At 62.2% G+C, this 98,673-nt stretch carries 78 protein-coding genes (1 of these 78 running past the window's edge); 28 read left to right on the top strand and 50 right to left on the bottom strand.

From position 1 onward, the window contains the following. From EGM97_RS15845 to EGM97_RS15815, 7 genes are all read left to right on the top strand, one after another. A partial coding sequence (locus tag EGM97_RS15845; protein WP_477788820.1) for a condensation domain-containing protein occupies window positions 1-2,809 on the top strand: 2,809 nt, incomplete at its 5' end. Between the two features lie 357 nt (window positions 2,810-3,166). Further along, window positions 3,167-4,429 carry a glycosyltransferase gene (locus EGM97_RS15840; RefSeq protein ID WP_238962039.1) on the top strand — a complete coding sequence of 421 codons (1,263 nt, stop codon included), beginning with the start codon at window positions 3,167-3,169 and terminating at the stop codon, window positions 4,427-4,429. 92 nt (window positions 4,430-4,521) lie between these two features. After that, on the top strand, window positions 4,522-11,796 hold the full coding sequence (locus tag EGM97_RS15835; protein WP_238962040.1) for an amino acid adenylation domain-containing protein: 7,275 nt from the start codon (window positions 4,522-4,524) through the stop codon (window positions 11,794-11,796). Between the two features lie 29 nt (window positions 11,797-11,825). Further along, entirely contained in the window at window positions 11,826-13,013 is a 1,188-nt protein-coding gene (locus EGM97_RS15830) for an FAD-dependent monooxygenase (protein WP_238962041.1), read from the top strand. A gap of 504 nt (window positions 13,014-13,517) precedes the next feature. Beyond that, window positions 13,518-14,345, top strand: a complete 828-nt coding sequence (locus EGM97_RS15825; protein WP_053158812.1) for a helix-turn-helix transcriptional regulator — start codon at window positions 13,518-13,520, stop codon at window positions 14,343-14,345. A gap of 85 nt (window positions 14,346-14,430) precedes the next feature. After that, complete coding sequence (gene adeC, locus EGM97_RS15820) at window positions 14,431-15,855, top strand: AdeC/AdeK/OprM family multidrug efflux complex outer membrane factor (protein WP_238962042.1); 1,425 nt, start codon at window positions 14,431-14,433, stop codon at window positions 15,853-15,855. Between the two features lie 6 nt (window positions 15,856-15,861). Beyond that, entirely contained in the window at window positions 15,862-16,068 is a 207-nt protein-coding gene (locus tag EGM97_RS15815; protein ID WP_238962043.1) for a YodC family protein, read from the top strand. 33 nt (window positions 16,069-16,101) lie between these two features. Here EGM97_RS15815 and hemN read toward each other — a convergent pair whose 3' ends face one another. The 3 genes from hemN to EGM97_RS15800 all read right to left on the bottom strand — a co-directional run bounded on the left by hemN (window position 16,102) and on the right by EGM97_RS15800 (window position 19,347). Continuing rightward, a complete protein-coding gene (gene hemN, locus EGM97_RS15810; RefSeq protein WP_238962044.1) occupies window positions 16,102-17,490 on the bottom strand; it encodes an oxygen-independent coproporphyrinogen III oxidase in 1,389 nt (462 codons plus the stop codon). Continuing rightward, the gene (locus EGM97_RS15805; protein ID WP_238962045.1) at window positions 17,487-18,809 is read right to left on the bottom strand and encodes an oxygen-independent coproporphyrinogen III oxidase; all 1,323 of its coding nucleotides are present in this window, start codon (window positions 18,807-18,809) and stop codon (window positions 17,487-17,489) included. The genes hemN and EGM97_RS15805 overlap by 4 nt, the downstream gene beginning before the upstream one ends. A 94-nt stretch (window positions 18,810-18,903) precedes the next feature. Further along, window positions 18,904-19,347 carry a CopD family copper resistance protein gene (locus EGM97_RS15800; protein WP_238962046.1) on the bottom strand — a complete coding sequence of 148 codons (444 nt, stop codon included), beginning with the start codon at window positions 19,345-19,347 and terminating at the stop codon, window positions 18,904-18,906. A 325-nt stretch (window positions 19,348-19,672) separates the two neighbouring features. On the opposite strand from EGM97_RS15800, the gene EGM97_RS15795 reads away from it, so the two are divergent. Then, window positions 19,673-25,288, top strand: coding sequence for a putative Ig domain-containing protein (locus tag EGM97_RS15795; RefSeq protein WP_238962047.1), 5,616 nt, complete (start codon window positions 19,673-19,675; stop codon window positions 25,286-25,288). A gap of 245 nt (window positions 25,289-25,533) precedes the next feature. On the opposite strand, the gene EGM97_RS15790 is transcribed toward EGM97_RS15795, so the two are convergent. The 4 genes from EGM97_RS15790 to gabP all read right to left on the bottom strand — a co-directional run bounded on the left by EGM97_RS15790 (window position 25,534) and on the right by gabP (window position 31,621). Continuing rightward, window positions 25,534-26,883 carry a TolC family outer membrane protein gene (locus EGM97_RS15790; RefSeq protein ID WP_238962048.1) on the bottom strand — a complete coding sequence of 450 codons (1,350 nt, stop codon included), beginning with the start codon at window positions 26,881-26,883 and terminating at the stop codon, window positions 25,534-25,536. Between the two features lie 2 nt (window positions 26,884-26,885). Then, window positions 26,886-28,256 (bottom strand): HlyD family type I secretion periplasmic adaptor subunit, encoded by a 1,371-nt coding sequence (locus EGM97_RS15785; protein WP_238962049.1) that lies wholly within the window; start codon window positions 28,254-28,256, stop codon window positions 26,886-26,888. Next, the gene (locus EGM97_RS15780) at window positions 28,249-29,970 is read right to left on the bottom strand and encodes a type I secretion system permease/ATPase (RefSeq protein WP_238962050.1); all 1,722 of its coding nucleotides are present in this window, start codon (window positions 29,968-29,970) and stop codon (window positions 28,249-28,251) included. The genes EGM97_RS15785 and EGM97_RS15780 overlap by 8 nt, the downstream gene beginning before the upstream one ends. 247 nt (window positions 29,971-30,217) lie before the next feature. Further along, complete coding sequence (gene gabP, locus EGM97_RS15775; protein ID WP_238962051.1) at window positions 30,218-31,621, bottom strand: GABA permease; 1,404 nt, start codon at window positions 31,619-31,621, stop codon at window positions 30,218-30,220. A gap of 406 nt (window positions 31,622-32,027) precedes the next feature. Here gabP and EGM97_RS15770 point away from each other — a divergent pair, with 406 nt between their 5' ends. Next, window positions 32,028-33,131: a sigma-54 interaction domain-containing protein gene (locus EGM97_RS15770; RefSeq protein ID WP_238962052.1), complete on the top strand. Its 1,104-nt coding sequence runs from the start codon at window positions 32,028-32,030 to the stop codon at window positions 33,129-33,131. Window positions 33,132-33,143: 12 nt separating this feature from the next. On the opposite strand, the gene EGM97_RS15765 is transcribed toward EGM97_RS15770, so the two are convergent. From EGM97_RS15765 to msuE, 7 genes are all read right to left on the bottom strand, one after another. Further along, complete coding sequence (locus EGM97_RS15765; RefSeq protein WP_238962053.1) at window positions 33,144-33,908, bottom strand: ABC transporter ATP-binding protein; 765 nt, start codon at window positions 33,906-33,908, stop codon at window positions 33,144-33,146. A gap of 61 nt (window positions 33,909-33,969) precedes the next feature. Continuing rightward, the gene (locus EGM97_RS15760; protein WP_238962054.1) at window positions 33,970-35,295 is read right to left on the bottom strand and encodes an ABC transporter substrate-binding protein; all 1,326 of its coding nucleotides are present in this window, start codon (window positions 35,293-35,295) and stop codon (window positions 33,970-33,972) included. A gap of 72 nt (window positions 35,296-35,367) precedes the next feature. Next, on the bottom strand, window positions 35,368-36,435 hold the full coding sequence (locus EGM97_RS15755) for a branched-chain amino acid ABC transporter permease (protein ID WP_238962055.1): 1,068 nt from the start codon (window positions 36,433-36,435) through the stop codon (window positions 35,368-35,370). A 46-nt stretch (window positions 36,436-36,481) separates the two neighbouring features. Next, the gene (locus EGM97_RS15750) at window positions 36,482-37,363 is read right to left on the bottom strand and encodes a branched-chain amino acid ABC transporter permease (protein ID WP_238962056.1); all 882 of its coding nucleotides are present in this window, start codon (window positions 37,361-37,363) and stop codon (window positions 36,482-36,484) included. 68 nt (window positions 37,364-37,431) lie between these two features. After that, window positions 37,432-38,211: an ABC transporter ATP-binding protein gene (locus EGM97_RS15745; protein WP_238962057.1), complete on the bottom strand. Its 780-nt coding sequence runs from the start codon at window positions 38,209-38,211 to the stop codon at window positions 37,432-37,434. Between the two features lie 12 nt (window positions 38,212-38,223). Then, complete coding sequence (sfnG, locus tag EGM97_RS15740; protein WP_238962058.1) at window positions 38,224-39,327, bottom strand: dimethylsulfone monooxygenase SfnG; 1,104 nt, start codon at window positions 39,325-39,327, stop codon at window positions 38,224-38,226. A gap of 36 nt (window positions 39,328-39,363) precedes the next feature. Beyond that, window positions 39,364-39,927 carry an FMN reductase gene (msuE, locus tag EGM97_RS15735; RefSeq protein ID WP_238962059.1) on the bottom strand — a complete coding sequence of 188 codons (564 nt, stop codon included), beginning with the start codon at window positions 39,925-39,927 and terminating at the stop codon, window positions 39,364-39,366. 376 nt (window positions 39,928-40,303) lie between these two features. Between msuE and EGM97_RS15730 the strand changes: the two genes are divergently transcribed. Further along, on the top strand, window positions 40,304-41,548 hold the full coding sequence (locus EGM97_RS15730) for an acyl-CoA dehydrogenase family protein (protein ID WP_238962060.1): 1,245 nt from the start codon (window positions 40,304-40,306) through the stop codon (window positions 41,546-41,548). A gap of 308 nt (window positions 41,549-41,856) precedes the next feature. Next, a complete protein-coding gene (locus EGM97_RS15725) occupies window positions 41,857-42,165 on the top strand; it encodes a hypothetical protein (RefSeq protein WP_238962061.1) in 309 nt (102 codons plus the stop codon). A 1-nt stretch (window position 42,166) separates the two neighbouring features. Here the strand turns inward: EGM97_RS15725 and EGM97_RS15720 are convergent, their stop codons facing one another. Further along, complete coding sequence (locus tag EGM97_RS15720) at window positions 42,167-43,606, bottom strand: amidase (RefSeq protein ID WP_238962062.1); 1,440 nt, start codon at window positions 43,604-43,606, stop codon at window positions 42,167-42,169. Between the two features lie 101 nt (window positions 43,607-43,707). Between EGM97_RS15720 and EGM97_RS15715 the strand changes: the two genes are divergently transcribed. Then, a complete protein-coding gene (locus EGM97_RS15715) occupies window positions 43,708-44,280 on the top strand; it encodes a TetR/AcrR family transcriptional regulator (RefSeq protein WP_238962063.1) in 573 nt (190 codons plus the stop codon). A 3-nt stretch (window positions 44,281-44,283) separates the two neighbouring features. Further along, window positions 44,284-45,423, top strand: a complete 1,140-nt coding sequence (locus tag EGM97_RS15710) for an epoxide hydrolase family protein (protein ID WP_238962064.1) — start codon at window positions 44,284-44,286, stop codon at window positions 45,421-45,423. Between the two features lie 262 nt (window positions 45,424-45,685). Here the strand turns inward: EGM97_RS15710 and EGM97_RS15705 are convergent, their stop codons facing one another. The 17 genes from EGM97_RS15705 to EGM97_RS15625 form a co-directional block, all read right to left on the bottom strand. After that, a complete protein-coding gene (locus EGM97_RS15705) occupies window positions 45,686-45,910 on the bottom strand; it encodes a formate dehydrogenase subunit delta (protein ID WP_238962065.1) in 225 nt (74 codons plus the stop codon). Beyond that, window positions 45,907-48,783 carry a formate dehydrogenase subunit alpha gene (gene fdhF / locus EGM97_RS15700; protein WP_238962066.1) on the bottom strand — a complete coding sequence of 959 codons (2,877 nt, stop codon included), beginning with the start codon at window positions 48,781-48,783 and terminating at the stop codon, window positions 45,907-45,909. The genes EGM97_RS15705 and fdhF overlap by 4 nt, the downstream gene beginning before the upstream one ends. Next, window positions 48,780-50,339 carry a formate dehydrogenase beta subunit gene (locus tag EGM97_RS15695; protein ID WP_238962067.1) on the bottom strand — a complete coding sequence of 520 codons (1,560 nt, stop codon included), beginning with the start codon at window positions 50,337-50,339 and terminating at the stop codon, window positions 48,780-48,782. Before EGM97_RS15695 ends, fdhF begins: the two co-directional genes overlap by 4 nt. After that, window positions 50,333-50,815 (bottom strand): formate dehydrogenase subunit gamma, encoded by a 483-nt coding sequence (locus EGM97_RS15690; protein ID WP_238962161.1) that lies wholly within the window; start codon window positions 50,813-50,815, stop codon window positions 50,333-50,335. Before EGM97_RS15690 ends, EGM97_RS15695 begins: the two co-directional genes overlap by 7 nt. A 248-nt stretch (window positions 50,816-51,063) precedes the next feature. After that, the gene (locus tag EGM97_RS15685; protein ID WP_238962068.1) at window positions 51,064-51,768 is read right to left on the bottom strand and encodes a DUF2599 domain-containing protein; all 705 of its coding nucleotides are present in this window, start codon (window positions 51,766-51,768) and stop codon (window positions 51,064-51,066) included. Window positions 51,769-51,862: 94 nt separating this feature from the next. Next, complete coding sequence (locus EGM97_RS15680; RefSeq protein ID WP_238962069.1) at window positions 51,863-53,059, bottom strand: halovibrin HvnC; 1,197 nt, start codon at window positions 53,057-53,059, stop codon at window positions 51,863-51,865. Window positions 53,060-53,400: 341 nt separating this feature from the next. Then, window positions 53,401-53,916, bottom strand: coding sequence for a hypothetical protein (locus EGM97_RS15675; protein ID WP_238962070.1), 516 nt, complete (start codon window positions 53,914-53,916; stop codon window positions 53,401-53,403). Between the two features lie 146 nt (window positions 53,917-54,062). Then, complete coding sequence (locus EGM97_RS15670) at window positions 54,063-54,698, bottom strand: hypothetical protein (RefSeq protein ID WP_238962071.1); 636 nt, start codon at window positions 54,696-54,698, stop codon at window positions 54,063-54,065. A 217-nt stretch (window positions 54,699-54,915) separates the two neighbouring features. After that, window positions 54,916-57,669: a cystathionine beta-lyase gene (gene metC, locus EGM97_RS15665; protein ID WP_238962072.1), complete on the bottom strand. Its 2,754-nt coding sequence runs from the start codon at window positions 57,667-57,669 to the stop codon at window positions 54,916-54,918. Window positions 57,670-57,711: 42 nt separating this feature from the next. Continuing rightward, entirely contained in the window at window positions 57,712-58,311 is a 600-nt protein-coding gene (locus EGM97_RS15660; protein ID WP_238962073.1) for a cysteine dioxygenase family protein, read from the bottom strand. A gap of 30 nt (window positions 58,312-58,341) precedes the next feature. Further along, on the bottom strand, window positions 58,342-59,178 hold the full coding sequence (locus EGM97_RS15655; protein WP_238962074.1) for an amino acid ABC transporter ATP-binding protein: 837 nt from the start codon (window positions 59,176-59,178) through the stop codon (window positions 58,342-58,344). Further along, window positions 59,165-59,953: an amino acid ABC transporter permease gene (locus tag EGM97_RS15650; RefSeq protein WP_238962075.1), complete on the bottom strand. Its 789-nt coding sequence runs from the start codon at window positions 59,951-59,953 to the stop codon at window positions 59,165-59,167. Before EGM97_RS15650 ends, EGM97_RS15655 begins: the two co-directional genes overlap by 14 nt. Then, on the bottom strand, window positions 59,943-60,677 hold the full coding sequence (locus EGM97_RS15645) for an amino acid ABC transporter permease (RefSeq protein WP_238962076.1): 735 nt from the start codon (window positions 60,675-60,677) through the stop codon (window positions 59,943-59,945). The genes EGM97_RS15650 and EGM97_RS15645 overlap by 11 nt, the downstream gene beginning before the upstream one ends. Next, window positions 60,674-61,885 (bottom strand): aminotransferase class I/II-fold pyridoxal phosphate-dependent enzyme, encoded by a 1,212-nt coding sequence (locus tag EGM97_RS15640; protein ID WP_238962077.1) that lies wholly within the window; start codon window positions 61,883-61,885, stop codon window positions 60,674-60,676. Before EGM97_RS15640 ends, EGM97_RS15645 begins: the two co-directional genes overlap by 4 nt. Continuing rightward, entirely contained in the window at window positions 61,882-63,306 is a 1,425-nt protein-coding gene (locus EGM97_RS15635) for an FAD-binding oxidoreductase (protein ID WP_238962078.1), read from the bottom strand. Before EGM97_RS15635 ends, EGM97_RS15640 begins: the two co-directional genes overlap by 4 nt. Beyond that, complete coding sequence (locus tag EGM97_RS15630; RefSeq protein ID WP_238962079.1) at window positions 63,303-64,154, bottom strand: transporter substrate-binding domain-containing protein; 852 nt, start codon at window positions 64,152-64,154, stop codon at window positions 63,303-63,305. Before EGM97_RS15630 ends, EGM97_RS15635 begins: the two co-directional genes overlap by 4 nt. A 53-nt stretch (window positions 64,155-64,207) precedes the next feature. Further along, window positions 64,208-65,050 carry a transporter substrate-binding domain-containing protein gene (locus EGM97_RS15625; RefSeq protein WP_238962080.1) on the bottom strand — a complete coding sequence of 281 codons (843 nt, stop codon included), beginning with the start codon at window positions 65,048-65,050 and terminating at the stop codon, window positions 64,208-64,210. A 229-nt stretch (window positions 65,051-65,279) separates the two neighbouring features. On the opposite strand from EGM97_RS15625, the gene EGM97_RS15620 reads away from it, so the two are divergent. Both EGM97_RS15620 and EGM97_RS15615 read left to right on the top strand, forming a co-directional pair. Continuing rightward, window positions 65,280-66,143, top strand: coding sequence for a LysR substrate-binding domain-containing protein (locus EGM97_RS15620; RefSeq protein WP_238962081.1), 864 nt, complete (start codon window positions 65,280-65,282; stop codon window positions 66,141-66,143). Between the two features lie 34 nt (window positions 66,144-66,177). Further along, window positions 66,178-66,879: a cyclase family protein gene (locus EGM97_RS15615; protein ID WP_238962082.1), complete on the top strand. Its 702-nt coding sequence runs from the start codon at window positions 66,178-66,180 to the stop codon at window positions 66,877-66,879. 7 nt (window positions 66,880-66,886) lie between these two features. Here the strand turns inward: EGM97_RS15615 and EGM97_RS15610 are convergent, their stop codons facing one another. Beyond that, window positions 66,887-67,801: a LysR substrate-binding domain-containing protein gene (locus EGM97_RS15610; RefSeq protein WP_238962083.1), complete on the bottom strand. Its 915-nt coding sequence runs from the start codon at window positions 67,799-67,801 to the stop codon at window positions 66,887-66,889. 196 nt (window positions 67,802-67,997) lie between these two features. Here EGM97_RS15610 and EGM97_RS15605 point away from each other — a divergent pair, with 196 nt between their 5' ends. The 4 genes from EGM97_RS15605 to EGM97_RS15590 all read left to right on the top strand — a co-directional run bounded on the left by EGM97_RS15605 (window position 67,998) and on the right by EGM97_RS15590 (window position 72,025). Next, complete coding sequence (locus EGM97_RS15605; protein WP_238962084.1) at window positions 67,998-68,747, top strand: SDR family NAD(P)-dependent oxidoreductase; 750 nt, start codon at window positions 67,998-68,000, stop codon at window positions 68,745-68,747. Between the two features lie 94 nt (window positions 68,748-68,841). After that, window positions 68,842-70,140, top strand: coding sequence for an MFS transporter (locus EGM97_RS15600; RefSeq protein ID WP_238962085.1), 1,299 nt, complete (start codon window positions 68,842-68,844; stop codon window positions 70,138-70,140). A gap of 17 nt (window positions 70,141-70,157) precedes the next feature. Next, window positions 70,158-71,006, top strand: coding sequence for a transketolase (locus EGM97_RS15595; protein WP_238962086.1), 849 nt, complete (start codon window positions 70,158-70,160; stop codon window positions 71,004-71,006). Then, a complete protein-coding gene (locus EGM97_RS15590) occupies window positions 71,003-72,025 on the top strand; it encodes a transketolase family protein (RefSeq protein ID WP_238962087.1) in 1,023 nt (340 codons plus the stop codon). Before EGM97_RS15595 ends, EGM97_RS15590 begins: the two co-directional genes overlap by 4 nt. A 432-nt stretch (window positions 72,026-72,457) precedes the next feature. Here the strand turns inward: EGM97_RS15590 and EGM97_RS15585 are convergent, their stop codons facing one another. The 3 genes from EGM97_RS15585 to EGM97_RS15575 all read right to left on the bottom strand — a co-directional run bounded on the left by EGM97_RS15585 (window position 72,458) and on the right by EGM97_RS15575 (window position 75,915). Next, window positions 72,458-72,850 carry a response regulator gene (locus tag EGM97_RS15585; protein ID WP_238962088.1) on the bottom strand — a complete coding sequence of 131 codons (393 nt, stop codon included), beginning with the start codon at window positions 72,848-72,850 and terminating at the stop codon, window positions 72,458-72,460. 2 nt (window positions 72,851-72,852) lie between these two features. Then, window positions 72,853-75,027, bottom strand: a complete 2,175-nt coding sequence (locus EGM97_RS15580; protein ID WP_238962089.1) for a PAS domain-containing sensor histidine kinase — start codon at window positions 75,025-75,027, stop codon at window positions 72,853-72,855. Window positions 75,028-75,225: 198 nt separating this feature from the next. Then, complete coding sequence (locus EGM97_RS15575; RefSeq protein ID WP_238962090.1) at window positions 75,226-75,915, bottom strand: phosphoribosyltransferase; 690 nt, start codon at window positions 75,913-75,915, stop codon at window positions 75,226-75,228. Between the two features lie 98 nt (window positions 75,916-76,013). On the opposite strand from EGM97_RS15575, the gene fnr reads away from it, so the two are divergent. After that, window positions 76,014-76,766, top strand: a complete 753-nt coding sequence (gene fnr, locus EGM97_RS15570) for a fumarate/nitrate reduction transcriptional regulator Fnr (RefSeq protein ID WP_238962091.1) — start codon at window positions 76,014-76,016, stop codon at window positions 76,764-76,766. Between the two features lie 109 nt (window positions 76,767-76,875). On the opposite strand, the gene EGM97_RS15565 is transcribed toward fnr, so the two are convergent. Together EGM97_RS15565 and EGM97_RS15560 are read right to left on the bottom strand one after the other, a co-directional pair. Then, complete coding sequence (locus EGM97_RS15565; RefSeq protein ID WP_238962092.1) at window positions 76,876-78,231, bottom strand: MBL fold metallo-hydrolase RNA specificity domain-containing protein; 1,356 nt, start codon at window positions 78,229-78,231, stop codon at window positions 76,876-76,878. A 57-nt stretch (window positions 78,232-78,288) separates the two neighbouring features. After that, a complete protein-coding gene (locus EGM97_RS15560) occupies window positions 78,289-79,179 on the bottom strand; it encodes a universal stress protein (protein ID WP_238962093.1) in 891 nt (296 codons plus the stop codon). A 265-nt stretch (window positions 79,180-79,444) separates the two neighbouring features. Here EGM97_RS15560 and EGM97_RS15555 point away from each other — a divergent pair, with 265 nt between their 5' ends. Continuing rightward, window positions 79,445-80,008 carry a GNAT family N-acetyltransferase gene (locus EGM97_RS15555; RefSeq protein WP_238962094.1) on the top strand — a complete coding sequence of 188 codons (564 nt, stop codon included), beginning with the start codon at window positions 79,445-79,447 and terminating at the stop codon, window positions 80,006-80,008. Window positions 80,009-80,058: 50 nt separating this feature from the next. Here EGM97_RS15555 and EGM97_RS15550 read toward each other — a convergent pair whose 3' ends face one another. Continuing rightward, window positions 80,059-80,970 (bottom strand): universal stress protein, encoded by a 912-nt coding sequence (locus EGM97_RS15550; RefSeq protein WP_238962095.1) that lies wholly within the window; start codon window positions 80,968-80,970, stop codon window positions 80,059-80,061. A gap of 100 nt (window positions 80,971-81,070) precedes the next feature. After that, window positions 81,071-82,321 (bottom strand): MgtC/SapB family protein, encoded by a 1,251-nt coding sequence (locus tag EGM97_RS15545; RefSeq protein ID WP_238962096.1) that lies wholly within the window; start codon window positions 82,319-82,321, stop codon window positions 81,071-81,073. 228 nt (window positions 82,322-82,549) lie between these two features. Between EGM97_RS15545 and EGM97_RS15540 the strand changes: the two genes are divergently transcribed. From EGM97_RS15540 to EGM97_RS15530, 3 genes are read left to right on the top strand one after another with little or no spacing between them, the layout of a single operon-like run. Then, complete coding sequence (locus EGM97_RS15540; RefSeq protein ID WP_238962097.1) at window positions 82,550-83,473, top strand: universal stress protein; 924 nt, start codon at window positions 82,550-82,552, stop codon at window positions 83,471-83,473. A 47-nt stretch (window positions 83,474-83,520) separates the two neighbouring features. Beyond that, window positions 83,521-83,955: a YeeE/YedE family protein gene (locus tag EGM97_RS15535; protein ID WP_238962098.1), complete on the top strand. Its 435-nt coding sequence runs from the start codon at window positions 83,521-83,523 to the stop codon at window positions 83,953-83,955. A gap of 1 nt (window position 83,956) precedes the next feature. Then, window positions 83,957-84,376 (top strand): DUF6691 family protein, encoded by a 420-nt coding sequence (locus EGM97_RS15530; RefSeq protein WP_238962099.1) that lies wholly within the window; start codon window positions 83,957-83,959, stop codon window positions 84,374-84,376. 53 nt (window positions 84,377-84,429) lie between these two features. Here the strand turns inward: EGM97_RS15530 and EGM97_RS15525 are convergent, their stop codons facing one another. From EGM97_RS15525 to EGM97_RS15495, 7 genes are read right to left on the bottom strand one after another with little or no spacing between them, the layout of a single operon-like run. Then, on the bottom strand, window positions 84,430-85,797 hold the full coding sequence (locus tag EGM97_RS15525; protein ID WP_238962100.1) for a sensor histidine kinase: 1,368 nt from the start codon (window positions 85,795-85,797) through the stop codon (window positions 84,430-84,432). Then, on the bottom strand, window positions 85,794-86,456 hold the full coding sequence (locus EGM97_RS15520) for a response regulator (protein WP_238962101.1): 663 nt from the start codon (window positions 86,454-86,456) through the stop codon (window positions 85,794-85,796). Before EGM97_RS15520 ends, EGM97_RS15525 begins: the two co-directional genes overlap by 4 nt. A 10-nt stretch (window positions 86,457-86,466) precedes the next feature. After that, window positions 86,467-87,111: a tetratricopeptide repeat protein gene (locus EGM97_RS15515; protein ID WP_238962102.1), complete on the bottom strand. Its 645-nt coding sequence runs from the start codon at window positions 87,109-87,111 to the stop codon at window positions 86,467-86,469. Next, window positions 87,108-87,917, bottom strand: a complete 810-nt coding sequence (locus EGM97_RS15510) for an SDR family oxidoreductase (RefSeq protein WP_238962103.1) — start codon at window positions 87,915-87,917, stop codon at window positions 87,108-87,110. Before EGM97_RS15510 ends, EGM97_RS15515 begins: the two co-directional genes overlap by 4 nt. Next, window positions 87,904-88,578, bottom strand: coding sequence for an iron-containing redox enzyme family protein (locus EGM97_RS15505; protein ID WP_238962104.1), 675 nt, complete (start codon window positions 88,576-88,578; stop codon window positions 87,904-87,906). The genes EGM97_RS15510 and EGM97_RS15505 overlap by 14 nt, the downstream gene beginning before the upstream one ends. Then, the gene (locus EGM97_RS15500) at window positions 88,575-90,056 is read right to left on the bottom strand and encodes an AMP-binding protein (RefSeq protein WP_238962105.1); all 1,482 of its coding nucleotides are present in this window, start codon (window positions 90,054-90,056) and stop codon (window positions 88,575-88,577) included. The genes EGM97_RS15505 and EGM97_RS15500 overlap by 4 nt, the downstream gene beginning before the upstream one ends. Then, the gene (locus EGM97_RS15495) at window positions 90,046-90,723 is read right to left on the bottom strand and encodes a thermostable hemolysin (protein ID WP_238962106.1); all 678 of its coding nucleotides are present in this window, start codon (window positions 90,721-90,723) and stop codon (window positions 90,046-90,048) included. The genes EGM97_RS15500 and EGM97_RS15495 overlap by 11 nt, the downstream gene beginning before the upstream one ends. A 329-nt stretch (window positions 90,724-91,052) precedes the next feature. On the opposite strand from EGM97_RS15495, the gene EGM97_RS15490 reads away from it, so the two are divergent. Next, window positions 91,053-92,768 (top strand): amidase, encoded by a 1,716-nt coding sequence (locus EGM97_RS15490; RefSeq protein WP_238962107.1) that lies wholly within the window; start codon window positions 91,053-91,055, stop codon window positions 92,766-92,768. A gap of 12 nt (window positions 92,769-92,780) precedes the next feature. Here the strand turns inward: EGM97_RS15490 and EGM97_RS15485 are convergent, their stop codons facing one another. Beyond that, the gene (locus EGM97_RS15485; RefSeq protein ID WP_238962108.1) at window positions 92,781-93,635 is read right to left on the bottom strand and encodes a LysR family transcriptional regulator; all 855 of its coding nucleotides are present in this window, start codon (window positions 93,633-93,635) and stop codon (window positions 92,781-92,783) included. 74 nt (window positions 93,636-93,709) lie between these two features. Between EGM97_RS15485 and EGM97_RS15480 the strand changes: the two genes are divergently transcribed. Next, window positions 93,710-94,684, top strand: a complete 975-nt coding sequence (locus EGM97_RS15480) for a DMT family transporter (RefSeq protein WP_238962109.1) — start codon at window positions 93,710-93,712, stop codon at window positions 94,682-94,684. On the opposite strand, the gene EGM97_RS15475 is transcribed toward EGM97_RS15480, so the two are convergent. Further along, entirely contained in the window at window positions 94,656-95,192 is a 537-nt protein-coding gene (locus EGM97_RS15475) for a DUF488 domain-containing protein (RefSeq protein WP_238962110.1), read from the bottom strand. The genes EGM97_RS15480 and EGM97_RS15475 overlap by 29 nt on opposite strands. 22 nt (window positions 95,193-95,214) lie before the next feature. Then, on the bottom strand, window positions 95,215-96,840 hold the full coding sequence (treA, locus tag EGM97_RS15470) for an alpha,alpha-trehalase TreA (protein WP_238962111.1): 1,626 nt from the start codon (window positions 96,838-96,840) through the stop codon (window positions 95,215-95,217). Window positions 96,841-97,052: 212 nt separating this feature from the next. Here treA and EGM97_RS15465 point away from each other — a divergent pair, with 212 nt between their 5' ends. Both EGM97_RS15465 and EGM97_RS15460 read left to right on the top strand, forming a co-directional pair. After that, window positions 97,053-97,823, top strand: a complete 771-nt coding sequence (locus EGM97_RS15465) for a substrate-binding periplasmic protein (RefSeq protein WP_238962112.1) — start codon at window positions 97,053-97,055, stop codon at window positions 97,821-97,823. A 1-nt stretch (window position 97,824) separates the two neighbouring features. Further along, window positions 97,825-98,673, top strand: partial view of a GGDEF domain-containing protein gene (locus EGM97_RS15460; protein ID WP_238962113.1) — the 5' portion only. 504 nt of this gene lie beyond the right edge of the window; the window shows 849 of its 1,353 coding nt (coding positions 1-849); it begins with the start codon at window positions 97,825-97,827; its stop codon lies off the right edge, out of view.

Below are 98,673 nucleotides of genomic sequence, written 5' to 3'. Positions count from 1 at the left end.
GGACCGCCTGCCCCTGACCGCCAACGGCAAGCTCGACCGCCGCGCATTACCGGAACCGGGCCAGGATGCGCTCGCCAGCAAGGCCTACGAGGCGCCGCAAGGCGACACCGAAGTCGCCATTGCCGAAATCTGGAAAGGCTTGCTGCACCTGGATCAGGTCGGCCGTCATGACGGCTTCCTCGAACTGGGCGGGCACTCGCTGCTGGCCGTGCAGCTGCTCTCGCGGCTGCGACGCAAGCTCGGTGCGCGGATCACCCTGCGCGAGCTGTTCGACGCACCGACCGTGCGCGGCCTCGCCGCGCTGGTCCAGGCCGCGTCGCCCACCGAGGCGGCATCGATTCCCCTGGCCAATCGCTCGGGACGGCTGCCCTTGTCCTTCTCCCAGCAACGGTTGTGGTTCCTCGACCACCTGGACCACGCGGCCGGCGCCGCCTACCACCTGCCATTGGCCTTGCGCCTGAAGGGGCCGCTGGACAAGACCGCCCTGCAAGCGACCCTTGATCGCCTGGTGGCACGCCATGAAACCCTGCGTACCCGCTTCGAGCTGGTGGACGGCGAACCGGTGCAGAAAATCGCCCCGGCCGACTACCGCTTCCCGCTGGAACAGCAGGACCTGCGCCAGATGCTCGCCGACGAACGCAGCGCCACGCTGGAACGACTCGGCCAGGCCAACGCTACGCAGTTGTTCGATTTGAGCCGGGGTCCGCTGATGCGCGGTCATCTGGTGCAGTTGGCGGACGAAGAGCATGTGTTGTTCATGACGTTGCACCACATCGTTTCCGACGGCTGGTCCAACAGCGTACTCGCCCGTGAGGTCAGCGTGCTGTACAGCGCCTTCGCCCAAGGCGAGAAAGACCCGCTGCCACCGTTGGCGCTGCAATACGTGGACTACGCCGCCTGGCAGCGCAGGTCCCTGGAAGGCCCGGCGCTGCAAGCCCAGATCGACTTCTGGCGCCAGCATCTGGAGGGCGCTCCGGCCCTGCTGAACCTGCCGCTGGATCGTCCGCGCCCGGCGATACAAAGCTATGCCGGCGGTATCGTCGATTGTGTCTTCACCCCGTCTCTGAGTGCCGACCTGCGCGCATTCAGTCAGGCCCAGGGCACCACGTTGTTCATGGTGCTGCTGGCCGGCTGGTCGGTCTTGATGAGCCACCTGAGCGGACAGCACGATGTGGTGGTCGGTACGCCAGTGGCCAACCGTCAACGTCCGGAGCTGGAGGCCTTGATCGGTTTCTTCGCCAACACCCTGGCGTTGCGGGTCGACACCGGTCGCGACAGCCGCATCGAAACGCTGCTGGAGCGGATCAAGCACCTGACGCTGGCCGCCTACAGCCATCAGGACTTGCCCTTCGAGCAGGTGGTCAGCGCCTTGCAGCCGACCCGCAGCATGAGCCACAGCCCATTGTTTCAAGTGATGTTGAGCCTGGACAACACGCCACCCTCACCGCTGCAATTGCCGGAGTTGGAGGTACAGACCCTGGAAAGCCCCCACAACACCACGCAGTTCGATCTGTCGCTATCGTTGGTCGACAACGGCGAGCGCATCAGCGGCAGCCTGCAATACGCCAACGACCTCTTTGACACGGTGACCGTGCAAAACATTGCCGGACTGTTCGCCACGCTCCTGGAAAATCTGGTGGCCGACCCCCGTCAGTCTGTCGGACAGTTGCTGGAAAACACCCCGCCGCTGGTGCGCTCGGCCAGCGCCGTGACGCAACCGGTCGATACCGCCGACACGGTCGAGGCCTTGCCGTACGAAGCGCCGCAGGGCGATACCGAACTCGCCATCGCTGCACTTTGGCAAGACTTGTTCAAACGGGAACGAATCAGTCGACACGACGATTTCTTCAGTCTTGGCGGGATTTCGTTGATGGCCGTCCAGATGGCCTCGCGACTGCGCAAGGTGCTGGGCAAACCCATTGCCGTGCGCGACCTGTTCGTCGAGCCCACCATCGCCGGTTTCGCCAGGACCCTCGACGGTCAAGCCCGACCAGGCGCCCACGGTAACCTGGTGCCGATCCGTCGTACCGGTTCCCAGCGGCCGCTGTTCCTGGTCCACCCCCTGGGCGGCGAAGTGCAATACGCCCGGGACCTGGCAACGGCGCTGGATCCCCAGACGCCCGTCTACGGTCTGGCCGCCAGTGGCCTGGTGGCCGGCGAGGCGCCGCTGTCGGACGTCGCGTCCATGGCGACGCGTTACCTGTCGGCCATCCGCCAGGTACAGCCGCAAGGACCGTACCGGATCGCCGGTTGGTCGGCCGGTGGCCTGATCGCCTATGAAATGGCCCGTCAGCTCCAGGCCGGTGGTGAAGCGCTGGAGTTCCTCGGCATCATCGATGCTTCGGCGCGCCCTGATCCGGTATCGACCCCGGCGGTGAGCGAGGCGCAGTTCCTGATGGCCTGGCTCCCCGAACAGATCGATCCGGAGCTGTCCCGGCAACTGACGGAGATGGCCCGGGACTCGGCCATCGAGGCAATGCTGGCGCTCTGCACGGCCCACCGACTGCTGCCGGAGGAGCTGCCCCATGACATCGACGCCGGCCTGCTGCGCACGCACCTGGCGGTGGCCTATGCCACACGACAGGCTATCGGCGCCTATGTCAGCCCACCGAGCCCGCTCAAGGTGTCGCTGTTCACGGCCAGCGAACAGCAGCGCAGCGACCCGACCCTGGGTTGGCGCGCGCTGCTCCAGGATCGGGTGAGCGTCACGGCCCTTCCCGGAACGCACAACACGGTGGTCAAGGCCCCCCATGTCGCCCGGCTGGGTGAGGCGATCAACCAGGAGCTGAGAACCGCCATGGCGTCATGAACCCACTGTCTGGTGGAAACGAAGCTTGCTCGCGATCGTGGAAAGTCAGTCGGCGCAGAAGCGACTGTCCGGACGTCATCGCGAGCAGGCTCGCTCCCACAAGGTCGGTGGCGAACACAATCATCATGAACCCCGGGAACACTGTGGGAGTGAGCCTGCTCGCGATGACCCCATCAGGGTCGGCCTCGATGCAAGGCCCGGATACAGGGCGCGCCAAGTGTCCCTGTTTTCCGCCACAGACTTTTCCCACCCGGCACGGCTTAATACCTCCCTGGAGGCTGAATCGTTTTAGTGGATGGAGTCCACGGGCGATGGCCGGTTCATCACTCACCGCACGATCACTCTGGAGGGAACCTTATGCACGTGATCATTACGGCTGTCGGCTCAGCCGGCGATGTTCATCCTTTCGTGGGCATCGGTCGCACGCTCGCAGCACGGGGGCACCGGATAACGTTTTGCGCCAGTGCCGCGTTCGCCCCGTTGATAGAGCGCTGTGGCTTCGAATTCCTGCCGCTGGGCACCCGCGAAGAGTATGACGAAGTCATGGCCGACCCCGCGCTGTGGCATCCACGGACGTCCCTTCCCACGTTATGGAAAACCATCGCCAGCACCCTGCACGAGCAATACCGGCTGCTGGAACAGGCACGTGATGATCAGACCGTCCTGCTGGGGTCCCTGTGGGCATTTTCTGCCCGGCTGCTCCAGGAAAAACACGGTATCCCACTGGTCACCGCACAGGTCTCGCCGTTCGGTTTCTGGTCTGCCGCCGCGCCCTCCACCCATCCACCGGGAACGAACCTGCCAGCGTTCGTGCCCTATCCGGTGAAACGGCTGCTGCTGGGGGTCATAGAACGCGCTTTCCTCGACCGGGTCATGGCGCCAGAGCTCAACAGTTTCCGCCGCGAACTGGGATTGCCGCCCATCAAACGCATTATCAGCCAATGGATCTCGTCCCCGGATCGGGTGCTGGGATTGTTTCCGCAGTGGTTCGCCCCCGTACAGCATGACTGGCCCGCCCAGACGGTGCTGACCGGCTTCCCGCTGTTCGATGAATCGGGTTTCCAACCGATCGATACCGAACTGGACGACTTCCTGAACGAAACCTCGCCGGTGGTGTTTACCCCCGGCTCGACCATGGTCAACAGCGAGCAGTATTTCACGGCTGCCGTCCAGGCTTTGAAGTTGATCAATCGGCGTGGTGTGTTCCTGACCAGCCAACCCGTCGACCCGACGGTGTCCACCGAAGGCCGGATCCTGGTGCGCCGCTATGTGCCGATGAGTCGCATCCTGCCCCGCAGTTCGGCGCTGGTGCACCACGGAGGCGTCGGGACCACCGCCCTGGCGATGGCGGCTGGCGTGCCGCAGATCGCCACGCCGTTTGCCCATGATCAATTCGACAACGCCGCGCGAATGGAACGGTTGGGCTGCGGTGTGCGGGTGTTCCCGCCCGCCTCCGCCGAATCATTGGCCACGGCACTGGACAAAGTCCTGAACAGCCAGGAAGTACGCGCCCATTGCGATCGCTATCGTGCGCTGATTCCGGACGGCGAGAGTGCCCGTGAAGCGGCGGCGTTGCAGATCGAAGCACTCGCCCGCACGGCCAGGCACCGCGCGGCATAAGCCCGCAGCCACGCGGCGGGAGCATGGATGAATCAGTCACCGACGGGAAGCGGCCATCCGTTTGCCGTCGGGCTTTGAAAAGGACGACGGACATGGACGTGCTTTACCCCCTTACCGCCCCACAACTGGACATCTGGCTGGACCAGGTCCTGCACGGGGATAGCCCGCTCTACAACATTGGCGGCTATGCACGCATCAACGGAGCGGTCGATGCCTCGCGGATGCGACAGGCCATCCAGCAAGTGGTCGACCGTCATGACGCGTTGCGCATCCAGTTGGTACCCGGCTCGCCTGACCATCCCCTGCCGCGACAACGCTTCCTGGCGTCTGTGAATGTTCCGCTGGCCCTGCACGATGTATCCGGACAGGCCGACCCTGAAGCCTGCGCGCTGGCCTTGTTGCAAACCAACCTGCAAGCGCCGTTTTCCTTCGACAGCGGATTGCTGTTTCGCGCGGCCCTGCTCAAGGTGCGGGAAGACCTCTACTATTTTTTCGTCAACTGTCACCACCTGATCATCGATGGCTGGTCCTTCGCCATGATCGGCCGGGCCATCAGCCAGGCCTATACCGCCCTTTCGGACCCGGCGCAAACGCGGGTGCCGGCCCCCACTTACCAGGCGTATGTCGAGCAGCAATCCAACACCGACAAACACTCGCCGTCGGTGCGTCGCCAACGCCAATACTGGCTGGACAAGTACCGCACGCTACCCGAGCCACTGCTCGCACCCCGCTATCAAGGTCGATTCGCCCAGCGCGTGGCCCCCAGCCGCAACCACGCCTGGCGCTTGCCCCGAGCGCTGTACGACCGCCTAGGCGAGCAGGCCAGGGCGCGTGGCCACGGGACGGTTTTTCACGCCATGGTGGGCCTGTTGTACACCTACTTTGCCCGCGTGACCCTGCGCGATGAAATCGTGATCGGCCTGCCGATCCTCAACCGCGCCAACGCCACGCACAAAGCTACGGTCGGCCTGTTCGTCGGCATGAGTCCGGTGCGCCTGAGCCTGGGCACCGACCTGGGCTTCAGTGAACTGGTCGCCAGGATTGCCCTGACGCTCAAGCAGGATTACCGCCATCAACGCTATCCGTTGAGCGAGCTGAACCGCGAGCTGGGCCTGCAGAACCTGGGCCGGCGGCAGTTGTTCGACCTGGTGGTGTCCTACGAGCAGGACCAGGACACCCGGTACGGTTCGGCCCTTGCTCAACCGGTCAAACTCAGCAACGGCTATGAACAGATGCCTTTGGCGATGCACATTCGTGAAGCCGCGCCAGAGGACGACGTGTGGATGCATTTCATCTACAACGAGGCCTACTTCGATGCGGCGCAGATCGAGGCATTGCAGCAACGCTTCATGAGCCTCCTGGACCGGGTGCTCGCTGATTTCGACGCGCCGCTCAAGACGCTCGACCTCATGCCGCCCGCGGAGCGTGAACAGGTATTGACCGGGTGGAACAGCACCCGCGTCGACTATCCCAGGGACGTGCTGTTGCATCAGTTGATCGAAGCGCGGGAGGCAGCACACCCCGAAGCGATAGCCGTCCGGTTCGAAGACCGGACGCTGACCTATGCTGAACTGAACCAACAGGCCAACCGGCTGGCCCATGCCTTGATAGAGATGGGTGTCCGCCCCGACGCCCGGGTTGCCATCTGCCTGGAACGGAGCCTGGAGATGGTGGTGGGCCTGCTGGGGATCCTCAAGGCGGGCGGTGCCTATGTGCCCCTGGCCCCTGGTTACCCGGCCGATCGCCTGGAACACATGCTCAGGGATTGCACCCCCAGCGCATTGATCACCACCCGTGCGCAACTGACGAACCTGCCCGCCGTGACATCGCCAGTGCTGTGCCTGGACGGCGATTCCGAACACATGGCTCGTCAACCAGCGCACAACCCTGACGCCAGCGCACTGGGATTGACGCCGCGGCACTTGGCCTACGTGATCTACACCTCCGGTTCTACCGGTATGCCCAAGGGTGTCATGAACCAGCATGACGGGGTGGTAAACCGATTGCTCTGGGCTCGCGATACCTATCAGGTCGATGAGCACAGTCGCATCCTGCAGAAAACCCCGTTCAGCTTCGACGTCTCAGTCTGGGAATTCTTTCTGCCGCTGCTGAGCGGCGCGCAACTGGTCGTGGCCGCCCCCGGTGGGCATCAGGACCCTCGCTATCTGATGGACATCATGGCGAGCGCCGGCATCACCCTGCTGCATTTCGTACCGTCGATGCTGCAGGTCTTCCTCGATCAGGTCGTGCCACAGCGCTTGCCCGAGCTCAAGCAGGTACTGTGCAGTGGCGAAGCGTTGCCCCCTGCGTTGCAGGAGCGCTTTTTCCATCACCTGCCGCAGGTACAGTTGCATAACCTCTATGGCCCTACCGAGGCGGCCATCGACGTAACGGCCTGGCAATGCCGACCCGACGTGCACCCGGGTATCGTTCCCATTGGTCATCCCATTGCCAATACCCAGCTCTATGTCCTCGATGAGCACCTGCAGCCGTTGCCGCCGGGTATCGCCGGCGAACTTCACATCGGCGGCATCGGCGTGGCGCGAGGCTATTTGAACCGTCCGCAGCTGACGGCCGAACGGTTCATCCGCGACCCGTTCCAGGCCGCCCCCGAAGCCCGGCTGTACAAAACCGGCGACCTGGGACGCTGGCTGCCCGATGGCAGCCTCGAATACCTGGGACGCAACGACTTCCAGGTGAAGATCCGCGGCCTGCGTATCGAACTCGGCGAAATCGAAGCGCACCTGGCGGCCTGCGAAGGGGTCAAGGAAGTGGCAGTGATCGCCCGCCAGGCAGCTGACGGGGACGCGTTCCTCAGCGCTTACCTGGTGAGCGAGACCGGCAGCACCCTTTGCCCACAAAGCCTGCGCGAGGCCTTGCTCAGGCAAGTGCCGGACTACATGGTGCCCCGCCACCTGATCCAGCTCGAACAATTGCCCTTGAACGCCAATGGCAAGCTGGACCGAAAGGCCTTGCCCGAGCCGGAACACACCTCCGGCAGCACCGATGCGACGGCGCCTCGCAATCCATTGGAGCAGACGCTGGCTGAACTCTGGGCAGTCAACCTGAATCGACCCGCGCCGGGCATCCACGACAACTACTTCATGTTGGGCGGCGATTCCCTGAAGGTCATCCACTTGCAGATCCAGGCCCGTGAACAAGGGATCGGGCTGACGCTGGCCCAGGTCTACCAGCACCCGACCATCGCTGAGCTGGCGCAAAGCCTCCAGGCCCTGAACCTCTCACCGACGTCGTTGCTGCCCTCGATGCACGTCGCACCTTTCGCCCAGGTTCCGGAGGCGATCCGCCAGGCCAGCGAGGGTGAATTCGATGATGTGTTCGCGGCCTCGCAGTTGCAGGTCGGGATGATTTACCACTCGATGATGCACCCGGACTCGGCGATCTATCACGACATCTTCCGCTACCGCCTGCGCTTGCAGTGGGATCCGGTGGCCTGGGAACGTGCCTGCGATGCCTTGATCCGCCGCCACCCGGCATTGCGCATGTCGTTCGATATCGGGCATGCCGAGATTCCCATGGCCCGCGTGCACGCCAGGGTCGAATCGCCTGTGCAGGTCATCGATACCCTGTCGCTGAGCGCGCAGGCCCGTGCGCAGGCCATCGATGCCTACGTGGAGGAACGCAAACGTCACCGCGAGGACTGGCAGCGGGCGCCGCTGTATCAGTTCTGCGTATTCGTGGCGGCGGGGGAAATCGACCTGGTATTGAGCTTCCACCATGCGATTCTCGACGGCTGGAGCGTTGCGACGCTCATGCGCGACCTGGTCACCCTCTACACCTCGGCGCCAGGCACGGAGCCATTGCCCCGACTGAGTACCACGCCCGCCGATTTCATCGTCCTGGAACGGCAGGCCATGGCGAATGACGACCACCGCCGTTTCTGGGGTGCCTACCTCAGCGATGCACCCGCCGCATCCATGACCAGCTGGGTGCCGGCGGTTGCGCCGGATCCGACGCCCCACCGCTCGGCCTACCGGGAAATTCCCGCGGCTGAACTGGCACGACTCGAAGCGTTCTGCCGCGACCACGACCTGCCGCTGCGTGCGGTATTGCTGGCCGCCCACGGTTTCGCGCAAGCCATCCTGTCCAACCATAAAGAGGTATTGTGCGGCGTCATCAGTCATGGCCGGCCGGAGTTCGAAGACGCGGCCTCGGTCCTGGGCCTGTTCCTCAACACCCTGCCCGTACGCTTCAGTGCGCGGGGTTCTAGTTGGCTGGAGGTGATCCGCGCAACGGCCGCCGAGGAGCGAAAGGTCTTTGCACATCGACGCTACCCATTCGCCCTGATCCATCGCGATACCGCTGTCGCCCTGAATGTCGTGTTCAACTACGTCGATTTCTATGTGCTCAAGGACATGGTGGCCCGGGACGCAGAGATCCTCGTCGAATGGCAGACCACCGAAGCCAGCAACTACGACCTGCTGACCACCCTGGGTCGCCATCCTGGCAATGGTTCGCTGGTGTTGAAAATGGATTACTGCACGGCGCGCGTCGCCACGTGCCAGGCCGAGGCTTACGCCGATTACCTGCTGCGCACCCTTGACCTGATGATCGCCGAGCCCGACGCCCAGCCTCGCATACCGGCCTGGCTTCCCGACCTCGGGCCAACCAACCCCGTGCCAGCGCCATTGCCTCGGCACAATCTATCGACCCTGCTGGAGCACAGCCTGTCGCGCCATGGCGAGCAAACGGCCCTGAGCTTCAACCAGACCCGCCTGTCCTATCGCCAGTTGCGTGACCGTTGCGCACAGCTGGCCGATTGGCTGTCCCGGCACGGTATCGGCCAGGGGGATCGAGTAGCGATCATGATGCCCCGCTCCCCCGAGCTGATCGTTGCCCTGCTCGGTGTCGTCCAGGCCGGCGCGGCCTATGTGCCGATCGATCTGAGCTACCCCCATGACCGCATCAGGCTGATCCTGGAAGACTCACAGCCAGGCCTGGTGTTGTTCGCCGATGCGTCGCAAGACCTGGCGGCACTCGCCGGCAAGACGGTGCAGCGCCATTGGGATAGCGTGACTGCGGAGTTCGACGACGACCTGGCGCGCTGCCATGAACGGGTTGCCCTCGTGGCCGACACCATCACCGATGAAGATAACGCTTACGTGCTCTACACGTCGGGCTCCACGGGACGCCCCAAGGGTGTGGCGATGCCCCACCGTGCGCTGACCAACATGGTCGTTTGGCAGATTCGCCAGCAGCCCCAGCACACCCCGGCGGCCGCACCGCTGAAGACCCTGCAGTATTCGCCCATTTCGTTCGATGTATCGTTCCAGGAAATTTTCTCCACGGTGTGCTGCGGCGGCGAACTGGCCCTGATCGACGAAGGGCTGCGCTATGACTTCATCCGGCTGCTTAAGTTGATCCGCGAACAAGGCATCAATCGACTTTTCCTGCCCTATGTAGCCTTCCAGGGGCTGGCCGAAGTGGCGCTGCAACTCGGCATTCGACCGACTTCGCTGCGCCAGATCAACGTGGCCGGCGAACAGCTGAAAATCACCGGGGAAATCCGCAACCTGATCGATAGCCTCGAAGATTGCCGGGTTGAAAACCATTATGGTCCCACCGAAGCCCACGTGGTCACGAGCCTGACACTCGAAGGCGCCGCGGCGGCCTGGCCGAGCATGCCGCCCATCGGCACGCCCATCGATGAGGTGCGCATGCATGTGCTGGACGCAGCGGGCGAGGCCTGTCCTGTGGGCGTCATGGGAGATCTTTATATCGAAGGCACCTGCCTGGCGAACGGCTACTGGAACCGTCCCGACCTGACTGACGAACGCTTCGTCTATCGCCAGTTGGAAGGCAAGGCCCGTCGCCTGTACGAAACCGGTGACGTCGGGCTCTATCTGCCTTCGGGCGATCTGGTCTATCAGGGCCGCAGCGACGCCCAGGTCAAGATCCGCGGCTATCGCGTCGAGCTGGGTGAAATCGAACTGGCCATCCTCGGCTCCACCCGGTTCGGCGCGGAGATTCAACAGGTGGCGGTCATCGACAAGCCAGCGGCGGATGGCAGCCGTTACCTGGTGGGTTTCATCCAGGCCATGCCGGGCCGCCAGCCGGACCTGGATCAACTCAAGGCCGAAATGCGCCTGGCGCTGCCCGACTACATGGTACCGACTACGCTGGCCAGCATCGCCCGGATCCCACTGGGCCCGACCGGCAAGATTGACCGTCGACGCTTGCAGCAAGTCGAGGTCGAGAACACCTCGATACGCCCCTTTACCGGCCCGAGGAATGTCACCGAGGACCTGCTGCAGGCCTATTGGCAGGAAACCCTGGACCTGGAGAACATCAGCGTCCACGACAACTTCTTCGAGCTGGGCGGCAACTCCCTCAAGGCCGTGCAACTGGTTGCCATGCTGACCCGGCACCAGGGCTTCGAACCTTCGCTCTCCGACTTCATCCAGGCGCCGACCATCGCCGAATTTGCCCAGGTGCTGCAACAGACCGAAGCCATGCCCCGGGACACCGGTGCGCTGGTGGACTTCAAGAACGCCAGCCAGGCGCCTGCGCTGTTCCTGGTTCATCCCATCGGCGGCCACGTCTTGTGTTATGCCGCATTGGCCCGCGTTCTCAAAGACCAGGTCCATCTCTATGCCTTGCAGGCACCGGGGACCTGGGATGAACGCGGACCGCTGCAATCGGTGCAGGCCCAGGCGATGCATTATGCCGATGCCATCGAACAGGTCGCGCCACAGGGTCCCCTCAATATCGGTGGCTGGTCATATGGCGGCGTCGTTGCGTACGAGCTGGCAAGCGAGCTGCGCCGCCGCGGGCGACGCCTGCACAACGTGTTCCTGCTGGACACCATCGTGCGCATCAAGCAGGGCGAGGTGCAGATAGAACGCAGTGAATTCATGAACTGGTTCATGTGGGAACTGCTCAGCGGCGACGGTCAGAAAGATTACGACTACCAGGCACTCGACTTCTCGTCCCTGGGCGACCCGGACGCCTTCGATGCCATCAGGCAACACGGGATCGACCGTGGCCTGTTCGACGAAACCCTGACCCGGGCCACCCTGAACCAACTGTTCCAGGTCTTCCACGCCAACTGGCAATCCTTGCTGGACTACCGCTTCCCGCCGTTGGACCTGCCCATCACGTTGTTCGCCGCGGATGTCCAGCTACCCGACGTGCTGCAAGCCCCCCATGAACTGGTGGGGACCGCCTTCGACGATCCCTACCGAGGCTGGCGTTCGATTGCACCGCAGGTGCAGCGCATCGCCGTAGAGGGTGACCACCTGACGATGATGCGCGAACCGCACATCCAGCGAGTGGCCGAGTTCATCAGGTTACGCATGGACGCCGCGCGGGCCGAGAACGCCAGCGCCCGGACGGCCTTCGTTTGAATCCCCCCATTCGAAAAAAGGTGAACAACATGACTGAACCCAGGAAAGCCATCGTGGCAGGCGCCGGCATCGGTGGGCTGACCGCGGCCATCGCCCTGCAACGGGCAGGTTGGCAGGTCAAGGTCTTCGAAGCGGCCCAGACGCTCCGAACCGGCGGCACCGGATTGTCCATCATGGCCAATGCCATGGCGGCACTGCATGCCATCGATGCCCACCTCCCCGTGGAACAGGCAGGCCAGGCAATCCGCCAGTTCTGCTTCAAGCGACAAAACGGCACGCCCATCACCCGCATGCCGATCCATGAGATCGGCGAACAACTGGGCCACCCCAGCGTGAACATCCAGCGCCCATTGTTGCTGCGCGCCCTCGCCGCTCAGCTCGCACCCGACACGCTGACCACCGGATTGCGTTGTGTGGGCTACGCCCATCGCCCGGATGGCGTGACAGTGCGGTTCGAGGATGGCAGCAGCCACGAGGCGGACCTGCTGATCGGCGCCGACGGCCTCAACTCGGTGGTCCGCCAGCAGATGCTCGGCGAAACGCCCACACGTGCCTCGGGCTATATCGCGTGGCTGGCGGTAACGCCCTTCAGCCATCCGGTGATGAGCGAAGGCTACGTGGCGCATTACTGGGGCCGAGGCAAGCGCTTCGGGTTGTGTGACGTAGGGGATGGCCAGGCGTACTGGTGGGGAACCTGTAACCACGAAAATGCCGCGCACGCCGCCTTGAACGTCAATAAACAGGAGGTCCAGGCGACTTATGCCGGCTGGGCGCCGGAGGTCATGGCAGCCATCGAGGCCACTCCCGAGCATGCATTACTGAAAATGCACGCCCGGGACCGTCCTCCGGTCAAGCAGTTCTGCGACGGGCATGTGGTGCTGCTGGGCGATGCGGCCCATCCGATGTTGCCCAGCCTGGGCCAAGGCGCGGCACAAGCGATCGAAGACGCCGTGGTACTGGCCGACCGGCTGACGCAAACGCCTGACCTGCGCACCGCGCTGGCCCTCTACCAGGCGTATCGACTGCCACGGGCCAACGGGATCGTCAACGCCGCACGTTTCATGAGCGGTATCGAACAGGCCGAATCGGCGATTGCCTGCTGGGCAAGGGAACTGTATTTCCGCCTGGTCCCGCAAAGCAGCTGGCGCAAGAAGAACCTCGACATCCTGTCGTTCAAGGGCGGCCTACAGCCGATCCCTGACTACGTCAATGACTGAAATTGACTCACGCATAGACAAATAATGAAAAAAAAATTCAAAATCCGACACAGCCCTCCATAATTGGAACTCAGATTCCGGCCCCCGCTGCCCGGAACGATCCGGCGCAACGCCGCCAGAAAACAGACAGGACGTCACTCGAATGAACCCGATAGCTGCGCAGTTCATTGTTTTGAATAAGGATTTTCGATCAGCAAAAAGCCCCTGCCGAGCCGCCAGTGCGGAAACTGATTTCTGCACTGGCGGGATCTGGTCGGGTGTCGCCGGTCAGACACCGTCCCTCCCGCTCCACACGATGTCCCTGTTTTCCCTTACAGATTTTTCCTACATGAGAATGCTTAATAGTCCCACCAGCTGAATCGTTTTTCATGCGAATGGATTCACAGGTGATATTGATCAACAGGTATTAATCCAGAAAGGCTTCAGCATTTTGGGAAGCGGTCGGATTTTCCTCCGTCAACGATCACTGAAATGCAAAGCAGTTTCGATATGCAGGATAAGCATATGAATCGACATGCGGTTTTTGGAGGTGCGCAAAACACGCACATCTACGCAGAGCTAGGAAGGCTGATTTCAAGTGTCGGACATGAGAGTTTCTTGACCAACATGCACCAGCTGATCGAAGCATCGGTGCCTGTCAGTCGACTCGAACTGAGCGAATGGACAGTTGACGATACCCAGACGAGCGTTCTCGATGTGCAGTTGCTGGGGGATGCGGGTCTGCAAAAAAGCCCCGAGATGCAATCCGTCTGCCCCACCACCGCAGTCCAGCGCAACGACCACCCCCTGGTAAAACGGGTGCTGGAAGTAGACGACGCCCTGCTGATCCACCTGGGCGCCAGGATGAAGGACGAAAGGGGTAACACCTGCCTCGGTACGTCCCACCAATGCAGCCTGATTTCCCGCAAAGGCAACCGCCGTTGCGTGATCTCGCTGCACCGACCGCAACTGCACCGTGACTTTTCCCTTCAGGAACTGTCCTTTCTGAAATACCTCTCCGAAACCCTGCTGCCACTGGCGGAGCGCCACGCCCATCTCAATCGCCAGTCAAGCGTCAAGGCCCCTGGCGGTGCTTCGGGTCACTCGCTCAATGCCGCGGAGCAAACGCAACTGCAGCGCGATTTCGATGAACGGCTGAGCCCGTGCGACGTCACCCTGTCGGTGCGGGAAAAAGAAGTCTGCCTGGGGCTTCTGGCCGGTGGCACGGTTCCGGAGATCGCGGAAAAACTCCAGGTCAAGAACAGCTCCATCGAAACCTACCTCAAGCGTGCCGCAGCCAAGCTTGGCGTCAGCGGACGGCACGGGCTGGCGAAATGGATGATCGGATCATGACGAACCGGCGCGCAAGGCCGCTGCCCCGACAGACCCCGCCTGCCCGTGCCAACGGGGCCTGAGCAGGCACTTTTGAGACAGGTCGATGCATAAACTCTTGAGCCCTTTGACCGCCGCCACCTTGCTGCTCGGCGGCTGTTCGCTGATTCCGGACTACCAGCGCCCCGCCGCCCCTGTCGCCGCGCAGTACCCACAAACGTCGGCCTATGCGCCGGCGCTATCGGGACCTGTCGCGGCCGACCAGGGCTGGCGCGACCTGTTTCGTGATCCGGCGCTGCAACAACTCATCGAGAGCGCACTGCGCAACAACCGCGACTTGCGCGTGGCGGCCCTGAACGTCCAGGCCTACCAGGCGCAATACCGGATCCAGCGTGCGGATCTGTTCCCGGCAGTCAGTGCTATCGGCGCGGGTTCGCGCCAGCGGGTGCCCGCCAGCATCACCCAGACCGGCGACTCCGCGATCAGCAGTTCGTACTCCGCTACCCTGGGCATCAGCGCTTATGAACTCGACCTGTTCGGACGCATCCGCAGCCTGAGTGACCAGGCCTCGCTCATCTACCTGTCCAGCGAAGAGGCCCGTCGCAGCACCCAGTTGAGTCTGGTAGCCAGTGTCGCCAGCGCCTACCTGACCTGGCGTGCCGATCAGGAGCTGCTGGCGCTGACCCGCGACACCCTCCAATCCTTCGAACAGAGCCTGCGCCTGACGGAGCGCAGCAATCAGGTCGGCACCGCCTCGGCACTGGACCTGAGCCAGTCGCGAACCTCGGTGGAAAGCGCCAGGGCCAGCCTCGCCAAGTTCCAGCGCCAGGTGGCCCAGGACTTCAACAACCTCACCCTGCTGGTCGGCGCATCGGTCGCCGATGACCTGCCTGCCCGGCCATTGTCGGAGGACTTGCTGGCCGAAGTCCCAGCGGGCCTGCCTTCGGACCTGCTGCAACGGCGACCGGATATCCTCGAGGCCGAATACCTGCTGCAATCGGCCAACGCCAACATCGGGGCCGCCCGTGCCGCGTTCTTCCCGAGCATCAGCCTGACCGCCAACGCCGGCAGTTCGAGCAACGAGTTGTCGGGACTGTTCAAGGGGGGATCGGGCACCTGGTTGTTCCAACCCCAGATCAACCTGCCGATCTTCAATGCGGGCAGCCTGCGGGCGAGCCTGGATTATTCGAAGATCCAGAAAGACATTCGTGTGTCGCAGTATGAAAAATCGATCCAGACCGCCTTCCAGGAAGTGTCCGATGGCCTGGCGGCCCGCAAGACCTATAAAGACCAGCTGATCGCACAGAACGATCTGGTACAGGCCAACCAGGACTATTACCGGCTGGCGGAGCGCCGATACCGTATCGGCGTCGACAGCAGCCTGACGTTTCTCGATGCACAACGTTCGCTGTTCAGCGCCCGCCAGACGCTTATCGTCGATCGGTTGGCCCAGTTGCTCGCCGAAGTCAACCTGTACAAGGCGCTGGGTGGGGGTTGGCTCGAACGCACACAGACACTGACTGCGAGGTGACTGATGATGGGTACATTCGAACCCGGAACGCTGGTTCGCTTACGCTCGGGCGGCAAGACCATGGTGGTCAAGCACGCCTCGTCCATCTCCCAACTGCCCGACACCCTGTTACTCCTGTGCGAGTACCGGGCCAAGAAACGCCTGGTACAGGGTTTCTATGCAATACGCGACCTGATCCCGGCCTCCGTGGATCCTGGCGGTGAAAGCACCTGAGGGAAACCGAAACCCTCGCCGCAAGGCTTGCGGTCAGACCGTTCGCGAATACTGGACCGTCGGAGCCGCCTCCAGATAGGCGTCGAAGGCCATCGCGACGCTGCGCATCATCAACTGCCCTTGGGGCAGCAGCACCAGTGCGTCGGGATGGATCTGTACCAGTTGGTCGCGTACCTGCTCCTGGAGCCGGGCCAGCGCATCGGCGAAATAGTCGGTGAAGCAAACGCCATGGGCGGCCTCGATGCGGGCGAAGTCGATCCTCCCATGGCACATCAACTCACTGATGACTTCGCGCCGCACACAGTCGTCGGCGCTCAGGCGATAGCCACGCTGCACCGGCAGCAGTCCCTGCTCCAGGCGCGCGTAGTATTGGGAAAGCTCCTTGACGTTCTGGTTATAGCTGTCGCCGACCTTGCCGATTGAAGAGACCCCGAGGCCGATCAGGTCACAATCGGCGTGGGTCGAGTAGCCCTGGAAATTGCGCTGCAAGGTGCCTTCGGCGCGTGCCCGCACCAGTTCATCGTCCGGCAGGGCGAAGTGGTCCATGCCGATATAGACATAACCGGCCTCGGTCAGGCGATTGATGGTCAGCTCCAGCAGCTCCAGCTTGCGCTCCGGCGGTGGCATGTCCTGCGGCCGGATCATCCGTTGCGCCCTCACCCGCTGCGGCAGGTGCGCGTAGCTGTAGGCGGCGATCCGATCGGGACGCAACGCGATAATCTTGCTCAGGGTGACGTCGAAACTGGCAACGGTTTGCAATGGCAGGCCGTAGATCAAATCGACACTGACCGACTTGAAGCGCGCCAGACGGGCGGCCTCCACCAATTGCGCCACCTGCGTTTCGCTTTGCACCCGATTCACCGCGGCCTGCACCTGGGCATCGAAATCCTGAACACCGAAGCTCAGGCGGTTGAACCCCAATTGCCGCAAGCCGCGCACCTGTTCAGCGCCGATGGTCCGCGGGTCGACCTCGATGGAGAACTCATGGGCGTCGCTGTCATCCATGTCGAACGCCTGGTGCAGGCAGTCCATCAAATCGGCCAATTGTTCATGAGTCAGGTAGGTCGGGGTACCACCGCCCAGGTGCAGTTGGGTCAGCTTGCGCGAGCGGTCGAACAACGTTGCCTGCAAGGCGATTTCCCGCTTGAGGTACGTCAGGTATTCGGCCGCGCGATGGGTCTTGCGGGTAATGATCTTGTTGCATGCGCAGTAATAGCAAAGGCTTTGGCAGAACGGGATATGGATGTACACCGATAACGGCTTGGGGACCGGTGCCTGGTTGCTGCGCTGGGCCGCCTGGCGATACTCATCCATGGCGAACGCCTGATGGAACTGCGGCGCGGTGGGATAGGAGGTGTAGCGTGGACCCGGACGGTCGTATTTCTCGACCAGGGCACGGTTGAAACCGGAGGGGGCGTTCATGGTGGATTCAGTTCTCGAAAAATCGGGTCAAGTATCGGGTCGAAGGGGGCCGTCCCGGCCTCGTCCGGACGGGGGTCGAACAGGTCGCAGATCGCGTCCACGTTCAGTCGTCCGGCCGGCAGGATGCCGATGAAGCGGCTCGACAATTCGATCGATCCCTTGGCATGCAAGGTTTGCAGTTGCGGCCAGATCGAGGCGAAGTGTTCGCGAAAATCCAGCCCGAAACGTGCCTCGATGGCGGGGATATCCAGTTCCAGGTCACAGGCCAGGTGTTCGGTCACCGCCGCGCGGATCCGGTCCTGGGCTTCGCAACGCCAGCCACGCCAGACCGGTAGCTGTCCGGCGTCCAGCTGCTGGCGGTACTGCAGCAGGTCCTCGGTGTTCTGTACGTACAGATGTTCGATCTGAGAGACGGCCGCCAGCCCGAACCCCACATGATCGCAGCAACCGTGGCGGGTAAACCCTTGGCAATTGCGATGCAACCGTCCATGTTCCTGGGCAACCGCCAGGTCATCGTCGGCCCTGACGAACTGCCCTTGGCCGATGTAGTGATAACCCGCTTCGAGCAACTGTTCGCAGCAGATCCGCGCCATGGTGTCCTTGTCGACCTGGCTGCAAAAGGCTTCGACCGCTCCGGCGTTGGCCGAACGGTAGCGCCAGGGCGCTCTGGCGTAATCGAACACATGCAAGCGGTCCGGCTCCAGTTCGATCAACGTCGCCAGTTTCACGGCAAAACTACGGGGCGTCTGCCAGGCATGACCATAGCCGAGGTCGATGTTGACCGAGCGGAAACCGAAGGTCCGCGCCGCGTCGATCAGCGAATGGATCGGGGCCGGGTTCTGATAGCAGTCCACCGCCATGTCCCGGTCGACGCCCACGTCGGGCACGCCAATGCTGACATGGGTGAAACCCTGGTCGCGTATCAGCCCCATGGTGGCCCAGTCGGTGTGGTGCAGGTCCACTTCGATGCTGTGGTCGCCGCTCTCGGAAAAGTCGAAGCGCTTGCGCAGATCGCCCATCAGTTGCTGCAAATGAGCGATCACCGGCGTTCCGCCGGTGAGCCAGAACTGCTCCACCCTGCGGCCTGCCCCCAGATGACAGCCGACCAGGCCCATCTCGTACTTCAGGCGTTGCAGATAAACGTCGATTTCGGCGCATCGGCAGACACTGACCAGTGGCGAGCAGGACGCCAGCCTCAAACGCGAAGGCAGGTGCACCGACAGCGACAACGGCCGACACTTGCGACGGCTGTCGCGCAACCCCCGGAGCAGGTCGAGGGAGCCGACACCTCCGTGGAATTTATGAAACAGGTCGAACATGACAATCTCCGAGTGGTTGCCAGGACATTGTCCGTCTTGATCCGGCCCCGCACCTTGACCTGTATCAAGCGCCCGGAACCCGACACCCATCGGCTTACCAGGCGACGTAGAACATGGCCTTGGCCAGCAGCACGATTGCCACCAGATGCAGGAACACGCGGGTATGGATGATCCGGACATAACGGGCATTCATCCGCCCGCGCCTGAACAGCCACATGGCCCAGAAAAAATGCCCCAGTACGCTGCCTGCCAGAAGTATTTTCAGCCCCAGCAACAAACCGAACGATGAGTGCATGGGCGATATCAGCGCGGGCCAGTAGCGCAGCCAGACCATCGCAACGCCCGCCCCGAACAGCACCAGCAACACCCAGGGCATCAATTGCCGCGCCCGCTGGCTGATGCCCTGTTCCAACAGCACCATGACCTTGGCGGGCAGTTGCTGGCGAATGTTCTCCAGGAACAGCACTTCGAAAAACACCGTGCCGACGAAGACCAGCGCGGCGAACAGGTGCAACGTCAGAAACAGCGGATAGCTCATGGGGATTTCTTCACCGGCGCAGGGTTTATCCCGAGGCTACCGCGTGCCCCGAATTCCGGGGTTGATGCCAATCAACAATCCACTGAATGTTTGTGCCCACCGCAGGCCCTTTGTGGGAGCGAGCCTGCTCGCTCCCACAGGTGGCGCGTCAACAGAACGTTATTTTTCAATCCAGAGTTCCCGACCGCTGATCCGGTAGTTCAGCTTTTTGACACTTCACCCGATGTGCGGTCACAACTTTCCCGCTCCGCCGGGTCCTAACTCCGTGGTCGCCGATGGAATATTGGCATTTACCGTGGTTCCAGCCCGATACGGAGATAAGCTCATGATTTTCAACGTACAAAATTTTGGCGCAAAAGGAGACGGTATTACCGATGACACCGCAGCCATCCAGGCTGCGATCGATGCGGCGGCCGCTGCCGGTGGGGGTCAGGTGTATATGCCCACCGGGACCTATATCGTTTCGGGAGGCGAGGAACCGTCCGACGGTTGCCTGATGCTCAAGAGCAACGTCTACCTGTACGGCGACGGCATGGGCGAGACCACCGTCAAGGTGGCCGACGGCTCCGACACCAAGATCACCGGCGTCATCCGCTCCGCCTACGGCGAAGAAACCCACGATTTCGGTATCAGCCAACTCACCATCGACGGCAACCGGGATAACACCACCGGCAAGATCGACGGCTGGTTCAACGGATACATACCCGGCGAAGAAGGCTACGACTCCAACGTCACGATCGACAGCGTCGAAATCAAGGACTGCTCCGGATACGGCTTCGACCCCCACGAGCAGACCGTCAACATGGTCATCAGGAACAGCGTGTCCCATGGCAACGGCCTGGACGGCTTCGTGGCGGATTTCCTCAGCGACAGCACCTTCGAAAACAACGTCGCCTATGACAATGATCGCCATGGCTTCAACATCGTCACCAGCACCCACGACTTCACGCTCACCAACAACGTCGCCTATGACAACGGCGGCAACGGCATCGTGGTCCAGCGCGGCAGCGAGAACATCCCCTCCCCCAGCAACATCACCATCACGGGAGGTGAAGTCTATGGCAACGGTGCCGAAGGCGTGCTGATCAAGTTATCCAGCGAAGTCGACGTCACCGGCGTGAACATCCACGACAACGCCAGCGCCGGGATCCGCATTTACGGCAGCAACCACGTCGACATCATCGACAACACCCTGAACAACAACGCCCTCGGCGGCGCCGTACCGGAAATCATCATCCAGTCCTACGACGACACCCTGGGCGTCTCCGGCAAGTATTTCAACGGCAGCGACAACCTCATCCAGGGCAACCTCATCAGCGGCAGCGACTTGTCGACCTACGGGGTAGCCGAGCGCAACGAGGACGGCACGGATCGCAACGCGATCATCGCCAACACCATCAGCCACACCAGCAAAGGCGCCACGCTGGTCTATGGCGATGGCAGCTACGTCAGCGCCACGGTGCCGATGACCACCGTACAAGGCACGGCCGGCAACGACACCCTGCTGGGCAGCAGCGCCAGCGAGATTTTCTACGGCGGCGCGGGCAACGACACCATCAATGGCGGCGCCGGCGGCGACATCCTGGTGGGCGGCGCGGGCGTCGATAAACTCACCGGTGGCACGGGCGCCGATACCTTCCGTTTCGCCAGCCAGTCCGACAGTTACCGCAATGCCACGTCCAGCTTCGATGACACGATCACCGATTTCGACGTCACCCAGGACAAGATCGACCTCGCCGGTCTTGGCTTCACCGGCCTGGGCAACGGCCGTGGCGGCACCCTGCAGATCAGCTACAACGCCACCAGCGACCGCACCTACATCAAGGACTTTGACGCCGATGCCAGCGGCAATCGCTTCGAACTGATTCTTTCCGGCAACCTGGCCAGCACCCTGACCGCCAGCAATTTCATCTTCAATCGCGTGGTGACCGGCACCAGCGGCAACGACTCGCTGACCGGCAGCGATGCGGCCGACACCCTGCTCGGCCTGGCGGGCAACGACAGCCTCAGCGGTGGCGCGGGCGACGACAAGCTCGATGGCGGCGCCGGCATGGACACGTTGACCGGCGGTGCCGGAGCGGACACCTTCGTGTTTTCCAACCGCCTGGACAGCTACCGCAACTACAACACCGGAGGCGCCAACCTCGGCGACCTGATCACCGACTTCAACGTGGCCTCCGACAAGATCGACCTTTCGGCGATGGGCTTTACCGGCCTGGGTGATGGCAAGAACGACACCGTGTACCTGGTGCTCAACAGCGCCGGCACCAAGACCTATATCAAGTCCCTCACCGCCGATGCCAATGGCAACCGCTTCGAAGTGGCGTTGGACGGCAACTACCTCAACACGCTGACCAGCGCCAATTTCGTGTTCGCCACCTCCTCCCCGACCAACCATGCCCCCGTGGTGGCGACGCCGCTGCTGGACCAGAACGCAACGGAAAAAACACCATTCAGCTACGTGGTACCGGCTACCAGTTTCAGCGACCCGGACAACGACAGCCTCAGCTACACCGCCAAACTGGCCGATGGCAGCGCACTGCCCAGCTGGCTGGTGTTCGATGCGGCCACCCGCACCTTCAGCGGCACGCCCAGCGACACGGCGTCGGGCACCTACTCCATCCAGGTCACCGCGACCGACGGCAGCAATGCCAGCGTCAGCGACAGTTTTACCCTGGCCGTGCAGGATGCGCCCGCCGCCCCCATCGTGATCAACGGTACGCCGAACAACGACACGCTCACCGGCACCGCGGCCAACGAGCAACTGTTCGGGGGCGCCGGCAACGACACGCTCAATGGCGGCGCCGGCAATGACATCCTGGTGGGTGGCACCGGCGTGGACAAACTCACCGGCGGCACGGGCGCCGATGTGTTCCGCTTCACCTCCAAGCTCGACAGCTACCGCACCAGTTCGACCAGCGTCAGTGACCAGATCCTCGACTTCGATGTGGCCGCCGACAAGATCGACGTTTCGACACTCGGCTACACCGGCCTGGGCAACGGCCTCAATGGCACGTTGCAAGTGACCTATAGCGCCTCGACCAACCGGACCTACCTCAAGGACCTGACCGTCGATGCCAACGGCAACCGCTTCGAAGTCTCACTGGCGGGCAACCTGCTCAACAGCCTGACCGCCTCGCATTTCGTCTTCGCCGACCAGAACACGCCAAGCAACGTAGCGCCGGTGGTGACGATTCCATTGCTCGACCAGACGGCCAGCGAAAACACGCCATTCAGCTACACCGTGGCCCACGACAGCTTCACCGACGCCAACCAGGATGTCCTGACCTACACCGCGACTCTCGCCGACGGCAGTGCGCTACCCTCGTGGCTGAAGTTCAACGCCACCAACCTGAGCTTCAGCGGCACGCCTACCAGCACAGCCGCGGGCAACTATGACGTATTGGTCAAGGCGACCGATCCCTCGGGGGCCTCGGTCAGCGACAACTTCGCCCTGGTGGTGGCCGACGCCCCCGCCAACACCGTCACCGGAACCAACAACGCCGAAACCCTCAACGGCACGGCAGGCGCGGACCTGATCCTTGGACTGGGTGGCAATGACACGATCAAGGCCGCTGCCGGCGCAGACATCGTCGATGGCGGTGCGGGACGGGATTCGCTGTACGGCGGCGATGGCGCCGACACCTTCCGCTACAGCAACGTGCTCGACAGCTACCGCGACTACGACACCGGCGGCGTCACGGCCACCGACACGATCTATGACTTCACCGTGGGCGTGGACAAGATCGACGTGTCCAGCCTGGGCTTCACTGGCCTTGGCGACGGCAGCAACGGCACGCTCTACATGACGTTGAACTCGGCGGGCGACAAAACCTACATCAAGTCCGCCGAGGCCGACGCCGATGGCAACCGCTTCGAAATCGCCCTCAACGGCAACTACCTCAACACCCTGACCGCCAACGACTTCGTCTTCGGCGAGCGCGCCCAGCAGGACATTCTTTATCTGCCAACGCTCGGCCAATCCAATGCGCGGCTACTGCGCATGACCGAGGACGACGATCAATCCGGCACATCAATGCTGGTCAACGACCTGGACAAGTACACGACCTATGACGTTCGCAGCCAGTTCACCGACGCCGACGGCAATGGCATCGACATCGCGGTGGGTGGCAGCACAGTCAACGGCCTGTCGACCCTGAGCCCCGACGAACTGAAGCTGTGCTGGTGGCTGACCGATACCAACCAACCCGGGCCGGCGCTGTTGCGTGCCGTGACGTTGTTGCGCGACCAGCTCACCGAACTCAAGGCCATCGACAACGTCACCATGGGTATTATCTGGGGCCAGGGCGAGGAAGCCGCCCAGGAGATCGCCCGCTCAACGGACAAAGCGGCAGCCGCCGCAGCCTACAAGGCAGCGACCCTGAAGGTGTTCGACTACCTGCATGCCCAGTTCGGCAATTTCAACGTGTACCTGATGGAGACCGGTCACTACGAGCAGGATGCGGCGCGTGCCCGGGGCTATTCCGAAGAGAAAATCGCCGCCATTGTCGACGGTGTGGGCTATGTCCGTGCCGCCCAGGAGGCCATCGCCGCCGAGCGCGCCGATGTCAAGCTGGCGGTGGACTACACCGACCTGCCCCTGCGCTACGAAGTCGATCCGCTGGTGTACCCGGATGACGTCTGGCATCTGCACGAGGAGTCGGCGGAAATCGTCGGCCAGCGCCTGGCCGACTACATTGCCGATGACCTGGGCTTCCAGGGCAACCCCAACGACAACAACAGCGTGCAGGACATTTTCGACAACGCCCAGAACGAAGGCGGGATGATTGTCGGCACCGACCAGGCGGATACCCTGGTGGGCAGTTCCGGCAACGATACGCTGGACGGTGACCTGGGGGCCGACACCCTGACCGGGGGCGATGGCAACGATATCTACATCGTCGATAACGCCTTCGACAGCGTCGTGGAAACCAACACCTCCACCTCGCAGATCGACACGGTACAGGCCTCGGTCAGTTGGACCCTGGGCGCCAACCTCGAGAACCTGGTGCTCACCGGCGTCTCGGACATCGACGGGACCGGCAATGAGCGGCGCAACTTCATCACCGGCAATGCCGCCAACAACGTGCTCGATGGCGCCGCCGGAGCCGACAGCACCAGTGGCGGCGACGGCGATGACACGTACTACGTGGACAATGCCAGCGACACCGTGATCGAGACCAACACCAATGCGTTGACCGGCGGGATCGACAGCGTCCACAGCAGCCTCGCGGCCTACACCCTCGCCAATAACGTCGAGAACCTTTACATCGATAGCGCGGGCGCGGCCAATGGCACCGGCAACGCGCTGGACAACACCCTGTTCGCGGCGGCCGGCGACAACGTGCTGGATGGCCGTGATGGCAACGACACGGCATCCTTCGAACGCGCCCTGGCGGGTGTCACCGTGACCCTTTCGACGTCCTCGCAACAGAACACCGTGGGCTCGGGCCTCGATACCTTGAAGTACATCGAGAACCTGACCGGCAGTGCCTACGCCGACACCCTGACCGGCAACAGTGCCGGGAACATCCTGAACGGCGGTGCGGGCAACGACGTGCTGGTGGGCGGCTCGGGGGATGACCGGCTGATCGGCGGCGCAGGCACCGACAACCTCAGCGGCGGCACCGGTGCCGACACCTATGCGTTCACGGCGTTGTCGGACATGCGCGTGGGCGCGTTGCGCGATGTGATCAGCGGCTTCAAGAGCACGGAACTCGACCACCTGGACCTGACCGGCCTGGACGCCAACCCGCTGACCGCCACCGTCGACACCTTCACGTTCATCGGCAGCAATGCCTTCGACACCACCAACGCCACCGGCCAGCTGCGTTTTGCCGATGGCATCCTCTACGGCAGCGTCGACGCCGACGCCACGGCGGAGTTCGAGTTCGAATTGGTCGGCGTCAAGGAGTTGCATGCCAGTGACTTCACTGCCTGAGGAGGTTTGACCGGCGATGCAACTGACCCATCGCTATCGCGGGCAAGCCTCGCTCCCACAGAAACTGCCGTGTCCACGTCACTGCAGAGGTGGGAGCGGGCTTGCTCGCGAAGGCGGTGGGACAATCGATAACAGGTCTCTGACACACCGCTTTCGCGAGCAAGCCCGCTCCTACAATGGATCTGTGTTTTGTGCAGGACGCAGTCCCTTGGGAGCAAGGCTTGCCCGCGATGACGGTGGCAGGTTCAGAACAGCCCTTGCACCTGCTCCAGCACTGCGCGGTTCATCTGCCCGGTGTGGGTGTGCAGGCTCACGTAGCTTTGCAGCATGTCGAGCTTGGTGTTGAGCAGGTCTCGGCGAGCCTGGAAGACCCGTTGTTGGGCGTCGAGGATATCGACGGTGGAGCGCACGCCGCCCTGGAAGCCTTTTTCCGTCGAGGTCAGCGCCCGCTGGTTGGACTCCACCGCCCGTTGCATGGCCTTGCTCTTGGCAAACCCGGCCACCACGCCCTGGTAATCGGTTTCGATATCCTCCGCCAGTTGTTGGCGTTGCACGTCATAGTCCGACTGGGCACCGGCCAGTTGCGCCTCGGCCTTGGCCACCGAAGCCCGTACCGCGCCGCCGCGGTACAGCGGAATGTCCAGTTGCACCCCTACGTAGTAGGTGTCCTGGCGTGGATCGAGTTCCTGGTACTGGCGGGTTTCCCGACGGGTCAGTTGGGTGGTGAGGGACAAGGTCGGATAGTGCCCGGCACGCTGGCTGTCGGCCTGCGCCTCGGCGACTTTCACCGCCGCCAGCCGGGCCGCCAGCTCGGGACTGGCTTCACGGGCGATGGCCGTCCAGTAACGCAGGTCCTGCTCCGGCGGGATCGGGCTGCTGGCAGCAAGCTCCTCGCGCATCGGCAGAATGTCATCGATAGGCACGCTGGCACGCCCCGATAACGCCCGCAACGCCGCCACCCGGCGCGCCTGGGCCTCGGCTTCCTGGGCTTGCACCAGATCGAGCCGCGCCTGGGCCTCGTCGATATCGGTGATCGCCCCCTGCCCTCCCTGGAACAGCTTTTTGCTCTGCGTGACCAATCCATTGATGGCGGCTTTCTGCTGGGCGATCAACTTGATCTCGTTCTCGGCCCGGGCGACGTCGAAATAGCCCTTGGCGACCCGGTCATACAGGGTCTGTCCGGCCACATCGAACACTTGGCTGCCCAGTTGCCCGCGGGCCTTGCCCTCCTGATAAGCAGCCCAGCGCCCCTTGTCATAGAGCGGTTGTTGCGCCACCAGGGATACGTTATTGGCCTGGTAGTCGTTGCTGTTGACATAACCGCTGTCGTCGCCGCCATCGGTACGCCCCCCGTAGCCATAGCGTGACGTCAGGGACACTTGCGGATAGAGCCCGCCTCGCCCGATCGCTTCTTCATGCCGCGAAGCCTCGAAAGCATGGGCCGCAGACTGCACGGTCGGATCGTTGAGCCGTGAAGCATCGTACGCGGCGGTCAGGCTCAGCCCTGCCTCTGCGCCCCAGGAGGGGCTGATCACTGCCCAACCGGTGCACAGGCTCAACAGCATCCGGGCGCGATAAAGGCAACGGTGGGTCATGCTCATTCCTCTTTAAAGGCCGCCAACAAGCGTTCGCGCAACGGTTTCATCAAGTAGTTCATCAGCGTGCGTTCCCCCGTCACCACCGTGACATCGGCCAGCATGCCGGGACGCACCAGCAACCCGGCGGACTGCAACGCGGCAACGGTATCGGCGCCAATCTCCACCTTGGCCGAGAAATACGGCTGGTGCGTCTGCTCATCGATCAACTGATCCGCCGACACCGTACTCACCGTGCCCGTCACCGTTGGCGTATCGACACGTTGCAAAGCGGTGAAATGCACATGCACCGGCAGCCCCGGTCGCAACTTGTTGGCCATCAGCGGCTCGAAACGCGCCGTGATCGCCATGGGGGCATCCAGAGGCACCACTTGCATCAAGGTCTGGCCGGCCTGGACAACGCCGCCAACCGTGTGGATGTTCACGTCCATCACTTGCCCGGCCGCCGGCGCACGGATGGCACCGTTGTCGACTTCGAACTGCAAGGCGCGGATCTGCTCGGCATATCCCGCCGCCTCGGCGGACACCTCGCTGAGCTGGGTTTCGGCGTCACGCCGGAACTCCTGTTGTGCCTGCAACGCCTTGAGCCGGCTCTCATTGATCGCCTGCCGGGTCCTGCCGATATCGCCGACCCCGGAGGCGATCTGGCCAGCCAGTTGCGCGGCATTGCGTTCGGCCTCGAAGAGTTTGTTGCGCGGTACATAACCCTCACGCGCCAGGTCCCGCAGCCCCTCCAGTTCCTGTTGCTGGAAGCGCATTTGCGCGTCGTAGTTGCGCTTGACGCCTTCGTAGCCGAGCAACTGCTGTTGGAGCGCCGCGACTTCATGCTCGATGATCTGCAAACGGCTGCCCAACTCCGCGCGACGGGTCAGGAACAACTGGCTCTGCAACGCCATGGCCGCCTTGACCCGCGGCTCGTCGGCACGCTCGAGCAATTGCGCGGGCCATTGGATCTCGGCGGCGCCCAGGCGCTCGGCGATCAGTCGCGCCTCGATGCTGCGGTCGTTGAGCAACTTGCCCAGGGTCACGTCCAACTGCGACTGCGCCTGCACAGTGTTGAGCTGCACCAGCAACTGCCCCTGGCTGACGCGGTCGCCATCGCTCACCAACAGTTTCTCCACCACGCCGCCCACCAGCGACTGCACCGCCTTGCGCTCGCCGGCCACCACCACGGTGCCACTGCCGACGACGCCCTGGTCCAGCGGTGCCAGGCAGGCCCAGAGCAACGCACCACCCAAGGCCAGAACCAGGAAACCCACGCCATAACGGGCAGCACCGCTCGCATCGGTGCTGGCGCCGGGCAATGCAGCGACGTTGCGCACGCTCAGCCCCTGCTCGCTGTCGGCTCGGGTGTTGGGGGCCAAGTCACGCATCTTCGCCCGCCTCCCTCACCGCTGTCGGCCGCGGCCCAGGCATCAGCGCCTTGAGCACCCGGTCCCGAGGGCCGAACGCCTGTTGCATACCGTCCTTGAGCACCAGAATGTGATCGACCACCGCCAGCACGGCAGGCCGATGGGTAATCAGCACCACGGTGCTGCCGGCGGATTTCAGCGCATTGATGGCCTGCACCAACGCCAGTTCGCCGGCCTCGTCGAGGTTGGAGTTGGGCTCATCGAGCACGATCAGCGAGGGGTGCCCATAAAGCGCACGGGCCAGGCCGAGACGTTGTTTCTGCCCACCGGATAGACCAAGCCCGCCGGGGCCCAGCGGCGTGTCATAGCCCAGGGGGAACCTCAGGATCATTTCGTGGATACCGGCGTGACGGCTGGCGGCGATGATTTTGTCGGCGTCCTGCTCGCCGAAACGGGCAATGTTGTCGGCGACGCTGCCGTCGAACAGTTCGATGTCTTGCGGCAGGTAACCCAGGTGCGGGCCCAGGGCATCGTGGGACCATTGGCTGATCTCGGCGTTGTCCAGGCGCACCGATCCCCCCAGGGGCGGCCACACACCGACCAGCGCCCTGGCCAGGGTCGACTTGCCACTGGCGCTGGGACCGACGACCGCCAGCACTTCCCCCTTGCTCAGGCTGAAGTTGATCCCCCGCAGTATCGGCTGTGTCGAACCGGGCGGGCCGACATACAGCTGCTCCAGGCGCACCGCGCCGGTCGGCGGCGGCAAAGGCATGCGCAGGCGTTCGCGAGGATGTTGGGCCAGCAACTGGCTCAGGCGCTGATAGCTCTGGCGGCCGGCATTGAATTGCTTCCACGAACCGATGGCGATTTCCACCGGCGCCAGGGCTCGCCCCAGCAGCAGCGACATGGCGATCATCATGCCCGCCGAAAGCTGGCCTTCGAGCACCAGCAACGCCCCCAGGCCCAGAGCCAGGGACTGTCCGGAAATACGCACGAAGCGAGTCGTCGAGGTGATACGGGCACTGCGGTCGCTGGCATGGGCCTGGGCGGCAATGATGCGTTGCTGCAGCAGACTCCAGCGTTGGCGCAACGCCCCGAGCATGCCCAGGGCCTGGATAACCTCGGCATTGTGCAGCGTGCTATTGACGTAAGCGGCCGATTGCACACCCAGCCGGTTGGCTTCCCCCAGGCGCCCCCGAGTCGCCAACTCACCCCACAACGCCAGACCGATGAGCACCAGCGCAAGCACCAGCGTCAGCACACCGAACCAGGGATGGAAGATGAACGCCACCAACAGAAAAATCGGCAGCCACGGCGCATCGAGCAAGGCGATCAGGCCCTGGCCGGTGATCAATTGCCGCAGCGTTGCCAGATCCGTGAGCACCTGGGCCGGGTTGGCGTTGTGTTCGCGCAGGCTGCGGGCGAACGCGGCGTCGAAAATCCGCTCGCCCAGGGCTTCGTCCAAGCCCGCGCTCATGCGGATCATCACCTCGCCGCGCACCCACTCGATCAAGGCACTGAACATGAACAGCCCCAGGGCAATCAAGGTCAGCATGAACAGGGTGGTTTCGTTGCGACTGGTCAGGACGCGGTCATAGACCTGCATCATGTAAAGCGATGGCACCAGCACCAGCAGATTGATCACACCGCTGAACAGCGCCAGCGCCCAGAACACCTTGCGATAGCTCAACAAGGCGGCATCGATGTCGTGACGCGGATCGAGTAGCAAAGCCATAGAGTGGCAACCCGCCAAAGGAATAGTCGGTCCAGGACGCAATCCATCGCGAGTTATTTGCCCGAGGGCGAGCACCACGGGCGCCCATTACTGACAACGCAGCCGCGGGTTAGTGCCGGTTCGACAGGTGGGGGTTTCGAGGCGGGTGACAGGCGGATGCCAGACACCGCAGAAGCTGTTTCAGGCTTGAAACAGCCAGGAGGATCGAGACCCTGTCAGCACCTCGACAGGGCCCCTTGCAGCATGACTACGAACCCAGGGTAACCGCTCCCTTCACTGGGGAGTGCTGACGCGACGTCACCAGCCCGATGAAGGAAATGATCAGCGCCAGGCCCAGGGTGGAGCTCACCTCGCTACGGTGCTCGGGCGTGATCATCATGACCGCCAACGCCGCCGAGATGAACGCGATGACCACCCAGGTCAACCAGGGAAACAGCCACATGCGAAAGGTCAGCTCGACGTTCTGGCGACGCAGCATCCGGCGCATGCGCAGTTGCGAGATAGCGATCACCAGATACACCAGCAAGGCGATGGCGCCGGAACTGGCGAGCAGGAACTGAAACAGCCCGGCGGGCATGAAATAGCTGAACAAGGTGATACCCGCCCCCAGTACGGTACTGGCGATCACGGCGGCCCTTGGAACGCCGGCCGAAGACGTCACTTTCAGCGACTTCGGCGCATCGCAACGTCGTGCGAGGGAATACAACATGCGCGAAGCAATGTAGATCGAGGAGTTCATGCAACTGGCCACTGCGATCAACACCACCGCATCCACCATGAACTTGGCGTGGGGAATGTTCATCAACTCCAGCGCACGCTGGTAAGACCCCACCGACGCCAGGAGCGGATCGTTCCAGGGCACCACGGAAATGACCACGAAGATCGACAGCAGGTAGAACACGCCGATGCGCCAGATCACCGAGCGCGTCGCCTTGGCGATGTTCTGGGCGGGGTTATCGGATTCCGCCGCGGCGATGGTTACGGCTTCTGTCCCGATGAAGCTGAACATGATGGTGATGAAAGCCCCGACCACCGCCGACAAGCCGTTGGGAGCGAAACCGCCATGCTCTTGCATCAGGCGACTCAGGCCGCTGGCTTCCCGCTCGGGAATCCAGCCCATCAGGACCGCGAACCCCAGGGAAATGAAACCGATGATCGCCACGACCTTGGCCATGGCGAACCAGAATTCGAACTCACCGTACTTGGACACACTGAACAGGTTGGTCACGGCCAGGGCGACAATCGATACCGAAGCAAAGAACCAGGCATCGATGGAGGGGAACCATTGATTCAATACATGCCCGGCGGCCAACGCCTCGATGGGGATCACCAGCACCCAGAACCACCAATAGAGCCACCCGATGGTGAAACCCGCCCAGCGTCCGATGGCCTGGTCGGCGTAGGTGGAGAAGGAGCCGGTGTCCGGGCGGGCCACCGCCATCTCCCCGAGCATCCGCATCACCAGCACCACCAGCAGGCCGGAAAACAGATAAGCCAGCAGGACGGCGGGCCCCGCTGCCGCGATGGCGTGTCCCGATCCCACGAATAAACCGGCGCCGATAATCCCGGCGATGGACAACATGGTGACGTGTCGAGGCTTGAAGCCCTGTGCCAGATGGCCGTTCGAATCCTTGAAACTGGGGCTGGTCATTTTCTTATTCTCTTTGTGATGGGCTTGAAACGCACACAGGCACGGACACTGTGAGGAAACCGTGCGCCACGTTACCTGCCTCGCTTGCCGTGTCAATTGCCTGTAAGCGCTCCTTTTATGCCTGATCTCGTCACTTTCGGCGTAGCATTTGGCCATACCATCACCCTTCAAACGTCCACCCTGGCATTCGTCCGCTGCAGTGGGAGCGACGCTTGCCGACGATGGCGACCGGTCAACTGGCAGCGATGCCGAACGTACGCTGCCGCAAGCCATCACAGACCCACCGGCCATCTCAGCTTTAAGCAAATAACTTAACGTTATTTGTTTTATTTTTTTTAGATCACTTAGATTAGACCTTAAGCCTGATGGCCCACACACCCAGCGAACCTATCCATAGGCGACCGTCATGCAGCTCCTTACCCTACCCCCATCTCCCGGCCTGGCCACTTCGATACGTGCAACGGCCCAGGTCTTCGAAGACCCATCGTCTCGCGCCCTGCTGGCCCATCTGCAACAAGTGGCCCCCAGCGATGCCAGCGTGCTGATCATCGGCCAGACCGGCACTGGCAAGGAACTGGTGGCGCGCCACATACACAACCTCAGCGCCCGCCGGGACAAGCCGTTCATCGCGGTGAACTGCGGGGCGTTTTCCGAGACGCTGGTGGAGGCCGAGCTGTTCGGCCACGAGAAAGGCGCTTTCACGGGGGCGCTGACGGCCAAGGCCGGCTGGTTCGAGGAAGCCGACGGCGGCACGTTGTTCCTGGATGAAATCGGTGATTTGCCCCTGCCGATCCAGGTCAAATTGCTCAGGGTGCTGCAGGAACGTGAAGTGGTGCGACTGGGCTCGCGCAAGAGCATCAGGATCAACGTCCGTGTGCTGGCCGCCACCAACGTGCAACTGGAAAAAGCCATCAATGCCGGGCACTTTCGCGAAGACCTCTATTACCGTCTCAATGTAGTCAGCCTGGTGCTCAAGCCTCTTCGCGAGCGGCCCGGCGACATCCTGCCGCTGATCCGCCATTTCATCGCCGAATACAGCCGCAGGCTCGGCCACGGCGAAGTCACGCTGGATGCCCAGGCGCAACGCAAACTGCTCGACTACTCCTGGCCGGGCAACATCCGCGAGCTGGAAAACGTCATCCATCACACCTTGCTGATCTGCCGCAACAACGTGATTGGCGTACAGGACCTGCACCTGTCCAACTTGCGCATCGACCGTCAACAGGACCCGCAATCCGGCGTCCCCCAGAACGCCGACGCCTTGCTGCAAAAAGCGTTCGAGCAGTTGCTCCAACGGGAGGACGGCGACCTGTATGAAAAGGTCGAAGCGCAGTTGCTGCGCGCCGCTTATCGCTACGCCAACTTCAACCAGGTGCACACCGCCAGCCTGCTGGGCCTGAGCCGCAATGTCACCCGCACGCTGCTGATCAAGATCGGCGAGCTGGTGGTAAACAAACGTCGGCCCGCGTTGAGCACACGGGACGGCCAGGTCATCAATCTTTCAACCTAGTCGCCACAGGGTTTAACCGCCCACCGCAACAGCCTTCGTCCCCAGGTAAAAGTCCTGGAGATCGCCCCGGGCCGCCAGTTGCCCGGCGCTGCCCTCACTGACCACGCGACCGCTTTCCAACACATACCCATAGTGGGCGTATCGCAGCGCAATGTTGATGTTCTGCTCGGCGATCAGGAAGCTGACGCCGTCGTGCCGATTGAGTTGACGAACGATGTCGAAGATTTCCTCGACGATCTGCGGCGCCAACCCCATCGACGGTTCGTCCAGCAATACCAACTGCGGTCGGGCCATCAGCGCACGGCCAATGGCGATCATCTGTTGTTCTCCCCCGGAGGTGTAGCCGGCCAGGCTCTTGCGCAGCAGCTTCAGGCGAGGGAAATACCCGTAGACCAATTCCAGATCGGCCAATAGCTGACGCCGCGAAACCTGCCGTGGGAGGGCGCCGGCCAACAGGTTCTCCTCCACGGTCAACTGGGCGAAGCAATGCCGGCCCTCCAGCACTTGCACCAACCCGTCGGCTGCCAGGGTGTGAGGCGCGCTGCGCGTAACGTCCCTTCCCTGATAGGAAACCCGTCCCCGTACCACTTCACCCCGCTCGGCCTGCACGAGGTTGGACGCCGCTTTCAACGTGGTGCTCTTGCCCGCGCCGTTGGCGCCCAACAGCACCGCGACTTGCCCCTTCGCCACCTCCAGCGAAACGCCCCGTACAGCCAGGAGGGTCTGTTCGTAGAGAACCTCGATATCGTCGATTTGCAGGATCGGCACATCCGTCATGCTGTCTCGCCTCTGTCAGAGGACGACCGGGACACCTGGGTGCCCGGTTCGCCCGGATGCCTCAGGATTCCTGGGTGCAGTCGCGCGGGGCAATGCCTTTTTCCCGGGCGTACTGGTGGGAGGACGCTTCGATGATCGGCCGCAACAATGCGCGGTCGGCCTGCACCCAATCGCTGATCAACTTCCACTGCGTGCCGTCCCATTGCTGGAAGCGCACCGCGCCACCGCCTTCGTGATCGGAGCAAGACAGTTGCAGCGGCTGCACCAGCCCCAACGCGCCGAGCGCCTTGAGCCGGGCGTCGTCGAGTTGGAGATGTTCGAAGCCCCAACGCACCTGTTCCCCGGTCAGCGGCTGTTTGCCGAACTTCTGCTGGGCAATGCGCACGGCTTCGACGTTGAGGATGCCGTTGACCACGCCGAGGTTGTAATACACGGTACCAAAGCGCTTGGGGTCGGCCAGGTCGCCCTTTCCGGCATCGACCACCTGCTGCTTGATGCCTTGCAATACCAGGAAATCGGTGCCCGAAGGATGGGTGGTGATCGCAATGAATCCTTTGGCCGCCGCACCGGCCGGCGCGGCATCATCCTCGGAATTGCTCCAGATGTTGCCGATGATATGGTCCGCCGGGAAGCCGACTTTCTGCGCGGTCTTCAACGCCACCGGGTTCATCACGCCCCACCCCCGCAGAATGACCCAATCGGGTTTCTCCCGGCGGATATTCAACCATTGGGATTGCTGCTCGTTGCCCGGATGCGGGACCTCCAGCAAGGTCAGTGTGAAGCCGTACTTGTCGGCCAGGGTCTGCAGCACCTCATTGGTTTCCTTGCCGTAGGGCGAGCCGTGATACAGGGTGACGATCTTCTGGCCCTTGAGCTTTTCCAGTCCGCCGGCGCGCTGGCCGATGTAGTTGATGATCGCCGACACCTCGGAATACGGGTTCAGTTGCAACGGGAAGACATAGGGAAACACGCTGCCGTCGGTGGAGTCGGTGCGGCCGTGGTTGATGGTGATCAACGGCAACTTGTCGGCCGTCGAACGCTCCAGCGTGGCGTAGGCGATACCTACCGACAACGGATTGGTGGCCGCTGCGGGGGCGCCGTTCAAGCCTTTCTTCAGGCGCTCGTAGCACTCGACGCCTTTTTCCACCACGTACTCGGTCTCGCATTCGCTCCAGGTCAGCTTGACGCCATTCACACCACCGTTGGCGTTGACGTACTTGAGATAGTCGATGAAACCACCGAAGAACCCCGTCCCGCCGGCTGCATAAGGGCCGACGCGATAGCTTTGCAAGGGGAAATACTGCTCGTTGTCAGCCTGAACACAAAAGGCAGCGACGGTCAGGCTGACCGCCAATGCCAGACGGCTGGCGAATGATCGTTTAAACATCGGGTTTTTCCTTGTTCTGAAACCAGTGATTAGCCAACGGAATGGAACTGCATGCCGCGTCGTGCGGTTCGCTCAGTAGCGCAGCGGCCATAGCCGTGCGCGCTCGCGAAATGTCTGCCAGAGGCGTGCCAGGCCCTCTGGCTCCTTGATCAGAAACAGAATGATCAGCGCGCCGAAAATGATCTTCTGCAGGTTCTCCACCTGGCCGGCGTCGAGCACCCCGCCGGGCAGCAGAGACACCAGGTTCGACAGCAGCACCGGAAACAGCACGATGAAGGCCGCCCCGAGGAAATTGCCCAGCAGGCTGCCCAGGCCACCGATAATGATGATGAAGAGGACCTGGAACGACCGATTGAGATCGAAGCCATGGGGCTCCACCGTGCCCAGATAGGTAAAGGCCCACAGGGCGCCGGCCACACCGAGGAAAAAACCGCTGATGGCGAAGGCCAGCAACTTGGTTTTCGCCAGCGGAATGCCGATGACCGCGGCCGCTGTATCCATGTCGCGCACCGCCATCCAGTTGCGCCCCAACTCGCTGCGCACCAGGTTTTTGCCCACCCAGAACAACGCGGTGACCACCGAAAGGGTCAGCAGATAGCGGCCCACTGGCGAATCCAGGTTCACGCCGGCGATGTCCAGGCGTGGCGCACTGATCACGCCCGAAGCGCTGTCGTTTGAAAACCAACTGAACCGGGTCAGCGCCCAGGTCACGAAGAACTGCGCCGCCAACGTCGACACCAGCAGATAGAAACCCTTGATGCGCAAGCTCGGAAGGCCGAACAGCAGCGAAACCAGCGCCGCCGCCAGTCCGCCCAGGGCGATGCTGAGCAACAGCGGCAGCGCGGCAACCCGCACTTCGAGGTTGTAGGTGGCAAAGGCGCCCACCGCCATGAACGCCGCCGAGCCGAGGGATAGCTGCCCGGCATAGCCGGTCACCAGATTCAGCCCCAATCCGGCCAGGGACAGCACCAGGAACGGGATCAGAATCGCACTGAACCAATAGTCATTACCCAGCCATGGGATCACGAAAAACGCCGCCACCAGCAGCGCCGCAAAAGCGTAGCGGTCCTGGCGCAGGGTAAAGACACGGCGACCCTGGGCATAACGCGTATTGAACTGACCCGCTTCACGATAAAACATGCCGATCTCCCGAGTGGCTTGTACGGTTGTGATTTGAGTGAGCCCACTAGACCCGCTCGATGGCGCGCTCGCCAAACAGCCCTGCCGGACGCACCAGCAAAAACAGCAGCGCCAACCCATAGGGAAACCAGTTCTCGATGCCGCTGCCGATGACGGGGCCGAGGTAGACCTCCGCCAACTTCTCCGAGGCGCCGATGATCAACCCGCCGACAATCGCCCCGCTGATGGAGGTAAAGCCCCCGATGATCAGCACCGGCAACGCCTTGAGCACCACCAGCGACAGCGAGAACTGCACCCCCAGGCGAGCGCCCCAGAGCAGACCGGCCACCAGCCCGACAAACCCCGCCACCGCCCACACCACCACCCACACCCGCTGCAAGCGGATGCCCACGGCCAGCGCCGCCAACGGATCATCGGCCACGGCGCGCAACGACAGTCCCAGCCGGGTCTTGTTGAACAGCCAGGACAACAGCAGCACCAGCGCAGCCGCCGTCAGCGCGGCAAAAATGTCGAACTGCGACAGCAGCATGCCGCCCAGTTCCAGCGGCTCGTCACTGATGCCCAGCTCCAGGCCATGGACCTGGGCGCCCCACAGTGCCTGGGCGAAACCTTCGATCATGTAAGAAAGCCCGAGCGTGGCCATGAACAGGGTGACGGGCGAACGGTTGACCAACGGACGCAACACCACGCGTTCCACCGCCACGGCGATCAGCACCATCGCCCCCAGGCTGATGGCGAACGCCAGCCAGAACGGCACCCCGCGCTCCAGCAGGCTGACGAAGGTCAACGCCGAGAACAGCACCATCGCACCCTGAGCGAAATTGAACACACCCGAGGCCTTGTAGATCAGCACAAAACCAATGGCGACCAGGGCGTACATCACACCGGCCAACAATCCGCCTATCAACACTTCAAAGAAAAATTCCATGCCTGTTCCTGTTCTGCGGGCGCAACTTGCCTGCCCTCCCCGAAGGAAAGGCCTCGGATGTTTGAGTATCAGTGGTGGGTGCCGAGGTAAGCCGCAATGACCTCTGGATTACGCCGTACCGCTTCGGGCGAGCCGTCGCCAATCTTGCGACCATAATCCAGCACCACCACGTGGTCGCTGATGCCCATGACGACGCCGATGTCGTGCTCGATCAACACCACGGTGGTGCCCAGCTCGCGGTTGACGTCCACGATGGAGCGGCTCATCTGCTGCTTCTCCTCGGCATTCATCCCGGCCATGGGTTCGTCCAGCAACAACAGTCGAGGCTCCGCCGCGAGGGCACGGGCCAGCTCCACCCGCTTCTGCAGGCCGTAGGGCAACTTGCCCACCAGCACGTCGCGCCAAGGCTGCAAGTGCAAGAATGCAATGACCCGTTCGGCGGCTTCGCGCTGGCGGTCATCATCCCCCCGGGCCCGACCGATTTGCAGGGCTTGCTCGATCCAGCTGCTGCGGCGCTTGAGGTTACGTCCGGTCAGCACGTTATCGAGCACGCTCATGCCCTTGAACAGCGCGATGTTCTGGAAGGTGCGAGCAATGCCGCCCACGGCGACGTCCCGGGCACGCATCCGGCGCCGCTCCTGCCGGTCGAAACGAATACGCCCCTCCTGCGGCTGGTACACGCCGTTGATGACATTCAACAGCGAGCTCTTGCCCGCACCGTTGGGGCCTATCAAGGCGCAAATCTCACCCGTCGCGACCGCAAAGCTGATATCCGTGATGGCCTTGACGCCTTTGAATGCCAGCGAAATGTTGTCCAGTTCCAACAAATGGGCGGTGGGCTGTGTCATGGGCACTTCCTCTCAGGCAGGTAGCGACTGGCGCTCGAACCGGGCTACTTTGCCTTGCTCCAGCTCACGCACCAGCGGCAAGACCTTGCGGCCGAAGTATTCGACTTCTTCCTGAAAGTGCAGGAAGCCCGCCAGTATCAGGTCGACGCCCACGGCCTTGAGCGCCACGATGCGTTCGGCGATCTGCCGCGGCGTGCCGATCAGGTTGGTCTTGAAGCCGTCGTTGTACTGCACCAGATCTTCGAAGCTGGACTTGGCCCAGTTGCCCTCGCCCTCCGGACTCGACTTGCCGGCCTGTTTCGCCGCATCGCCAAAGGCATTGACGGCTTCGGGGTCGGCCTGGTCGATGATCTGCGCCAAGACAACCCGGGCTTCTTCTTCCGTATCGCGGGCAATGACAAAGGCGTTGATGCCAACCTTGACCTTATGCTTGTTGGCCGCCGCTTTCGCCTGGATGTCGTCGACCTGAGCCTTGACGCCTTCGACGGTATTGCCGTTGGTGAAGTACCAGTCGGATACCCGAGCGGCCATGTCCCGGGCCGCACGGGAACTGCCACCCTGGAAGATTTCCGGGTGCTGTTGCAGCGGTTTGGGCTTGAGGGAGTAGTCGTGGAAGCGGTAAAAATCACCGCGGAAGGTGAAGTTGTCGGTCGTCCAGATACCTTTGAGCGCGGTGATGAATTCTTCGGAACGGCGATAACGCTCGTCATGCTCCAGCCACGGTTCGCCAATGGCCGTGAATTCCCCCTTGAACCACCCCGAGACGATGTTGACTGCCACGCGGCCACCCGTCAGTTGATCGATGGTTGCGATCTGCTTGGCCAGCACCGAAGGCGTCCAGGGCCCTGGCAACACAGCCGCGATGACTTTCAGGCGTGTTGTGGCGGCCAGCAAGGCGTGACTGAACGCCACCGACTCATGCTGGTATTCGGCACCGTAGCCGGCGGTAAAGCGGACCTGCGAAAGGGCATAGTCAAAGCCTGCCGCCTCGGCGATCTGCGCCAGCTTGCGGTTGTAGTCGATACCCCAGTCGGTGCGCTGGGCAATCTTGCTGACCACCAGCCCGCCGCTGACGTTGGGCACCCAGTAGGCAAATTTGATCGTGTCCTGGCTCATTGCATATACCCCGTGGTTCGTTGAAAAGTAGGTGGATCAGGCGGCGCTGGCGTTGCGCCGAGGCTCCGAAAAAAGGCTTTGCAGCGCCGACTCGACGGCACGCTCGATGCGTTCCAGCACCTGGGCGCTGGAGATCCGGTAATCGGTGAAGTCACTTTCGCTGGCATAGACACCCACCGGCAGACTCAAGGCCTGGAAGAATCCGAACAGCGGTCGCAGCTGGTGATCGATGACCAGGGCGTGGCGCTCGGAGCCGCCTGTGGCGGCCAGCAGCACCGGCACGTCCTTGAGGGCGTCGTGATGCACAAAATCGAACAGGTGCTTGAACAGGCCGGTGTAGGACGCCCGATATACCGGGGTGGCGGCAATCAGCAGGTCGGCGGTTTCAATGGCGCGCAGGGACTGTTCCACGGCGGCAGGCAGTGCATGGCGATGCAAGGCCCCGGCGAGTTGAGGGCCGATCTGGGATAACTCGATCACCTGCACGTCGATCGGCAATTGCTGCCCGAGCCGCGCCACCAATGTCTTGAGCAGCACCAGCGTTCGCGAGGGTTGCTGCACGCTGCCTGACACCGCCACCACTTTGAATTGCTTGCTCATCTGTCGCCCCATCCGGTGGACGCCACGTCGGCGTCCGCACCAGGGGTAGAGCAGCAACCGTGCCACCTGAATATTTCATTGATATTCAATGAGTTAGTGATTTTCATCGACGAGCGATGTTGTCGTGCGAGAAACAGGCTGTTGGTCCACTGTTGCCTGGGCAACACCTCACGGATAGACCTTCACGGCAGCGACTGTTGCGCGCCACACAGTGACGCAACACATTGTCCGCAGGCCGACAGCGCCCGCTTCGTAAAAACCGGCGCACGCTCAGGTTTCACGGGGCGTTTCGTGACGGGCACGCTCCGTGCAAAGACAGCCTCGACCGGCAGGTACACATCCCTGCCCAGCCTCTCGTCACTCAGGAGCAGCAACCATGACCGCACAGCAACAACACCTGCCGCCAATCCTTTCCACCGGCACCGACTACGAAACCCTGGCCGAACGGTTCCGACCTGTCTTTGCCCGCATCCAGGCCGGAGCGCTGGAGCGTGAACAGAGCCGCAGCCTGCCCTTCGAGCAAGTGAAGTGGCTGAAGGAGGCCGGCTTCGGCGCCGTGCGGGTGCCGGTTGAATACGGAGGCGCCGGCGCCTCGCTGCCGCAGTTGCTGCAACTGCTGATCGAACTGGCCGAAGCCGACTCCAACCTGCCCCAGGCCCTGCGCGGTCACTTCGCCTTTGTCGAGGATCGACTCAATGCACACGCCACCCACCCGCAGGACATCTGGTTCAAGCGTTTCGTCGACGGTGAGCTGGTGGGCAATGCCTGGACTGAAATCGGCGCGGTGAAGATCGGCGAAGTCGGGACACGGGTGTCCCGTCAAGGCGAGCAATGGGTGGTCAATGGCACCAAGTACTACAGCACCGGCAGCATCTTCGCCGACTGGATCGACCTGTATGCCCAGCGTGACGACAACGGCACCGATGTGATCGCCGCCGTCAACGTGCATCAGCCGGGCGTCCGGCAAAGCGACGATTGGGATGGATTCGGCCAGCGCACCACCGGCAGCGGCACGTCGGTGTTCGAGAACGCCGTGGTCGAGGCGGAAAACCTCATCGACTTTTCCACCCGGTTCAAATACCAGACCGCGTTCTACCAGCTAGTCCTGCTGGCCGTACTGGCGGGCACGGGCCGTGCCGCTGTGCGCGACATCACCGAGCAAGTGCGGGCGCGGACGCGAGTCTTCAGCACCGGCAATGCCGGCGAAGTGAGCCAGGATGTCCAGGTGCAGCAGGTGGTCGGCAAGGCCTCTGCCCAGGTCTACGCCGCCGAAGCCACCGCCCTGCGTGCTGCCAGCGCCTCCCAGCGCGCCTATGAAAGCCGCTTCGGCCAGGACGCCGAGGCTGAACACACCGCCAACATCGCCGCAGAACTGGAGTCGGCCCAGGCGCAGGTGGTCATCTCGGACCTCGTGCTTCGCGCCTCCAGCGACCTGTTCAACGCCCTCGGCGCCTCGGCCACCAGCACCGGCAAAGCCCTCGACCGCCACTGGCGCAACGCCCGCACCGCGGCCTCGCACAATCCGTTGATCTACAAGGAACGCATCATTGGCGACTGGGAAATCAACGGAACGGAACCGCCCTATGTCTGGCAGATTGGCCGGGGTACGAAGAACGGTTAGCTGATCGGTGTGGGGCAAGGTTTGCCCGCGATGGCATCTGCCTGTTCGACATCGATGCAAGCTGTGCCGCCGCTTTCGCGAACAGGCTCGCTCCCACAGGATCGGGGCCGTACACCCATACTGCCTCCACCACACATCCTCTGTGGGAGCGAGCCTGCTCGCGATGGCGATAGGTCAGCCGACATCTGTCCTGATGATCGCCGCCCGGAGCAAGCTCAGCTCCCACAAGTCCCAGGGTTGTCCGGGGACATTTTCTCAAGCAGACTTCCGGCACAGGCCCAAGCCCTGTCTCTCGGAACCAGCGCCCCATGAACGAACGCCAGTCACTCATCAAAACCAGGATCGAAGCGGCGATGATCGCCAGCCACTGCGACCGGATCGACTATCAGTCGGAGTGGCTTGGCTACATGCCCTTCGGGGTCTATCACTGGGTTGAATGCCAGGGCGAGAATATTTCCAGCGACTTTCCCTTCGACTGGTCCCTGGAGGACCTTGCCGGCCTTGAGCAGATCGGGTTTCTGGAGACGCTTGAAACCTACGAGAATCCCGAAGACCACTATGACCGACATATCCAGTACCGCGTGTGTGGCGCGGTCATGATCAGTTTCGACGCGTGAATCAGCGGATGTTACCCGCCCAGACAGCCGGACGACGCTTCGACCATGGCAATTCGTGCTCCAACTGCCCGGCCAGTTCGAACAACAGACCCTCCGTCCCAAACTTGCCCATGAACTGCATTCCCACGGGTAATCCAGTCAGCGGGTCGTGACCCAGCGGCACCGACATGGCTGGGGCGCCGATGACGTTTGCCAACGCGGTGAACGGCGACTGATTGAACACCCGGTGCATCCAACCCATTCCATCGAGTTGTTCCTGGCCGGCGTTGTACGTGCCGATCTGTGGCGCCAGCCCTGGTAACGTCGGGGATAAAAGCACATCGTAACGCTCGAAGAAATCACCCAGTTTGCGGGCGACGATGTTGCGCTCGAACAACGCGCTCAGCAGCTCGGTGGCGCGCAGGGCTTTCCCTTGCCGGTAGAGCGCCAGCGTAGCCGGCTCCAGGTTCTGGGCATCGATGGAGCGCCCGGTGGCGGCGGCGATGGCATCGATCCAGGCTGCGGTGTTGGATGACCAGAAGCAGCCATTGAGCGCGACGAACGCCTCCCAACTCAACCCGATATCAAGCTGCACTTCCTCGACCCGATGCCCGAGCCGTTCAAGGTCGCGAACGGTCTGCATGAGCGCTTGCGCTACGGCGGGGTCCACCGCCTGGCCGTTCAGAGGGTGGGCTTGCAAGCCGATTCGCAACGAGCGAGGTGGGCGTTGCGCGTGCGCCAGGAAGTTGGTTTCAGGAGACGGTATGCCGAACGGATCTCCCACTGCGGTGCCATGGACAGCATCCAGCAACGCCGCGCTGTCACGCACCGAGCGAGTCAGTACGCCATGGACGGCCAGGCCGCTCCAGACTTCATCGACCTCCGGTCCCATCGGCACCCGCCCGCGGCTGGGTTTCAAACCGAACAGACCGCACATCGAAGCCGGCACACGAATGGAGCCACCGCCATCGGTGGCATGGGCGACCGGCACCATCCCTGCCGCGACCGCCGCAGCCGAACCACCGCTGGACCCGCCGGCACTGCGCTCGGTATCCCAAGGGTTACGCGTCGGTCCACACAAACGGCTTTCCGTGGTGGTGCTCGCGGCGAACTCGGGCGTGGTGGTTCGGCCCAACGGCAACATCCCGGCGAGGCGCAAGCGCTGCATCAGGTGCGAATCGCTTTGCGCCGTACAGCCCATCGCCAATGCGCTGCCCAATTCGTTACGACGTCCGGCAGCGGTGATACCCAGGTCCTTGAGCAAGACCGGAACACCTTGAAAGGGCCCGGCGCCAGACAGCGGTTCATCCGTCCAGGTTTCTACCACTGCATTGACCTGTGGGTTGAGGGTTTCAATGACTTGCATGGCGGCGTCCCTGGCTTCGCCAGCGCTGACCTGTCCGTCGCGGATCAGTTGAGCCAGACCCGTTGCATCGTGAGTGGCATATTCGTAAAGGTGCATGGGCTTCTCCAGATCGGTATGATCGATACCAACGGGTATCACACGATACCCATCGGTATCATGCGATACTTATCGGTATCGCTGTCAAGCGGAGATTATTCATGCGCACGGAACGTATCCCCCAACTCCCGCCTCGGGAGCGCATCGTTGACGCCGCGCAGGCCCTGTTCACGGAACAGGGCATTACTCGTGTCAGCGTGGACGCGATTGCGGCGCGTGCGGCATCGACCAAGATGACCGTGTATCGCCACTTCGAGAACAAGGATTCGCTGGTCCTGGAATGGCTGACCCGTTTGGCTGAAAGCTACAGCGATGTGCTCGATCGCCTGGCAGAACGACATCCCGGTTCGCCCCGTGAGCAGTTGCTGGGGTTCGTGACCTTTATCGTCGAGGACCTGGAGCAAGCCGGTTATCGCGGTTGCGCCTTCACCAACGCACTGGCCGAACTGCCCGACGCCGACCATCCTGCTCGAGCATTGATACAGGCGCACAAACAGCGCCAGTTCCGTCGATTGGCGATCCTCTGCGCCCAACTGAAACTCAACCAACCCGAGCAAGTTGCCGAGGAGCTGACCCTGTTGATGGAGGGCGCCCAGGTCGTGGCACAGAACAAGGGTATCGAACGGGTCGGCGAGCGCTTGATCCGGATCGCCCAGCGGCTGTTGGAGGCCTGAATAATGTTCATCGAACCTTTCTGCATCGATGTGCCCGAATCCGCTCTCGATGACTTGCGCCGTCGCCTGCAACACACCCGGCTGCCCGAGCCGCTGGCCGGCCAGGGCTGGAGCGAAGGCATGGACATGGATGTGCTTCGGGAGTTGTTGGCTTACTGGTCGACCTCGTTCGATTGGCGAGCGCGGGAAGCGGAGCTCAATCGCTTGCCACAGTTCGTTGCCCGCATCGGCGAGCAGCGGATTCACTTCGTTCATCAACGCGGTGTCGGGCCGAACCCGATGCCCCTGATCCTGACTCACGGCTGGCCCGGCTCGTTCATCGAGATGCAACGCATCATCCCCTTGCTGACAGACCCGGCCAGCCATGGCGGCGACCCGGCGGATGCCTTCGATGTGGTGGTGCCCTCGCTGCCGGGCTATACCTTTTCTGCGCCGTTCAAGCAAACGGGCATGGGCCCTCATGAAATTGCCGGGCTGTGGCAGCAATTGATGGCCGGGCTGGGTTATGAACGTTTCGCAGCACAAGGAGGAGACATTGGCGCCGGCGTATCGACCTGGCTGGGCGTGCGCTTTCCCGAGCGGGTGACGGGCATTCATCTCAACTACATTCCCGGCTCCTATCGCCCTCCCCTTGGCGAAACCGAGCCGCCGCAGACTGAAGAAGAAAAGGCCTTCCTGCAACGCGCCGCCGCATTTGGCGACGCAGAAGGCGCCTATGCGCACCTGCAGCGGACCAAACCCCAGAGCCTGGCCGTGGGCCTGAATGACTCACCGGCCGGGTTGCTGGCCTGGATGGGTGAAAAGATCCTGTCCTGGTGCGACACCCGCCCGGCCATCGACCGCGACTGGTTGCTGACCAACGTGACGCTGTATTGGCTGACGAACTGCATCGGCTCGTCGTTCCGGCAGTATGTGGAAGGCAGCAGGCGGCCGCTTGCGTTCAGCCATGGCGAACGCGTGAAGCCTGCGCTCGGCGTGGCCTTGTTCCCCCGGGAACTGCCTATGCCGCCCAGAAGCTGGGTCGAGCGCTGCTGCAACGTGGAGCGCTGGACTCCCATGCCGCGCGGTGGCCACTTTGCCGCGCTGGAACAACCGGAGTTATTGGCAGAAGACATCAGGGCATTTTTCCGGCCCCGGCGTTAGTCACTGTGGTGAACTCAAAACTGTGGGCAAGGCTTGCCCGCGATAGCAATAGTCCACTCAACATCGCCGCCAACAGGCGCACCGCTATCGCGAGCAGGCTCGCTCCCACAGGGATCCGGGGGTGAACGCCATTTCCTGTCACTGCTGAACTGTGGGAGCGAGCCTGCTCGCGATGGCGGTAGACTGGATAGCCTTGATGTTGGATACACCACCGCCTTCGCGAGCGAGCCTGTGTACAGGCTCTACAGGACGCTGCCTGTTATCACCGGGTTGTTTCGACAGGCTCCGTCAACGCAGCCAGCACCAATGGGTGCAAGACCACCCCCGAATGCGCCTCCTGACTGGCTGCCAGCTCCCTGCGCATAGCCGGGGTCCAGAAATTCTGGATGTGCTGGCGCACCCCCTTCACGGCCAGCTCGGTGTCCGGTTCGCTAGCGAAGTACTGGCCGATCTGGTTGGCCATTTTGATCAGGCTTTCGGTGCTCATCGGCGCACCTCGGCTTTCTCGGCATGACGGCGTTCGCGTAGCAGGCGGCTCTGTTCATCGCTGAACGCCTGATAACGTTTCTGCCATTCCGAAGGCTGGCTGACCCGCACGATTTCCACCGCTGTCACCTTGTATTCCGGGCAGTTGGTGGCCCAGTCGGAGTTGTCGGTGGTGATCACGTTGGCGCCCGATTCCGGGAAGTGGAACGTGGTGTAGACCACCCCCGGCGCCACTCGCTCGGTGACTTTGGCCCGCAGCACCGTCTGCCCGGCGCGGCTGCCGATGCCGACCCAGTCGCCATCGACGATGCCGCGGTTCTCGGCGTCGGTCGGATGGATTTCCAGGCGGTCCTCCTCGTGCCAGGCCACGTTTTCGGTGCGTCGGGTCTGGGCGCCGACGTTGTACTGGCTCAGGATGCGCCCGGTGGTGAGCAATAGCGGATAACGGTTGTTGACCTTCTCCTCGGTGGGCACGTAGCCGGTGAGCATGAAGCGCCCCTTGCCGCGCACGAATTCCTCGATGTGCATGGTCGGCGTGCCGTCCGGTGCAGCGTCGTTGCACGGCCACTGCAGGCTGCCGTGACGCTCCAGCTCGGCGTAGCTGACCCGAGTGAAGGTCGGCGTCAGGCGGGCAATTTCATCCATGATTTGCGACGGATGACTGTAGTTCATCTTGTAGCCCAGGGCGTCGGCCAGGGCGATGGTGGCTTCCCAGTCGGCCTTGCCGGCCAGGGGCTCCATCACCTTGCGTACCCGGGAGATGCGGCGCTCGGCATTGGTGAACGTACCGTCCTTCTCCAGGAACGAGCTACCCGGCAGGAACACGTGGGCGAACTTGGCCGTTTCGTTGAGGAAGATGTCCTGCACGATCACGCATTCCATCGCCGTCAGGGCAGCGGTCACGTGCTGGGTGTTGGGGTCGCTCTGGGCGATGTCTTCGCCCTGGCAGTACAGTGCCTTGAAAGAACCATCCAGCGCGGCCTCGAACATGTTCGGGATCCGCAGCCCCGGATCGGGTTGCAGGGTCACGTTCCAGGCCTGCTCGAACTGGGCGCGCACGGCCTCGTTGGAGATGTGCCGGTAACCGGGCAGTTCGTGGGGGAAGGAGCCCATGTCACAGGAGCCCTGGACGTTGTTCTGGCCCCGCAACGGGTTCACGCCGACACCTTCGCGGCCGATGTTGCCGGTGGCCATGGCCAGGTTGGCGATGCCCATCACCGAGGTACTGCCCTGGCTGTGCTCGGTCACGCCGAGGCCGTAGTAAATGGCCGCGTTGCCGCCGGTGGCGTAGAGCCGTGCGGCGGCGCGGATCTGCTCGGCCGGAACGCCGCAAACCGGGCCCAGGACTTCTGGCGCGTTCTCCGGCTGGCTGACGAAGTCGCGCCAACGGGTGAAGTCCGCCGCCTCGCAGCGCTCATCGACGAAACGCTGGTTGACCAATCCTTCGGTGACGATCACATGGGCCAGCGCGTTGAGCATCGCCACGTTGGTACCCGGACGCAGTTGCAGATGCAACTCGGCGCGGGCATGGGGCGAGTCCACCAGGTCGATGCGCCGTGGGTCGATGACAATCAACTGCGCACCCTGGCGCAGGCGACGCTTGAGCTGGGAACCGAATACCGGGTGAGCGTCGGTGGGATTGGCGCCCATCACCAGGATTACATCGGCCTTCATCACCGAGTCGAAGTTCTGGGTGCCGGCGGATTCGCCCAGGGTTTGCTTGAGGCCATAACCGGTGGGCGAATGGCAGACGCGGGCGCAGGTGTCGACGTTGTTGTTGCCAAACGCAGTGCGCACCAGTTTCTGCACCAGGTAGGTCTCTTCGTTGGTGCAGCGGCTGGAGGTGATGCCGCCGATGGAGTCGCGTCCGTATTTGAGCTGGATACGGCGCAATTCACTGGCCGCATAAGTGACCGCCTCCTCCCAGCTGACTTCCTGCCACGGGTCGTTGATGTGCTTGCGGATCATCGGCTTGGTGATGCGATCCGGGTGGGTGGCATAGCCCCAGGCAAAACGGCCCTTGACGCAGGAGTGGCCGTGGTTGGCCTGGCCGTTCTTGTCCGGCACCATGCGCACCAGTTGCTCGCCCTTCATCTCGGCGCGGAACGAACAGCCCACGCCGCAGTAGGCGCAAGTGGTGATGACGCTGCGTTCCGGCTGGCCGATCTCTACCACGCTCTTGTCGATCAGGGTCGCCGTCGGGCAGGCCTGCACACAGGCGCCACAGGACACGCATTCGGAATCGAGGAAGTTATCACCGCCGGCCGCTTCCACACGGGAATCGAAGCCGCGCCCGGTGATGGTCAGGGCAAAGGTGCCCTGGATTTCCTCACAAGCGCGCACGCAGCGGCTGCAAACGATGCACTTGCTCGGGTCGTAGTCGAAATAAGGATTGGAAACGTCCTTGCTCTCGGCCAGGTGGTTGGCACCCTCGTAGCCGTAGCGCACCTCACGCAGGCCCACCTGCCCCGCCACCGTCTGCAATTCGCAATTGCCATTGGCCGGGCACGTCAGGCAGTCCAGCGGGTGGTCGGAGATGTACAGCTCCATCACATTGCGCCGCAGGGTGGCGAGCTTGGAGGTCTGGGTGCGGACCACCATGCCCTCGGTCACCGGCGTGGTGCAGGAGGCCGGGTAACCGCGCATGCCGTCGATTTCCACCAGGCACATGCGGCAGGAACCGAAGGCTTCCAGGCTGTCGGTGGCGCAGAGCTTGGGAATGGTGGTGCCGAGCAACGCCGCCGCGCGCATCACCGAGGTGCCGGACGGGACGCTGATCTCCCGGCCGTCGATGGTCAGGTTGACCTGCACTTCGCTTTCGCGAGCGGGGGTGCCAAGGTCGATGTCCGTTTTGGGGTCGAATAGTGTGATCATTGGTCGGCCTCCATGGTCGCCAGACCGAAATCGGCGGGAAAGTGCTTGAGGGCGCTGGCGACGGGGTAGGAGGTCATCCCACCGAGGGCACAGAGCGAACCGTATTGCAGGGTGTCGCACAAGTCTTGCAGCAGCAGCGCCTGTTCCTGGCGAGCATTGGCGTCGGTGCTGGCGATCAGGCGGTCCACCACTTCCACGCCACGGGTCGAGCCGATCCGGCACGGCGTGCATTTGCCGCAGGATTCCTCGGCGCAGAATTGCAACGCGAACCGGGCCATGTGGGCCATGTCCAGGCTGTCGTCGGCCACCACCACACCGCCGTGGCCGAGCATCGCGCCCATGGCGGCGAACGCCTCATAGTCCAGCGGCGTGTCGAACTGCGATGGCGGCACCCAGGCGCCCAACGGCCCGCCCACCTGCGCGGCCTTCAACGGCCGACCGCTGGCAGTGCCGCCGCCGTAGCCTTCCACCAATTCCCGCAGGCTCAGGCCAAAAGCGCGCTCCACGAGGCCGGCCTGACGGACATTGCCGGCCAGTTGGAACGGCATCGTGCCCATGGAACGGCCCATGCCGAAATCGCGGTAGAACTGCGCGCCTTTCTCCAGAATCACCGGGACCGACGCCAGGGTCACCACGTTGTGCACCAGAGTCGGCATGCCAAACAGGCCTTGCAGTGCCGGCAGCGGCGGTTTGGCGCGAACCTCGCCGCGCTTGCCTTCGAGCGATTGCAGCAGAGAGGTTTCCTCGCCGCAGATGTAGGCGCCCGCCCCCACCCGGACTTCCAGCTCGAAGCGGCGACCGCTACCGCCCACGTCCTCGCCGAGGTAACCGGCGCCACGAGCGATGCGCAGGGCTTCGTTCAGGGTGCTGACGGCGGCCGGGTATTCCGAGCGCACGTAGATGTAGCCCATGGTCGCGCCAACGGCGATGCCGGCAATGACCATGCCTTCGATCAGCAGGAACGGATCGCCTTCCATCAACATCCGGTCGGCGAACGTGCCGGAGTCGCCTTCATCGGCGTTGCACACCACATACTTCTGCGCCCCCACCGCGTCGCGCACGGTGCGCCACTTGATGCCCGCCGGAAACGCCGCGCCGCCCCGACCGCGCAGGCCGGAATCGAGAACGCTGGTGACCACGTCCAGGCCATCCATCTGGATCGCCCGGGCCAGGCCCAGGAAGCCCCCCTTGGCCCGGTACTCTTCCAGGGACAGCGGCTGGGTGATACCGGCACGGGCAAACAACAGGCGCTGCTGGCTCTTGAGGTACGGGATCTCCTCCACCGGACCCAAGGCCAGAGGATGATTGCCTGGGTCGCCGGCCAGGGCATCGAGCAGGCTCGGTACGTCTTGCGGCGTCACGGGACCGAAACCCAGGCGCACACCGGCGCTTTCAAACTCCAGCAGCGGCTCCAGCCAATAGAGACCACGGGAACTGGTGCGACGCAGCTCCAGCGGCAATTGTCGACGTTCAGCTTCACTGGCCAGTGCCGCCGCCACCTTGTCCGCGCCTACTGCGCAGGCCACCGAATCACGAGGGATGCAGAGTGTCAGCATGAGCCCTCCTCCAGGCAACCGTTCACCAGTTGCCGCAGGCGCTCGGGGGTCAGCCGCGCATGCAGCTCGCCGTCCAGCTCAAGGGCCGGCGAACACACGCACGCCCCCAGGCAATACACCGGCCGCAGGCTGATGCTGCCATCGGCGCTGGTGCCGTGATCGTCCAGGGACAAGTGTTCGCGCAGCTGCGCCGCCAACCCTTCGGCGCCCTTGCTCTGGCAGGACTCGGCCCGACACAGACGCAAGGTATGCCGCGCCGGCGGCGTGGTACGGAAGTCGTGGTAGAAGCTGATCACCCCGCGGACTTCAGCCTCGCTGAGATTTAGGGCATGGGCGATTTCAGGGACGGCGGTGTCGGGCACATACCCGCAACCTTCCTGGATGGCATGCAGGATCGGCAGCAAGGCCCCCGGAGTGGCCTTTTCGCGTTCCAGAACGCTGTGAATCAAGGGCAGGTGAAGCGTCTCATCGAGCATAAGTGACCTCGGCATCTCGAACGCCACCGCCGCATAGCGACAGCCGTCCGGAGTCTTGGCTGCGGCGCCCGGCCCACGTCACGGTAGCGTGGTTGATCCAGACGCCATTCCTGCTCTCCGGCCAGGCGTCTTGGCGCGCCTGGTCCGGGGCATCCTTACAGCTTGCCACTCCCCAAGGGTGGCGATTGCACGTGGACGACAGAACGTGTTCTGAAAGCGACTTGAGACGGAACCTGCCGCAGATACTCTCAGGGAACAGTAAAGGTCCGATTATAGGCCCAGTTGGAAATGTGCCCACTCAGCGTCTGTCGTGCCGTCACTTTATAAGTCCCCGGAGCCAACTGAACCCCCTCTATGCGCCATTCCCCGTTGCCGTTGGCCATTGGCTGGCCGAAACAGTACCCTGCGCCTTCCAGACATACATCCACCAGCGCTCCCGCTGCACTTTTTCCCGAGATCCTGAAGGGATTCGTTACAGTGGCGCCCTCCGCCGGATCCACAATCGACGGCGGGTCTGTGTAGGCAGGCAGGGTACCGCTCCCAGGGGGCAGGCCATTGTTACAACCATTATTGATCGAAACCTCCTGGCTCACATCAGGCCTGTAGGGCTCCAGATTCCAGGGAATCTTGCTTCGAGCAACAACCAGATGACACACCAACTGACGGCGCATACCTCCACCATCATTGTTTTTCCATTGCCAATCATTTCCAAACTTCTGAACAAGTTCAGCATATTCAGCGTTCGTCTGAGCCGAGTCTATATTTCTACCGCACTCCGTTGGAATGACAGCCAAACTCCACTCATTTTTTTGAGTTCCGGGATCATAACGCTCTACCCATGTACCGGATTGGATGTACTGGGTGCACGCACCGTCCGCTCGTGCATCGGGACTGTTCTCAATGCCATACGCAACCCAAACGACGAGCATAAGCATCAGCTTCGTATTCTTCATCTCCGTCTTCCTGTACGCCAATATATTTTTCTTCCGCTGCCCAATTCAACAGCGTCGCAGTGGATACATTTCTCATTAATCCTTTATCAAGTCTTCACTGAACCGTTAAAGTTCGATTGGCCGTCCAACTCGATACCTGACCGTTGCTTGTCTGCCTCGCCGTAAACTTGTAACTTCCCGGATTCAACTGCGCACCGTCAATAAACCAGTAGCCATTACCGTCGGCCACCGCTGGCGCGCCAAAACAATACCAACCGCCCTCGAGACACACATCAACCGTTGCACCCGATGCACTTTTTCCGGAAATTCTGAAGGGAGACGTTACAGCAGCCCCATCCAGCGGGTTGACGATCCACGGCTGCTCCCCAGAAGGCGGCGTAGTCGCCTGCCCAGCCGTAACTTCCTGATCGCTGGGTTGAAAATCAAATACAGTGTCCTGGCTAACGGTACTTGGAAGAGTGACCTTTATAATGGGAACGACGATACCTCCGGTATCGGTGTAGAACTCTTTTTGATTGGACCGGGCGTCTGCCAGCCCAACAGGATCAGAGTAAAAGAATGCCTGGAGGGGCAGTGTCCTGGCGCTACCCTGGGGCCAGGTAGCTACCTGTATTTCATTCCACTCGTAGAAGCCATTGATTTTCTGCTTGGCCTTAAGTGATTCATAAAAGAACACCGCGCCATTGGCGGTGCCGCTCGCGACATCAAAACCACATTGATCCAAATGAGCATTGGTGCTGACAGACTGATTCCAGTGATTGGCCCATTGGTCGGAATTGACAATACCTTGTGACTGGCATGGACGACTGACTTCGTAATGCTGATTTTCCTCCAGCGTTATCCGACCACACAGAGCGTCGCGATGCCAATCCCAGGAATCCATCGGAAAGGAACAAACAACACCAAGGGAGAGTTTATCGGCAGGAGCCGAAAACTTGGGATAGAGAATATAACCATTGTTATAACCCCAGGCAAAAGTCTGAAATTTTGCATCCGCTCGCAGATAGGAAAATGCAACTCCACCTCGCTGCTGGGACGGTGGACTCGGATCCCAGACCCGATACCGGTCGGATTTTTTAGTCACTCTCAGTGTCACGCCACTGCAAAGAAACGCCGGCCTGTTATTCGTTCCACAGTTTTCAACGACGTTGAAATATTGGCCACGGATAGCCATCAATGTCGCACTACCGTCAGCTAATGAACTCTCCGAATTTCCGGCAACCCACTGGGCACTCACTTGATGACAAACAGCAAGTAAACCCAGCCCGGAAAGATAGAAAACAGCTTTCATAAAATAGCCCTCTTCAGTTACTCAACGGTGACAATCAATCACCACTTAGCAAACCAAGCGGCCTATACGACGATACAAAATCCAACAACCAATCCCTGTGGATCGAGCACAATGCTCTTGCACTCCATACTATTAAGCAATGAAGTCCGATTGGTCCTGAATATCCATGACACGCTTTGTCTGTCGATAAGACCTTAGAACGGACAGCATCACCGCTCTACTGTCAGATCTGACAGCGCGGACAGACGGAACGAGACTTGGCCCTGCCATTGAACCGAATGTGAGAACTGAATGTGAGAACCGGGTGCACCATCTGCCATCGTGCCCAACAACAAACTGCCCTACTTCAACTCCACCCACCGAAGCGACTGGGCCCCATCCAGCGACAGATGAATCGTCGCCGCCTTGCTAGGAAAATTCGGCGCATCGCTGTCGGTGTTTTCCAGCACCGGAATGTCGATCAAGGTCTGCTCGCCCGCTGGATCGCTGACCAGTTTGGCGTCCAGCTTGTCGATCGACCGCCAGCTATCACCGCCGATGCGAATCACGTCGAGCAAGCTGAAATGCTGCACACCCTCCTCGTTCTCTTCCGGAGTGAAAGCCGCCAGGTATTGGCTGTAGTTGTTGCCCATGCCGAAGCCTTCGATGGTGAACACGGCGAGCGTGACTTCGCTGTCCTCGCCGGTATCCAGCGTCTGCACCAACGTCGCTTCCGGGTAGCCGGTGGCGTAGCTGTCTTTGAGCAGCGCCACCAGGTGCCCGACCTGTTCCTCCAGTGGTTTTGGAATGGGCGGCTCGGCGGCGTAGCTCAGGGTACAGGCAAAGAACAAGCTGGCAGTAAGCAGGTGCAGTTTCATGAAGGGGGAAAGTCCGAGGTACGGGAGGTCGGCGCGGATATTAGCGCCTGGAAAGGATTTTGTATTGGAGACGGCGATAGGGACAAACGCAGGGCAGGAAGAAATTGGACCTCAATGTGTGTCGAGCGAACCGTAACAGCCCGCCCTCAGCTGACACTGACCGCGATCCACTTCGTAATGAAGCCATAGTTATCGCAGCTTTTCTTGACGTCCGCGTAGTACTGCATCATTTCCCATGGTGCGTAATTATCCACCGAATACTGACCTTTAATCGGGTCAAAGAAAACCAGCTCCCGGCCTTTGTTCAACGCCGCGACGGCGTGTGCTCCACCACCGGCGAAAATGAAAGCAATGACATAATACCCTTCTGTTTTGGTGACCAATTCAATCCAGCCATTATGGTCGCTCAAAATAGATCCGACATCTTTGCCAACCTCAGCCGCAGAGACGCAGAATGCGGCGGCCATTGCCTGGTAATAGGCCACGCCCAGCATGCCTTCCGGTCCGTAGGCACCTTTTCTGTTCTGTCGCACTTGTGACGATTGCATGGCCTGAGCGGCGACCATGAGCGGCCTGTGCGTCAATAGTTCACTCTTGGCTTGCAGCTTGCGGTTCAACTTTATGCATTGACGACACCACAGCATCGAATAGGCGAAGCAGTTGCCAATCCTTTTCTGGTCTTTCAGTGCCTTTTGAAGGAATGGGTTGTTACTGGCACCTAACTTGGTGCCAAAGGAATGCTCCACGTCATTCAAGCCCAAGGCCGGCCAGTCTTCATTCATTGCTTACACTCCTTGTAATGCCATGAAAATCGAGGATCACGGGTCGACTTGTCGATCAACAGGCCGTCATCCGGCCGCTCTGGGACAAGCATCCAACCGCGCCCCCCTAGCCGCGCAACCTCCCGATCAGTGAAGAGGCCATGGGAAAAGGTAGCCAAGCTGGCAGCATTTCGCCATCAACGTTCGTCGGCGCGGCGGTTTCACGTTATGTGCAACTTCAGTGTTCGGATGACCCCGCCGCCACAGCAAACCCTTTCTCCAGATCCTCGATCAACGCCCCGACATCCTCCAACCCGATGTGCAAGCGCACCACTGGATTCAACGCCCGGTCCTGCGCGCTGTCGCGATCCCCGACATGCGCGACGGTCACCAAGCTTTCGTACCCACCCCACGAAGCACCCAGCCCGAACAACTGCAACGCATCGATGAAACGTTCCAGGTAAGCATCGTCGGCGCGTTGAAGTTCGAAGGACAACAAGCCATTGCTGCCCTGGAAGTCGCGCTTCCACAGCGCATGGCCCGGGTGGTCGGTCAGCGCCGGATGGAAGACCCGCTTAACCTGCGGCTGTGCCTGTAACCAACGGGCAATCTCCAGTCCCTGGCGCGCGTGCACATCCAGGCGAGATGCCAGGGTGCGGGCGCCGCGCAGGACCAGGTAGGCATCGTCGGGGCTGACGGTGGTGCCGAAGGTGTCGCTCATGGCCGCCAGGGCCGGCCAGGCCTCTTCCCGGGTGCAGACGCTGCCCATGACCACGTCGCTGTGGCCACTGAGATACTTGGTCAGGGCCATGATCGAAATGTCGGCGCCCAGGGCTAGCGGCCGGTACAAGTAGCCCGAGCCCCAGGTATTGTCCACCGCCAACAGGATCCCTCGCGATTTGCACAATGCGGCAATGGCAGGCAGATCGCAGAGTTCGTACAGCAGCGAGCCGGGCACTTCGGCGTAGACCATTCTGGTGTTGGCTTGCAGCCGTACAGGCAGGTCGCTGCCATCGGGGGCGAAGTAGCTGACTTCGATACCGAAGGCCTGAAGAAAGTCTCGCGCCAAGCGGCGTACCGGCGAATAGACCGCATCGGTGATCAGCACATGATCACCGGGACGCAGGTAAGCCAGGAAGGTTTGCGCCACTGCCGCCAGCCCGGTGCCAAACAACCGGGTTCGATAACCGCCCTCCAGTTCAGTGACGAGGTCTTCCAGGGCGAAGGCCGTAGGATTGCCCTTGGCGCCATAACTCAGAAGCCGCTCGCTGTCGCGCCGTGAGCGAACGTCACGCATCTGCGCCAGGTTATCGAACAACACCGTACTCAGGCGACTGACAGGAACGTTGACCGCCCTGGCGCCGTTACCCTTATCGGTCCGCGCAGCATGGATCAGACGGGTGCGAACTTGCTTATCCAAAGACTGCGAGTGCAACGGTTTGAGGCTGGCGATTTCGTCTGCGCTCATCTGCGCCAACAGGCCAATTTCCCAAGCCAGGTACTGACGCGCCGCGTCCTTGTTACCGGCATGGCGGTCATGGGTGAAAAACAGGAAGTCGATGCATTGTTCATCCGACAATGTCTCGGCACCCTGCTCCAGCACCAGACCTGCCGAAGACCAGCCTCCGTCGAGCAAACGCACCTGCCCTCGCTGCGTTTCAGGTAATTCCTGCGCGGCCAACGCAGCCGATCGCGGATCATCGGCAACCAGCACCACTGGCCGTTTCTCTCCGGCCAGCGCGTCCGCCAACAACGGACGGATCGACCAGCGCGCCCCGGCGATATGACCTTTGCGATAAACCATGCTCGGGCGCAGATCGATCAACGCGACCGCATCATCCTTCAGCGCATCGGTCAGGGCCTGCACGCTGATCAATGGCAAGGGTTCAGGCAGCACGACGTCTTGCTCCGGCAGTGTCAAGCCACCGCTCAATCCGTCGGCCAGCACATAAGCCTCATGCCCCAGTTGCCGCAGCCAGGCCGCGATGATCGGCGCGCGCACACCGTCGTTGTCGAACAGCACCACCCGCGCCGCTCGTACGCCCACGTACAGGTCGGTGGATTGAATCAACTGCCCACCCGGCGTGTGTTGCGCCCCCGGCAGTGTGCCGGCGGCAAATTCCTCGGCGGTGCGCACGTCACACAGAAAAAGACTGCGTTCGATCTCCTTCGCCCATTGCTGAACCTGCACCGCCTCGACGGCCAGCGCACCGGCCCGTTCGGCCAGTCGTGCCGCCGCCAGTCGCTGTGCCGCCAGGTTGCCGGTCGACACCTCATCGGCATAACGACGCTCGCTGCCATGCTCCAAGGGTAGATCCGCCAGATCCCAGCCCTGAGTACCATTTTCCAAGGCATAGACCGGATTCCTGATCCCCAGGTCGATCAGCGTCTGGGCACCGATGATGCTGCGGGTCCGACCCGCGCAATTGACCACGATCGGCGTCCGCTCGTCCGGCACCAGATCCTGCACGCGATAACCCAGTTCGCCGTTCGGGCAGCAGACCGAACCGGGAATGGTCATCTTGCGGTATTCCTCGAACGGCCGGCCGTCGAGCACCACCAGCGGCTCACCCCGGGCCTGCCATTGCGCCAGTTGCCGGGCGCTGACGTGCGGGGTGTGACGGGCTTCTCCTACCTTTTCGCCAAAGGCTTTGGAAGGCACATGCACCCCGGCGAACAGTTGGAACCCGGCGCGCTGCCAGCCATCGGCACCGCCTTCCAGAATGTGCACATTGGCGTAGCCCAGCGCGTGCAGACGTTGCGCCGAGCGTGCCGCCAATGTCCCGCCGTCCTGGTCGTAAATCACCAGCCGGACCCGGGGATTTGGCGCCAGGCGTCGGACTTCCAGCTCCAGGCGACTGTAGGGCAGGTTCACCCCGAAAAACAGATGCGCTTCGCCGTACTGGCCGTGCTCGCGCACATCAAACAGGGCGATTTCCTGCCCGTCGAACAACCACTGCTGCAATTGTCCGGGAGTTATGGTCTGGCTCATGAAAGTCCCGCTGGAGAAAGATAGATGGCTGGATGCACAGGATCAGTGGGCGTAGGCCTTGATCGACGGTGCCATTTGCGAGGCGTTGTAATTGAGGATGCGCCCGTCGGCTTCGACGCCATAACGGCCATTGAGCGACTCCAGCGGCAAGCCATACAGATGGAAATGCAGGGTCGGCTGCTCGCCTGCGACCCGGATGCCGTGCAGGTCCTCCCCGAGGAACGCGATGGACGTGCCGGGCTGCACGACGATTTCTTTCTCCAGATGCAAAGTGGTGTAGCCCGGCTCGCGCCCTTCGTCATCGCGGTGGTAGACGTAGTTGATTTCCTGGCCTTCAACCGCGCTGATGATGGCCCAGGTCTCGTGGTTGTGCGCGATTGTGCTTTTGCCCGGCAACAGCGAGTTGAGGTACAGCGTCGGTGTATCGCCGTCGTCATTGAGGCGATAGCGAAACGCGGTGCTGCCCTGCCCCGGCACCGGCGCCGGGAAGGCGTCGAAGTTGAACAGGTCGCGGCGCTCGGCCAACGCCTCCAACAGGGCGACGATCTCCACCAGGGCAGCACGGTCGACGCCACGCTGATGGATCACCCGCACTTTTTGCAGGAAGTCTTCGATGACATCGGGACGGCTAAAGATACTCATGAGACAGGCTCCATTTTTATCAATAGGAAATCAGACGGACAGGCTGTAGCGACTGAGGTTGGTCAACAGGTACGGGTCGTTGGCAATCGGCTGCCGACGCCCCGGATCACCCAAGGCATGACGCAGGAACTCGCGGGTGCGCTCGCTGGTGGGGGCCTGGAAAATCTGCGCCGCGCTACCGTGCTCGACGATCACCCCGTTCTCGGTGAAATAGACGACGTCGCTGATTTCTTCGGCGAAGCGCATTTCATGGGTGACCAGCACGCAGGTCATGCCCTCCTCGGTCAGCTCACGGATCACCGTCAGCACCTCGCCGACGGTTTCCGGGTCCAGGGCCGAGGTCACCTCGTCGAACAGGATCAGCTCCGGGCGCATCGCCAACGCACGGGCAATCGCCACCCGTTGCTGTTGCCCACCGGACAATTGCCCCGGATAGGCATCGGTCTTGTGCTCCATGCGCACCTTGGCCAGCAAGGCGCGGGCGTCCTTCTCGGCGTCGATTCGATTGCGTCCCAAGACCTTGCGCGGGGCGATCACCAGGTTTTCCAGCACCGACAGATGCGGGAACAGGTTGTACTGCTGGAACACGAACCCGACCCGCTTGCGCAACTCAATGCGCTGGGCCTCCCGGGCCAGGGCGTGGACTTCGGTGGCGCCGACGCGAATGCTGCCGCGCTGGGGCTGTAACAGGCCGGTGATGCAGCGCAGGATGGTCGACTTGCCCGAGCCGGACGGGCCGATGATCGACACGGCCTGGCCTCGGTAAACGTCGAGGTCGACGCCCTTGAGCACCGGGTTGCTGCCAAACGACAGGTGCAAGTCACGCAGGCTGACCAGAGGCTCGGCGACGGTTTCAGTAGAAGGCATAGCGTCGCTCCAGGTATTGGGTCAGACGGGAAATCGGGTAGCAGTAGGCAAAGAACAGCACCAACAGGCTCAGGTAGATCACCACGGTGAAACCGGTCAGGTTCACGGTGTTGCTGGCGATCTGCGCGGTGTCGATCACGTCGTGCACACCCACCAGGGAGGCCAGCGCCGTGCCCATGGTGATCACCGCGTAAAGGTTCATCCACGGCGGCAACATGCGCTTGAAGCACTGCGGCAGGATGATCGAGCGGAAGATCTGCCCACGGCTGAACGCCAGGGACCGCGCAGCTTCCCACTGGGTGCTGGGGATCGAAGCAATGGCGCCACGGAAGATTTCCGCGACATTGGCACTGGCCGGCAAGGCCAGGCCGAGGGTGACCTTGACCCAGTCGGGAAATGCAACGTAAGTGCTGCCAATCCGAATCTCGAACGGAAACACGTAGGTGGTGAAATAGATCAGCACCAGCCAGGGCGCGTTACGGAACACCTGCACCCAGATCCGCGCCGGCCAGCGCAACAGGCGCAGCGGTGACAGCACCATGGCGCCGACCACCAGTCCCACCACCGAGCCCAGGCCGATGGCCAGCAGACTGATGAGAATGTTCTGGCCGAAGCCTGCGATCAGCGCCGGGGACCATTTCAACAAGGCCTTGAGCACCGGGCTGTCAGGCATGACATAGACCAACCAGAGCACCGCTCCCACCAACAACAGCAATTTGCCCGGATGCCGACGCGGCCATGCCAGGGGCGCGCTTACCAACGAATCAATGGCCATAACCGGGCATCCTCAGGCGCGCTTCGAGATAACGCCCCACACAATTGACGGTGAAACTCAACAGGCCGAAAAACGACAGGATCAGGATCATCAGTTCCAGGACGTTATCGCTCTGGGTCCAGATCATGATCGCCGCGTAGGTGATGTCGCCCACGGCGATGGCAGAGGCCACGGCGGTCATTTTCACCAGGTCGATCAGGTTGTTGATCAGCGACGGCAAGGCAAAACGCAGGGCCAAGGGCAGTTGCACGTTCCATAGCAACTGACGGTTGTTGAAGGCCAGGGAACTGGCGGCTTCCAGAGTCACCGCCGGCACTGCTTCGATCCCGGCCCGCAGCGCTTCAGCGTGAAACGCGCCCTTATGCAGCGAGATCACGATCACCACCCAGGCAAACGGCGTCAGCGGATTGGCCGTGCCGACTGCCTGGGTCAGCAGCATGTTCAGCACCAGGAACGCGCAGTACAGCTGCACCAGGGTCGGCGTGTTGCGCGTAACCTCGACGAACACCCGCGCCGGCTTCGCCAGCCAAGGCCGGCCAGAGGTCAACAACGCCACCAGGCCGACACCCGCCAACAGGCTGCCGACGATGGTTAACAGGCACAACAACACCGTGGTCAACGCACCTTGCTCCAGGGTGCCGCGCTGATAGGCATCGAGCAGAAAGTTATAGTTGAGGCCCAGTCCGGCGCTCCAATGGACGAACACTTCCAGCCAGTGGCTCATGGTTCGTTCCTCAGTTGGGCGCAGGCGTAAGCGATACGGCGTCCGGCTTCAGCAACGATCTCATCGGCGGTGGCAATGGACAGGCGAAACCACGGCGACAAACCATAGGCGCTGCCTGCCACACCGGCGACACCCTCCTCCCGCAAATAGGCGACGACATCGGCGTCGCTGTCCACACGCTGTCCATCCGGGCGATAACGCCCCAGCAGACCCGCGCAGCGCACAAACACGAAAAATCCGCCTTGCGGCTCAAGGACCTCAAGACCGTCAACGTCGCGCAGCGCACTCACCAGCACATCGCGGCGCCGGCGATAGGCCGCGACCTGTTCCGGCAGGAAATCCAGGCCACCCTCGAACGCCGCCAAAGCGGCTGCCTGACCTACCGAAGAAGCGCCCGAGGTCGATTGCGACTGCACCACGGCCATGGCTTCGGTCAGCACTTGCGGCCCCGCCCCGAAACCGATACGCCAACCGGTCATGGCGTAGGTTTTCGACACCCCGCCCACCAGCAGGCAACGCGCCTGCAAATCCGCCGCGACGTTGAGCAGGCTCTGGGCCGGGGAACCGTCGAAGCGGATGTGCTCATAGAGTTCATCCAGCAGGATCAACACCTGCGGATGGCGCCGCAGGACCTCGGCCAAGGCGTGCAATTCGGCCTCGCTGTACACCGCACCACTGGGATTGCCCGGACCGTTGAGAATCAGCCAGCGCGTGCGTTCGCCAATGTGCCGCTCCAACTGCCGTGCAGTGAGTTTGCAGCCTTGGGCCAACCCGCATTCGATAAACACCGGCTCGCCGCCATTGAAGCGCACGCTGTCGGGGAAGGACGGCCAGTACGGTGTCGGCACCAGCACTGCATCGCCGTCATCCAGAGTCGCGGCGAAGGCGTTGAAAATGATCTGCTTGGCGCCGTTGGCAATCACGATGGATTCCAGCGGATAGTCCAGGCGGTTTTCGTTGTGCAGCTTGCGTTGGACGGCTACCCGCAGTGCCTTCACGCCGGGCGTCGGGGTGTACTTGGTGGCGCCGCCTGCAATGGCTGCATAGGCGGCCTGCTTGATGTGTTCGGGGGTATCGAAATCCGGCTCGCCGGTGGTCAGGTCGAGAATATCCCGACCACCCTCGCGCAACGCGGTGGCGCGGGATTTGGCGGCGGCATTGGCGGACAGCGATACACGCTGCACGCGCTTGGACAGACGAAGGCTCATGGTTGCCCTCCCGCCAGGACCTTGCCGGGATTGAGCAGATTGTGCGGATCCAGGGCTTGCTTGATGCGGCGCATCAGGTCCAGTTCCACCGGACTTTTGTAGCGAGCCAGCACGTCGACCTTGCGCTGGCCGATACCGTGCTCGGCGCTGATCGAACCGCCGTGGGCATGGGCGCTGTCGTGCACCAGTTGGCTGAGCGCGACGTAATGGGCCATGTGCGCCGCGACCGTGGAGCCTAGCGGATGGGCAACGTTGTAGTGCAGGTTACCGTCGCCCAGATGACCGAAGGTGTAATGCCGCACGCCTGGAAAATGCTGCTGCAACAGCGCATCGGTCGCGGCCACGAACGCCACCACCTGGGAAATCGGCACTGAGATATCGTGCTTCATATTGCGCCCGGCGCGTTTCTGCGCATCGCTCATGTTTTCGCGCAATTGCCAGAAGGCCTGGCTCTGGGAGAGGCTTTCGGCGATCAGCGCATCCGCCAGCAGGCTTTGCTCGAAGGCTTCTCCCAACACATGCTCGAAGGTCTCCCGAGCATGGGCTTCGCTGTGGTTATCCGACAGTTCCAGCAATGCGTACCAGGGCTGACGGGCACCGTTGAAGGGGCGCGGCCCCTCGGGGAACTGCTCGTGCAACAACGCCAGGCACTCGGCGCTGAGCAACTCGAACGCCGTCAGCCCTGCGCCGAAACCGCTGCGGGCATGGGACAGCAAGGCCACGGCTTGCGCCAGCGAGTCGAAAGCCAACAGCGCGGTGACCTGAGCCTTGGGACGGGGAAAAAGTTTAAGGGTCGCGGCGGTGATAATCCCCAGGGTGCCTTCGCTGCCAATGAACAGGTCCCGCAAATCGTAGCCGGTGTTGTCCTTGCGCAAGCCGCGCAGGCCGTCCCAGATTTCACCTTGGGCGGTGACCACTTCCAGGCCCAGGGCCAGTTCACGGGCATTGCCATAGCGCAGCACGGCGGTGCCGCCGGCGTTGGTCCCCAGGTTGCCGCCGAGGGTGCAACTGCCCTCGGCGCCGAGGCTCAGGGGAAACAGCCGATCCGCCTCACGGGCAACCTGCTGGACGGTTTGCAGGAGGCAGCCTGCCTCGACCGTCAGGGTGTCGTTGTCGGTGTCCACGGCGCGTACGCGATTCATGCGGTCCAGCAGCAACAACACGGCGCGGCCGTCGGCGTTCGGGGTGGCGCCGCCCATCAGCCCGGTATTACCGCCCTGCACCACCATCGGGGTTTGCGACGCCGCGCAGGCACGGACCACCGCGGCGACTTCCTCGGTGTTGGCCGGATGTACGGCGGCGATCACCTGCCCGACGTAACGGCCCTGCTTATCAGTCAGGTACGCCGCAGCCTCTTCGCTGCTCTGCACATGTTTCACGCCGACCAGGGCCTGCAAGGTCAACCACAGCGATTGACTCATGGCAGCGCCGCCAATGGTGCAGCGTTGCGATATTTCTCATGCAGATCGCGCAGGGCCTGGGACGGTGCCATGCCGGTGCGCTCGCCCAACTGGATCAGCCAGCCGCTGCGATGCCAATCACGCACCACGGCATCGAGCCTGGCCTGAAGATCGTGCTCGCCTTTGCGCAGCCAGATCACCGAATTCGATGGAATCAGATCCCCCGGCAGCGGGATTTCATAGCCCTCCCACTCCGCGTCGCTGAGCAATGCATGCAGGGTTGGGCTCACGTGCACCGCCGCGACACAACCGTTGCCGCGCAACGACAGCAGCGATTCGGACTGGCTGCGAAACGCCTTGATCTGCGCGCCGTAGGTTTCCTGCAACGGCTTGATGAAGTTGCTGCCCTGGGACACGCACACCGGTTTGTCCTTGAGGTCAGCCCATTGGGTCAAGCCCGAGCCCTTGCGAATCAAGGCGGCGCCACCGACTTCTTCATAAGGCGTCGGCACATAGTCGAGGATCTCGGCGCGCTCCTCGGTGAACTGCATGTTGGCGATCAGGATGTCGACTTTGCCCTGTTGCAGGAACTGCACGCGGTTCGGCGCCAGGACCGAAACGGTCTGGGCCCGCACCCCCAACGCCTTGCCGATGCCCTTGGCCAATTCAACGTTGTAGCCCTGGTGCTCGCCGGTCTTCGGATCGATGGTGCCGAAGGGTGCGCCACTGAGCATCACCCCGACACTGATGACATGGCGTTGCTGGATCTTGTCCAGCGTGGCATCAGCCTGGGCCAGGCTCGCAGCACAGGCGGCGGACCACGCCAGGCACAGGGTGGCCAGGGTTCTGGCGGAGAAAAACGAAGTCATGGGCGGCTACCTTGAGCGACAGTCGATAAAAAGAATGGAAAGTCCGGCAGCCGTCAGGCACCGCTGCCCTGGAACTTTTTCTGCAACTCCACCAGGGCCGGCGACGCAGGCGTGATGCGGTTGCGGGTCTGGGCTTCGATCAGCCAGCCGCTGCGGTGCAGTTGTTGAATGATCGGGTCGAGCCTGGCCTGGGTGTCGTTTTCCCCCTTGCGCGTCCAGATCACCGAAGGCGCGGGGTTGAGCTCCGGGCTGATAGCGCGGTAGCCCTGCCATTCGGCGTTTTCGGCCACCAGCGGATTGATCAGCGTGGCGTCGTGCACCGCCGCCACACAGTTGTTGCCGCGCAGCGCGAGCAAGGACTCCGAGGAGCTTTTGAACGCCTTGATCTCGGCGCCCAGTTCGGTGAGCGGCTTGATGTAGCTGCTGCCTTGGGAAGTGCACACTGGCTGATTCTTCAGGTCTTCCCAGCGACTGATCCTGCTGTCCTTGAGCACCGCGGCGGTACCGCCGACGCGATAGAACGGCGTGGGCACGAAGCCGAGGATTTCGCCGCGCTCGGCGGTCCATTCCATGTTGGCGATCAGCAGATCCACCTTGCCCTGCTGCAAGAATTGCACACGGTTGGCCGGCAATACCGGTACCAATTGCACCGTGGCGCCCAGTTGCCGGCCCAGTTCCTCGGCCAGATCGACGTTCAATCCACGTGGTTTCTGGGTCGTGGGATCGATCCCGCCAAAAGGTCCGCCGGACAGCAATACGCCGACCACCAGCTCATGGCGTTGCTCGATCTTGTCCAGGGTCGCGTCGGCCTGGGCGATACTGGCGCCCGCCAGTGAGAACAAGGCGCCCAACATGAAAGGCAGCAATCGTTTTTTGGGTGAGCGCTCGAACAACATGGATTTCCCCTCATGAAATAGCCGGCGTCCCCCGGCCTGATGAGTGGGAATCCTAGGTACCGCCTGAGGGCGAAGGAAATTCAAATATCTACTATTGTTATAACTCGTTGGGTTTTGTTGTCAGACCTAAAACGAATAACCCCGTATTTATTGGACAGAAATAGACAGGCACCTAAATGGCTCTACCCAACACATAAAATTATGTAATGTTTAACGTTGCATCCTTGATATGAGCACTGCCATGTCGACCCTCGACCTCGAATTGCTGCGCACCTTTATCGCCGTCGTCGATCACCACAGTTTTGCCGAGGCTGGCGCCCGGCTGGCCCGTACGCAATCGTCCGTCACCCAGCACATGCAGCGCCTGGAACAACAGGTCGGCGTGAGCTTGTTCGAAAAGCGCGGCCGACACAAACAGCTCACCGAAGCCGGCCAACAACTGTTGCGCCACGCACGGCAAATGCTCTCGCTCAACGATGACGCACTCAATTCCCTGCGCGAGAGCAGCCTGAGCGGCGTGTTGCGCATCGGTTCGCCCCATGACATCGCCGACACCATCCTGCCGCCGATCCTCAGCCACATCGCCCGCTCGGCGCCGCGCCTGCGCCTGGAAATCGATGTCGGCCGCAGCCCGTTCCTGATGGACGATCTGCACCGGGGCAAGGTCGACATGATCATCTCCACGCGCCAGGATCCGAACCTTGAAGGCTTCGCCTTGCGCACCTCGCCGGTGTGGTGGATCTGCTCGGCGCAGTACCAGCACAACCCCGGCGAACCGTTGCCACTGATCCTGGTGGATGAGCCGAGTATCTACCGCCGCTATGCCCTGGAGGCCCTGGAGCGCGCCAACATTCCCTGGCGCCAGGCCTACCTGGCATCGAACCTGATCGGCATCAAGGCCGCCACCCGTGCCGGCCTGGGGGTCACGCCGCGCAGCATGGAAATGCTCGGCCCGGACATGCGGGTACTGGGGGAAAACGATGGTTTGCCGCGGATGCCGGACGTGACTTATCACCTGTGGATCCGCGCCAATACCGTCAATCCGCTGGTGCGTCGGGCCTATGAGTTGATCAGGACCAGCCAGGGCCATTAAGTGTTTTTTCCAGCCGCCAAACAGGACGTCAGCCATGCCCAGCATTCATTTCAACCAGATCGTCGACCTCAGCCACCTGATCACGCCGGACATTGCCCTTTGGCCCAATGACCCACCCGTGGTGCTCAACACTGAGGCGTCGCTGGAAAAGGATGGCTATTACCTGCGCAGCTTCAGCATGGGCGAGCACAGCGCTACCCACATGAATGCCCCGAACACTTTCGAGGCCGGCGCCATGGGCATCGATGGCTACAGCCCGGACTCGTTGGTGCGCCCAGCGGTGGTCGTGGATCTGGCGAGTCGTGTTGGCGACAACGCTGACTACGTCATCGACCTGCAAGACATCGTAAGTTGGGAGCAGACGCACGGCCCGATTCCGGAGGGTCGCGTGGTGCTGTTCCACACGGGCTGGCAGTCGCGCTGGGCGGATCCGGGCCGTTTCTTCAACCAGGATGAGCGCGGCCTGCACTTCCCCGGCGTCGGTGCCAATGCCACCCGGTTCTTGCTGGAGCAACGGCGTATCGCCGGAATCGGGATCGACACCCACGGCGTCGACCCAGGGCAGGAAACGTCCTTCACGAGCAACCGACTGGTGCTGCAACAGCGCGGCATCATCCTCGAATGCCTGAATCAGCTCGATCGACTCCCGGCCACCGGTTGCACGCTGGTCATCGGCGTGCTGCCCCTTCAGGCTGGATCAGGTTCACCGGCCAGGGTGCTGGCCTTTATCCCTTGAGGGCCGTTCAGTAATTGAAATCGTGTCCCAGCTCCTTCTGCATCCACTCCAGAAAACGTCGGACTCGAGGGAAGTTGGCATGGGCCCGGGGAAACACCAGGTGGTGCGCGGTGATCGAAGCGCTCAAATCCGGCGCCACTTCAACCAGCGCCCCACGAGCGAGGTAGTCCTGGGCCAACAGCGTGCTTTCCAGGGCAAAACCGAGGCCGTGGCTGGCGGCCTCCAGGGTCATGTAGGAACGGTCGAAGCTCAGGGTGTAGGGCTTCTCCGGCCGGGACAAACCGTGCTGGGCGAACAACTGCGGCCATTTGATCAGGGTCGCCTCCGACAGGATCAGCTCGCGGTCGAGCAGATCCGCCACGGCTCGCACAGGCCGCTTCGCCAACAATTTCGGGGAGGCCATGACCGCAATCCGCTCGTTGCGCACGGTACGCACTTCGAAGCTCGGCCAATTGGGCATGCCGTGGCGGATGTCGACGTCGATCTTGTCCCGACTGAAGTGCAACGATTCGTAGGAGCACGAGAGGTTGAGCTGGATATCCGGGTGACTCTCGCGAAACTGTTCCAGGCGCGGCATCAGCCACAACAGGCCGAAGCTGGGAGACGAGTGCAGGCGCAGGCAATCGAGGCTGACATCGCTGGTCGCACGTTCGGTGGCCACCGCCAGGCTGTGGAGGATGCCAGAGACTTCAGTCAGGTACTGCTCGCCCACCGGGGTGAGGGTCACGCCCCTGGCCGTGCGGAAAAACAGTTGTCGCCCGATCATCGCTTCGAGCTTGGCCAGTTGGTGACTTACCGCCGAGGGGGTCAGCTCCAGCAATTCGGCGGCGCGGGCGACATTGCCGAAACGCGCCGTCTGTTCAAAGGCCTGAATGGCTTTCAGGGGAGGCAGCACGGCAGGTGCATCGTCAGGTGAGCGCATGATTATTGTTATTCCGCTGAAAGTCTTGTCATTCGGGCACCGGGCTATTCAACCACCCCGCTCACCGGCTGGCGAGTGCTGAATTTTTTTCAGCACCGAGTGACATTCGCGTTATTGCTCAGGTCATGGGCGCGGAACAAAGTGAGTCATCGGTTTATGGCCGAATGTCTCCCATAACAACAATCAGAGGTGCCCCATGCTTCTTCAAGGCAAAGTCGCGATTATCACCGGTGCTGCTTCGGCGCGAGGTATCGGTCGTGCCACTGCAACCACGTTTGCGCAGCACGGCGCCCGGGTCGTGATACTCGACCTGGACGCATCCGCTGCCCGTGACGCCGCCGCCTCCCTGGGCGAAGGTCACCTGGGCCTGGCCGCGAACGTCGCGGATGAACAGCAGGTCCGCCAGGCCGTCGCCGCCGTCATCGAACAGTTCGGTCGCATTGATGTGCTGGTCAACAACGCCGGCATCACTCAACCGCTCAAGACCCTGGATATTCGCGGCTCGGACTATGACAAGGTGCTGGACGTCAGCCTGCGCGGCACCTTGCTCATGTCCCAGGCGGTGATTCCGGTGATGCGCGAACAGCACGCCGGGAGCATCGTCTGCATGTCGTCGGTTTCCGCCCAGCGCGGTGGCGGCATCTTCGGTGGCCCGCACTATAGCGCCGCCAAGGCGGGCGTACTGGGCCTGGGCAAGGCCATGGCACGGGAGCTGGGGCCGGACAACGTGCGGGTCAACTCGATTGCGCCCGGGCTGATTCACACCGATATCACCGGCGGCCTGATGCACGATGATCGCCGTCACGCGATCATCGACGGCATTCCACTGGGGCGCCTGGGTGAAGCCCAGGATGTCGCCAACGCAGCGCTGTTCCTGGCCAGTGACCTGTCCTCCTATCTGACGGGCATCACCTTGGACGTGAACGGCGGAATGCTGATTCACTGATAACACGGGCGGGCCGCGAGGCCCGTACGGTTCTGGATCGAGACGCAGCCGGGCCCATGGCCTGGCGGTCAATAACAACAAGAGATCAGACCCCATGACCACTCTGTCGCTCGAAGCGGTTTCGACCGTGCGCACCAACGCCTATCGCAAGACTGCGTGGCGCCTGATGCCGTTCCTGATGCTGTGCTACCTGTGCGCCTACCTTGACCGCGTCAATGTCGGCTTCGCCAAGCTCCAGATGATGAACGACCTGGCCCTCAGCGAAACCGTCTACGGCCTGGGCGCCGGCATGTTCTTCATCGGCTATTTCCTCTGCGAAGTGCCCAGCAACATCATCCTTCACAAGGTCGGCGCACGCGTCTGGATCGCCCGGATCATGATCACCTGGGGCATTATTTCCGCGCTCTTCGCCTTCGTCGAAACCGCGTGGCAGTTCTATGCCCTGCGTTTTCTGCTCGGCGTCGCCGAAGCCGGACTCGCACCGGGTTTGTTGCTGTACCTGACCTACTGGTTCCCGTCCTATCGGCGCGCCCGCATGACGGTGTTGTGGTTCATCGCCATCCCACTGTCGGGCATGGTCGGCGGCCCGCTTTCCGGCTGGATCATGAACCACTTCGCCGGCCTGCACGGCTGGGCAGGATGGCAATGGATGTTCGTACTGGAAGCCATCCCTACCGTCGTGGTGGGCCTGCTGGTACTGAGCTATTTAAAGGATGGCGTGCACCAGGCCAGTTGGCTGGACGAGGACGAAAAAGCCCTGATCAGCCGCGAGCTGGCCGAAGACGAACAGAAAAAAGTGACCCACACCTCAGTGCGCGAATTCATTCATGACCGTCGGTTGTGGCTGTTGGCGGGAATCTATTTCTGCGTGGTGATGGGCCAATACGCAATCACCTTCTGGCTGCCCACCCTGGTGCGCAACGCTGGGGTGACCGATCCGCTGCACATCGGTTTCCTGACCAGCCTGCCCTACCTCTGCGCGATTGCCGCCATGTTGCTGGTGGGACGCAGCGGCGACAAACACCGCGAGCGTCGCTGGCACTTGATCGGGCCGATGATCGCTGGCGCCCTGGGCCTGACCCTCGCTGCGCTGCTGGGCGGCAACGTCCTGCTGTCGATCCTGAGCCTGTGCCTGGCCGCGTCAGGGATTCTGTCCGCTTCGTCGATGTTCTGGATGCTGCCCACCACCTTATTGGGGGGTGTGTCTGCCGCCGCCGGGATCGCCGCCGTCAACAGCTTTGCCAACCTCGCGGGTTTCTGCTCGCCCTACCTGATTGGCTGGATCACCACCCAGACCGGCTCCAGCGCCATCGGCATGTACCTGATCACCGGCGTGCTGCTGGGCGGTGCCTTGCTGGTGCTGCGCATTCCCGCCGCCCTGGTCAATCGTTGAGTTACCGGAGTCTTATCATGTCCAACCTTGCTGCCCACACCGCGCCCACGTCGCTGGCCGAACGCGCCCACAACATCCGTCATCATGCGCTGCGCATGGGACAAGTCCAGGGCCAGGGCTACGTCGGTCAGGCCCTCGGCGCCGCCGACCTGCTGGCGGTGTCGTACTTCCATGCCCTGAACTACCGGCCCGACGAGCCTGAATGGGAACAACGCGACCGCTTCTACTTGTCCATCGGTCACTACGCCATCGCACTGTACGCGGCGTTGATCGAAGCCCGGATCATCCCCCTCGATGAGTTGGAAACCTACGGCGCCGATGACAGCCGCTTGCCAATGTCGGGCATGGCCGCCTACACGCCAGGCATGGAAATCACCGGTGGTTCGCTCGGCCAGGGCCTGGGCATCGCCGTCGGCGCCTGCCTGGGACTGAAACGCAAAGGCTCGTCGTCCTTCGTCTACAACCTGCTGTCGGACGGCGAGCTGAACGAAGGTTCGACCTGGGAAGCCGTGATGTCGGCCTCCCACTGGAAGCTCGACAACCTGATCGCCATCGTCGACGTCAACAACCAGCAGGCCGATGGCTATTCGAGCGAAATCCTTTGCTTCGAACCCATTGTCGACCGCTGGCAGGCCTTTGGCTGGTTCACCCAGCGCGTCGATGGCAATGATCTGGACGCGCTGGTCGCCGCCTTCGATGCCGCCCGCAACCACCCCGGCGCGCAACCCAGGGTGATCATCTGCGACACCCGCATGGGCAAGGGCGTACCGTTCCTGGAAAACCGCGAAAAAACCCATTTCATCCGCGTCGAAGAACACGAGTGGGACCTGGCGCTGAGCAATCTCGAAGAAGGAAAACAGCCATGAGCAACGCCGCCAACACCTCGATTTCGACGAGCGAGCCGGTCAAGAAACGCCTCACCACCTCGGCGATGATTGCGTCGATTGCCGCCGAGGGCCAGGCCACGAAGCCGGCGCCCTTCGGCCATGCGCTGGCGGCGCTGGCCGAGCGGCGCCAGGACATCGTCGGGCTGTCCGCCGATCTGTCCAAATACACCGACCTGCACATCTTCGCCAAAGCCCATCCCGATCGCTTCTATCAGATGGGCATGGCCGAACAGTTACTGATGAGCGCGGCAGCCGGCATGGCCCGCGAGGGTTTCGTACCGTTCGCCACGACTTATGCCGTGTTCGCCTCCCGGCGCGCCTATGACTTCATCTGCATGGCCATCGCCGAGGAAAACCTCAACGTCAAGATCGTCTGCGGCTTGCCGGGCCTGACCACCGGCTACGGCCCCAGCCACCAGGCCACCGATGACCTGGCGATCTTTCGCGCCATGCCTAACCTGATGGTCATCGACCCGTGCGACGCCCTGGAGATCGAACAGGCCGTGCCAGCCATCGCCGCGCACCAGGGCCCGGTCTACATGCGCTTGCTGCGCGGCAACGTGCCGCTGGTGCTGGACGAATACGGCTACCAGTTCGAGATCCGCAAGGCCAAGACCCTGCGCACCGGCAACGATGTCCTGATCATTTCCACCGGACTGATGACCATGCGTGCGCTGGAAGCGGCCAAAGCGTTGCAGGCTGACGGTGTCGACGTTGCGGTGCTGCATGTACCGACGATCAAGCCACTGGACGAGCAGACCATTCTCGCCGAAGCCCGCAAGCCAGGACGGCTGGTGGTAACGGCGGAAAACAGCTCGGTGATCGGTGGGCTGGGCGAAGCCGTGGCCACGGTGCTGCTGCGCAATGGCGTGACGCCGACGTTCCGGCAGATCGGCCTGCCGGATGCCTTCCTCGACGCGGGCGCCCTGCCCACGTTGCATGACCGCTACGGTATTTCAACCCAGGCGGTTTGCACGCAGATCAAAACCTGGCTGTAATGAAAAAGCACGGGGCGCCCTTGCCGGTGCCCCGTTGCCCGTCGCACAGGACACAGCACTTTGAAACCGAAGAGCTGCTCGATCCAGCGTTTCACAGCTTCATGAGCCCGAGCCGGAGCTTATATGTTCGACCAGGCGCCCGGGCGCATTACGACACAGTCGGCGATTGATGTTGTTCGGGCGCTAAGGGAGCTACTGGGCTAAAGGTGGCCTGTGTCCCTGATACCGGTCAGTTAAGCCGCTAACCTGTGGGAGCGAGCCTGCTCGCGATGGCAGCCTCGCGGAAGGTACGGTTTTTCTGTTTGAGTACATATCCATTGCTGCGGTAACGGCCGCCTAGGATTCCGCCCTTACGGCGGCTCACTTTTTTTCAAACGCCAAAAAGAAATAAGCAAAAAAGGCTTCGCCCCACCACTGGGAACTGGGTTGTTCTCAGGATCCAAGTCCACTACAGATCGTTGTGCTTCCCTTCAGCGCCAAGCCAATCTTGTGCTGCAACTCGCTTTCGGAAAACGGCTTGTGCAGGACCGGATAGCCCGCGAACTCGGCCGGCACGCCACTGGCGCCATAGCCGGTGCTGAACAGAAACGCGATGCCGCGATCACGCAGGATCTGCGCCACCGGAAAAACCCGCTCGCCGGCCAGGTTGACGTCAAGGACAGCCAGGTCGATGTGTGCCGTGCTGGCCCGATCCTGGGCCGCCGTCAGCCGGGCGACCGAGGCCACGACTTCGCAGCCAAGATCCTCCAGCATCTCTTCGATCAACAGGGCGATTGCACCTTCGTCCTCGACAACGAGCACCCTGATTCCGGCGAAGGGCGTCATGCCTAGGCTCCAATGAGGAACGATAAGCGACAGGACACGCCCTGCGGGGCGAAGGTGAGGTCGAACGCGCCACCCAGGTCACGCTCGATACAACGCTTCATCAATCGCGACCCCAGCCCTTCCCGCTCCGGCCGGGACACCACCGGCCCTCCCGATTCGCGCCAGTCCAGGGTGAACAACGTTCCGTGGGGTTGCAGCTGCAGGTCCCATTTGACCGACAGCGAGCCCGTTTCGACGGACATGGCGCCGTATTTAAGGGCGTTGATCGCCAATTCGTTGAGGGTCATCGTCAGATTGAGCGCCACCCGGGTGCCTACATCGATCGACGGTCCCTCAACGACCACACGGTCAGGGTCGCTGCCGAATACCGGCTTCAATACTTCCTGGGCCAGGGAATCCAGCGGCGTGTTGCCCCAGTGGCGCCGGGTCAGCAGATCATGCGCACGGGACAACGCCAGCAGCCTGGCTTCGAAGCGCCTGTAACCGTCCTTCGCGTCCACCGCATCGCGTGCCGTCTGCACCGCCAGTGACTGCACGGTAGCCAGGGTGTTCTTGACCCGATGATTGAGCTCGTCGATCAGCGTTTTCTGTCGGTTCTCGGCCTGTTTGCGCTCGGTGATGTCCACCAGCATGTTGATCGCTCCCACCAGGTTCCCCTCGGCATCATGCAGAGGCGTGGGGTACGGGGTGAACGGCACGCGGCTGCCATCGGGCCGTTGGGCGATGGCCTCTACGCCGCGTATCGGCCGGTTTTCCTTCAGGGCCACCGCCATCGGGCACTGATCGTGGGGCAGCGGTGTTTCGTCGGTGTTGAACAGCTTCCACGTCACGCACCACAGGTCACCCAACTGCGGCGTACGGCCCGACAGTTCCACCGCCGCCCGATTGTAAAAGGTGATACAGCCCTGTGCGTCGGTGGTGTAGACCGCCGCGGGCAGCGCCTCAAGGAGATTACGCATGTGCCGTTCGCTCTCGCGGATCTTCTGCTCCATCCGCTGCGTCGCGGTGACGTCCTGAAGCACCCGCACGCCATAGCGAAAGCCACCGGCGGCGTCCCTGACAGATGAGCTGTGCACATCCAGGTAAAGAATTTCGCCATCGGGTTTCACGGCGCGCTTACGGAACACATAGCTGTCCAGCTCGCCGGCCACCTGGCGCGCATAAAGCGCCGCGTCCTCCCCGGCGCAGTCGTGATGGGTATAGTCCAGGAACGTCATGGCCAGGAGCTCTTCGCGAGAACGGCCCAGCATGCTGCAAAGGGCATCGTTGACACGCAGCAGATGCCCGTCGACGTCGGCCTCGGCAATACCGATGGTGGCCGCCTCGTAGGTGGCCGCCAGCCTCTCATCACTCTCCTGGCGCGCCGCCTCGGCGGCATGCATGCAGGTCACATCGATGGTGAAGCAACGCGTATTGAACAGCTTGCCTTCTTCGAACCGCCCGTTCGAGGTGATCGTCACATACTTGATCGAGCCATCCTTGGCCCGTAGGCGCGCCGGGTAGTCCTGCAGGCAATCACCACTGCCAAGTTTATGGAGGATGTCACCAATGACGGGCGCATCGACATGAAACTCGGTGATATGATGGCCGATGTATTCTTCTTCCGAATAGCCCAGGAGCGCCAGTTCTGCCTTGTTGGCACGCAGGATGATCCCGTCGCCACTGACAATGTGCAGGCCCACGGCGCTGTTTTCGAAGAAGTCTTCGAGGTCGGCACTTTTGCGTCGCAATTGCTCGGCCACGGCGTGGTGCGTCGAGATGTCCTGGAAGCAGTTGATCGCCCCCTGGATAACGCCCCGCCGGTCCCTCAGGACCCGAATATTCACCAGTGCCACGAATCGCGAGCCATCCGGACGCTGGATAATGACTTCCTGGTTGCGGGTCACGCTGCCCTCGTTGAGGGCCACGGCCATCGGGCAATCTTCGGGCGCCAGGGGTGTTCCGTCAGTCAGGAACAGCCGGTGGGAACCGCAAAAGCGATCGCCACTCTCACCCAGCACGGGCGTGCGCCCCCACAGTTCGGCGGCCTCGCTGTTGTACCTGACGAGCCATCCGTGCCTGTCGCACAGGTACACCGCACCAGGAATGGCTTCGAGCGCGTTCGCGCCAATCGAAACCAGACTTTCGTATTCACTTGGCGCCAGTGCTTCCCTGGAAAGCTCTTCAACATTCGACATCGGTCATCCTCGATCTTTCGCACTGGCGCAATGGACTCTAGATTCCCATTGTTCTCACGAGTTCAGCAAAACTCTTCCGGCGCTTCAAAAACCGCACAATACCCGAAGCGACCGCACCATCAAGGCATGAATGTCTGTTGTCAAGGATCGTAAGACGCCCCCGTTGCATTTGGTGGGTTACAGCGGCCGGGACCTCTTCTACGGACAGGCGCCGTCCACCGACTCTCGTCGCCAGGCCCTGTGCAGCAGATCGATGACGACCTCATCCTGCGTTTGGGAAAAATGCTCGTACCAGTGGCCGATCGACAGCATCCACTCCGGCACCAGGGGACATATCACTTCATCCACCTCGCTGCGCAAGGCCTCCAGGGTTTCAAGCGGCGCAACCGGCACGGCGACCACAATGCGCGACGGTCGCTGCGTTCGTACCGCATGAATCGCGGCCATCATGGAGGCTCCCGTCGCCAGACCATCGTCGATCAGGATCACCACCTGGTCCTTGAGCTGCACTGGCGCGCGCGAGCCCCGGTATGCCTGTTCGCGGCGCACCAACTCACGTGTCTCCCGCTCGACCACCGCGTCGAAGCGGGCCTGATCGATGGGATGGGCACGCAATGCATCGTCATTGAGGATTCTGATACCGCCACTGGCGATGGCCCCCATGGCAAATTCCGGGTTGGACGGAATACCCAGCTTGCGCACCAGCATCAGGTCCAGGCGCAGTTGCAGGGCGACGGCCACTTCATAAGCCACCGGAACCCCACCGCGAGGCAAGGCCAGCACAACGACATCCGCTCGATGGGCGTACTTGACCAAATGCTCCACCAGTCCCTGTCCTGCGGTGCTCCGGTCCTTCAGGATCGTTTGCGCAGAGAGACCCTGAGTCATTGGAAACCTCCCCAGGCGACGAGGCCTGTGTGTTCGTTTGAACTTCGCCGTATTCAGCCCACACGGCTATGCTTGCTCCATTGTAGGAGATTATCTCCATGGCCGATCACGAAGCCCGACTTCTGCATGCGCACTCTCTCAAAGCCGCTTGCTCCAATTGCAGCGTGCTCGAGCTGTGCCTGCCCATTGGCCTGACGGGCAGCGAAGTCGAGCGTCTGGATACCTTGATCGCCCAGCGAGTGAAGGTCAAAAAGGGCGCGGCGCTGTATCGCACCGGTGAGCCGCTGCGCTCGTTGTATGCCGTGCGGCTGGGGTTCTTCAAGACCAGCGTCCTCTCGGTAGACGGCCGCGAACAGGTTACCGGCTTCCAGATGCAAGGCGAGATGCTCGGCCTCGACGCTATCTGCACCGAGCATTACGCCTGCAATGCAATCGCGCTGGAGGACAGCGAAGTGTGTCCTATTCCGTTCAGTAACCTGGAAAGGCTCGCACGAGACCTGCCCTCGTTGCAGCACAACCTGAACAGGCTGCTGAGCCAGGAGATCGTTCGCGACCACAGCATGCTGCTGATGCTCGGCAACATGAATGCCGATGAGCGTCTGGCGGCGTTTTTTTTGAACCTGTCTCAGCGGCTTAACATTCGCGGTTATTCTTGCCGGGAATTTGTCCTGCGGATGAGTCGGGAAGCCATCGGGTCCTACCTGGGGCTGCGACTGGAAACCATTTGCCGGGGCATCGCCCACCTTCGCCAGGAAGAACTGGTGGACATCCAGGGACGCAATGTCACCATCCTGGACTTGCCTGGCCTAAAGCAAAAAGTCGCCGGTTGCCATCGCCACGCCGAGCTGTGATATCGGTTGAAAACGGAAAAAATCGGCCGATCAAGGCTGATTGAACGCTTTGACCCTCGCCCCTCGCCGGCCAACGACGAGGGGCTTTTTCATGCCTGTGGTTAGTCGCTCAGAGTTCGACGCTGTCGCGATACTCTGGTACCGACACCGACCAACCCAGCTCGTCACGAATGCGATGACGCAAGACATCGGCTGCATTGGGCTCCCCATGCACGACGTAGGTATGCCGGGGCGGAGTCTTGAAACCTCGCAACCACTGCATGATTTCGTCCGCATCCGCGTGAGCCGACAACGTTTGCATAGGCACCACTTCGGCATTGATCGGCACATCCTTGCCGTGAATGCGCACCGAAGGTTCGCCCGCGACGATTCTCGCGCCTCGCGTACCGCCCGCCTGAAAACCGGGCATCAGCAAGGTATTGATGGGATTGGGCGCCAGACTCTTGAGGTGGTGCAGCACCCGGCCTCCCGTGGCCATGCCGCTGGCGGCGATGATCACTGCCGGGGTGCGTTGCAGGTCCAGGGCCATGGAATCCTTGGCCGAACGCACCGGATGCGCAATGCCGCACATGCCTTCGCACTCCTCTTTGGAGAGACGATGTTCACTGCAGAAGCGATGGTAGAGTCGCGTGACGTCGATGGCCATGGGACTGTTGAGGTAGATCGGCAGGTCAGGGATCGCCCGGCGCTGCTTCAGGCGATACAAGTGGTACATCAGCAGCTGTGCACGACCGACTGTGAACGAGGGCACCAGGGTGATGCCATGGCGCAACGCGGTACGCGTGATCACCTCGGCCAGCTGGTCTTCCGGCGAATCATGAGGATGCGAGCGGTCCCCATAGGTGGACTCCACCAGAAGATAATCCGTCTGCTCAATGGCCTGGGGCGCGAACATGACCGGATCCTCGGGCCGCCCCAGATCCCCTGAACAGACGAGCGTGACGCCACCGGCCTGTACCTGCACGGTGGCGGCGCCCAGGATGTGTCCGGCGCGACGCAGCAGGATGCTCATTCCCCGGACAATGTCCACGGGATGATCGAACGCTATCGGGCGCAGCAGTTTCAGCGCCCGCTCGGCATGTTCCAAGGTATACAAGGGCAACGCGGGCTCATGTTTGGAGAATCCCCGACGGTTGGCATACTCGGCCTCCTCTTCCTGCAACCGCGCACTGTCGCGCAGCAGGATCTTGACCAGCTCGCACGTCGCCGCCGTGGCATAGACCGGCCCGCGGTAACCATTGCGCACCAGCACCGGCAGATAACCGCTGTGGTCCAGGTGCGCGTGGGTCAACACAATCGCGTCCAGGTCACGCACCGGCGGTTCGAAGGGGTCCCAGTTGTGCAAGCGCAACTGTTTGTAGCCCTGGAACAGGCCGCAATCGATCAGCACACGCTGATCGTCATGTTCCAGCAGGTATTTACTGCCGGTGACGGTGCCGGCCGCCCCCAGGAATGTCATGCGCATGGCAGCGCCTCCCGAACGATCAATGCTCCGGTTACAGGGCCTGGCCCGTTCGTTGATTCATACCGCCAGAACACTGCATTGCACCTGGTAAAGGATATGCTCCGTCGTACTGCCCAGCAGCCCGAGCGGATCCCTGCGCTGGGACCGTCCCATGACGATCACGTCGACCTCATGCTCCAGGGCGAACTCACTGAGGGCCGAGACAGGCTGCCCGAGTAAGAAATGCCGGCGCTCGGCGGGCACACCGAACAGGCTGGCCAGTTCCAGGAACGATTTTTCCAGCGTTCTGCGCAACTCCTTGCTCAGCTGCGACAGTGCAAGGCCGCCACCTCCCGCATCACCCAGATAGACTGACGACACGTCAAAGGCATGGACCAGGTGCAACTCGGCATCGCATTGCAACGCCAGGCCGAGTGCCTGGCGAATAATCCGGTCGTTGAGCCCACTGTTGTATGCAAATGTGCTGGAAGGGTCTACCGCCGCGACCACCTTTTGCGGCAAGGCATGGCCGGTGGCGCCCACCAGGTACAACGGAACGGGGCATTCACGTAGCAGATGCCAGTCCAGCGGCGTGAAAAAAGCGCGCTTGAGCACAGATTCATGCTGGATTTGCTTGATCAGCAAGTCGGGTTGGAACTGCGTGACGTGTTGCAGGATCTGTTGACGCATCGCCTCGGCCCAGGCCACTTCCGTGGTGATCCGCAGGCCTCGATGACGCATCTGCTCAGCCTCCGCCTCCAACCAGTCGCGCTGGTCCTGGAAATAGTTCTGCCGCGCCTCTTCACGAGGTTCCTCTTCGAGCAGCGCGAGGACATCCAGCGAAGGGATCAAGGCGGTGACATGCAGGTGCGCCTCACTGGCGGCGGCCAGGGCAGCGGCGTGATGGAGCGCGGGAGAATGCCGTTGCGCCGGGTTCAGGATCAGCAACAGGCGTTGATATTGGCTCATGATGGATCTCCAGAATGGGGCTCGAACGCCACAGCCGGAGTCAGCCTCCGGCACCATGATCGACCGGACGATTGAGAGCGGCACCTCATGAGCTGATTCTGGTACGCAGCCAAGGTCATGACTTGATTTACATCAAATTCAGGACAGTCGGAAACGCGAGCACTGATCCAGATCAGAACTCGCCGGCGCCGTCAGGGTAGAACAGGTTCCCAAGCGCAGACTGTTCTGGCGCGCCGCAGGTTCCCATCCGATGGAGGATCGCCTCATGCTCACTGTCAAAGAACACAATGAACGCGCCGCAGCGCTGTACGCCAGCATCACCGGCAAGCATTGGATCCAGGCCCTGAAGGACGGTCGGCACGTTCTGATCAGGCCACTCAGGAACGAGGACCGCCAGCGTGAGTACGATTTCATCAAGCGCCTGTCGCCCGAGTCCCGGCATATGCGCTTCCTGGCGCAAATCAACGAGCCGGGCACCGCAATGCTCGATCAATTGATGGATATCGATTGCAAGACGCGCATGGCCTATATTGCCCTGGTCCATGACAACGGCCAGCTGATCGAGATCGGTGTCAGCCGCTATGGCGCGACCGCAGAGCATGAATGCGAGTGCGCGGTGACCGTGGCCGATGATTGGCAACATCTGGGGCTGGGGACATTGCTGATGGAGCACCTGATCGATGTCGCGCGTAAAAACGGTTTCCGCCAGATGTACTCGGTCGATTCCGCCAGTAACGCGGCGATGCGTGACCTGGCCCATGGCCTGGGGTTCGAAACCCGCACCGATCCCGACGATACCCGGCAGGTCATTCACCGGCTCTACCTGTAGTCATGGACGCTGGCGCGAGGTCCTCAGCGACCTCGCGCAGCGTCGATCCTTCATACCTGCGGCTTGACGGCCCAAATGCTGCAGGGGGCTCGCTGCAACAGCAGTTCGGCGGTGGTACCCAGGCGCCTGTCCAAGCCGTGATGCCCCGTAGTCCCCATGACAATGACATCGATCTGCTGTTCTGCCGCGAACCTGCAAATGCTGTTGACTGGCGAGCCTTCGATGAAGTGACGCTGCTGCGGTGCAACCCCGTGACGCTCGGCCAAATACCCGAACACATCATGTTGCGCCTCTCCCAGCGCTTCGTAGAGCCCGGTGGCCAGGGGCAATGCACCGATGCCCATGTCCGAAGCATAGACGGCCGTCCAGTCGAAAGCGTGTAACAGCTCGACCTGGGCATCGCATTGCTCGGCCAGTTTGACCGCGGCGTCAACGATCTGGTCGTTGAATACCAGGTCCTGCTCCTCGCTGCGCAACACATCGACAATCGCCAGAATTCGCCGAGGCCGTGGATGGCGAGGGTCAGTGACCAGATGCACCGGCACCGGACAGTCGCGCAGCAGGCGCCAGTCCAGCGGGGTGAAGAAGATCCGCTTCATCGCCGGCTCCGGCTGGGCATCCTTGATGATCAGGGCCAATGGCATCTCTTTGACGTATTGCTGCAAGGCCTGGTAGGCGTCTTTGCCCCAGATCACCTCGCACGTCACTTCCACCCCGTGTCGACGCGCCAACTCAGCCTGTTGCCAGAGCCAGTGCCGATGCGTCTCGAGGTAACCGTCACGCGCCTTCTTGACCTGATCGGGCGCGAAAAGACCGGCCACCGAAAGCAGCTCCAGATAATCGATGGCCACGATATGCAGAGGCAAATCCAGCGCCAGGGCCAGTTCGGTGGCGCGGTCGAAGGCGGGGGTGCGGATCATGGCGTCAGGGGCCACCAACAACAAACGTTGAGTCTGGGACATGGAAGACCTCGGCAGGTGGCTTGAGCCACTGAATGGATTGAGGATTCCAGAATGGCCACCTGCCGGGCGCACGCCTTGATCTTCATCAAAGTGCGCTCATTCAATTGCCCAGACGAGGAAGCAAGAGTCCGCCCCACCACGCCAGCGTGACCAGGACCTGTCCGGGAATGACGTAACCGGCAAAACTTCGCCCGCCACTGAGCCAGGCCACCACGCACTTGCTCAGCGAATTGGTGCTCAGGGCCAACAGGACCGGCACCGCGCCGCCATCGAGGGGTAACATGCCGGCCTTCGCCAGGGAAGCAATGGAGGCTGTCGAGGCATGGGCGTCGGCCAGTCCACTGAATATCGCGGTCACGATCACGCCTGTCTGCCCGAAACTGTCGAGCATCATCGACGACAACAACGTGATGCCCGTCATTGCCAGCGTCACGACCAGCGCCAGCCTGAGGCTGAACGCCCCGCCCACCTTGATCGGCTCATCGACCTGCCCCTTGGGGCGAGGAAACATCAGCAGACTGGCGTAGAGCAAGGTCATCGACAGGCCGCACAGCACCGGTCCCCACATCCAGCGCAACAGCGCCGGCTCAACGGCGCCGAGGATCAGCGCCACCTGAACCAGCGTCGCCAGGTTGGACAAGACCGCCGCCGCGCTTAGCACCTTGAGGCTGCCCGGCTGCTTGGCAGCTATACCTCCCATGGCGGCGATGGTCGCCGTCGCAGAGGCAAATCCCGAGGCAATCGCACTGACGGCATACCCGTAGCGAGCGCCCAAGGTGCGGACGGCGACATGCCCCAGCGCCCCCACGGCCATCAGCATGACCGTCAGGCTGCAAATGGTGCGCAGGTTGATTGCGTTGTAGGGCCCGACGAAACGATCCGGCACCAGCGGCAGTATCACCAGCGCCGCAATCAACAACACCAGGCCGTCGCGTAGCTCGGCTGCGGTCAATTGGCTGCGAGCAAAGTGATGCAACGCCTCGCGGCTGGCGAGCAGCCCGACCATGACCACTCCGATCGCCGTCGCCAGGGCTGGAGCGCTCACACACAGCGCCCCCAGTACCAACACGGTGAACAGCGCCACTTCAGTGGTAATGCCGGGGTCCTTGTCGAGGCGTTTGATATGAGCCGCCGTGACCAGCGCACCCAACGCCAGCACCATAAATCCCAGCAACAAAAACCCGCCCACCTGGACAGTCAGATAGCCAAGCAATGAGGTGACAGCGAAAGTTCTCAGGCCGGCGAAATTGCGTCGGGCGCCCTCGCCCTTGCGCCGCTCGCGCTCAAGCCCGGCCAGCAGACCAACGCCCAAGGCCGCGGCAGCATTGGCGAAGGACAGTATCTCGGTCATGAGGACGACTCTATGACGACGTCTCCGGTCGTAGCTGGGTTCAGCAGGTTCGAACCTGCTTCACAACCATAGCGCTATTGCCGCGGCGCCGCTGCTCCTGATGCGACGCGTTGACGTGTGGTTGATGCAAATCAAGTTCTCCAGGCCCGATGCGCTCATGATCGAACACGACACTACGCCGAGCGAAGGGTCGCCCGGTACCAACAGGTTCTTCCCGGGAGGTTTGTCATGTCTACGCAACCACGCTTGATGCTGGTCGTTTCGCCGCTGATGGAACACAGCCCCGCCTTCGACCGGGCGGCAGCCCTGGCCAAGGCCGAAGGCGCCGCACTGCATATCGTGGCGTTCGACTATCTGGAAGGGCTGGCCACGGCCGGGCTGGTCAACGAGCAGGCGCTGGAGCAGATGCGCCTGGGTTACATCGAGCGTCACCGCCAATGGCTGGAGGATCAGGCCAGGCCGTTGCGCAGGCTCGGACTTGAAGTCACGACAGAGGTCACCTGGGTCGAGCGCCCCTTGCAGGAAATCCTGATCCATCTCAAGGAACAGCCGATGGAGGTGCTGATCAAGTCGGTGGATCATGAATCCTGGCTCTCGCGCATGATGTTCACGCCGCTGGACGTTCACCTGCTGCGCGAGTGCAACGTGCCGCTGCACTTCGTCAATAAAGCCGCCCATGCGCATCCGCGCAAGATCCTCGCCGCCGTCGACCCGTTTCATTACGACGGACGCTACGAAGGCCTCAACGATCGCATCCTGAGCGAAGCCAACAAACTGGCCGCAACCTGCGACGCAACGCTGGAAGCCATTTATGCCTATGACCTGTCGTCCATCACCGCCGCCGAGTACGGTTATGGAAACGGGTCGATGTTCTTCTCCTCGACCCTGGCCCGGCAACTCTACGAATCCCAGGGCGAGGCATTCGACGCACTGGCCGAACGCAACGGCATCGCCCCCGAACAGCGGCGCATGATCATGGGTGACCCGGCCAAGGTACTGGCCAGCTACGCGGCGTCCCACGATATCGACGTCATCGTCATGGGCCGGGTGCGCTACAGTGGCCTGGACAAACTGATTGGCAGTACAGTGGAGGCGCTGCTTTACAAGATGCCGTGCAGCGTATGGGTGGTTGCGCCACAACAGATCGACTGAGGGCGTCAATCAGCCAGGGCCATTCCAGGAACAGGCAGGAGACTCCCTTGAATATCGACTGGATCCACTTCACGCCGTGGTCATCCTTGGCCGGCGGTGCACTGATCGGCCTGGCCGCGAGCCTGTTCGTCGTCGCCAACGGGCGCATCGCAGGCATCAGCGGTCTGATCGGCAGCGTGCTACAGCGGGGCAGTGAAGGCTGGAGCGAGAAGGCGCTGTTTCTCCTGGGTCTGCTGGTAGCACCGCTCCTGTGGAGTGTGTTTGCCCACATCCCGCCTATCGAGTTCCAGAGTGGCTCGTTCGGGCTCGTAGCCGCTGGACTGCTGGTGGGCATAGGTACCCGCTACGGCTCGGGCTGCACGAGTGGCCATGGGGTGTGCGGCATCTCGCGCCTTTCGCCGCGTTCGATGATTGCCACCGCCTGTTTCATGCTCAGCGGTTTCGCCACGGTGTTCGTCCTGCGTCATATGATGGAGGGGTGACATGCTCAAGCTGACGGCTTTCATGGCAGGGCTGCTCTTCGGCCTGGGCCTGCTCCTGTCGGGCATGACCAATCCGACCAAGGTCCTGGCATTTCTGGACTTGGCCGGAGCGTGGGACCCGTCCCTGGCCCTGGTGATGATCGGAGCGATTGGCGCAGCGATCGGTCCGATCACCTGGGCGCGCAAGCAGACCGGTTCGCTCCTGGGCAACCCGATGCAATTACCCACCAAACGCGAGCTGGATCGGCGTTTGATCGGCGGCAGTCTCGTGTTCGGCGTCGGCTGGGGAATAGCCGGCATCTGTCCCGGCCCTGCGGTCGCGAGTCTGTTGACGGGACACTGGCAATTCATCGTTTTCGTGCTGGCGATGTTGGCCGGGATGGGGGTGTTCACAGCATTGGAGCGGCGCCGCATTCCATGAATCAGCTCGATGGGCTGATCTCTGGAATGCCTCGACGCTGATGAACACGGGCCTCAGAAATCTTCTATCTCCAGCGTGGCGCGCAGCCCCCCTTCGGCACGATTCTCCAGGCGGACTCGCCCGCCCAGGCGCTCAGCGATAGTCCGTACGATCGTCAAGCCCAGCCCGGCACCCTGGTCATTGCCGCGGCTGTAGAAGCGCTCGAAGAGCCGGTCACCTTCGGCCTCGTCGATACCCGGTCCCTGGTCCTCGACAGAAAGTTCGTAGTGGTCACCCTGGCGGGCCAGTCGTACTGTGATGACACCGTTGGCCGGAGAAAAATTGGCGGCGTTGGTCACCAGGTTGTTCAAGGCAATGTCGATGACCATCGGGTCGATTCGAACCGGGCCGATGTCATCGCTGACATCCAGAATCGGCTCGAGCCCCTTGCTCAACAGCCATGGGGTCAGTTGCACCAGGCTGGCACGGACCGTCATGGGCAGATCAATGACCGCAGGAGCCGGAACGCCGGATTGTGGCTCGAGCCGTGCCATGGTGAGCAATTGATTGACCAACCGCGTGGTGCGATCAACCCCGGCCAGCAGATGTTGAAGGGATTCACAGCGGCTTTGCTCACTACCCGCTTCCATCAGGTTCTGTGCATGCACCCTGAGCACCGCCAGGGGCGTACGCATTTCGTGGGCAGCGTCGGCGATGAAACGTCGTTCGCGTCCCATCACTTCCTGAATCTGCGCGAGTACGCGGTTGAGCGCCGCCTGCATGGGCTCAAGCTCCGTCGGCAACGGCACCATCCGCAGGGGTTCGAGCGAGCCTGGGTGCCTGGCCCGCAATGTCGCCGCCATGTCCACCAGCGGCTTGAGTCCCCAGCCGATGGCCAGCCAGATCACCGCAGCCAGGATCAGGCTGCCGATCAGATTGGGCACCACGGTATGCCGGACGATGCGGTCGACCAGGTCGGCGCGCACATCGTCGCGCTCCCCTACCCAGATCTTCAGACCGTACTGCGGGTCATCCAGAACGAACGCCCGCCACGCATGGTTTCGCTGGTCCATCACATCGCTGAAGCCGCTAGCGCTCGGCGGTGAGGTAAAGGTCGGTGCACTGGCGGTATGTACCACCACTGCGCCTTCTGCGTTCCAGACCTGAAACGCGATCTTGCTTTCATACGGGTGCCCATTCACCTTGGGCGCCGCCTGCCCCAATGCCGAATTGAACGCCTGGTACAGCTCCGCGTGTTCCTTGCTCTCCACGGGTAGGCGCATCACTCCTTGCAGCAGACGGGCGTTCTGGGCCAGTTGGGCATCGTAGACTTCCGCGATTTCGTGGTTGCTGTCATGCAGGTTGAAGACCGTGATGATCAACAAGCCAAGCAATAGCAGCCCCAAAATCAGGGTAAGGGTGCGTCGGCGGATCGAAGTCATCGACGCTCCTCAACCAGATACCCCACGCCCCGAATGGTACGGATCAGGTCGTTGGAAAACTTCCTGCGCAGGTGATGGATGTGCACTTCGAGGGTATTGCTCTCCGCCTCCTCGCTCCAGCCGTACAGCAATTGCATCAGGTGATCGCGCGTCAGGACCCGCCCCGGTGGTGAGAGAAGTTCATGGAGCAACTGATACTCCTTGGGCGTCAGAGCGACCGGTTTGCCTTGGTAGCTGACCTGCTGCGTACCGGGATTCAGGCAAATGCCGGCATGCTCGATCAGTGCCTGGGCACGACCGGCACTGCGCCGCAACAGTGCCCTCAGACGGGCCTTGAGCTCCGCCAGGTCGAAAGGTTTGACCAGGTAATCATCGGCTCCGGCATCCAGCCCGGCGATACGGTCTTCGGTGGCGTCACGGGCAGTGAGGATCAGCACCGGCAGGTTCGAACCGCTGTCGCGCAAGCGGCGTAATACTTGCAAGCCGTCCATCCGTGGCAAGCCCAGGTCAAGCACCGCCAGGTCGAAGGCTTCACTGAGCAATGAATGCAGGGCGCTGCTGCCGTCCTGCAGCCAGTCGACGGTATAGCCTTCGCGACCCAACGCCTGACGAATGCCATCACCCAGCGCCACGTCATCCTCGATCAGTAATAAACGCACACCCGCTCCGTCAGTCGAGTTTCTTTTCCACATCCGCCAGCAGTGCCTGGATTTCCTTGCGGCGCCCGGCATCGGCGCTTTCGCGGCTTGGCCGAGGTGCCGCCAGCAAAGCTTTTTGCAGGGCCGCCCGGGCTTCACCATAACGCTTCTGACGGTAGAGGTGATCGCCCCAGAAGTACAGGCTGTCGATGCCGTTCGGGTTCAATTGCAGCGCCTGCTTGAGCAATTGCTCGGCTTTGTCCGAGTCTCCGAACCCCAAGGGCCAGCCCGGCACCCGGTCATACAGCGCACCGAGGCTGGTGTAGGCCGAGCCCTGCAGCGCCGTAGGGTCAAGCGTCAAGGCTTGTTCCAGATCGGCCTTGGCCTCCTTGACCTTGCTCAGCGCGCCTATCCCTCCCTTGGCCCCAGCCCAACTGCTGTTGACGATGCCGGACCAGATCCAGGCCTCGGCCACCGACTGACGCTCCTGTTTGAAGGCTGAAGACTGGACGGCAAGCTTTTCGAATGCGTCGGCACGTTGCCCCTCGGGTAAATCATATTGAATGTGCGCCCAGCTTTGCTGGATATCCCGCAAGCGTTGCTGATCGGCGCTGTCAAGAGCCCAGACGCTTTGCCCCAGGGTACAAAGTAGAAGACAGGCAAGGATGCTTTTCATGGTTTGGAATGCTCGTTTTCGGTTCTATGGCTCAGGCGACGGATCAGTGGCAATTGTTTGCGCAGCCCACGATCCACCAGGTTGGGCAACAGGCTGTTGAGGCCCACGAAAAATCGTTCCGGCCAGCCCAGGTACAGCTCGCGACGATCACCGGTTATCGCGTGGACCACTGCCGACGCCACGGTTTCGGGGTCGTCGACATTGGCCTTGAGCGCCTGGTTGAGGGCTTCGGCTGCCGGCGTATTCATCGAAGTGCGCGTGGCCCGTGGCGCCACGTAGAGCACACCGACACGGGTGTCGGCCAGTTCCCGCCGCAAGGCTTCGGAGAAACCGCGCAGGGCAAACTTGCTGGCGCAGTAACTGGCATAGCCGGCGTAGCCAATTGACCCATAGGTCGAACCGACGTTGACCACCATGGCGCTGTCGGCTTGCTTGAGCAGCGGCAACAGCAGTTTGGTCAGGCAGATCGGCGCGGTGACATTCAACGCCAGCATGGCACCGATCTCGCTGTCATCGAGCTGTTCGAGCATGGCGAAGTGGTTTACGCCGGCGGCATTGATCAGCAGGTTGATTCCGCCAAGCGCCTGGGCGGAGGCCAGGACCTTGCGCCGGTCGGCCAGATACGTCAGGTCGGCGCCAACCCAGTACAAGTGTTGCGGATAGCGTTCGATCAAGGGTTGCAAGGTTTCCCGATGCCTGGCCACGGCCAGCACCCGGGCGCCACTGGCACACAGGGCGGCAGCGATCGCCAGGCCGATCCCACCGCTGGCCCCGGTCAACACCACACGGGCGTCACACAGGCGCATGTTCAGACTCTCCGTTACGAGGCAGACCCCGGAACATGTCGGTGTACAGCCGGTACACCACTCTGGACGCATGAGTGACTGCAGCCTGGTCTGCCGGATCGTCCAGCCTGTTCATCAAGCCCCGGTAGGTCTGCATGTGTTCGATGTCCAGCGAACCGTGGGAGCTGAGGTAACTGAACGCGGTGGCCGGCAGTTCCAGCCGCTGGCGAATGCTGTCGGCGGCGTGGGTCGCCAAGGCAATGCTGGTGCCCTCAAGCACATTGACCATGCCGAACAGTCCCGCCGGGTTGCCCCGGGCGATCAGGTCATAGAGGTAACTGACCATCAGTTCGATGGGCAACGAAGGCTGCCCGTTGCACACCGCCTCCCTGTCGCCACCACAGGCCACGATGTCATCCAACACCCATTGTTCGTGGCCGTATTCTTCTTCGATGTACTCGCATATGGCTTTACGCAGCCATTCAAGACGTGAGGGCAGACGCGCACCACACGCCATCATCAACGGCACGGTGTGGCGTACGTGGTAATAGGCCTGGACCAGGAACTCCCGGTAAGCGGCCAGGCTGACCTGTCCTTCGAGCGCATCACGAATGATCGGCAGGTTGAACAGCGTATGACGCTCTTGCTGGGTGGCTTCTTGCAAGGTGTCGAAAAAACTCATGAAGGCAACTCCTCGGACAGAATGGGTGTGGTGAGCAGGGTCTGGTAACGCTCGACGATGGCGTCCCGACGCGGGCGTCCATTGGCCGTCAGTAAACCGTTGGCCGCCGTGAAGGGTTGGTCCAGTCGCGTCCAGCAATGGATACGCGCGTAATCGGGCAACGTGGCGTTGGCCTTGGCCACCGCCCGTTCCAGCACTTGAGAGGTACAATCGGCGCGAACTGGCCAGAGCAGCGCATGGTTGTGGGGCAAGGCTTCGCCATGGACGAAAGCCTGGGCAATGTCGCCGCCCTGGGTCAGTTCGGCTTCGACCCATTCAGGATTGACGTTGCGGCCGAAGCTGGTAACGAACTGATGCTTCTTGCGACCCCGCAGGTAGAGGAATCCATCATCGTCGAACGCCCCCAGATCGCCGCTGGGCCACCACTCTCCCGTGTACGGGGCTTCCCCCAGGTAGCCGAGCAGCATCGAGCCCTGGATCAGAACTTCGCCATCGTCGGCCAGGCGAAGCTGCACATGGGGCAGCGGTTGGCCGACACTGCCGGGACGATGCGCCTGTGGCCGGTTGAGGCAGACCACCGACGCGCACTCCGACAGACCATAGCCTTCGAATACCGGCAGGCCCACCCGTTCGGCCCGTTGCAGCAGGTCGTGGGACACTCGGGCACCGCCCACGGCGGCGAACCGGACAACGTGCGGATTGAACGCCTTCTGTTCGGCGGCCGTGACCAGCATCAACAGCAACTGCGGAACCAGGATCAGACTCTGCGCCCGTCGCTCGGCCAGGCATGCCAGCAGGCGTGTCGGGTCGACCCCGCTGGCGCCCTGGATGCCCAACGTCTTCTGGCTGGGAACGCTGAGCATGGCACCGGCATACAGCGCCGCGTAGCAACCCAGGTTTTCCAGCAGGATGGCCAAGGGCAACAAGGCCAGATGATGCTTTGCCTCGACCGGTTGGCTGGCCTGCTCCAGCTCGCGGGCAACCCGCAGCAGACTGTCGGCGCTCAGGCAGACGCCTTTGGGCGTACCCGTGGTGCCGGAAGTGAACGTCAGCTTGGCGGTGCCGGCCGGCAGCCGGTTCGGTCCGGCGAAATGCCGGTGCCAGAATTCGCCACTGTGGCGGTAGCCGGCGGCGTGAAGTTCCTCTTCGTAGAGGGGGTCTGCAATCACCCGTTCGGCCTGGCTCTGCTCCAGGCAATGGCGGCGTTGGGCCGGGCTGAAAAAGCCAGGCAGGATGACGCAGGCCAAGCCTTCGAACAGCGTGGCGAGGTCCCAGAGCATGGCCTCGATGCCGTTGTCCAGCGCCAGGGCGACAACGCTGATGTGTTCATCGCGCAGACGTTGCTGGCGATACTCGACTTCAGCGTAAAGCGTGGCGTAGTCCATTTTCGATCCATCGCCCCAGAGTGCAATGGCGTGCCCTCGGCGCTCGGCATGCTCACGCAGGGTGTGTTTGAACCGTTGCATTTCAGGCGACATGGCTTGTCTCCTCGGGAGGGGTCAATAGCCCCAGGCGACTGAACACGCCGGTATTGCGCAAATGGATGAAGCCGGCACGGATGTTTCCGACATGGACCCACGGCTGACTCTCGTAGTAGCGGCCCCAAAGGTGGCGATCTTCGCCCAGGCGCTGTGGATCGGCCGGGCACAAGGTCACCGGCTTGAGGCCCAGGCGATGAAAGCTGTTGACCAGCCCGGCATTGCCGGTGAACGCCACCCACTCCAGGCCTCCAACGGCCAACAGATAAGTGATGGCGATGATGCTCAACCGAGCACTGCCCGTGTCGCTGGCGGCCAGGTTGCCGACTTCGACGATACCGCCACGATCTACCGGGCGGTCGGCTGCGGCATTGATCAGCGGTTCGATCGGCCCATCCAGGTAATGCTCCAGAAACAGCGGCCCACGCGCCGCCAGACGCACGCCGGCCACCGCGCAAAGCACTCCCGCACCATCATCGAACCCGAACATCTCCGGCATGAAGTGACGAATATCGGCACCGTGGACCTGGCGAAAACGTTGCCGGACGAACGCCTCGAATTCGGCTCGCCGAGGATCACCCGGCAAAGCCCTGTGCAATCGACGAACCGGTTGTCCGGCATCGCCGAACGCCAGTGGCAGGTGGATATTCCAGTCAAAATCGGGCATGGACAGACAGTCTCCCTGGGCTAGTGGGAGGCAGTATCCGGTTCGTTTCTTAACGAAGTCTGAAGGCGGCTCTCAAGGACCGGTCGCCGGATCGATATGTTGCGGTAGCCCAACCGAAACAAGCGCCGCAAGCACAAGGGTTCACGAACGCTTGCAAATTCCGCATAACAGCAAAATTTCCTGCACAGGCCATTCAAATCTTCGCCTGGCCTTGATTTGAAGAAACCTAAACCTGCTTCCCGTAGTACAGTGCACGACATGAAAATCACCGGCCACTTCGAGACATCTGAAGTGGCCAGGATCCACCTACCGTCCCCAGCGATATCAGCATGATCGAAATCACCGAAGTTTCCATAGCCCAACTGCGCGCCGCGCTCGAGTCCGGCCAGACGACGGCGGTCGAGCTTGTCCAGGCCTACCTCGCCCGGATCGAAGCCTACGATGGACCCGACACGCCCACCGCTCTCAACGCGGTCGTGGTTCGCAATCCCGAAGCGCTCGCCGAGGCGCAGGCATCGGATGCCCGTCGCGCCAAGGGCCAGACACTGGGGCCGCTCGATGGCATTCCCTACACAGCCAAGGACAGTTACCTGGTCAAAGGGCTCACCGCCGCTTCCGGCAGCCCGGCTTTCGCCAACCTGATCGCCTATCGGGATGCATTCACCATCGAACGGCTTCGTGCCGCCGGGGCGATCTGCCTGGGCAAGACCAACATGCCGCCCATGGCCAATGGCGGCATGCAGCGAGGGGTTTATGGTCGTGCGGAAAGTCCCTACAACGGCGACTACCTCACCGCCCCGTTCGCGTCAGGCTCTTCCAATGGTGCGGGCACTGCAACGGCGGCCAGTTTCGCGGCGTTCGGCCTGGCTGAAGAAACCTGGTCGAGCGGACGCGGCCCGGCATCGAACAATGGCTTGTGCGCCTACACCCCTTCCCGCGGGGTGATCTCGGTGCGTGGCAACTGGCCGCTGACGCCGACGATGGATGTAGTCGTGCCCTACGCCAGGACCATGGCCGATCTCCTGGAAGTGCTCGATGTCGTGGTGGCCAATGACCCGGACACCCGCGGGGACCTGTGGCGCCTGCAACCCTGGGTGCCGATTCCGAGCGTCGACGCTGTTCGACCCGCCTCTTACCCGGAGCTGGCCGCCAACGCCAGCGCACTTGCCGGCATCCGCTTCGGCGTTCCCCGCATGTACATCAATGCCGATCCTGAAGCCGGTACGGCCGAAGCGCCAGGCATTGGCGGTCCGACGGGGCAACGCATCGTCACCCGTGCCTCGGTGATCGACCTCTGGGAACAGACCCGCCAAGCCCTCGAAGCCTGCGGCGCACAAGTGGTCGAGGTTGATTTCCCGCTGGTGTCCAACTGCGAAGGCGACCGCCCAGGCGCGCCGACCGTGTTCACCCGCGGCCTGGTGTCAAAGGAGTTCCTGCACCATGAGCTATGGGACCTGTCGGCCTGGGCGTTCGATGATTTTCTGCAGGCCAACGACGATCCGGCACTCAACCGCCTGGCCGACGTCGACGGCCCGCTGATTTTCCCCCACGACCCCGGCACCCTGCCCAACCGTGAGGACGACCTTGCCGCCGGCATGGACGAATACGTGAACATGGCCAAGCGCGGTATCACCCCCTGGGACCAGATCCCCACCCTGCCCGATGGCCTGCGTGGGCTTGAAGCGACACGCAAGATCGATCTGGAAGACTGGATGGACCACCTCGGCCTCGACGCGGTCATCTTCCCCACCGTGGCCGATGTCGGGCCAGCGGACGCCGACGTCAACCCGGTGTCCGCCGATATCGCCTGGAGCAACGGGGTCTGGGTCGCCAACGGCAACCTGGCCATCCGGCACCTGGGCGTTCCCACTGTCACGGTACCGATGGGCATCATGGCCGACATCGGCATGCCTGTCGGGCTGACATTTGCCGGTCGTGCCTATGACGATTCGACGCTGTTGCGCCTGGCCTCGGCGTATGAGTCCCTGGGATCGAAACGCCAGGTTCCACCCCGGACGCCGCCGCTGTCGGCCAAGGGTCGCTGAGACCCTCCTCGCCTACAGTCGGAAGTGTCTCTGGAAGGTCCGCAAAAGCAGGCTCACCGCCTCATCGGCGTGTGAGGCCTGCGACCGCATGAACACCACCTCATGCTCTGGTATGCCCGGCAGATCGTCGAGAATCTGCATGCGCCCGGTTACACGCGCCCGATCTATCAGGCTGATCGCCAGCCCGGCCTCCACGCAGGCCTTCACGGCCTGGTTGGAGGGGCTTTCCAACACGATGCGCAACCGGCGGCCGCTCTGCCTGAGCGACTCCATCATAGCCTGCCGATAAGGGCACTGCGAGGCATGCACGGCCAACGGAAGCGGCTCCAGCGCCATCATCGCCGTGTTGATCGGCGCGACCCAGACGGGCGTGGTGGTTTCCAACACCGCGTCCTGCGCAACACCCTGACCTTTTGGCTGGGTCACGATTGCCGCCTGGAGTGTCCCACGCTGCACCTGATCCCTTAACGCATAGCTGGGTGCCGTCTTGAGCTCCAGCACGACATTTGGCCACGCCCCGGCAAAGGTCGGGAGGATGTCACGGATGACATGGTCGGCGTACTCATCCGGCACACCGAAGGTCACGCGCCCGGCCAGGCGGGTGCCCTGCAGGTCGGCCAGCACCCGGTCATGGGTCCTCAGCAGCTCGCCCGTCGACACGAGCAAACGCTTGCCCAGTCCGGTCAGGGAGACGGATTGGTTATCCCGGTTGAGCAAGCGTCCTCCGGCGATCGCTTCCAGCCGCTGTATGTGTACGCTCACCGCCGCCGGGCTTTTGTGAAGCTGCTCGGCCGCTGCGCTGAATTTTTCCAGCCGTGCCACGGTGTGAAAAGTGCGGATCAATTCGATATCGAGAATGGACGTCATGATTCAGTTTTCCTGAATGACTGCTACAGGACATTTTGATTTATTAGATTAGGCGGCTTTCGTAGCCTGTGGGCATGAACCGACCAAAAACGCCGTCCCGCCGCACCCAGACCAAGCCTGACTGGCGCTTGGTGATTCCATTGCCCATGCTCGAGGCTGGGCTGCTGCTGGCCTGGAGCTCCGGGTTTATCGGCGCTCGATTCTCGCTGGATTACGCTCCCGTATGGCTGGTGGTGTTCTGGCGTTGCGTCCTGGTTTCGCTTGTCCTGTTTCCCTTCGTCATCAAACCGTTACTGCAGACCCCACGTACGGTGCTGCTGAAAAACGCAGGCATCGGGCTCCTGGCCATGGCGGGCTATCTGGCCGGTATTACCCAGGGGATCGCCCTCGGCGTACCCGCCGGTCTGGCTGCGCTGTTCGCTGACTTGCTGCCGATGGGCCTGGCATTGTTGACCGCTGGCGTCCTCGGACAGCGCCTGGCCTGGCCAGTCTGGGTCGGTTTGGTCATCGGCCTGATCGGCGTTGCCCTGGTGACCCAGGGTGCATTGGCCTGGGGAAACGCCCCGATCTGGGCCTATAGCCTGCCTTTGTTGGGCATGTTGTCCCTCGCCGTCGCGACCCTCTGGCAAAAATCCCTGGCCCCTTCGCAGCGAATGGGCTTGCTGCCCAATCTCTGGCTGCAATGCGCGGTGTCGGGCCTTGCCTTCGCTATGGCCCAGGGCGCGCAGGGCAGCCTGGCGCCCATACCCGGGACGGGATTCGCCCTCAGCGTATTATGGACGGCGGGATTGTCGACGATAGGCGGTTATGGGCTCTATTGGCTGTGCCTGCGTCGCACGACCGCCACCCGCGTCACCAGCCTTTTGTACCTCAGCCCGCCCATTACGATGTTATGGGCCTGGGCCATGTTCGACGAACCGCTGTCCTGGCAACTGGCGGTGGGCATGGCTACATCCGGAATCGGCATCTGGATGGTGGTACGCACGGAGGCTCGGGACGCACTGCCAAGTCATAATCCTGCTACGTCGCCGCCGGGTAAATCAGCTTGAGCCCATGCACCTGCGCGGCGGGATTCAATACGGCCGTGCTCGCCTTGCCCTTGTCCATGATGTGAATGACTTCAACTTCGCGGACTAAAAGATAATCCGCAATGATCCTGCGATGGCAGCGCCACCAGACCGCTTCGGCACACATGATGGCGCAGCGTCGGGTTTCAGTGAGTGACAGAAGGCGTTCGAGGCCGACCTCGAACGCTTCTGTGAGTGCATGGTCCGCGTAGTTATGAAAGCTTCGGTTGTTCCAGAAGCCGTTGGTTTGCTCGGGGATGGTCGTGGACTTCTTGCGCAACCCGCCAAGCTCCAGGATCCGGTCATGATGGATCCCGAACCCGGCCAACAGGTCGGGCAGTGTATCCAGGTTGTATTGAGGATTTGTCCGGGATCGCGGGACCGTTCTGACATCGATAATCGTATCCACGCCGAAGCCCTGGACGATTTCCACGAATTGCTCGAGGGTGCGGGTCGAATGTCCGATCGTATAGACGGTGCCCTGGCCCATGGATACCCCTCGAGCAATTCTGTCATTGACCGTCGGCTCCGGAACTTTGACCATATTTCTCCAGCAGCTTGAGTGTGACCCCATTCGTCCAGCCGAAACCGTCCTGCAGCTCGTATTCGCCCCCACCGCCGCCTTGCCCGGCGCCGGATACATCGTACTTCTCCACCAGTTTGTCCTCGTCTCGGTAGAGATTCTGTACCTGCCGCAAGAAGCGCGTACCGATCTGCTGCGCGAGTTCGGTCTGCTGGTACCGGCTCAGCCCTTCCACCGCGACCCACTGCAACGGCGCCCAGCCATTGGGCTCGTCCCATTGCTGACCGTTGCTGACCTGGGTGGTGGCAATTCCCCCCGGACGTACCAGGCCAGCGCGTACCGCATCAGCCGTGCGACGAGCACGCTCGGCGGAGGCAAGGCCGGTGTAGAGCGGGAACAGCGTCGCGGCGGTGAGTGCCGGGCGTTGCTGCTTCAGTTGCCAGTCGTAGTCCACGTAGTAGCCGCCCTCGGCGTCCCATAGATGCTTCTCGATGGCGCGCTGGCGCTGGTCCGCGCGCTGGCTGTACGCCTGGGTGCACGGCATGTTCCGGGTGGTGTCGCACGCTTTGGCGATAGTGCGTTCCAGGTGATACAGCAGACTGTTCAGGTCCACCGGCACGATGGCGGTGGTGCGAATGGTCGACAGGTTTTTCCCGTCACCCAGCCAGCGGGAGCTGAAGTCCCAGCCACTTTCGGCGCCGGCCCGCAGGTCGCGCCACACCTCTTGCCTGGGCCTGCCGGACGCCTGCTCAGCCGTTTTGACGTCCTGCAACCACGACTCTTGCCGAGGCGTCGGGCTGGCATCCCAGTAACGATTGAGCACGCTGCCGTCGGCGAGCTTGACCACACGCTGGACAGCGGCGCCAGGCTCAAGCGTACGGGCACCTTCCATCCAGTAGGCGTATTCCCTTTGCAATTGTGGCAGGTACCGACCGTAGGCCTGGTCCCCTTCGATGTGCGCCTGCAACTCCACCATGTAGGCGAAGAACGGCGGCTGCGAGCGGCTCAGGTAGTAAGTGCGGTTGCCATTGGGAATGTGGCCGTAGGTGTCGATCATGTAGGCAAAGTTATCGGTCATCTGGCGAACCTGGGCCCTGTCGCCGCTTTGTTCCAGCCCCAGCATGGTGAAATAGGAATCCCAGTAATACATCTCGCGAAAGCGTCCGCCGGGCACTACATAGGGCTGCGGCAGTGGCAGCAGGCTGCTGTACTGCGGCACTTCTCTGTATGTGCGGCTCAGTACGGGCCACAGATTGTCGATGTGTTCCTTGATCGGCGCGCCGGGTTTCGGCGCCGGACTTTCGGCTTCGCCGGACTCGACGAAGTTGTCCTTGACGAACGCCTTCAGGTCGAAGCCGGCGCTGCCACGACGGGCCAGGTAATCGGCGCTGATCGTCGAGGGATCGCGAATGGGCAGCGCATCCACGAAGTGCTTCTGATCGGTGAACACCTGGTCGCGCTGCACCGCTTCGAACAGTTCGGGGTACGCCTGGTCGGGCGGTAGCGGAGTGCGCCCCTGGGCATCGCTGTAGCTCCAGGTGGCGGCGGGTTGGCTTGAACAGGCCGCGCACAGCACGGCGGCGAAGGACAGGCTGGTGAAATGCAATGGTCGCATCAGCGGCTCCGTGTATTGTCGTTCCTGACAAAACGAGTGACCCGACGCGATGGACCTCGGTTCATTTAAATGAACATCGGCCAAACCAGACCGACTGAGTGCTTCGCCTCGACGAGTGACATTCAAGCCAGGATTGGCCCAGCCGATAACCATTGAGTAGATGGACTCCAAGGCCTCGCCGGGCCCTGCTGGTCGTATAAGGTAAACAATCGATGGTCTTGCCGTTTAATCGCTTACTGGTGCTTGTCGTACTGATGCTCGTGACCGCAGGCGGGTTTTCGCCGAATGCTGCGGCAGAGGCTCCGTTGCGCATCGTCACGGAGGAGCTGCCTCCGTACAACATGACCCAGGATGGACGAGTGACCGGCATGAGCACCGAAGTGGTCGAGGCTGTCCTCAAGGAAGTCGGCGTGCACGCGTCGATCCAGTCCATGCCCTGGGCACGCGCCTACGAGCTGGCCCTCAATGAAAGCAACGTCCTGATCTACTCGATCGCCCGCACGCCTGCGCGTGAATCGCTGTTCCACTGGGTAGGCGCCATCGCTCCGACCCGGTGGTACCTGTATTCGCTGGCTGACCGGCCGGTGAAGCTCAATTCGCTGGAGGATGCCAAGGGCTTCCAGATTGCCACCGTCAACCAGGACGTGGGCGAGCAATACCTGATTTCGAAGGGTTTCCGCATCGGCGAGCAGTTGCAATCAAGCACCAAGTACGAACACAACTACCGCAAGCTCAAAGTCGACCATGTGGAGATGTGGATCTCCAACGAGCTCAACGCGCTGTACCTGACCCGCCAGAACGGCGAGGACCCGGATAAGGTGTTGATTCGTTCGCTGCCGATTCCCGACCTGAGCAGCGATGAAGGCCTGAGCATGGCGTTCAGCCGCAATACACCTGTCGAAACGGTGGAGAAGTTCCGCGCTGGCCTGGCAACCATCCGTCGCAACGGCGTCTACGATGCCATCCTGCGTAAATGGTTGTGATATGGCGCGTAATGGCGAGACGGCGACCGCGCAACAGACAAAGATAAAGGTATTCAGATCCCTTGGGCGGCGCCTGGTACTGGCGACGCTGTTGTTCTGTTTGATCTTTACCCTGGCGATGGTCACCTTGCGGACCTGGCTCGCCTGGGAACAAAACCTGGCGGAAATGAATTCGGAACTGGTCCTGATCGACCAGGTGTTCCAGAACACCCTGTCCCATGCCATCTGGGAAATGGACCGCGAATCGTTGAACAAGCAGCTCGCCAGCGTCGCGAAGGCGGCACCGGTCGGACGCCTGTTGCTCACGATCCCGCGTCCCGGCCAGTCGACCGAGGTCATCGAACTCAATCGATACAACGCAGTGAACGCCGGCCCGGCGCCTGTGTTGCACCGTGAGCTGGTTGCCCAGCCCTATGCCGGCGCCCATGAAAAAGTCGGCGATCTGACGATCGAAGGCGATAACAATCTGCTCTGGGAACGCCTCTGGGGCGAAGCTCGCAGCATCGTCATCACCCAGGTCATCCAGTCACTGTTGCTGGCGGGCCTGGTCATGACCATGTTCAACCGCCTGGTGACGGTGCACGTTGTCCACATTGCCCGGCACCTGGGAAACCTTACGCCGGGAACCCTCAAGCGACATTTCAAATTGCAGCGCTCGGTGCATGGCCAGGACGAACTGAGCCTGCTCGAATCCCAGGTCAACGAGCTTCAGGACAACCTCCAGGCCCACCTGGAACGCCAGCACCAGGACGAACTGGCGATGGCCGCCAGCCGCGATCAATTGGCCGAGCTGGTCGAGGCGCGTACCGCTGAACTCAAGGCCGCCAACCAGGCCCTTGAAGCGCTGTCA

The sequence above is a fragment of the Pseudomonas sp. AF32 genome, from assembly GCF_022342325.2.
Classification (GTDB): Bacteria; Pseudomonadota; Gammaproteobacteria; order Pseudomonadales; family Pseudomonadaceae; genus Aquipseudomonas; species Aquipseudomonas uvaldensis.
Note: the sequence above shows the minus strand (reverse complement) of the source record. Positions and strands in the feature narration are given on the sequence as shown.

Excerpts from the sequence above, each read along its gene's own strand:
- EGM97_RS15840 (WP_238962039.1), top strand. The coding sequence starts at position 3,167 with ATGCACGTGATCATTACGGCTGTCGGCTCAGCCGGCGATGTTCATCCT.
- EGM97_RS15835 (WP_238962040.1), top strand. The coding sequence starts at position 4,522 with ATGGACGTGCTTTACCCCCTTACCGCCCCACAACTGGACATCTGGCTG.
- EGM97_RS15830 (WP_238962041.1), top strand. The coding sequence starts at position 11,826 with ATGACTGAACCCAGGAAAGCCATCGTGGCAGGCGCCGGCATCGGTGGG.
- EGM97_RS15825 (WP_053158812.1), top strand. The coding sequence starts at position 13,518 with ATGAATCGACATGCGGTTTTTGGAGGTGCGCAAAACACGCACATCTAC.
- adeC (WP_238962042.1), top strand. The coding sequence starts at position 14,431 with ATGCATAAACTCTTGAGCCCTTTGACCGCCGCCACCTTGCTGCTCGGC.
- EGM97_RS15815 (WP_238962043.1), top strand. The coding sequence starts at position 15,862 with ATGGGTACATTCGAACCCGGAACGCTGGTTCGCTTACGCTCGGGCGGC.
- hemN (WP_238962044.1), bottom strand. The coding sequence starts at position 17,490 with ATGAACGCCCCCTCCGGTTTCAACCGTGCCCTGGTCGAGAAATACGAC.
- EGM97_RS15805 (WP_238962045.1), bottom strand. The coding sequence starts at position 18,809 with ATGTTCGACCTGTTTCATAAATTCCACGGAGGTGTCGGCTCCCTCGAC.
- EGM97_RS15800 (WP_238962046.1), bottom strand. The coding sequence starts at position 19,347 with ATGAGCTATCCGCTGTTTCTGACGTTGCACCTGTTCGCCGCGCTGGTC.
- EGM97_RS15795 (WP_238962047.1), top strand. The coding sequence starts at position 19,673 with ATGATTTTCAACGTACAAAATTTTGGCGCAAAAGGAGACGGTATTACC.
- EGM97_RS15790 (WP_238962048.1), bottom strand. The coding sequence starts at position 26,883 with ATGACCCACCGTTGCCTTTATCGCGCCCGGATGCTGTTGAGCCTGTGC.
- EGM97_RS15785 (WP_238962049.1), bottom strand. The coding sequence starts at position 28,256 with ATGCGTGACTTGGCCCCCAACACCCGAGCCGACAGCGAGCAGGGGCTG.
- EGM97_RS15780 (WP_238962050.1), bottom strand. The coding sequence starts at position 29,970 with ATGGCTTTGCTACTCGATCCGCGTCACGACATCGATGCCGCCTTGTTG.
- gabP (WP_238962051.1), bottom strand. The coding sequence starts at position 31,621 with ATGACCAGCCCCAGTTTCAAGGATTCGAACGGCCATCTGGCACAGGGC.
- EGM97_RS15770 (WP_238962052.1), top strand. The coding sequence starts at position 32,028 with ATGCAGCTCCTTACCCTACCCCCATCTCCCGGCCTGGCCACTTCGATA.
- EGM97_RS15765 (WP_238962053.1), bottom strand. The coding sequence starts at position 33,908 with ATGACGGATGTGCCGATCCTGCAAATCGACGATATCGAGGTTCTCTAC.
- EGM97_RS15760 (WP_238962054.1), bottom strand. The coding sequence starts at position 35,295 with ATGTTTAAACGATCATTCGCCAGCCGTCTGGCATTGGCGGTCAGCCTG.
- EGM97_RS15755 (WP_238962055.1), bottom strand. The coding sequence starts at position 36,435 with ATGTTTTATCGTGAAGCGGGTCAGTTCAATACGCGTTATGCCCAGGGT.
- EGM97_RS15750 (WP_238962056.1), bottom strand. The coding sequence starts at position 37,363 with ATGGAATTTTTCTTTGAAGTGTTGATAGGCGGATTGTTGGCCGGTGTG.
- EGM97_RS15745 (WP_238962057.1), bottom strand. The coding sequence starts at position 38,211 with ATGACACAGCCCACCGCCCATTTGTTGGAACTGGACAACATTTCGCTG.
- sfnG (WP_238962058.1), bottom strand. The coding sequence starts at position 39,327 with ATGAGCCAGGACACGATCAAATTTGCCTACTGGGTGCCCAACGTCAGC.
- msuE (WP_238962059.1), bottom strand. The coding sequence starts at position 39,927 with ATGAGCAAGCAATTCAAAGTGGTGGCGGTGTCAGGCAGCGTGCAGCAA.
- EGM97_RS15730 (WP_238962060.1), top strand. The coding sequence starts at position 40,304 with ATGACCGCACAGCAACAACACCTGCCGCCAATCCTTTCCACCGGCACC.
- EGM97_RS15725 (WP_238962061.1), top strand. The coding sequence starts at position 41,857 with ATGAACGAACGCCAGTCACTCATCAAAACCAGGATCGAAGCGGCGATG.
- EGM97_RS15720 (WP_238962062.1), bottom strand. The coding sequence starts at position 43,606 with ATGCACCTTTACGAATATGCCACTCACGATGCAACGGGTCTGGCTCAA.
- EGM97_RS15715 (WP_238962063.1), top strand. The coding sequence starts at position 43,708 with ATGCGCACGGAACGTATCCCCCAACTCCCGCCTCGGGAGCGCATCGTT.
- EGM97_RS15710 (WP_238962064.1), top strand. The coding sequence starts at position 44,284 with ATGTTCATCGAACCTTTCTGCATCGATGTGCCCGAATCCGCTCTCGAT.
- EGM97_RS15705 (WP_238962065.1), bottom strand. The coding sequence starts at position 45,910 with ATGAGCACCGAAAGCCTGATCAAAATGGCCAACCAGATCGGCCAGTAC.
- fdhF (WP_238962066.1), bottom strand. The coding sequence starts at position 48,783 with ATGATCACACTATTCGACCCCAAAACGGACATCGACCTTGGCACCCCC.
- EGM97_RS15695 (WP_238962067.1), bottom strand. The coding sequence starts at position 50,339 with ATGCTGACACTCTGCATCCCTCGTGATTCGGTGGCCTGCGCAGTAGGC.
- EGM97_RS15690 (WP_238962161.1), bottom strand. The coding sequence starts at position 50,815 with ATGCTCGATGAGACGCTTCACCTGCCCTTGATTCACAGCGTTCTGGAA.
- EGM97_RS15685 (WP_238962068.1), bottom strand. The coding sequence starts at position 51,768 with ATGAAGAATACGAAGCTGATGCTTATGCTCGTCGTTTGGGTTGCGTAT.
- EGM97_RS15680 (WP_238962069.1), bottom strand. The coding sequence starts at position 53,059 with ATGAAAGCTGTTTTCTATCTTTCCGGGCTGGGTTTACTTGCTGTTTGT.
- EGM97_RS15675 (WP_238962070.1), bottom strand. The coding sequence starts at position 53,916 with ATGAAACTGCACCTGCTTACTGCCAGCTTGTTCTTTGCCTGTACCCTG.
- EGM97_RS15670 (WP_238962071.1), bottom strand. The coding sequence starts at position 54,698 with ATGAATGAAGACTGGCCGGCCTTGGGCTTGAATGACGTGGAGCATTCC.
- metC (WP_238962072.1), bottom strand. The coding sequence starts at position 57,669 with ATGAGCCAGACCATAACTCCCGGACAATTGCAGCAGTGGTTGTTCGAC.
- EGM97_RS15660 (WP_238962073.1), bottom strand. The coding sequence starts at position 58,311 with ATGAGTATCTTTAGCCGTCCCGATGTCATCGAAGACTTCCTGCAAAAA.
- EGM97_RS15655 (WP_238962074.1), bottom strand. The coding sequence starts at position 59,178 with ATGCCTTCTACTGAAACCGTCGCCGAGCCTCTGGTCAGCCTGCGTGAC.
- EGM97_RS15650 (WP_238962075.1), bottom strand. The coding sequence starts at position 59,953 with ATGGCCATTGATTCGTTGGTAAGCGCGCCCCTGGCATGGCCGCGTCGG.
- EGM97_RS15645 (WP_238962076.1), bottom strand. The coding sequence starts at position 60,677 with ATGAGCCACTGGCTGGAAGTGTTCGTCCATTGGAGCGCCGGACTGGGC.
- EGM97_RS15640 (WP_238962077.1), bottom strand. The coding sequence starts at position 61,885 with ATGAGCCTTCGTCTGTCCAAGCGCGTGCAGCGTGTATCGCTGTCCGCC.
- EGM97_RS15635 (WP_238962078.1), bottom strand. The coding sequence starts at position 63,306 with ATGAGTCAATCGCTGTGGTTGACCTTGCAGGCCCTGGTCGGCGTGAAA.
- EGM97_RS15630 (WP_238962079.1), bottom strand. The coding sequence starts at position 64,154 with ATGACTTCGTTTTTCTCCGCCAGAACCCTGGCCACCCTGTGCCTGGCG.
- EGM97_RS15625 (WP_238962080.1), bottom strand. The coding sequence starts at position 65,050 with ATGTTGTTCGAGCGCTCACCCAAAAAACGATTGCTGCCTTTCATGTTG.
- EGM97_RS15620 (WP_238962081.1), top strand. The coding sequence starts at position 65,280 with ATGAGCACTGCCATGTCGACCCTCGACCTCGAATTGCTGCGCACCTTT.
- EGM97_RS15615 (WP_238962082.1), top strand. The coding sequence starts at position 66,178 with ATGCCCAGCATTCATTTCAACCAGATCGTCGACCTCAGCCACCTGATC.
- EGM97_RS15610 (WP_238962083.1), bottom strand. The coding sequence starts at position 67,801 with ATGCGCTCACCTGACGATGCACCTGCCGTGCTGCCTCCCCTGAAAGCC.
- EGM97_RS15605 (WP_238962084.1), top strand. The coding sequence starts at position 67,998 with ATGCTTCTTCAAGGCAAAGTCGCGATTATCACCGGTGCTGCTTCGGCG.
- EGM97_RS15600 (WP_238962085.1), top strand. The coding sequence starts at position 68,842 with ATGACCACTCTGTCGCTCGAAGCGGTTTCGACCGTGCGCACCAACGCC.
- EGM97_RS15595 (WP_238962086.1), top strand. The coding sequence starts at position 70,158 with ATGTCCAACCTTGCTGCCCACACCGCGCCCACGTCGCTGGCCGAACGC.
- EGM97_RS15590 (WP_238962087.1), top strand. The coding sequence starts at position 71,003 with ATGAGCAACGCCGCCAACACCTCGATTTCGACGAGCGAGCCGGTCAAG.
- EGM97_RS15585 (WP_238962088.1), bottom strand. The coding sequence starts at position 72,850 with ATGACGCCCTTCGCCGGAATCAGGGTGCTCGTTGTCGAGGACGAAGGT.
- EGM97_RS15580 (WP_238962089.1), bottom strand. The coding sequence starts at position 75,027 with ATGTCGAATGTTGAAGAGCTTTCCAGGGAAGCACTGGCGCCAAGTGAA.
- EGM97_RS15575 (WP_238962090.1), bottom strand. The coding sequence starts at position 75,915 with ATGACTCAGGGTCTCTCTGCGCAAACGATCCTGAAGGACCGGAGCACC.
- fnr (WP_238962091.1), top strand. The coding sequence starts at position 76,014 with ATGGCCGATCACGAAGCCCGACTTCTGCATGCGCACTCTCTCAAAGCC.
- EGM97_RS15565 (WP_238962092.1), bottom strand. The coding sequence starts at position 78,231 with ATGCGCATGACATTCCTGGGGGCGGCCGGCACCGTCACCGGCAGTAAA.
- EGM97_RS15560 (WP_238962093.1), bottom strand. The coding sequence starts at position 79,179 with ATGAGCCAATATCAACGCCTGTTGCTGATCCTGAACCCGGCGCAACGG.
- EGM97_RS15555 (WP_238962094.1), top strand. The coding sequence starts at position 79,445 with ATGCTCACTGTCAAAGAACACAATGAACGCGCCGCAGCGCTGTACGCC.
- EGM97_RS15550 (WP_238962095.1), bottom strand. The coding sequence starts at position 80,970 with ATGTCCCAGACTCAACGTTTGTTGTTGGTGGCCCCTGACGCCATGATC.
- EGM97_RS15545 (WP_238962096.1), bottom strand. The coding sequence starts at position 82,321 with ATGACCGAGATACTGTCCTTCGCCAATGCTGCCGCGGCCTTGGGCGTT.
- EGM97_RS15540 (WP_238962097.1), top strand. The coding sequence starts at position 82,550 with ATGTCTACGCAACCACGCTTGATGCTGGTCGTTTCGCCGCTGATGGAA.
- EGM97_RS15530 (WP_238962099.1), top strand. The coding sequence starts at position 83,957 with ATGCTCAAGCTGACGGCTTTCATGGCAGGGCTGCTCTTCGGCCTGGGC.
- EGM97_RS15525 (WP_238962100.1), bottom strand. The coding sequence starts at position 85,797 with ATGACTTCGATCCGCCGACGCACCCTTACCCTGATTTTGGGGCTGCTA.
- EGM97_RS15515 (WP_238962102.1), bottom strand. The coding sequence starts at position 87,111 with ATGAAAAGCATCCTTGCCTGTCTTCTACTTTGTACCCTGGGGCAAAGC.
- EGM97_RS15510 (WP_238962103.1), bottom strand. The coding sequence starts at position 87,917 with ATGCGCCTGTGTGACGCCCGTGTGGTGTTGACCGGGGCCAGCGGTGGG.
- EGM97_RS15505 (WP_238962104.1), bottom strand. The coding sequence starts at position 88,578 with ATGAGTTTTTTCGACACCTTGCAAGAAGCCACCCAGCAAGAGCGTCAT.
- EGM97_RS15500 (WP_238962105.1), bottom strand. The coding sequence starts at position 90,056 with ATGTCGCCTGAAATGCAACGGTTCAAACACACCCTGCGTGAGCATGCC.
- EGM97_RS15495 (WP_238962106.1), bottom strand. The coding sequence starts at position 90,723 with ATGCCCGATTTTGACTGGAATATCCACCTGCCACTGGCGTTCGGCGAT.
- EGM97_RS15490 (WP_238962107.1), top strand. The coding sequence starts at position 91,053 with ATGATCGAAATCACCGAAGTTTCCATAGCCCAACTGCGCGCCGCGCTC.
- EGM97_RS15485 (WP_238962108.1), bottom strand. The coding sequence starts at position 93,635 with ATGACGTCCATTCTCGATATCGAATTGATCCGCACTTTTCACACCGTG.
- EGM97_RS15480 (WP_238962109.1), top strand. The coding sequence starts at position 93,710 with ATGAACCGACCAAAAACGCCGTCCCGCCGCACCCAGACCAAGCCTGAC.
- EGM97_RS15475 (WP_238962110.1), bottom strand. The coding sequence starts at position 95,192 with ATGGGCCAGGGCACCGTCTATACGATCGGACATTCGACCCGCACCCTC.
- treA (WP_238962111.1), bottom strand. The coding sequence starts at position 96,840 with ATGCGACCATTGCATTTCACCAGCCTGTCCTTCGCCGCCGTGCTGTGC.
- EGM97_RS15465 (WP_238962112.1), top strand. The coding sequence starts at position 97,053 with ATGGTCTTGCCGTTTAATCGCTTACTGGTGCTTGTCGTACTGATGCTC.